Source organism: Methanobacterium sp. SMA-27 (assembly GCF_000744455.1).
Taxonomy (GTDB): domain Archaea; phylum Methanobacteriota; class Methanobacteria; order Methanobacteriales; family Methanobacteriaceae; genus Methanobacterium_B.
The window spans coordinates 345,776-461,118 of record NZ_JQLY01000001.1; the positions used below are offsets into that span (position 1 = coordinate 345,776).

The 115,343-nt window shown below is 32.9% G+C and carries 115 protein-coding genes and 3 tRNA genes; 66 read left to right on the forward strand and 52 right to left on the reverse strand.

Annotated features, from left to right (window positions below):
- Window positions 1-523 precede the first annotated feature (523 nt).
- On the forward strand, window positions 524-1,417 hold the full coding sequence (locus DL91_RS01780; protein WP_048189988.1) for a pantoate kinase: 894 nt from the start codon (window positions 524-526) through the stop codon (window positions 1,415-1,417).
- Between the two features lie 5 nt (window positions 1,418-1,422).
- Here the strand turns inward: DL91_RS01780 and DL91_RS01785 are convergent, their stop codons facing one another.
- The 8 genes from DL91_RS01785 to purC form a co-directional block, all read right to left on the reverse strand.
- The gene (locus DL91_RS01785) at window positions 1,423-2,223 is read right to left on the reverse strand and encodes a MarR family transcriptional regulator (RefSeq protein ID WP_048189989.1); all 801 of its coding nucleotides are present in this window, start codon (window positions 2,221-2,223) and stop codon (window positions 1,423-1,425) included.
- A gap of 18 nt (window positions 2,224-2,241) precedes the next feature.
- Window positions 2,242-3,642: a single-stranded-DNA-specific exonuclease RecJ gene (gene recJ / locus DL91_RS01790; protein WP_048189990.1), complete on the reverse strand. Its 1,401-nt coding sequence runs from the start codon at window positions 3,640-3,642 to the stop codon at window positions 2,242-2,244.
- Window positions 3,643-3,684: 42 nt separating this feature from the next.
- A complete protein-coding gene (locus DL91_RS01795; RefSeq protein WP_048189991.1) occupies window positions 3,685-3,960 on the reverse strand; it encodes a signal recognition particle protein Srp19 in 276 nt (91 codons plus the stop codon).
- A gap of 46 nt (window positions 3,961-4,006) precedes the next feature.
- Window positions 4,007-4,804: a uroporphyrinogen-III synthase gene (locus tag DL91_RS01800; protein WP_048189992.1), complete on the reverse strand. Its 798-nt coding sequence runs from the start codon at window positions 4,802-4,804 to the stop codon at window positions 4,007-4,009.
- On the reverse strand, window positions 4,801-5,538 hold the full coding sequence (gene cobA / locus DL91_RS01805) for a uroporphyrinogen-III C-methyltransferase (protein WP_048189993.1): 738 nt from the start codon (window positions 5,536-5,538) through the stop codon (window positions 4,801-4,803). The genes DL91_RS01800 and cobA overlap by 4 nt, the downstream gene beginning before the upstream one ends.
- A 145-nt stretch (window positions 5,539-5,683) precedes the next feature.
- Window positions 5,684-6,334, reverse strand: a complete 651-nt coding sequence (gene purQ, locus DL91_RS01810; protein ID WP_048189994.1) for a phosphoribosylformylglycinamidine synthase subunit PurQ — start codon at window positions 6,332-6,334, stop codon at window positions 5,684-5,686.
- 3 nt (window positions 6,335-6,337) lie between these two features.
- Window positions 6,338-6,592 (reverse strand): phosphoribosylformylglycinamidine synthase subunit PurS, encoded by a 255-nt coding sequence (purS, locus tag DL91_RS01815; protein WP_048189995.1) that lies wholly within the window; start codon window positions 6,590-6,592, stop codon window positions 6,338-6,340.
- Window positions 6,593-6,717: 125 nt separating this feature from the next.
- A complete protein-coding gene (gene purC, locus DL91_RS01820; protein WP_081882566.1) occupies window positions 6,718-7,464 on the reverse strand; it encodes a phosphoribosylaminoimidazolesuccinocarboxamide synthase in 747 nt (248 codons plus the stop codon).
- A 617-nt stretch (window positions 7,465-8,081) separates the two neighbouring features.
- Here purC and DL91_RS01825 point away from each other — a divergent pair.
- The 11 genes from DL91_RS01825 (at window position 8,082) to DL91_RS01870 (ending at window position 21,652) form a co-directional block, all read left to right on the forward strand.
- A complete protein-coding gene (locus tag DL91_RS01825) occupies window positions 8,082-9,866 on the forward strand; it encodes an FAD-binding protein (protein WP_197050577.1) in 1,785 nt (594 codons plus the stop codon).
- Window positions 9,866-10,642, forward strand: coding sequence for a succinate dehydrogenase/fumarate reductase iron-sulfur subunit (locus DL91_RS01830; RefSeq protein ID WP_048189997.1), 777 nt, complete (start codon window positions 9,866-9,868; stop codon window positions 10,640-10,642). Before DL91_RS01825 ends, DL91_RS01830 begins: the two co-directional genes overlap by 1 nt.
- Window positions 10,643-10,644: 2 nt before the next feature.
- Complete coding sequence (locus DL91_RS01835) at window positions 10,645-12,036, forward strand: aspartate ammonia-lyase (RefSeq protein ID WP_048189998.1); 1,392 nt, start codon at window positions 10,645-10,647, stop codon at window positions 12,034-12,036.
- A 30-nt stretch (window positions 12,037-12,066) separates the two neighbouring features.
- The gene (locus tag DL91_RS12605) at window positions 12,067-12,786 is read left to right on the forward strand and encodes a rubredoxin (RefSeq protein WP_052374015.1); all 720 of its coding nucleotides are present in this window, start codon (window positions 12,067-12,069) and stop codon (window positions 12,784-12,786) included.
- Window positions 12,773-13,318: an alpha-hydroxy-acid oxidizing protein gene (locus tag DL91_RS12610; RefSeq protein ID WP_052374017.1), complete on the forward strand. Its 546-nt coding sequence runs from the start codon at window positions 12,773-12,775 to the stop codon at window positions 13,316-13,318. The genes DL91_RS12605 and DL91_RS12610 overlap by 14 nt, the downstream gene beginning before the upstream one ends.
- A gap of 364 nt (window positions 13,319-13,682) precedes the next feature.
- Window positions 13,683-15,458: a glutamine--fructose-6-phosphate transaminase (isomerizing) gene (glmS, locus tag DL91_RS01845; protein WP_048189999.1), complete on the forward strand. Its 1,776-nt coding sequence runs from the start codon at window positions 13,683-13,685 to the stop codon at window positions 15,456-15,458.
- Between the two features lie 264 nt (window positions 15,459-15,722).
- Window positions 15,723-16,022, forward strand: a complete 300-nt coding sequence (locus DL91_RS01850; protein WP_048190000.1) for a hypothetical protein — start codon at window positions 15,723-15,725, stop codon at window positions 16,020-16,022.
- A gap of 192 nt (window positions 16,023-16,214) precedes the next feature.
- Complete coding sequence (locus DL91_RS01855; RefSeq protein WP_048190001.1) at window positions 16,215-16,787, forward strand: helix-turn-helix domain-containing protein; 573 nt, start codon at window positions 16,215-16,217, stop codon at window positions 16,785-16,787.
- Window positions 16,788-16,861: 74 nt separating this feature from the next.
- On the forward strand, window positions 16,862-17,293 hold the full coding sequence (locus tag DL91_RS01860; protein ID WP_048190002.1) for a thioesterase family protein: 432 nt from the start codon (window positions 16,862-16,864) through the stop codon (window positions 17,291-17,293).
- A gap of 44 nt (window positions 17,294-17,337) precedes the next feature.
- The gene (locus tag DL91_RS01865; RefSeq protein WP_048190003.1) at window positions 17,338-18,996 is read left to right on the forward strand and encodes an AMP-binding protein; all 1,659 of its coding nucleotides are present in this window, start codon (window positions 17,338-17,340) and stop codon (window positions 18,994-18,996) included.
- 148 nt (window positions 18,997-19,144) lie between these two features.
- Window positions 19,145-21,652, forward strand: coding sequence for a DUF5814 domain-containing protein (locus tag DL91_RS01870; protein ID WP_048190004.1), 2,508 nt, complete (start codon window positions 19,145-19,147; stop codon window positions 21,650-21,652).
- A 20-nt stretch (window positions 21,653-21,672) separates the two neighbouring features.
- Here DL91_RS01870 and arfB read toward each other — a convergent pair whose 3' ends face one another.
- Window positions 21,673-22,371 (reverse strand): 2-amino-5-formylamino-6-ribosylaminopyrimidin-4(3H)-one 5'-monophosphate deformylase, encoded by a 699-nt coding sequence (gene arfB / locus DL91_RS01875; RefSeq protein ID WP_048190005.1) that lies wholly within the window; start codon window positions 22,369-22,371, stop codon window positions 21,673-21,675.
- A 59-nt stretch (window positions 22,372-22,430) separates the two neighbouring features.
- Window positions 22,431-22,907, reverse strand: a complete 477-nt coding sequence (locus tag DL91_RS01880; RefSeq protein WP_048190006.1) for a DUF1947 domain-containing protein — start codon at window positions 22,905-22,907, stop codon at window positions 22,431-22,433.
- Window positions 22,908-23,048: 141 nt separating this feature from the next.
- Between DL91_RS01880 and DL91_RS01885 the strand changes: the two genes are divergently transcribed.
- From DL91_RS01885 to cfbC, 7 genes are all read left to right on the forward strand, one after another.
- Window positions 23,049-23,291, forward strand: a complete 243-nt coding sequence (locus DL91_RS01885) for an LSm family protein (protein WP_156095884.1) — start codon at window positions 23,049-23,051, stop codon at window positions 23,289-23,291.
- Window positions 23,292-23,352: 61 nt separating this feature from the next.
- The gene (locus DL91_RS01890; protein ID WP_048190007.1) at window positions 23,353-23,535 is read left to right on the forward strand and encodes a 50S ribosomal protein L37e; all 183 of its coding nucleotides are present in this window, start codon (window positions 23,353-23,355) and stop codon (window positions 23,533-23,535) included.
- Window positions 23,536-24,426 carry a toprim domain-containing protein gene (locus DL91_RS01895; protein ID WP_048190008.1) on the forward strand — a complete coding sequence of 297 codons (891 nt, stop codon included), beginning with the start codon at window positions 23,536-23,538 and terminating at the stop codon, window positions 24,424-24,426.
- A 112-nt stretch (window positions 24,427-24,538) separates the two neighbouring features.
- The gene (gene purF, locus DL91_RS01900) at window positions 24,539-25,939 is read left to right on the forward strand and encodes an amidophosphoribosyltransferase (RefSeq protein ID WP_048190009.1); all 1,401 of its coding nucleotides are present in this window, start codon (window positions 24,539-24,541) and stop codon (window positions 25,937-25,939) included.
- A 50-nt stretch (window positions 25,940-25,989) separates the two neighbouring features.
- A complete protein-coding gene (locus DL91_RS01905; protein WP_369792044.1) occupies window positions 25,990-27,267 on the forward strand; it encodes a U32 family peptidase in 1,278 nt (425 codons plus the stop codon).
- 286 nt (window positions 27,268-27,553) lie between these two features.
- On the forward strand, window positions 27,554-28,033 hold the full coding sequence (locus DL91_RS01910; RefSeq protein WP_048190010.1) for a CBS domain-containing protein: 480 nt from the start codon (window positions 27,554-27,556) through the stop codon (window positions 28,031-28,033).
- Window positions 28,026-28,823 carry a Ni-sirohydrochlorin a,c-diamide reductive cyclase ATP-dependent reductase subunit gene (cfbC, locus tag DL91_RS01915; protein ID WP_048190011.1) on the forward strand — a complete coding sequence of 266 codons (798 nt, stop codon included), beginning with the start codon at window positions 28,026-28,028 and terminating at the stop codon, window positions 28,821-28,823. Before DL91_RS01910 ends, cfbC begins: the two co-directional genes overlap by 8 nt.
- Window positions 28,824-28,850: 27 nt before the next feature.
- On the opposite strand, the gene DL91_RS01920 is transcribed toward cfbC, so the two are convergent.
- Window positions 28,851-29,309, reverse strand: a complete 459-nt coding sequence (locus DL91_RS01920; protein WP_048190012.1) for a DUF123 domain-containing protein — start codon at window positions 29,307-29,309, stop codon at window positions 28,851-28,853.
- An 80-nt stretch (window positions 29,310-29,389) separates the two neighbouring features.
- Window positions 29,390-30,226, reverse strand: a complete 837-nt coding sequence (locus DL91_RS01925) for an MBL fold metallo-hydrolase (protein ID WP_048190013.1) — start codon at window positions 30,224-30,226, stop codon at window positions 29,390-29,392.
- 151 nt (window positions 30,227-30,377) lie between these two features.
- On the opposite strand from DL91_RS01925, the gene DL91_RS01930 reads away from it, so the two are divergent.
- Window positions 30,378-30,788, forward strand: a complete 411-nt coding sequence (locus DL91_RS01930; RefSeq protein WP_048190014.1) for a DUF371 domain-containing protein — start codon at window positions 30,378-30,380, stop codon at window positions 30,786-30,788.
- A 361-nt stretch (window positions 30,789-31,149) separates the two neighbouring features.
- Here the strand turns inward: DL91_RS01930 and DL91_RS01935 are convergent.
- Window positions 31,150-31,232 (reverse strand) — tRNA-Leu (locus tag DL91_RS01935).
- A gap of 181 nt (window positions 31,233-31,413) precedes the next feature.
- On the opposite strand from DL91_RS01935, the gene DL91_RS01940 reads away from it, so the two are divergent.
- Entirely contained in the window at window positions 31,414-31,713 is a 300-nt protein-coding gene (locus tag DL91_RS01940) for a DUF167 family protein (protein ID WP_048190015.1), read from the forward strand.
- 37 nt (window positions 31,714-31,750) lie between these two features.
- Here the strand turns inward: DL91_RS01940 and rfbB are convergent, their stop codons facing one another.
- A complete protein-coding gene (gene rfbB, locus DL91_RS01945; RefSeq protein WP_048190016.1) occupies window positions 31,751-32,692 on the reverse strand; it encodes a dTDP-glucose 4,6-dehydratase in 942 nt (313 codons plus the stop codon).
- Window positions 32,693-33,277: 585 nt separating this feature from the next.
- On the opposite strand from rfbB, the gene galU reads away from it, so the two are divergent.
- Complete coding sequence (galU, locus tag DL91_RS01950) at window positions 33,278-34,123, forward strand: UTP--glucose-1-phosphate uridylyltransferase GalU (RefSeq protein ID WP_048190017.1); 846 nt, start codon at window positions 33,278-33,280, stop codon at window positions 34,121-34,123.
- Between the two features lie 149 nt (window positions 34,124-34,272).
- On the opposite strand, the gene galE is transcribed toward galU, so the two are convergent.
- A complete protein-coding gene (gene galE / locus DL91_RS01955) occupies window positions 34,273-35,250 on the reverse strand; it encodes a UDP-glucose 4-epimerase GalE (RefSeq protein ID WP_048190018.1) in 978 nt (325 codons plus the stop codon).
- A 46-nt stretch (window positions 35,251-35,296) separates the two neighbouring features.
- Window positions 35,297-36,205 carry a DNA-3-methyladenine glycosylase gene (locus DL91_RS01960; protein ID WP_048190019.1) on the reverse strand — a complete coding sequence of 303 codons (909 nt, stop codon included), beginning with the start codon at window positions 36,203-36,205 and terminating at the stop codon, window positions 35,297-35,299.
- A gap of 281 nt (window positions 36,206-36,486) precedes the next feature.
- On the opposite strand from DL91_RS01960, the gene DL91_RS01965 reads away from it, so the two are divergent.
- The gene (locus tag DL91_RS01965; protein ID WP_052374019.1) at window positions 36,487-36,804 is read left to right on the forward strand and encodes a DUF2769 domain-containing protein; all 318 of its coding nucleotides are present in this window, start codon (window positions 36,487-36,489) and stop codon (window positions 36,802-36,804) included.
- A gap of 387 nt (window positions 36,805-37,191) precedes the next feature.
- Here the strand turns inward: DL91_RS01965 and DL91_RS01970 are convergent, their stop codons facing one another.
- Window positions 37,192-37,656, reverse strand: coding sequence for a hypothetical protein (locus DL91_RS01970; RefSeq protein WP_048190021.1), 465 nt, complete (start codon window positions 37,654-37,656; stop codon window positions 37,192-37,194).
- A 399-nt stretch (window positions 37,657-38,055) separates the two neighbouring features.
- Between DL91_RS01970 and DL91_RS01975 the strand changes: the two genes are divergently transcribed.
- The 7 genes from DL91_RS01975 to DL91_RS02005 all read left to right on the forward strand — a co-directional run bounded on the left by DL91_RS01975 (window position 38,056) and on the right by DL91_RS02005 (window position 48,055).
- A complete protein-coding gene (locus DL91_RS01975; protein WP_048190022.1) occupies window positions 38,056-39,123 on the forward strand; it encodes a DNA double-strand break repair nuclease NurA in 1,068 nt (355 codons plus the stop codon).
- Complete coding sequence (locus tag DL91_RS01980) at window positions 39,120-40,667, forward strand: ATP-binding protein (protein WP_048190023.1); 1,548 nt, start codon at window positions 39,120-39,122, stop codon at window positions 40,665-40,667. The genes DL91_RS01975 and DL91_RS01980 overlap by 4 nt, the downstream gene beginning before the upstream one ends.
- Window positions 40,667-41,812 (forward strand): DNA repair exonuclease, encoded by a 1,146-nt coding sequence (locus DL91_RS01985; protein ID WP_048190024.1) that lies wholly within the window; start codon window positions 40,667-40,669, stop codon window positions 41,810-41,812. Before DL91_RS01980 ends, DL91_RS01985 begins: the two co-directional genes overlap by 1 nt.
- Window positions 41,802-44,507: an AAA family ATPase gene (locus DL91_RS01990; RefSeq protein WP_048190025.1), complete on the forward strand. Its 2,706-nt coding sequence runs from the start codon at window positions 41,802-41,804 to the stop codon at window positions 44,505-44,507. The genes DL91_RS01985 and DL91_RS01990 overlap by 11 nt, the downstream gene beginning before the upstream one ends.
- A 480-nt stretch (window positions 44,508-44,987) precedes the next feature.
- Window positions 44,988-46,439: a PAS domain-containing sensor histidine kinase gene (locus DL91_RS01995; protein ID WP_052374022.1), complete on the forward strand. Its 1,452-nt coding sequence runs from the start codon at window positions 44,988-44,990 to the stop codon at window positions 46,437-46,439.
- 18 nt (window positions 46,440-46,457) lie between these two features.
- Window positions 46,458-46,901, forward strand: coding sequence for a response regulator (locus tag DL91_RS02000; RefSeq protein ID WP_048190026.1), 444 nt, complete (start codon window positions 46,458-46,460; stop codon window positions 46,899-46,901).
- 11 nt (window positions 46,902-46,912) lie between these two features.
- A complete protein-coding gene (locus DL91_RS02005) occupies window positions 46,913-48,055 on the forward strand; it encodes an ATP-binding protein (protein ID WP_048190027.1) in 1,143 nt (380 codons plus the stop codon).
- 338 nt (window positions 48,056-48,393) lie between these two features.
- Here DL91_RS02005 and DL91_RS02010 read toward each other — a convergent pair whose 3' ends face one another.
- The 3 genes from DL91_RS02010 to DL91_RS02020 all read right to left on the reverse strand — a co-directional run bounded on the left by DL91_RS02010 (window position 48,394) and on the right by DL91_RS02020 (window position 52,316).
- Window positions 48,394-49,773, reverse strand: coding sequence for an MFS transporter (locus DL91_RS02010; protein ID WP_048190028.1), 1,380 nt, complete (start codon window positions 49,771-49,773; stop codon window positions 48,394-48,396).
- Window positions 49,774-49,921: 148 nt separating this feature from the next.
- Entirely contained in the window at window positions 49,922-51,736 is a 1,815-nt protein-coding gene (gene serB, locus DL91_RS02015; protein WP_048190029.1) for a phosphoserine phosphatase SerB, read from the reverse strand.
- A 34-nt stretch (window positions 51,737-51,770) separates the two neighbouring features.
- Window positions 51,771-52,316 carry a TATA-box-binding protein gene (locus DL91_RS02020; protein ID WP_048190030.1) on the reverse strand — a complete coding sequence of 182 codons (546 nt, stop codon included), beginning with the start codon at window positions 52,314-52,316 and terminating at the stop codon, window positions 51,771-51,773.
- 659 nt (window positions 52,317-52,975) lie between these two features.
- Here DL91_RS02020 and DL91_RS02025 point away from each other — a divergent pair.
- From DL91_RS02025 to fen, 6 genes are all read left to right on the forward strand, one after another.
- Window positions 52,976-53,386 carry a hypothetical protein gene (locus DL91_RS02025; RefSeq protein ID WP_048190031.1) on the forward strand — a complete coding sequence of 137 codons (411 nt, stop codon included), beginning with the start codon at window positions 52,976-52,978 and terminating at the stop codon, window positions 53,384-53,386.
- Window positions 53,387-53,435: 49 nt separating this feature from the next.
- Window positions 53,436-53,972, forward strand: a complete 537-nt coding sequence (gene cyaB, locus DL91_RS02030; protein WP_048190032.1) for a class IV adenylate cyclase — start codon at window positions 53,436-53,438, stop codon at window positions 53,970-53,972.
- A 390-nt stretch (window positions 53,973-54,362) separates the two neighbouring features.
- Window positions 54,363-55,538: a homocitrate synthase family protein gene (locus DL91_RS02035; RefSeq protein WP_048190033.1), complete on the forward strand. Its 1,176-nt coding sequence runs from the start codon at window positions 54,363-54,365 to the stop codon at window positions 55,536-55,538.
- Window positions 55,539-55,635: 97 nt separating this feature from the next.
- Complete coding sequence (hacA, locus tag DL91_RS02040) at window positions 55,636-56,880, forward strand: homoaconitase large subunit (RefSeq protein ID WP_048190034.1); 1,245 nt, start codon at window positions 55,636-55,638, stop codon at window positions 56,878-56,880.
- Between the two features lies 1 nt (window position 56,881).
- Window positions 56,882-57,415: a chorismate lyase gene (locus tag DL91_RS02045; protein ID WP_048190035.1), complete on the forward strand. Its 534-nt coding sequence runs from the start codon at window positions 56,882-56,884 to the stop codon at window positions 57,413-57,415.
- Window positions 57,416-57,476: 61 nt separating this feature from the next.
- Entirely contained in the window at window positions 57,477-58,466 is a 990-nt protein-coding gene (fen, locus tag DL91_RS02050; RefSeq protein ID WP_048190036.1) for a flap endonuclease-1, read from the forward strand.
- A 34-nt stretch (window positions 58,467-58,500) separates the two neighbouring features.
- On the opposite strand, the gene DL91_RS02055 is transcribed toward fen, so the two are convergent.
- The 5 genes from DL91_RS02055 to DL91_RS02075 all read right to left on the reverse strand — a co-directional run bounded on the left by DL91_RS02055 (window position 58,501) and on the right by DL91_RS02075 (window position 64,955).
- Window positions 58,501-59,106 carry a DUF2119 domain-containing protein gene (locus tag DL91_RS02055; RefSeq protein WP_369792045.1) on the reverse strand — a complete coding sequence of 202 codons (606 nt, stop codon included), beginning with the start codon at window positions 59,104-59,106 and terminating at the stop codon, window positions 58,501-58,503.
- A 39-nt stretch (window positions 59,107-59,145) separates the two neighbouring features.
- On the reverse strand, window positions 59,146-60,399 hold the full coding sequence (gene ahcY, locus DL91_RS02060) for an adenosylhomocysteinase (RefSeq protein ID WP_048190038.1): 1,254 nt from the start codon (window positions 60,397-60,399) through the stop codon (window positions 59,146-59,148).
- Window positions 60,400-60,646: 247 nt separating this feature from the next.
- On the reverse strand, window positions 60,647-62,836 hold the full coding sequence (locus DL91_RS02065; RefSeq protein ID WP_048190039.1) for a CDC48 family AAA ATPase: 2,190 nt from the start codon (window positions 62,834-62,836) through the stop codon (window positions 60,647-60,649).
- 299 nt (window positions 62,837-63,135) lie between these two features.
- A complete protein-coding gene (locus tag DL91_RS02070; RefSeq protein WP_048190040.1) occupies window positions 63,136-64,440 on the reverse strand; it encodes a prephenate dehydrogenase in 1,305 nt (434 codons plus the stop codon).
- A gap of 194 nt (window positions 64,441-64,634) precedes the next feature.
- On the reverse strand, window positions 64,635-64,955 hold the full coding sequence (locus tag DL91_RS02075; RefSeq protein WP_048190041.1) for a hypothetical protein: 321 nt from the start codon (window positions 64,953-64,955) through the stop codon (window positions 64,635-64,637).
- Between the two features lie 248 nt (window positions 64,956-65,203).
- Here DL91_RS02075 and DL91_RS02080 point away from each other — a divergent pair, with 248 nt between their 5' ends.
- The 4 genes from DL91_RS02080 to DL91_RS13275 all read left to right on the forward strand — a co-directional run bounded on the left by DL91_RS02080 (window position 65,204) and on the right by DL91_RS13275 (window position 68,941).
- Window positions 65,204-66,265, forward strand: a complete 1,062-nt coding sequence (locus DL91_RS02080) for an mRNA surveillance protein pelota (RefSeq protein WP_048190042.1) — start codon at window positions 65,204-65,206, stop codon at window positions 66,263-66,265.
- Window positions 66,266-66,306: 41 nt separating this feature from the next.
- A complete protein-coding gene (locus DL91_RS02085) occupies window positions 66,307-67,203 on the forward strand; it encodes a cell wall biosynthesis protein (RefSeq protein ID WP_048192317.1) in 897 nt (298 codons plus the stop codon).
- 430 nt (window positions 67,204-67,633) lie between these two features.
- Complete coding sequence (locus tag DL91_RS02090; RefSeq protein WP_048190043.1) at window positions 67,634-68,695, forward strand: glycosyltransferase; 1,062 nt, start codon at window positions 67,634-67,636, stop codon at window positions 68,693-68,695.
- 81 nt (window positions 68,696-68,776) lie between these two features.
- Entirely contained in the window at window positions 68,777-68,941 is a 165-nt protein-coding gene (locus tag DL91_RS13275; protein WP_156095886.1) for a hypothetical protein, read from the forward strand.
- Between the two features lie 329 nt (window positions 68,942-69,270).
- Here DL91_RS13275 and DL91_RS02095 read toward each other — a convergent pair whose 3' ends face one another.
- Complete coding sequence (locus DL91_RS02095; protein WP_048190044.1) at window positions 69,271-69,903, reverse strand: FmdE family protein; 633 nt, start codon at window positions 69,901-69,903, stop codon at window positions 69,271-69,273.
- 34 nt (window positions 69,904-69,937) lie between these two features.
- On the reverse strand, window positions 69,938-71,224 hold the full coding sequence (locus DL91_RS02100) for an NAD(P)/FAD-dependent oxidoreductase (protein ID WP_048190045.1): 1,287 nt from the start codon (window positions 71,222-71,224) through the stop codon (window positions 69,938-69,940).
- Window positions 71,225-71,385: 161 nt separating this feature from the next.
- Here DL91_RS02100 and DL91_RS02105 point away from each other — a divergent pair, with 161 nt between their 5' ends.
- Complete coding sequence (locus tag DL91_RS02105; RefSeq protein ID WP_048190046.1) at window positions 71,386-71,637, forward strand: HypC/HybG/HupF family hydrogenase formation chaperone; 252 nt, start codon at window positions 71,386-71,388, stop codon at window positions 71,635-71,637.
- 185 nt (window positions 71,638-71,822) lie between these two features.
- Here the strand turns inward: DL91_RS02105 and DL91_RS02110 are convergent, their stop codons facing one another.
- Window positions 71,823-72,326, reverse strand: a complete 504-nt coding sequence (locus DL91_RS02110) for an amino acid-binding protein (protein ID WP_048190047.1) — start codon at window positions 72,324-72,326, stop codon at window positions 71,823-71,825.
- A gap of 129 nt (window positions 72,327-72,455) precedes the next feature.
- Between DL91_RS02110 and trpE the strand changes: the two genes are divergently transcribed.
- Genes trpE through trpD form a run of 7 tightly spaced genes read left to right on the forward strand, consistent with a single transcriptional unit; the run spans window position 72,456 to window position 79,170 of the window.
- A complete protein-coding gene (gene trpE, locus DL91_RS02115; RefSeq protein WP_048190048.1) occupies window positions 72,456-73,868 on the forward strand; it encodes an anthranilate synthase component I in 1,413 nt (470 codons plus the stop codon).
- Window positions 73,865-74,440: an aminodeoxychorismate/anthranilate synthase component II gene (locus DL91_RS02120; protein ID WP_048190049.1), complete on the forward strand. Its 576-nt coding sequence runs from the start codon at window positions 73,865-73,867 to the stop codon at window positions 74,438-74,440. Before trpE ends, DL91_RS02120 begins: the two co-directional genes overlap by 4 nt.
- Window positions 74,437-75,306 carry an indole-3-glycerol-phosphate synthase gene (locus DL91_RS02125; RefSeq protein WP_048190050.1) on the forward strand — a complete coding sequence of 290 codons (870 nt, stop codon included), beginning with the start codon at window positions 74,437-74,439 and terminating at the stop codon, window positions 75,304-75,306. Before DL91_RS02120 ends, DL91_RS02125 begins: the two co-directional genes overlap by 4 nt.
- Entirely contained in the window at window positions 75,296-76,012 is a 717-nt protein-coding gene (locus DL91_RS02130; protein ID WP_048190051.1) for a phosphoribosylanthranilate isomerase, read from the forward strand. Before DL91_RS02125 ends, DL91_RS02130 begins: the two co-directional genes overlap by 11 nt.
- 51 nt (window positions 76,013-76,063) lie before the next feature.
- The gene (gene trpB, locus DL91_RS02135) at window positions 76,064-77,245 is read left to right on the forward strand and encodes a tryptophan synthase subunit beta (protein WP_048190052.1); all 1,182 of its coding nucleotides are present in this window, start codon (window positions 76,064-76,066) and stop codon (window positions 77,243-77,245) included.
- Complete coding sequence (gene trpA / locus DL91_RS02140; protein WP_048190053.1) at window positions 77,242-78,084, forward strand: tryptophan synthase subunit alpha; 843 nt, start codon at window positions 77,242-77,244, stop codon at window positions 78,082-78,084. Before trpB ends, trpA begins: the two co-directional genes overlap by 4 nt.
- Before the next feature lie 39 nt (window positions 78,085-78,123).
- Window positions 78,124-79,170: an anthranilate phosphoribosyltransferase gene (gene trpD / locus DL91_RS02145; RefSeq protein ID WP_048190054.1), complete on the forward strand. Its 1,047-nt coding sequence runs from the start codon at window positions 78,124-78,126 to the stop codon at window positions 79,168-79,170.
- A 338-nt stretch (window positions 79,171-79,508) separates the two neighbouring features.
- On the opposite strand, the gene DL91_RS02150 is transcribed toward trpD, so the two are convergent.
- From DL91_RS02150 to DL91_RS02185, 8 genes are all read right to left on the reverse strand, one after another.
- Window positions 79,509-79,581, reverse strand: a tRNA-Ile gene (locus DL91_RS02150).
- Between the two features lie 146 nt (window positions 79,582-79,727).
- The gene (locus DL91_RS02155) at window positions 79,728-80,291 is read right to left on the reverse strand and encodes an adenylate kinase (protein ID WP_048190055.1); all 564 of its coding nucleotides are present in this window, start codon (window positions 80,289-80,291) and stop codon (window positions 79,728-79,730) included.
- 2 nt (window positions 80,292-80,293) lie between these two features.
- Window positions 80,294-80,584, reverse strand: coding sequence for a metal-sulfur cluster assembly factor (locus DL91_RS02160; RefSeq protein WP_048190056.1), 291 nt, complete (start codon window positions 80,582-80,584; stop codon window positions 80,294-80,296).
- Window positions 80,585-80,787: 203 nt separating this feature from the next.
- Window positions 80,788-81,699, reverse strand: coding sequence for a DUF5591 domain-containing protein (locus DL91_RS02165; protein WP_048190057.1), 912 nt, complete (start codon window positions 81,697-81,699; stop codon window positions 80,788-80,790).
- A 160-nt stretch (window positions 81,700-81,859) separates the two neighbouring features.
- Complete coding sequence (locus DL91_RS02170; RefSeq protein WP_048190058.1) at window positions 81,860-86,905, reverse strand: DUF3320 domain-containing protein; 5,046 nt, start codon at window positions 86,903-86,905, stop codon at window positions 81,860-81,862.
- A 300-nt stretch (window positions 86,906-87,205) separates the two neighbouring features.
- The gene (locus DL91_RS02175; RefSeq protein ID WP_052374024.1) at window positions 87,206-88,246 is read right to left on the reverse strand and encodes a histidine kinase dimerization/phosphoacceptor domain -containing protein; all 1,041 of its coding nucleotides are present in this window, start codon (window positions 88,244-88,246) and stop codon (window positions 87,206-87,208) included.
- Between the two features lie 82 nt (window positions 88,247-88,328).
- Window positions 88,329-89,828, reverse strand: a complete 1,500-nt coding sequence (locus DL91_RS02180) for a glutamate synthase-related protein (protein WP_048190059.1) — start codon at window positions 89,826-89,828, stop codon at window positions 88,329-88,331.
- 42 nt (window positions 89,829-89,870) lie between these two features.
- Entirely contained in the window at window positions 89,871-91,628 is a 1,758-nt protein-coding gene (locus DL91_RS02185) for a thiamine pyrophosphate-dependent enzyme (protein ID WP_048190060.1), read from the reverse strand.
- Window positions 91,629-91,808: 180 nt separating this feature from the next.
- Here DL91_RS02185 and DL91_RS02190 point away from each other — a divergent pair, with 180 nt between their 5' ends.
- Together DL91_RS02190 and DL91_RS02195 are read left to right on the forward strand one after the other, a co-directional pair.
- A complete protein-coding gene (locus tag DL91_RS02190) occupies window positions 91,809-92,558 on the forward strand; it encodes an acetylxylan esterase (protein WP_048190061.1) in 750 nt (249 codons plus the stop codon).
- 124 nt (window positions 92,559-92,682) lie between these two features.
- Window positions 92,683-93,498 carry a UbiA family prenyltransferase gene (locus DL91_RS02195; protein ID WP_048190062.1) on the forward strand — a complete coding sequence of 272 codons (816 nt, stop codon included), beginning with the start codon at window positions 92,683-92,685 and terminating at the stop codon, window positions 93,496-93,498.
- Window positions 93,499-93,621: 123 nt separating this feature from the next.
- Here the strand turns inward: DL91_RS02195 and DL91_RS02200 are convergent, their stop codons facing one another.
- Together DL91_RS02200 and DL91_RS13025 are read right to left on the reverse strand one after the other, a co-directional pair.
- Entirely contained in the window at window positions 93,622-94,809 is a 1,188-nt protein-coding gene (locus DL91_RS02200; protein ID WP_048190063.1) for an NAD(P)/FAD-dependent oxidoreductase, read from the reverse strand.
- Window positions 94,810-94,824: 15 nt separating this feature from the next.
- Window positions 94,825-94,992: a 4Fe-4S binding protein gene (locus DL91_RS13025; RefSeq protein WP_081882567.1), complete on the reverse strand. Its 168-nt coding sequence runs from the start codon at window positions 94,990-94,992 to the stop codon at window positions 94,825-94,827.
- A 430-nt stretch (window positions 94,993-95,422) separates the two neighbouring features.
- On the opposite strand from DL91_RS13025, the gene DL91_RS14060 reads away from it, so the two are divergent.
- The 3 genes from DL91_RS14060 to DL91_RS02210 all read left to right on the forward strand — a co-directional run bounded on the left by DL91_RS14060 (window position 95,423) and on the right by DL91_RS02210 (window position 97,465).
- A complete protein-coding gene (locus tag DL91_RS14060; protein WP_369792046.1) occupies window positions 95,423-95,926 on the forward strand; it encodes an oligopeptide:H+ symporter in 504 nt (167 codons plus the stop codon).
- Entirely contained in the window at window positions 95,923-96,828 is a 906-nt protein-coding gene (locus DL91_RS14065) for a peptide MFS transporter (RefSeq protein ID WP_369792047.1), read from the forward strand. The genes DL91_RS14060 and DL91_RS14065 overlap by 4 nt, the downstream gene beginning before the upstream one ends.
- Before the next feature lie 289 nt (window positions 96,829-97,117).
- Window positions 97,118-97,465 (forward strand): carbonic anhydrase, encoded by a 348-nt coding sequence (locus tag DL91_RS02210; protein ID WP_048190064.1) that lies wholly within the window; start codon window positions 97,118-97,120, stop codon window positions 97,463-97,465.
- 35 nt (window positions 97,466-97,500) lie between these two features.
- Here the strand turns inward: DL91_RS02210 and DL91_RS02215 are convergent, their stop codons facing one another.
- From DL91_RS02215 to DL91_RS02235, 5 genes are all read right to left on the reverse strand, one after another.
- Window positions 97,501-97,674 (reverse strand): TIGR04165 family Cys-rich peptide, encoded by a 174-nt coding sequence (locus DL91_RS02215; protein ID WP_048190065.1) that lies wholly within the window; start codon window positions 97,672-97,674, stop codon window positions 97,501-97,503.
- Window positions 97,675-97,793: 119 nt separating this feature from the next.
- On the reverse strand, window positions 97,794-98,921 hold the full coding sequence (locus tag DL91_RS02220; RefSeq protein ID WP_048190066.1) for a TIGR04083 family peptide-modifying radical SAM enzyme: 1,128 nt from the start codon (window positions 98,919-98,921) through the stop codon (window positions 97,794-97,796).
- Between the two features lie 72 nt (window positions 98,922-98,993).
- Window positions 98,994-99,353 (reverse strand): hypothetical protein, encoded by a 360-nt coding sequence (locus tag DL91_RS02225; RefSeq protein WP_048190067.1) that lies wholly within the window; start codon window positions 99,351-99,353, stop codon window positions 98,994-98,996.
- A gap of 108 nt (window positions 99,354-99,461) precedes the next feature.
- A complete protein-coding gene (locus DL91_RS02230; RefSeq protein WP_231551353.1) occupies window positions 99,462-100,145 on the reverse strand; it encodes an NAD(P)/FAD-dependent oxidoreductase in 684 nt (227 codons plus the stop codon).
- A 574-nt stretch (window positions 100,146-100,719) separates the two neighbouring features.
- Complete coding sequence (locus tag DL91_RS02235; RefSeq protein ID WP_048190069.1) at window positions 100,720-101,034, reverse strand: hypothetical protein; 315 nt, start codon at window positions 101,032-101,034, stop codon at window positions 100,720-100,722.
- Window positions 101,035-101,188: 154 nt separating this feature from the next.
- Between DL91_RS02235 and DL91_RS02240 the strand changes: the two genes are divergently transcribed.
- Window positions 101,189-101,273: transfer RNA gene (locus tag DL91_RS02240), tRNA-Ser, on the forward strand.
- Between the two features lie 196 nt (window positions 101,274-101,469).
- Window positions 101,470-101,811 (forward strand): hypothetical protein, encoded by a 342-nt coding sequence (locus tag DL91_RS02245; RefSeq protein WP_052374030.1) that lies wholly within the window; start codon window positions 101,470-101,472, stop codon window positions 101,809-101,811.
- 77 nt (window positions 101,812-101,888) lie between these two features.
- Here the strand turns inward: DL91_RS02245 and DL91_RS02250 are convergent, their stop codons facing one another.
- The 5 genes from DL91_RS02250 to DL91_RS02270 all read right to left on the reverse strand — a co-directional run bounded on the left by DL91_RS02250 (window position 101,889) and on the right by DL91_RS02270 (window position 105,137).
- Window positions 101,889-102,245: a hypothetical protein gene (locus DL91_RS02250; RefSeq protein ID WP_048190070.1), complete on the reverse strand. Its 357-nt coding sequence runs from the start codon at window positions 102,243-102,245 to the stop codon at window positions 101,889-101,891.
- 11 nt (window positions 102,246-102,256) lie between these two features.
- Window positions 102,257-102,538, reverse strand: a complete 282-nt coding sequence (locus DL91_RS02255; protein WP_048190071.1) for a winged helix-turn-helix domain-containing protein — start codon at window positions 102,536-102,538, stop codon at window positions 102,257-102,259.
- Between the two features lie 307 nt (window positions 102,539-102,845).
- Entirely contained in the window at window positions 102,846-103,187 is a 342-nt protein-coding gene (locus DL91_RS02260) for a hypothetical protein (protein ID WP_048190072.1), read from the reverse strand.
- A 52-nt stretch (window positions 103,188-103,239) separates the two neighbouring features.
- The gene (locus DL91_RS02265; protein ID WP_048190073.1) at window positions 103,240-103,518 is read right to left on the reverse strand and encodes a winged helix-turn-helix domain-containing protein; all 279 of its coding nucleotides are present in this window, start codon (window positions 103,516-103,518) and stop codon (window positions 103,240-103,242) included.
- A gap of 314 nt (window positions 103,519-103,832) precedes the next feature.
- Window positions 103,833-105,137, reverse strand: a complete 1,305-nt coding sequence (locus tag DL91_RS02270; protein ID WP_048190074.1) for a serine dehydratase subunit alpha family protein — start codon at window positions 105,135-105,137, stop codon at window positions 103,833-103,835.
- 214 nt (window positions 105,138-105,351) lie between these two features.
- Here DL91_RS02270 and DL91_RS14070 point away from each other — a divergent pair, with 214 nt between their 5' ends.
- From DL91_RS14070 to DL91_RS02280, 3 genes are read left to right on the forward strand one after another with little or no spacing between them, the layout of a single operon-like run.
- Entirely contained in the window at window positions 105,352-105,681 is a 330-nt protein-coding gene (locus DL91_RS14070) for a nitroreductase family protein (RefSeq protein ID WP_231551354.1), read from the forward strand.
- 7 nt (window positions 105,682-105,688) lie between these two features.
- Window positions 105,689-106,018, forward strand: coding sequence for a nitroreductase family protein (locus tag DL91_RS14075; RefSeq protein WP_231551355.1), 330 nt, complete (start codon window positions 105,689-105,691; stop codon window positions 106,016-106,018).
- Window positions 106,019-106,057: 39 nt separating this feature from the next.
- The gene (locus DL91_RS02280; protein WP_048190075.1) at window positions 106,058-106,633 is read left to right on the forward strand and encodes a flavin reductase family protein; all 576 of its coding nucleotides are present in this window, start codon (window positions 106,058-106,060) and stop codon (window positions 106,631-106,633) included.
- 52 nt (window positions 106,634-106,685) lie between these two features.
- On the opposite strand, the gene DL91_RS02285 is transcribed toward DL91_RS02280, so the two are convergent.
- Window positions 106,686-107,294 (reverse strand): hypothetical protein, encoded by a 609-nt coding sequence (locus DL91_RS02285; RefSeq protein ID WP_048190076.1) that lies wholly within the window; start codon window positions 107,292-107,294, stop codon window positions 106,686-106,688.
- Window positions 107,295-107,507: 213 nt separating this feature from the next.
- On the opposite strand from DL91_RS02285, the gene DL91_RS02290 reads away from it, so the two are divergent.
- From DL91_RS02290 to DL91_RS02300, 3 genes are all read left to right on the forward strand, one after another.
- On the forward strand, window positions 107,508-108,140 hold the full coding sequence (locus DL91_RS02290) for an exopolysaccharide biosynthesis protein (protein WP_048190077.1): 633 nt from the start codon (window positions 107,508-107,510) through the stop codon (window positions 108,138-108,140).
- A gap of 138 nt (window positions 108,141-108,278) precedes the next feature.
- Window positions 108,279-108,557 carry a DNA-binding protein Alba gene (gene albA / locus DL91_RS02295; protein WP_048190078.1) on the forward strand — a complete coding sequence of 93 codons (279 nt, stop codon included), beginning with the start codon at window positions 108,279-108,281 and terminating at the stop codon, window positions 108,555-108,557.
- Window positions 108,558-108,791: 234 nt separating this feature from the next.
- Window positions 108,792-109,085 (forward strand): DUF2769 domain-containing protein, encoded by a 294-nt coding sequence (locus tag DL91_RS02300; protein WP_048190079.1) that lies wholly within the window; start codon window positions 108,792-108,794, stop codon window positions 109,083-109,085.
- Window positions 109,086-109,142: 57 nt separating this feature from the next.
- Here the strand turns inward: DL91_RS02300 and DL91_RS02305 are convergent, their stop codons facing one another.
- A complete protein-coding gene (locus DL91_RS02305; RefSeq protein ID WP_048190080.1) occupies window positions 109,143-109,667 on the reverse strand; it encodes a CDP-alcohol phosphatidyltransferase family protein in 525 nt (174 codons plus the stop codon).
- Between the two features lie 129 nt (window positions 109,668-109,796).
- Between DL91_RS02305 and DL91_RS02310 the strand changes: the two genes are divergently transcribed.
- Window positions 109,797-110,201, forward strand: coding sequence for a nuclear transport factor 2 family protein (locus DL91_RS02310; protein WP_048190081.1), 405 nt, complete (start codon window positions 109,797-109,799; stop codon window positions 110,199-110,201).
- Between the two features lie 47 nt (window positions 110,202-110,248).
- On the opposite strand, the gene DL91_RS02315 is transcribed toward DL91_RS02310, so the two are convergent.
- Together DL91_RS02315 and DL91_RS02320 are read right to left on the reverse strand one after the other, a co-directional pair.
- The gene (locus DL91_RS02315; RefSeq protein ID WP_048190082.1) at window positions 110,249-110,569 is read right to left on the reverse strand and encodes a hypothetical protein; all 321 of its coding nucleotides are present in this window, start codon (window positions 110,567-110,569) and stop codon (window positions 110,249-110,251) included.
- A 14-nt stretch (window positions 110,570-110,583) separates the two neighbouring features.
- On the reverse strand, window positions 110,584-111,090 hold the full coding sequence (locus DL91_RS02320; protein WP_048190083.1) for an NUDIX domain-containing protein: 507 nt from the start codon (window positions 111,088-111,090) through the stop codon (window positions 110,584-110,586).
- A gap of 486 nt (window positions 111,091-111,576) precedes the next feature.
- Between DL91_RS02320 and DL91_RS02325 the strand changes: the two genes are divergently transcribed.
- The 4 genes from DL91_RS02325 to DL91_RS02340 all read left to right on the forward strand — a co-directional run bounded on the left by DL91_RS02325 (window position 111,577) and on the right by DL91_RS02340 (window position 115,167).
- The gene (locus tag DL91_RS02325) at window positions 111,577-112,269 is read left to right on the forward strand and encodes a hypothetical protein (RefSeq protein ID WP_048190084.1); all 693 of its coding nucleotides are present in this window, start codon (window positions 111,577-111,579) and stop codon (window positions 112,267-112,269) included.
- Between the two features lie 800 nt (window positions 112,270-113,069).
- Window positions 113,070-113,357: a hypothetical protein gene (locus tag DL91_RS02330; protein ID WP_048190085.1), complete on the forward strand. Its 288-nt coding sequence runs from the start codon at window positions 113,070-113,072 to the stop codon at window positions 113,355-113,357.
- A 209-nt stretch (window positions 113,358-113,566) separates the two neighbouring features.
- Window positions 113,567-114,304 carry a BPL-N domain-containing protein gene (locus tag DL91_RS02335; RefSeq protein WP_231551356.1) on the forward strand — a complete coding sequence of 246 codons (738 nt, stop codon included), beginning with the start codon at window positions 113,567-113,569 and terminating at the stop codon, window positions 114,302-114,304.
- Between the two features lie 167 nt (window positions 114,305-114,471).
- Complete coding sequence (locus DL91_RS02340) at window positions 114,472-115,167, forward strand: phosphoribosyltransferase (RefSeq protein ID WP_048190086.1); 696 nt, start codon at window positions 114,472-114,474, stop codon at window positions 115,165-115,167.
- Window positions 115,168-115,343: the final 176 nt, after the last annotated feature.

Below are 115,343 nucleotides of genomic sequence, written 5' to 3' on the forward strand. Positions count from 1 at the left end.
TTTTCAGTCGAAAAGGTTAACACATTTTTCTCATGTTTGAATAGGATCTTCATGATATACTAAACTTTTGATTATTCTTTCATAAAATTATATCTAACAATTCTAAACTTATTTGTACAATACATGAATCTCACATAAAACATTATTTTATTATTTAAAAAGTTAAAGTCAGTAATAATGTGATCATTTGAATATGCACTTCCATTAGATTTCAACACCAACATCTTTCTTTCTTTTCAATTTGAAATATTTAAAATTAATTAGAAATAAGGGATATCTGAATTTAAGAACAGTTTGTAGTTTGAATAAAAAAGCTAATGAGAATTATTAATGCTTAGATAAATATTAAACTGTTAATTACTTTTCAAACCAATAGTCAAGTATATTTTCAGTTCAAAATTACCTTAATTACTTTAATAAAACTATATGTCTTGTTGGAGACTTGAGTTTTTCCTGGAGCAAGTAATATCCCTATAAAAAAGAATAAAGGTATCCAATTCATAACTATATTATAGTGATAAAAATGAAATGTTCTATTTTCGCACCATCTCATATAACCGGATTTTTTGAAATAATTGATAATCAAAACCCATTAAAGAGAGGATCCTGTGGTGCAGGTGTAGCAATGGATAAGGGTGTAATTACCAATCTTAAAATATTTGATACGAATTCCTCAGATAGTTTAAAGACTAGTGTAACCATTAATGGAGAGGAAGATGTTAGAAATACTACCATAACCTTTAAAATAATTGAGATTATGGAAAGGGAATTTAATATTAGTAAACTCGTTGAGGAAAAGTCAATCAGTATTGATCATGTATTAGAAGTACCCATAGGTGCAGGATTTGGAACCTCAGCAGCATGTGCACTTGGAACTGCCCTTTCAATAGCAAAGATTCTTGAATTAGATATAACCTATAATAAAGCCACAAGCATAGCTCATCTTGCAGAAATTGAAATGGAAAGCGGATTGGGGGATGTGATTGCCGAGGTAAATGGAGGTATCACATTAAGAATAAAAGAAGGAGCTCCAGGATTTGGCGTAACAGACAAAATGATATTAAAAAAGGATTTATATGTAATATGCAAGAGTTTAGGGGGTATTGAAACATCAGAAATAATCGGTGATCCAATCCACAAAAAAAGAATCAACAACACAGGCAGAAACATGTTAAGCATGTTATTAAAAAATCCTGTTCCCGAATTTTTCCTTAAACTATCAAATAAATTTGCAATGGAAACAGGACTTCTTAGTACTGAAGTATCCGACATTATAAATATTCTTCAAGAAGAAAGTATGGGTGCATCAATGGCAATGCTTGGAAATACAGCATTTGCACTATCTGAAACACCAGATACAACTCTTGATAACGTTATAATTTCTAAAATTGATTCTTATGGATGTAGATTCCTTTGAATCCATTATTTTTGAAATTCTTCCGATGAAACATTTTCTATACTATATCTCAATCCTTCATGTTCTAATTTTTTTGTCAAACTCTTACTCATTTTTCCAACAGCAAATACCAACACATTAAGTCCCCTTTTTGCAGCTGCAACAGTTGCATATGGAGTTGCGAATTCAAAATCAGTTTGGATTCCAATTTTGTTTGTCACAGCTCTTGAAACTGTGCCCATGATTCCAATCCTATCAAATCCACGTGCATAAATTTCTTCGATCTCTCCCATGTTGCATGCCCTGGACCCTCCTTCGTTAATGGTTGGAACCTGTATTATAACCACATGTCCGGGTTGGAGTTTAATTGTACCTCCAAGTTTAATAAGGGCAACATCATCCCCCTTAGAAGCTGAATTTAAAACTTCAGCATAGGCAGATTTTTTTTCTTTTCCAGCATATAATGTGCCTTTATCCATTTCTAACCATACTGTTTCACCAGTTTTCATATTTTCCCTGGCTAATGCCGGCCATACTGATTTATAAGTATTCATGGTATCCAGTACATTATCTGCATATTTTCTAAGGTTTACAGCTTCATTTTTAACCTTTTCAATGCCTCGTTTGGTTATCTTATATCTGGCATTACCCATACCTGTTTCAACGAAGCCATCATCAACAAGACTCTTTATATTTTCTGAAACAGCCTGCACAGTAATATCAAGCTTTTTAGCTATGTCCTTCTGTCTTAAATGGGGTTGTTCTCTTGCTATCTCTGCTAGTATTTGGAATCTTGTGAGTTCGCCCTTTTTCTTGAAAACCTTCATGGTTTACTCCCCACTTATTTAAATCAATCCTTTCAAACTTTCATCAAAGAGGTTCAAAAATTTATCGGTACTGCCCTCAGGTATATACGCTCCACAGGCAACAGAATGTCCCCCTCCTGTCCCACCAACTTTCTTTGCAACCTTTCTAATTAAATTTCCAAAGTGTATACCATTGTATGCAAGTAATCTTGAACATCGTAATGAAACTTTTATTCCTTCCTTGTCTTCTCCAATTGGTGTAAAACCTATAATTGGTTTTCTCCAATCACCATAACTTAATATCATGCCTGCTATGGTTCCGATTACTTCACTCTTTATTTCACTTCCTTCAAAGTACTGTATATTGTTGAGGGGGATTATTCTGTCGTCTCCCCTTATCCAATTCATTTTTTGAGCAAGGTAACGACGGTGTCCGAGAGCAAGATGTTCCATTTCATCAAGTCCCGCACCTCTGTCTCCTTTTAATACGTTTAATGCAACTTTATGGTGGTTATGTCTTCCACACGCATTAACAGCAGTTGAGAATTCACTAGCATCCCTAAGTGGGGAATATTTTTCTTCTTCTAAAAACTCATACGAATCTCCAGATATTAATTTTGGTACGTATTTAACATATTTGGAAGGAACTTCCAAACTCAACATACGGACCAGCTCAGAAAATAGCCTACCCTTTTCTTCAACACTCAAATCACATAATGATCTGTGTTTTCTACCATTTTTAGTTGGAATATCAAGTTTATTTAAAAGAAGAAGGCATTCTGTTTTATTATTGGTTATGGGTAGATTCACATCTCCAAAATAGGATAATGCAACAAATATTGGTCGGGTTTGTCTTCCGTAGATTGCAAGATCGTTTTTTGATTCAACCAATTGATGTTTTATGCTTTCATTGAGTATACCATGGTTTAAACCCACCATCTTTCCATTAAAACTGTTTTGCATATCTCCAACAGCACTTAAAACACCCATCCAGCTTAGATCTTGAAATCCAAATGTTCTTGCAAGGAGATAGCTCATTCCTCCACCAGAAATTTCATAGGATCCATCAATATTATGGAAATGTGGATTTAATTCTACTAGTTCTCCATTCATTGAATGTCCAATCTTCCTGATTGGTGGATGATGGTCAAGGATCAGGGTTTTTGATGCTGAGGTACAAAATTCGGTCAGATCTTGTCCAGATCCAAGATCAGAAAATATTGTAACTTCATTTTCTGCTTTAAGATCGTCTATCTTATCAAGACTAATAAATTCTATTTCATGATCCTTTTCAAGTCTATCAAGCATTGAAGACAATATAGCACCTGCTGTAACACCATCACAGTCTATATGGGTATATATTTTAATGTCTTCGGATTTCTTAATCAATTCATGTGCTTTATTAAAGGATAAGTTCATTGAATTATCAGATTCAAGCATGTTAACTCCGTTCTAGGGTATTAAAAATATTTTATTATAAAGTTATTTTGATCGGGTTCCCTTAATCATATTACTTATTTTGATCAGGATTTCCTTTTTGGGCATTGTCTTATCCACTGTAACTCTCCCTGAGATTTCCCACCAGGATCTAGAATATGATTTATTTTTATCTACTTCAGGATTTAAACCAAGCTTTTCAGCTGCCTTTGAAATTTCTCGAATCTTAGGAGAACTTACAGCATGTTCTATTGAAATTTTTCTTCCTTCATGTTTAGTTTTCTTTGAATCAATGTAAACTGGCCAAATTATTGCTTTCATAATAAAACTCACCTGAAATATATTATACAATAACCATTAGTTTTCATCATTTTATTAATTCTATATAATTCATTAACTTTTCTAGCATAGCTTTAACAGTATATTCCTCAGGAATCAAAACAGGAATACCCTGTTCTAACAGGGGTCTGGCTGTAACAGGACCTATTGCAGCTACAGCAACATTCCCATTCCTAAACTTTTCGAGTAATCTCTCCTTATCCTCTTCCTTAGCAATTTCTAGCAAATTTTGCACGGTTAAAGTACTTGTAAATGTTATTGCATCAATTTTTCCGTTGATTATGTTTTTTATTAAATTTTCAACATTATCTTTATTTTCTGGAAGTTCGGATCTGTAGGCTTCGGCAATGAAAACATGCGCACCCATTTTTTCCAGTCCAGCTGGAAGTGAATCCCTTGCAGATAATGTTCTGGGAAGTCCTATAAGTTTATTATTGAGTTCTAATCCTTGATAAACCTCCAGAAGCCCTTCTGCAGTATAATCCTCTGGCACCATATCTACTTTTAAGCCCTTTTCTTCCAGGAATTTCCCAGTTCTGGGACCTATTACAGCTATCTTACAATCAGGATTCAGTCTCTCTTTAAGATCATTACAATGTTTGAATAATGATATAATTGCTGTTGGGGAAGTGAATATTAACCAGTCAAGCTTTCCTGCCATTTTACACAAGTTTTTTAGAGACTGGGAATTTGAAACTTGGAGTTCCAAAGTAGGTGCAACAAATGCCTTTCCACCATGAGCTTCAACAATGTTCACTGCTTCAGCAACCCTTTCAGCAGGACGTGTTATACCTATTACTTTCCCCTCAAATTCACTACCCTTCATTTACCTTCAACCTTTTCGAGTTTAGCCTTTTTAAGTAAAGATTCCTTAAAAACATCCACTACCTTACCTACAATTACCAATGCAGGAGTGTTTATACGATTCTGAGTGATATCTTCGAGTGTTCCTGTTATAATTCTCTGATCTGGAGATGTACCATTTTCAATAACGCAGACAGGAGTTTTTGGATCTTTGTACTTCATTATCTCCTTAGTGTTTTCTTCAAGCAGTCCAATACCCATAAGAATAATTATTGTATCTGCTTTAAAATCCCATTTAACCTGTTTATTAGGCTTTGTAGGGTCTTCATGTCCTGTAACTATTGTTAATGAAGTTGCAACACCTCTGTGTGTAACTGGAAGTCCTGAAGATGTTGGTACACCAATGGCAGAAGTGACTCCTGGAATGAATTCCACACATATCCCTTCTTCTAACAGAGCCAGCATTTCTTCTCCGCCCCTACCAAATACAAATGGATCTCCACCCTTTAATCTAACAACATTTTCGTGTTTTTTACCTTGATCAATGAGTATTTGGTTTATTTCGTCCTGTTTTTTGTAATGTTCTCCTGCTTTTTTACCTACATAAATGAGATCAGCATTTTCTGCATACTTTAAAATTTCATTATTTGCAAGTCTGTCGTAAATTACCACATTAGCTTTTTTTAGGGCCTTAACGGCTTTAAGAGTTATAAGGTCTGGATCTCCAGGTCCAGCACCAACCAAATATACTACCATGTTTTCACCTTGGATTTTTAAGTTTGATTATTTGAATCAAATAAATAATTAAATTAATTTTTAAGGGCATAATAACCTTAAAAAAAAATCATATACCCTCTTCTATTATAATCAATATGCTATAGTTTCATGAAATGGGATGGCTTCAATATTTAACCATTCCACTAAAGAATTTTAAACCGTCATCAGATCCTAAAATAGTTTCTGAAGCTCTTTCAGGATGGGGCATGACTGCACATACCAATCCCTCTTCATCACATACTCCTGTAATGGCTTCCATTGACCCGTTTGGATTTTCAGATTCAAATGAAAGTATTATCTGATCATTTTCATGTAGTTTTTTAAGATTTTCGGTATAGTAACGACCTTCAGCATGGGCTATTGGCATATTTATTACTTCGTTCTTTTTATACATACTTGTAAACGGTGTTCTGTTACTGTTAACCTTGAGTTCTGTCCATTTGCAAATGAATTTGGCATTCTGGTTTTCAGTAAAAACACCGGGCACCAGTCCAACCTCTGCAAGTATTTGGGCACCGTTACATATTCCAAGAACAGGTTTTTCCTCTTTAACACAGTCTTTAATGCCAGTTATCACAGGGGTGATTGCTGCTATGGCTCCTGCACGGAGATAATCTCCATAAGAAAATCCTCCAGGTATCACTATGGCTTCAAAGTCTGAAAGATCTCTCTTGCTCCACCAGATATATTCTGGTTTGGCCCCTGCAAGTTCAAGTGCATGGAAAACATCCCTATCACAGTTTGACCCAGGAAATCTTATTATCCCAACTTTCATCTTTTATTCCTCTTTTGGAGATATTTTAATGGTATAATCGTGGATCACAGGATTGCAGAGCAGTCTCTGGCACATTTCATCCACTTCTTTTTTAACAAGTTCCTGATCTGATCCTTCAATTGTAAACTTAATCATATCAACTGTAGCTGTATTTTCTACATTATAATCAAGTAAGGCCAGAGCTCTCTGTATAGTTGCTGCTTCAGGATTTAACATACCCTTTTTCAGACTAATTTTAACCTCTGCATCATATTTCATTGCATCACCATTTCTTTTTTTGGAATTAACTAATAAATTTAAATTCGTCTATTAAGATATCTGATCCCTAATTAAATATCTAAAAATATTTTTTTTTAGAATTATAATTCTTAAACTTTGTTTGTTTAAAGATTGATATTCCATTTTTCCTTATCTTCATTGCTGAGTATCATAGATGCGACCTTCATGTAGGCATCCATAACACCTGATTCACCCTTTCTAAACAAATCCTTATCAAGAACTTCCCATGTTTTTGAGTCCCAAAATCTGCATGTATCTGGACTAATCTCATCTCCCAGTACTATATTTCCCTGGAAATCAAAACCATATTCAATCTTAAAATCAGGGAATAGGATATCTCTCTCTAAGAGGAAATCCTTTAATACAGCGTTGATTTTAAGGGTAATATCTCTTATACCATCAAGTTCTTGCTGTGTTGCAAGACCTAAGGCAATTGTTATGGAATCGTTTAACATGGGGTCATGATATTCATCGTTTTTATAGTCCATCTGTATTACAGGGGGATTTAATTCCTGTTTATCGGTGAAAGGAAATTTTTTTATAAGGCTGCCTGCTGCTATATTTCGAGTTATAACCTCGAGGGGTATCATATCTAATTTTTTGCATAACATATAACCGGGTTTAATCAGTTCTATGTACTGTGTTTTAATTCCAGATTTTTCTAAAACTTCAAAAAACTTTGAAGAGATCACAGAATTATAAAAACCCTTTTTAACAAGGCTTTCACTTTTAATCCCGTCCCCGGCAGTTATATCATCTCTGAATTTAACTATAACCTGTGTTGGATTGTCTGTTTCGTACACGTCTTTTGCTTTACCAGCGTATATGAGATCTCCAATTTTTGAATTCATTTTAAACTCCATTAATTTCTTTAATATTTTTTTATAAAAACTATTCAATGAACAGAATGTTTACCATAATTTTTGCTTTCTGTTTTTACTAATTATTACTAGACACTTCTAATTGAAAAACACTCACTTTTAATTAGAGATAAGTCTGTAGGATTATATAAAAACTTCGTAGGAAAAACATATATTTGATAATTGGAGTTTTAACTTATGAATACAATCATAAATTGGATATAAAATCTTATTTTTCACTATTTTAATTTTTAAATAGATATATTGGATTAATAATTTATAAAAACATTTAATTACACTTAAATAATTTAATTAAATACATATCTGGTATTTAATACGACTATAATGTGCTATTGATTGTTAAATAAAGTTCACTTTCATATATCTGATTTTTGTGAAGTTAACCTTGAAGAATAAAAAATTCAAAAATTATTAATTCTCGAAATTACAAATTAAACGAATATAGAGTTTAAACATGGAGTTCCATTTAAAAAAACAATTTTCAATATATTAAAAATGTAATATGATACTAATAAGTCATGATTTAGTAAAATAGAATTGTATATCCATCAAAAAGTAATAAGGAGAATAAATTTAGATCTAATTATTTGGGAGGGGTTAACGTTATTGTAACTAAATCTTTAAACCATGATGATGCAAAGGAAAAGAGCGGTTCAAGCCCACAAGCAACCATTCATAGTCATGAAGTAATAATAATTGGTGGTGGATTAACTGGGCTCAGGGCAGCTATCCAAATAGCAGATGCAGGGCTCAATGGAGCTATTATTTCAAAGGTCCATCCTTTGAGATCCCACTCTGTTGCTGCTCAAGGAGGAATGAATGCTTCTCTTGGAAATGTTCCGGGAGAAGACGGTAAAAATGATAGCTGGGAAATGCATGCCTACGATACTGTCAAGGGATCAGATTATTTAGCAGATCAGGATGCAGTTGAACTAATGTGTCGTGAGGCAACTTCAACAGTGATAGAACTTGAACACATGGGAACGGTGTGGTCTAGACTGGAAAACGGAAAAATAGCTCAACGCCCATTTGGAGGGGCAGGATTTCCCAGAACTTGTTATGCTGCCGATCGTACTGGTCATAATGCTCTTAACACATTATATGAACAGTTATCTGATAGGGATATCCCAGTATATGAGGAATTTTTTGTAACATCACTGGTACAGGATAGGGGGAGATGTAATGGGTGCACGGCCATTGATATTAAGACAGGAACTGTACATGGATTTGTTTCAAAAGCAGTTCTTATGGCTACAGGCGGATTTGGAAGAATATTCAGCAGATCAACCAATGCCCTAATAAATACAGGAGATGGTCATACACTTGCACTAAATGCGGGTGTGCCTTTGAAAGATATGGAATTTGTACAGTTCCACCCTACAACCCTTTACGGTACCAATATTTTAATGAGTGAAGGGGCACGTGGTGAGGGAGGAATTCTTTTAAACAGTAATGGGGAGCGTTTCATGGAACATTATGCACCCAACTCATTGGATCTGGCACCTCGTGATGTTGTTGCAAGATCAATTGAAACTGAAATTAGAGAAGGAAGGGGATTTGATGGAGGTTATGTTAATTTAGATTTAACTCATTTAGGTGCGGATCGTATTATGGAACGGTTACCCGGGATACGACTGATAGCTATGGATTTTGCAGGAGTTGATCCAATCGATGATCCAGTTCCAGTTCAACCAGGCCAGCACTACTCAATGGGCGGAATAGACGTTGATATTAATGGAGCTACAATATTACCTGGATTGTATGCTGCTGGCGAATGTGCATGTATTAGTGTACATGGTGCAAACAGGTTAGGAGGTAATTCACTGCTTGAAACTGTAGTATATGGAAGATTGGTTGCTGATAAAATTATTGAAGATAATCCGATCCATCTAGAACCAGACATCGAACCTATAAAGTTGGCTATAATTGATATTGAAGACAAAATAGGCGATATAATGGATCGTAAGGATAATGGAAACTTTTTTCGGGTAAAAAATGCCATTACAGACATTATGTTTAATAAATTCGGAATATTTCGTGATTCTGATGGAATGGATGATGGACTTGTTGAGATTAAAAATTTACAGGAACAATTTTCTATGCTTTCTCCAATTAATAAGGAGAAACCTTTTAATCAGTCACTCATACAGTTTTTAGAAGTTGATGGTATGCTTAAATTAGCAGAAATTATCGCACTCAGTGCCATTGAACGAAAGGAAAGTCGTGGTTCTCATACTAGGATAGATCATCCTGAACGTGATGATGTCAACTTTCTTAAACACACAGTTTCAATTTTAAATGGTGAAGAAGTCGATATTACATATAAACCCGTTATTCTTGGAATGTTTGAACCAAAGGAGCGTGTTTACTAATGAAACTGAAGGTTTACAGATACCATGATGGAATGAAAGAACCTCGCTATGATACATTCAAACTAAAATCAGATCCTGGTATGACTGTATTGGGGGCTTTATTCCAATTTCAACAGCAATTTGATGATTCTATCGCATTTCACTATTCATGCAGGGGTGCTGTATGTGGAACATGTGCAATGCTAATAAATAAAGTGCCAAGGCTTGCATGCAGAACACAAGTAGCATCATTAATCAAGGGTGAACTCAAAATTCCATTATCACAATTCCCTGCTATTGAAGAAACTGTAAAATGGAATCCCGAAGAAGAAATTTTAGTTGAGCCACTTCCTAATTTTCCTGTAATCAGGGATCTAATAGTTGATACAACATCATTTTTTAATTACTATAAATTTGTGGAGCCTGTGTTTAAACCAGCTGACAAAACACCTGAAAAAGAAAGATTAATGGATCCATCAGCAATACCCGAATTAGAGTTATACACCAACTGTATATTATGTGGAGCATGTTTTGGGTCATGTCCAATAGATGGAAAGAATCCAGATTATTTGGGGCCTGCTGCACTTGCGAAACTATACAGATTCCACATCGATCCAAGGGAAAAAGAAGGAACAGACAGACTTGAACGTGCCAATATTCCGGAGGGATGGTGGGCATGTGAATTTTATGGAAATTGTCGCAGAGTATGCCCCAAAGGGGTTCCTCCTCTTATTGCAATTGCCAAGGCTCGAGAACAATTAAATGATATAAATGAGAAGAAAGAGGAGGAACCATAAATATGCGATTGGAAAAGGATTCATTGGGTGAAAAAGAGATCCCATCAGGGGTTTATTATGGTATTCAGACTTTACGTGCAGTGGAAAATTTTCCTGTAAGTGGCAGGACTGAAAGAACCGAATTGATTCATGCGTATGTAACAGTTAAAAAAGCAGCCGCTATCACCAACATGAAACTTGGTTCCCTTGATAATACAAGGGGAGAGGCGATTTTAAAAGCTGCAGATGATGTACTTCATGGTAAATTTGCAGATCAATTTCCTGTTGATCTTTACCAAGCAGGAGCTGGCACTTCATTCAACATGAATATAAACGAAGTACTTGCCAACAGGGCACTAGAAATTTTAAACAGAAATAAAGGTGAATATGATTATTTAAGCCCCAACGATCATGTAAATGCATCCCAATCAAGTAACGATACATTTCCCACAGCATCTCATATTGCAATTATAAAAGAATCTGACAAACTTTACAAGACCCTCATCAATTTGGGCGGTTCATTTAAATCGAAAGGTAAAAAACTTTCAGATACTCCTAAATCAGGACGCACTCATCTTATGGATGCTATGCCTGTAACATTAGGTGATGAATTCATAGCCTATGGCAATGCAATTATTCGTGCATCAAAGGAAATACATGAAAAGAGGAATAATCTGCTTGAAGTAGCAATAGGAGGTACTGCTACAGGAACTGGGGTTAATACACCAGTTTTTTATAGGGATAATGTGGTTAAGAAACTTGCTGAACTAACATCACTCGATCTTATCCCTGCCAATGACAGTCTAGAAGCTTTACAAAGTAGATCGCTGATTTCGAATTTTTCTGGAGCTCTAAGAGAACTTGCACATGATTTAATTAGAATATCGAATGATCTGCGGTTAATGGGATCAGGACCAACTTCAGGATTTGCTGAGATAAATTTACCTCCGGTTCAACCCGGATCGTCTATAATGCCTGGAAAATTCAACCCAGTAATGGCAGAATGTCTCAATATGATTTCATTTCAGATTATAGGAAATGATACGGCAGTATCTTTAGCTGCCCAGGCAGGACAGTTTGAACTGAATGTAATGACTCCTGTAATGACTTCCAATATTTTGGATTCAATTTCATTTCTAAATAATTATTTACCTATATTCCAGACAAGGTGTGTTGAAGGAATTACCGCTAATAAAGATAGATTAAAAACTATTGCTGAAATGAATCCAAGTTTTGCAACTGTTCTTTCGCCAAAGATTGGATATATTAAGGCAGCAGAACTTGTTAAGCAAGCAATGGACAGTAAAAAATCTATCAGAGACATTGTGGTGACCAGAGGTATTCTTTCAGAAGAGGAAGCAGACGAACTTTTAGATTTAAAAACCATCTCAAAAAATTTATACACCAAAGAATGAACACTCAATTAAGATAGAGGTTAGTTAAAAATGAAATATATCTGCACTTATTGTAACATTTATGCATATGATGAGGATAAGGGAGATCCTGAAACAAATCTTGAACCAGGTACTAGTTTGGATGAATTCCCTGATTCATGGCTGTGTCCTGTATGTGGAATGCCCAAAGAATACCTGCAAGAAGTGCGCGATGATATTTTTTCGCTTAAAATGACCGCATACAACGAAACACAACATGAATCAAAAGATCTGAATTATTACCGTTCCATAGCCCGTAAAATGCTTACAGGTATCTGTGGTGAATTCTCAGTTTGTGATGGACAGCCCGATAGAATATGTACTGGACAGAAATTTGGAGCACCCATAGGTTTTGGAGGTGCTGGCCAAGGAAAGACTTTTGAAGCAAATTACAATACTCTTCAGGATTACAAACTTAAAATGTGTGTTATCAAGGCACATCATGAACCAGAAATCTCAGTTCCAATATTTGGGAAGAAAATAGCCCTACCTGTTATGGGTGCCAGTCTTTCTGGAGTTAAAAGTAGTATGAATGATGTTGTACCCGAAGATGCATTTTACAGGGGTCTTTTAAAGGGTGCGATGTCTTCAGGTTCAATAGGTTTAGTTGGAAATACACCACACAGTCCTGATGACCTGGGAGTTAATATTGTAGGTGAAAATAAAGGATGGGGTATACCAATATTCAAACCACAATCACAGGAACGACTCATCCATTATGCATTTAGCTGAAAAACTGAATGTAATTGCTGTAGGTGTTGATCTTGAAGGTGCAGGTTCCACAACATGGACTAGTTCCAAAAAACCTGTTTACAGAAAAAGTGAAAATGATCTCATAGAACTGGTTGATTCAACTGAAAAACCTGTAATATTCAAGGGAGTAATGAGTAAGGAAGATGCAGTCAAAGTTCTAGATTCGGGTGCTGGTGCATGTTACGTATCTAATCATGGAGGTAGAGTACTCGATGGTGGCCAGGGAATGGCGGAAGTGCTTCCAGAGATTGCAAATGAAATTTCTGGAAAGATCCCAATACTGGCTGATGGGGCTGTTAGAACGGGATATGATGTTCTCAAAGTTCTGGCATTAGGTGCTGATGTTGCACTGATAGGTAGGCCTATAGCAAGGTTATCGCTAGCAGGAGGAGAGGTAGCTGTGAAAATGTATTATAAATATGTTAAAGATGATCTTCGAAGGGCAATGATATTAACTGGATGTAATGACCTTAAAGATGCAAATATGAGTATTATAACAAGATCTCATTAATTACCATAATTACAAATAAATTTCATACATCAGGCATGATTTAATTTAAAATAATAAACAGGAATTGTTCAATTATTTAAAATATCTTTATTTGGAAAAACTTATCAAAATATTGCATTTACAATTTTTTCTGATATTATTAACTGAAATTTTTTAAAGATTCCTTTTAGGCATAAATTGGATATGATAATTTTATATAGATGTTGAAGGTTCATAGTAGTAAATACTATTATTATAAAAAAAGAGAATTCAAATTTACGTTTAAATTTTATCATAAATTAAATAATTTTAGATGGAATATAAAATATTTAATTATTAAAATTGATCAATAAATTTTTTTGGAAAGAAATCTCTCGGTGAAATCATGTGTGGAATTGTAGCATGTATAATTAATGACGAAGCAGCGCCAGTACTTTTAGAGTGCGTTCGAAGGTTAGAATACAGAGGATATGATTCTGTTGGGCTAGCAACGCTTTCTGGAGATATATATATCAAAAAAGGCGAAGGTAAAATAGATGATGTCCAGAAAAGGTTGGATTTAACAGATATTCCGGGTAATATGGGAATAGCTCATGTTAGGTGGGCAACTCACGGACTTCCCACAGGAATAAATGCCCATCCACAAACAGATTGTAAAAAAAGGATAGCTGTAGTTCATAATGGGATAATTGAAAATTATAAAGAATTGAAGGCTAATCTTGAAGATGAAGGTCATATATTCGCTTCAGAAACAGATACTGAAGTTTTATCACATTTAATAGAAAAGTACATGGAAATGGGAAATGGTTTGGAAGTTGCAACTAGATTAGCAACAAAGGATATTAAAGGATCCTATGCAATTGCAGTGATTTCTGCCGATGAACCAAACAAAATAATAGGCGTTAGAAAAGAAAGTCCGTTAATAGTGGGTGTGGGAGAAAAAGAATCCTTTATAGCATCAGATGTTCCTGCAATACTGGAACACACTAAAAATGTTATTTACCTAAATGATAACGAAATGGTTATATTGCGCCCTGACGGTGTTGTAATAAAGGATATGGATGGAAATATCCTTGATAATAAAGTAAATATAATTGATTGGTCTTCCGACATGGCAGAAAAAGGTGGATTCAAACATTTCATGCTGAAAGAAATACATGAACAGCCGGATGTTGTTAAAAATACGCTTATGGAATTTTCAGAGATTGAGAAAGTTGTTGGTAAGTTTTCTAAATTCAAAAGAATATGTTTTGTTGCTTGTGGAACATCATTCCATGCATCCCTAGTTGGAAAATATTTATTTGAAACATTATTGGGAATTCCTACAGATGTTTTGCTATCATCGGAATTTTTATTCTCAGAAGGGGCCCTTGACAAAAATACACTGGTGATATTAATAACCCAATCTGGAGAAACTGCAGACACTTTGAAAGCTCTGAAAATAGCGAATAAAAAATCAGAAACCCTTGCAATAGTCAATGTTCTTGGAAGCACAGCTACAAGAGAAGCTAATCATGTTATTTATACTAGAGCCGGACCAGAAATAGGTGTTGCTGCCACTAAAACATATGTAAGTCAATTAGTTTCAATTTATATGCTTGTTAGTGCTATGAGTGGTAATGATAAACTTTTAGCAGAGCTTCAAAAGGTTCCAGACTATATGAAACAGGCACTTGAAAATGAAGACCATATTATTGAGATAGCTAAGAAATATAAAGATGCAAGTGATTTCTTTTTCATTGGAAGGGGATTTTCCTATCCTACTGCACTGGAAGGTGCATTAAAACTTAAAGAAATAACATATATACATGGTGAAGGTTATGCTGCAGGTGAGCTTAAACATGGGCCATTAGCACTTATTGATGATAATGTGCCTGTTTTAGCAGTTGTACCTCCTGGTGAAAGCCACGATAAAACTTTAAGCAATATAGAAGAAGTAAAAGCAAGAGGTGCCCAGGTAATTGCTGTTGGTTCTTCAAAGGATGAGGTATTAAAATCTGAATCACATGACATCATGGGATTTGATGGAGATATAAGTGAAATGTTATCTCCAATACCCTATGTAGTGCCATTGCAACTCCTATCCTACTATATCAGTGTTGAAAGGGGAATAGATCCAGATAAACCAAAAAACCTTGCTAAATGTGTAACAGTAGAGTAAAACTTGGATTTAATTACTTTAAATATATTTTTTTTATTCTTTTCATTTATTGGATTGGGAAATAAGTTTTTTCAGTATTATTTCATATTCTGCCTAGTTGCATACAGATTAGTAAGGATATAAATGTTTTGAATAATATAACCAATATGAAGATCAGTCACGGATTACTTAGGTTGTCCAAAGATAATTTTAACCAAATTTGTTAATTAAAAATCAAAAATATTTGAAAAATAGTATTTAAATCAAATTTTATGGTAGATTAAAATGAATCCAAAGAAATCAGGAACTTTGTTTATAGTGTTGATGATAGCACTAATTGCATTTGGAACTGCTTCAGCTGCGAATGTGGCAAATGTGGGAACTAACTTATTTGATGGTTTAACCATATCAAATTTGAGTTTGACCAGTTTGAGCGGACAAGAGCAGATCACAGCTATTGGAGATCCTTCATTTGAACCTGTTTATGTTACAAAGAGGATTGTATACAATATAACCAATGAAACTCCTGTTACTCCTATAAATAATACAAATAATAGTTCTTTATCAACAAATTCCGGTAATTAATCCATTATATTAACACTAGACTGGAACAACTCTTTTTTTCTTTGAGATTTTCGAAACTCAGTTTTATAAATGTCTAAGAATGTTTAACATAAAAAAAGATATTAAGAACATTCAAATAAAAAGGTTTGAAACATAATTTAAGTATTTATAATTATAATACATTATAAACGTGGATGTTAAAAAGGTGATTTAATGTCAGATAATCAAGTAGGAGAAAAAATACGTCAGTTAAGAGAGAGTAAAAATATTTCAATCGAAGAACTTGCAGAGAAAAGTCAGATCAGTGTAGATCTGGTTGAAAAACTCGAAGGTAATGCAGTAATACCATCACTATCTCCATTATTAAAGATTGCGAAGGTTTTGGATGTGCGTTTAGGCACATTTTTAGACGACGCCCCACAAACAGGCCCGGTTGTTGTTAAATCAGGTAAATCAGAAAATGTAATGAGATTTTCTGGTAAAAATAGTAATCTTAAGGACAGTACACTGGATTTTTACTCACTTGCATCTGGAAAAACCGACAGACATATGGAACCATTCTTAATTGATGTACACCCACCAGAAACAGAAGATTATCAATTATCTTCACACGAAGGTGAAGAGTTCATTTTTGTTATGAACGGTGAAATAGAAGTTCTTTATGGTAAAGAGACCTACCGGGTTTCTGAAGGGGATAGTATCTACTACGATTCTGTTGTGCCGCATGATTTACATGCACATGGCGGTGACGCTAAAATTTTGGCTGTTGTATACACTCCTATTTAAAGAATAAACAGTTATTAAATGAATTTGACTTTAACAGAAATATAAAAATAATAAAATATTTAAAGAGGCTTTAAATGTATAAGACAGTTGTTACACCAAGATTTGGTGATATTGATGGACTTCGTCATGTTAATAATACAGTACTTGCAATATGGTTTGAACAAGCCAGAAATCCAATATTCAGAATGTTTACACCTGATTTGGATCTGAGCTATGAGAACTGGAAACTCATAATGGTGAGAACAGAATTCGATTTTCTAAGTGAAATGTATTATGGGGAAGATGTGGAGATAAGGACATACATCCTAAAAATAGGAAATAGTTCATTTACAATGGGACACGAAGCCTGGCAAAATGGAAATCTCAGGGTCAAGGGAGAAGCAGTGTTAGTACATTTCGATTTTATAGAGAAAAAAAGTGTACCTATCCCAGAATCGATCAGGTCACAGTTAAATGAACATTTGATGATAGAAGATGCATGTAAAATATTTGATGATAATAAATAAATCAGATATTTACAATAATTATTAATGATTTGGGGGTTGGAGACATGCTTTTTACAGAAGATACCATAGGCGATCTGTTTGAAAAAGAGGTTAAAAATCATCCTGATAGGGATTTTATAATTTATCCTGATAGGGATCTTAGATTTACATATAAAGATTTTGATGAACGTGTCAACATGTTTGCCAAGGGCCTTTTGTCATTAGGCATAACTAAAGGAGATCATGTAGGCATATGGGCTAAAAACGTGCCAGACTGGCTCACTTTTATGTTTGCAACAGCCAAGATAGGAGTTGTTCTTGTTACTGTTAACACTGCATACAAAGGTCATGAACTTGAATATGTACTTGAACAGTCGGATATGAAAGCTCTGGCAATTATAGATGGATATCAAGATGTTGATTACATAAATATTATGTATGAATTAGTTCCAGAACTCAAAACTCAGGAGAGAGGAAGTCTTAAAAGCAAAAAATTTCCATTTTTAGAACATGTAATCTATATCGGCCAGGAAAAACATAGAGGTATGTATAACACAAATGAATTAATGCTTTTGGGTAAGCATACAGATGATTCTAAACTTCTAAAGGTTAAAAAAACAGTGAGCAATAATGATGCCGTGAATATGCAGTACACTTCAGGTACCACGGGATTCCCTAAGGGGGTAATGTTGACCCACAGAAATATCCTCAACAATGGATATTATATTGGTGAAAGACAAAAATTCACAGGAGAAGACAGATTATGTATCACGGTGCCATTATTCCATTGTTTTGGTATTGTATTAGCAGTCATGGCTATAATAACCCATGGGGCTACTGTGGTAATGATTGAACTCTTTGACCCGTTAATGGTACTTGCCGCAGTGCAAAAGGAAAAATGCACAGCCCTGTATGGAGTACCAACCATGTTTATTGCAGAATTCAGCCACCCAATGTTCGATATGTTTGACCTCTCATCACTGCGTACAGGGATCATGGCAGGTTCACCATGTCCAATCGAAGCAATGAAGAAAGTTGTTAAAGATATGAATATGACACAGATAACTAGTGTTTACGGACTAACAGAAGGTTCACCGGGTTTTACTCAGACCAGTGTAGATGACCCTTTGGAGAAACGTGTGGAAACAGTGGGAAAACCACTGCCCAACTGTGAGGTTAAAATTGTAGACCCTGAAACAGGTGAAACACTCGTACCAAACATGACGGGTGAAATATGTTGTAAAGGTTACAATGTAATGAAAGGATACTATAAAATGCCAGAAAAAACTAAAGAAGTTATTGATGAAGATGGATGGCTTCACAGTGGAGATCTGGCCACTTGCGACGATGAAGGATATTACTCTATTGTTGGACGGATCAAAGACATGATCATCAGAGGTGGGGAAAACATATACCCTCGTGAAATAGAGGAGTTCATTCACACAATTGATGGGGTAATGGATGTACAAGTAGTGGGCATACCCGATGAAAAGTATGGGGAAATCATTGGTGCATTTGTAATAAAAGAAAAGGAGGCACAGTTAACTGCAGAAGATATCAGAGATTATGCTGTAAACAAAATTGCACGTTACAAGGTACCTAAACATATTTTCTTCGTAGATGAGTTCCCACTCACTGCAAGTGGTAAGATTCAAAAGTTTAAATTAAGGGATCAGGCAGTTGAGTTAATAAAAATGGGAAATGAAACCGAAGATAATGTTTGATGAATAAATGAGGAATAAATAGAGATTAATTCATCCTTAAATTTATCAATATTTTTTTTCATTTTTTAACTAAAGACTTTTATTTGATTGATCATATTAGTTCTAAACTAATTTTATTTATAGAATATATAGGGATACAGATAAAAAGATGATAATTTTAAGGAAAAACAAGAAGATATTGGAAATGTTTCCAATTGGCAGTGCCAAAGGTGCTATTAACACCAGGAGACAGCCTTTATTCTATGGTTATCTAAAGCTCAAAAGAACAGGAGATAAGGTAAGACCATATAAATTCATTGTAAAAAAGGATTCTGAAAATGAAACATTACTTCCACCTAGCGAAGCAATTAAAATTTTAAGAAAACAGAATGTCTATATTATTGGGGAGGATCCTGAAACCGAGGAAATGTTAGATTCTCTGGATATACCATTTAAAAGAACTCTTATGTGTAGACACTGTACTTTTGAAGGTTTTATAACATTAATACGAAGAGATTCTTCATATCATTATCATAACGAGTACATATGTAGAAAATGTGCCGAAGAAGAGATTAAAAGAGAAATGAAATCCCGTTCTTTTGACATGAGCACATTTAAGAATTTCAAAAGAATCTTGGATGAAACTGGTGACCTTAAATTGGTTTTAACCATGTTCGATCCAAGATTTAACCCAGTAAAAAATCCTAATTTAACACTGTACGATAGAATCAGCACAGGAGATAATAAAGATATTCCTAAGGTGAATATGGACGACCTTAAAATACCTACAGAGCTTAAAAAAATATTAAAGGGTCATGGAAAATATTTATTACCAGTTCAGGCGCTTACCTTGGATAATGGACTTCTTGAAGGTGAAAATCTCCTAGTTGTATCTGCAACAGCCAGTGGAAAAACTTTGATTGGGGAGCTTGCAGGAGTACCAAAGGCAATGAATGGTGAAAAATTTATATTCCTAACGCCTCTTGTGGCACTTGCAAACCAGAAATACAGGGATTTTAAGAAGAAATACAAAAAACTCGGCCTGAAAGTATCCATAAGGGTAGGAATGAGCAGGATAAATGCTAAAGAGGAACTTTCAATACATGATGAGCGTGTTAATGATGCAGAAATTGTAGTTGGGACCTATGAAGGTCTTGATTTCCTTTTGAGATCAGGAAAATCATCTGAACTTGGAAAACTTGGCACAGTTGTTGTTGACGAAATACATATGCTTGATGATGAGGAAAGGGGACCTAGATTAAAGGGTTTGATTAAAAGGTTACAGACACTTTTTCCAGATTTGCAAATAATAGGATTGTCTGCAACAATTAAAAATCAGCGTGAAATAGCAGATGACTTCAAAATGAAACTGGTTGAATATGATAGGCGTCCTGTACCGCTTGAGAGGCACCTTATCTTCGCAAGATCTGAGTATGATAAGGAGGATCTCATGTCAAAACTTGCAAGACAGGAATACAAGAATATATCTGCAAAGGGGTTTAAGGGTCAGACCATTATATTCACAAATTCCCGGAGAAAAACACATTCAATATCAGATTATCTGGTAAAAAGAGGTGTTAAAGCGGCAGCATATCATGCAGGATTATCTTATGCCAAGAAAAATAGAATTGAAAAGGATTTTTTGAAGCAAGAAATGTCAACTGTGGTGACAACGGCTGCACTTGCTGCAGGGGTTGATTTCCCAGCATCTCAGGTTATATTTGAAACATTAACCATGGGAAATAAATGGTTAACACCCAATGAGTTTTCACAGATGCTCGGTAGAGCAGGTAGGCCATCTTATCACGACTTGGGTAAAGTTTATCTGATCCCTGAGATAGGATTGAAGTATGATGATGAAACAGAGGATATGCGTGCAGTTGCACTATTAGAAAGTGATGTTGAACCTATAAATGTCCACCACACAGAAGATGCGGTTGTGGAACAAGTTCTTTCTGATCTATGTTCTGGAACTGCAAGAAACATTAACACTCTCAAAATATCGTACAAAAATGAGGATATTCCAATGGATATAGATCAGACTTGTAATCTGTTATTGGAATATGGATTGGCAGTGGAAAAAAAGGGCAGTATACTACCAACTAAATATGGACGTGCAGTTTCAATGTCCTTTTTGAATTACAACGATGCAGATTATATCAAAAAAAGCATAACATCTGCAAAGCCTACTAGGCCACTCGATATTGCAATGGGTTTACAACCGTTTGAAAATGCTTATTTATCTTCACGTGTTAGCCAAAAACTTGCACAGGCATTAAAAGCAAATATATCTTCAAGGTTATTTGCAGACTCAACACTGGATATACTGAGTTCGGGAGATGCAATTTCAAAGCTTGAACCTAAATTTCAGGAATTATTAATCAATTTACAAATGGAATTTATGGCTTGCAGATGCAAGGACAGGCCTTTTTGCAACTGTTTCCAGGAAGAACTGTCAACGAAGATGTTGAAGTATAGAATGTTGAAGTATGATCCTGCAGATATCAGTAAAAAACTTTTAAAAGATTATGGAATACATGCATATGCTGGTGATATATTCTCATGGTTGGATTCAGTAATAAGAGCTCTTGAGTCGGTTAGAAGAATTTCAAATTCTTTTAATAAGGTTAAATTGGTTAATGAATGTAATCAACTGATTAAAAAGATAGAAAATTAATTTAATTATGGGGAATACTTTTATTCATCTCCCACAATTTCTTCTATATCATGGATTACATCCACTATTGCAGTTTCAAGCATTGATTCACCTAGATTCATATCAACACATACACCTAAATTTTCAACCTCTCGGGCACATTTATCAATACCACTATCTATTTTTCTAGCTTCTTCTAGGCCAACCATTCCCACTTCAGGATATTTATCGAATTCACAGTGTTCATCAAGTTTTGATGCATCTAAAAATCCTAGAAGGGCTGCAATAGAAATTTCACCAGTTCCTGCATGCGGACCTTCAATTTCAACGATCTTATTATTGAAAACAATTTTAAGCTCTGATTTTTCTTGAATAGTTTCAATAAATTCTTTAACTGGATTGTTACCTCCATGACCATTTACAAGAACAACCCAATCAAGATCAAGACATTTTTTTGCGGATTTAAGTGTTGGTATAAGTTGTTTTTCCACCAATACCTCGGGTTCTAAATGCTTTCCATGATCAATGAATGGATATTCTGTGGCAGCGTATAGAACACCTAGGAACTTAGCACCTGTGATTAATGAAGCCTGGAGTGCAATATAAGAGGCTATTTTGGAGTCTGTATCGATGGGAAGGGCAGCGCCATGATTTTCAAGATGAGATCCTATTGCAAGAATCCCAACCCTGTGAACATATGGGGATTTTACATTTCCTGATTCGTATCTTAGTTCTGCTATTTTAACACCTCAAATTTTTTTTATTCAAATCATGTACACGATTATGGAAAATCTGGGTTTTATATTGTTAAATCCCATATTTCATCTCCTATATGATGTATACTTTTCACTGCTTTGCCAGAGGTATTTTCAACCATTTCAGGACCAGATATAAGACTTCTACCAGTTGCAAGAGGTTTTCCGTGTGTTTCTTCTATTATAATAACCAAGTCTCCTTCTTTTATATTTGGATCAGCATCTGTAATTCCGGGAGACATAATATCTGCTCCCTTAACAACAAATTTAACAGCTCCCATATCCACCACAACGTACCTTGACTTGATATCCAGTTCCAAAGCACCCTTGAGTGTTGGGAAAGGTTCTCCATCTATCATCATGATCATGGGATTACCATCTATCAATATGATGTCATCCATATCTGTTTCAATGATCTCAACTTTGCTTTTGGGTTTTAATATGGTTGAATACTCCCCAAGCGTTATTTTTACTTCTTTAAGCATTTTCTTTTTAAGATGGTATCTTTTCCTTATCTTCAATTTACAACACACCTTACTCTAGGTAATCTTTTTTAATCTTTAATTTAAACATTAATAGCAATATTAATATTATATTATTTAAAAACGGATACATTTAAATATAAACTGAACCAACAATGAAGTTATAGGAAAGGTGATATTGTGACTGTACAGAAGAATTTGAATACTTCAAGACCCTTAGATGTATTGGGTAAATCATTAAACTCCCAAGTATTGATAGAACTCAAAGGTGGAAGAGAGTTCAGGGGACTTTTAAAAAGTTTTGACATGCATATGAATTTAGTATTGAACGAAGCCGAAGAATTAGAAGGCGGAGAGACATCAAAAAGGTTAGGAATCGTCCTCATAAGAGGGGACAATATAGTTTATATATCTCCAGTATAGAATAACTAATCCTACTACAACTCGACTGAAATATTTTTAAAGATCACGGAGGATACAGATAATGAAAGGAACACCATCATTTGGTAAGCGTAACAAAAAAACCCATATTAGATGCAGGCGTTGTGGTAAAAACTCGTACAACGCACGTAAAAAATACTGCGCAGCATGTGGATTCGGAAGATCTGCTAAGATCAGAACTTACAACTGGCAGAATAAGAAGCTTAACGGTTTAAGGTTGACGTAAATGGATGCGATAAATCCCATTGATGTTAGGATAATTGTGGAAGGTGCTTCAGATGTGGAGATAGTTTCCAGGGCAATGCAGAACATAGCCCTTGGTGCTGAATACCATATCACCATTTCATCCATAATTCCAACAACCAACCCTGAAATAGCAAAAAAGGCAGTTCAGGGTGCGGATATTGTATTAATTGCTACTGATGTTGATGCACCAGGAAGGGAATTAGCAGAAAAGTTCAAAAAATGTCTCAAAGATCAAGTTGGACATGTTGAACGTATGAAATTTCCCTTTGGTCATGATGTGGAGTACATGGATCCTTCAATCATAAGGAAGGAGATAAAAAATGCCATCATCAGGACAGGTCTCACATCAATTGCTAATATACATAAATTCAGAGAACTTGAGGATCTATTAGTAGAATCAAGGGAGAATTTAGTAGAATTAACTAAGGAAAAAAAGGATCTGGAAATTGAAAACCAGAATCTAGGCTCCTTAAATAAAGAATTATCAGATTCAAATGAAAAGCTGGCTGATAAACTTAACATAGTTCAAGATGATTTAAGAAATGCCAAAAATAGGCATGCTGATATTAAAAACAAATATCAGTTCATAAAGTCCAAACAGCTATTTGAAAGATTTTCACTTAGTGAACTTTGGAAAGAATCGTTTGATGAGGAACTTAATGATAAAGAACAAATTTATTTTATTTCTAATGAATTTAAACCTGAAAATATAATTATAGGTCAAGATTACATAGCAGCCGCTACTAAAGAGGATGCTAAAGAATGGTTAAAGATAATAAGGGCGGTTCTAATTTTTTACGATTCTAAGATCGAAGATCTTAAAGAAGAATTCACAGATGAAAAATTTAATCCAAACTTGCTAAAGGAATAATTAAATATTAACGAAATGTCTATAAATCTGATTTTCAGCTTAAAAATATTTATAAATGATTTATTAAGATATCTTAGAAATTATTATCTTATAATATCAGGGAGATTTTCAATTGAGGGATAAATGTGGTATTGTAGGGGTATATTCTTGTAAACCGTCTGTTAATGTTTCACGCCAGATATATTATGGACTTTATGCTTTGCAGCATAGAGGACAAGAATCAGCAGGCATATCTACTTATAATGGCGAGGAAATATCCACATTTCGTGGAATGGGCTTGGTATGTGATGTTTTCAACAATGGAAACATGGAAGGAATAGACGGTCATGTTGGTATAGGACATGTTAGATATTCAACTACGGGCAAATCAAAAATAGAAAATTCTCAACCATTTTTCACTGAATTTGATTCAGGAACAATTGCAATTGCCCACAATGGGGATATAATCAATTCAATGAAACTGAAAGGTGAATTGGAAAAATTGGGATATGCTTTTGAATCATCAACAGATTCTGAAGTAATATGTCATCTCTTAACAGAGGAATATTCTAAAACTTCTGAAATGGTTGAGGCGATAAGAAACGTTACAAAAATTCTTATTGGTTCTTATTCTCTTGTAATACTTGTAAATAATGATCTGTTTGTTGTTAGAGATCCAAGCGGGATAAAACCTCTTTCCATGGGTAAGATAGAAGATTTAACTTTGGTTGCTTCAGAAACTGTTGCTTTTGATGTTGTAGGGGCCAAATATGTTCGTGATATTGAACCTGGTGAAATACTTCATATTGGTGAAGAATTAAAAAGTTATAAGTTGCCTGATGATCAGAAACCTCGAAGGGCGCACTGTATGTTTGAATATGTTTATTTTGCACGTCCTGACAGCATATTGGACGGAAGATCTGTTTATAACGTTAGATTAAATATTGGAAAGGCACTTTCACATGAGTTCCCTGCTGATGCAGATGTTGTAATGCCTGTACCTGACTCTGCAATAACTGCTGCAATTGGTTACTCTCGAGAATCAGGACTTGGTTACGGTGAAGGACTTATTAAAAACCGTTATGTTGGAAGAACATTTATCATGCCGACTCAGGAAGAACGTGAAACTTCTGTTAGACTTAAAATGAATCCTATAAAGTCTGAACTTGAAGGTAAAAGTATAGTACTCGTTGATGATAGTATAGTTAGGGGAACAACCTCAAAATCCCTTGTTAAAGTGTTAAGAGAAGCGGGTGCTAAAGAAATACATCTGCGTGTGGGTTGTCCTCCAATTATGTATCCATGTTATTATGGAATAGCAATGGCAACAAAAAAAGAGCTCATAGCTTCTGATAAAGAAGTTGAAGAGATAAGAAAAATATTAGGTGTTGATTCATTAGGTTATCTCAGTTTGGAGTCTCTTATTGAGTGTATTGGGATAGAAAATGGCAACTTATGTGTCGGATGTCTTAATGGAGAATATCCAACTTCTCTACCTGAGGATATAGCAGAGTATGAGGCAAATCGCTGTTAAATTAAATTTATGTCGTAAAATTCATTATTTTTTTTTATTGATTAATACTGGTGATAAAAATCGTTGAACTACTCTCACCTGCAGGAGACATAACAGCATTGAATTCTGCAATTAAAAATGGGGCAGACTCTGTTTACATAGGTATCCAAGGATACAATATGAGAGCTACAGTGTCAAACTTTTCAATTCAAGATCTGAAATATGCTGTAAAACAATGCCATGATTCTGGAGTTAAACTCTATGTATGTACCAACACAATCATGAAAGAAAGGGATTTAATAGAACTGAGAAATTTAATGCCATTAATTAAATCTTCAGGTGTAGATGCAGTGATAGTATCAGATCTGGGTGCTTTGAATATTGCAAGAGAAAATAATTTAAATGTCCACATGAGTGTACAGGCAAATCTGTCAAACAGCGAAGCATTAAATGTGCTTCAAGAACTAGGTGTATCGCGTGTTGTACTTTCAAGGGAAATGACCCTTAAAGAGATTAAAGAAATTGCAGATAATACAAAAATGGATATAGAAGTCTTTGTGCACGGATCAATGTGCGTTGCAATTTCAGGTAGATGTTTTTTAAGTTCTCATCTCTACAATAAAAGTGCAAATTGTGGAAAATGTCTTCAGCCATGCAGAAAGGACTGGAAAATTGTTTCTGAAGATGGGGAAGAATTTATAATTGATAATGAGCTCGAATCCAATTTTCAAGAACAGAAATCCGAATACGAACATACTTCTGAAGATTTTAAAAATGAAAAAACCCATATATTAAGTACTAAGGATCTATGCATGGTGGATCACATACCCGAACTTATTGATGCAGGAGTGGAAGCTTTTAAGATAGAAGGAAGAGCCAAACCTGCTGATTACGTTAGCACAGTAACAAGGGTTTACAAGGATGCAATTAACATAAATGAATCTGGAAATTGGAACTCTGAAGAACGGCAAATAAAAACTCATAAATGGAAATTAGAGCTTAAAAAAGTTTTCAATAGGGGATTTGATACGGGATTTTTCTTTAAGATCCCAAATGAAACCAGTAGCTCCAACCAAGCAACATATATCAAAAAAGATTCAGGAATGGTTGTTAATTATTATCAGAAAGTTAATGCAGCAGAGATCAGATTGTGGGAAGATCTTGAAGTTGGGGATGAAATAATAATTCAAGGTAAAACAACAGGTTCGATCACATTGAAAGTTGGTTCTATGCAAGTGAATGGTGAAAATATTCTTAAAGCATCTAAAGGTCAAAATGTAGCTATCTTTGTTGAAGAAAAAGTTCGTCCAAACGATAACGTTTATAAAAGACTTAAAAAGGATGAATAATTCGTATAACCAAGTTTTTTTAGATTTTAAAAATAAAAAGGGTTAAGAAATTTAAAAAAAGTTTTGGAATCATTTTTTAATCTCAAGAATCTAATATTCTGGAGTTTCCAGATTAAAATTAATTATTAAAAAAATGAACCATATTTTCTTGTTAATAAAATTTCAAACAACAAAACTAAAAGTAGTAGTAAAACTAAACTTAAACTAAAATTTTACTATTAAAAGATATCACTTTGTATTAAGACATTTTTGGATGTCAAATATCAATAAAAAGGAGTCGATTTTAATGAATATTGAAGATGCTATGCAGAAAGATGTTATAAAATTCCATGAACTGGATAAAATAGTTGATGTTGCACAGAGTTTCAGAGAAAATAAAATAAGCGGAGCTCCTGTTGTTGATGATGAAAACAAGGTAGTTGGAGTTATCAGTGAAGGTGATATAATGAGGCTTATTGAAGTCCACTCACCAAAAATAAATCTCATACTTCCAGCTCCATTAGATTTAATTGAACTACCTATAAGAATGAAGCATGAATTGAATGAAATTGCAGAAGACATGGAGAAAGCAGGGTCAACGGTTATAGATCAGATCATGACTAGAAAGATCATAAAGATAGGGCCAGATGCTTCAATATCGGATGCTGCAGAGTTAATGGATTCTCATAAGGTTAAAAGACTTCCAGTAGTTGACAATGAAGGTAAATTAATAGGTATAATTACTAGGGGGGATATCATAGGGGCAATGGTGAGAGGGGATGAGTAAAACTAAAAAAATTGCAATTTATGGAAAGGGAGGAATAGGAAAATCCACCATTGTCTCGAACATTGCAGCAGCAAATTCAAAGGATAAAGAAGTACTTGTAATTGGTTGCGATCCTAAAGCAGATACAACACGTACACTAGTGGGTGAGAGAATACCTACTGTATTAGATACTTTAAAAATCAAAAAAAATGCAGTTACAGAGGATATTCTCTATGTGGGATATAACGATGTTAGTTGTGTTGAATCTGGAGGGCCCGAACCGGGAGTAGGTTGTGCAGGTAGGGGAGTTATTGTTGCAATGAATCTGCTGGAGCGTCTGGGAATTTTTTCTGAAAATCTGGATTTAATTATCTATGATGTATTAGGTGATGTTGTATGTGGAGGTTTTGCAGTTCCACTGCGTGAGAATTTTGCAGACGAAGTTTACATAGTCACATCTGGAGAATATATGGCCCTTTATGCAGCCAACAACATATGTAAAGGTATTAAAAAACTAAAAGGTAAATTTGGCGGCATTATATGTAACTGTCGAGGAATTGATAATGAACTTGAAATTGTACATGAATTCGCTGAAAGGGTTAATAGCAGGGTTATTGGAGTAGTACCTAGAAATGAAATTGTACAGAAAAGTGAAATAGATGCAAAAACAGTTCTAGAAAAATTTCCTGATTCAAAACAAGCAGAAATTTACAGAAAACTTGCAAATTCAATAAATTTGAATAATGAATTTGTTATTCCGGAACCAATGGATGTTGAGGTATTTGATGAATTTTTCAGGAAATTTCAGTGAGTAAAATCTGATTTATATAGTATAATTTCAATTTTTATTAATTAAATCATCTAACATTTTTGGCTCAAGTTCAAGTGTTTTAAATGCATCACGGCATGTTTTTATGGATACTTCAATTTCATCAAATCTGAAAAGATGTGAATCACATTTACAGTCAGAACAACCGAAACCGTGGATTTCAGTACCATGGCATGATATTTTTGAAGCAAGCATACATTCCCATTTATTTTCATTGACTGCAAATACTATCTCCTTTATCTCAGCATTAGAGCTGTTTAAGAGATAATCTACATGCCAAAAAAGTTTTTTGTTGTTGCTTAAATGTCTTTTTAAACGTGTTTCAAGTGAGTTAAGAGCCGAACCAACATACACATAATAACCCATTTTGAAATTAATAGGACCTTTTTTACCAACTTCAATAACTGTATCATCTTTTAATTGGATTATAATGCAATAAGTACCTTTTAATATAATTTTTTTTGTCATTTATACCTACTTTATTTTTTTTATTTTTATTTGGAGATTAATAGTTTTAAACAGATAAAATAGGGGATAATCTAAAAAAATTACGGCAAAATAAGTTCTTTACCCGATTCAAGTATTTGAAATTTATTTTTAAATCTATTTTTAAATTTGCACAATGCATCAAAACCAGTGCAATGACCAAATATCAAATATTTAGGATCAAACTTTTCAAGTTCAGTTATTGTACTGTCAATACGATCTTCATTAGCAGTTATTAGATGTGTGCCGCCAATCACAGCGTAAACATTTTCATTAAAATATTTTGCAACAGATGAAACTGTGTTTACAATACCCTTATGTCCACAGCCAGATAAAATCACAAGTCCTTCTTGAGTTTTTATTACAAGAACAAGTTCATCTTCAAAGTTGTCGTGTAAGAAATTATCATTCTTCTCAATAAAAAATGAAGGGTCTAACTCTTCAAAATCATTGAAAAATGAAATTTCAGCAAATATAAAAATATTTGGTTCAATTTCTATTGTTTTAGAAATTAATTTCAATTTAGGTTGTAATTTCTTTTCTTTATCCTTTGTATCAGCATAAGAGATCTTAGATATTCCAATAAACTCCATATTGCCATTTCTCATGATATATTTGGGTAAAATGGCTGTTTTATGTAAATAAATATTTGGTGAACTGTTATTTAGAACTTGAAACAATCCCCCTGTATGATCTTCATGGCCATGACTTAAAACAACATGTTTCAAATTTTTAAAACCATTTAATTGTTCCATATTATGTTTCAGAACTTCTGGAGATCTTCCCGTATCAAAAAGAACTTTAGAATCTCCATTTTCAATTAGAATTGAGAGACCGTGCTCTGCATAAAATTCAGACGAAAATTTTGCTGTATTATCATTGACACAAATTAATTTCATTTTTGTTTCTCCATGAAAATCAAATGTAGATATATATCTATTTAGATAGTTAAAATAAGTTTAATCAGTTCATATTTTATTAATAACAATATTTATGAACGACACATAATGAAAGAAATTTGTAGTAATTAAGTTTAGAAGGTTAAAAAAAATGGAATACACATTTATTGTAACAGGACATCCTAATGTAACATCAAAACATAAAACAACACTAGAGGTAACAAAGGATACCGAAATAGGAAAAACAGCTGATTGTATAATAGGGGTTAAATCTAAAGTATCAATGGGGGATATTCCCAATAGAATATTAGATGCAATTAAGAATGAAGATACTCTTATAATTTTACGTCTTGAAACCGAAAATGCTACTGATGAGATAAAAGGTTATGGACATCCTGAGTTAACCCTAGATCATCCAACAGACATAGTTACAAGAAAAAGTAGTTTTAAATGTAGCAGAACGCTTATGATAAATGCAGATAAAGCTGCATATGATCTTAATAACGAATTAATTGATGATTTAAAGAAATCTAAACCTTTAAAAGTTACAATTATTGTTTAATTTTTTATCTTAATGTTGGAGAATACCCCATGTGTGAGGGTGGGGATGAATCCAACCAATAATATAAATAATAGTTTAACAATAATTAATAGTATCGTATGCGATAACCAAGCATACTACACTTAATCTAATCAGGTACCGTAGGAACTACGGAAATTAAAGCTTCTCTGAAAAAAACCACATTAGTGGATTTAATGAAGGAAGAAGCTCCTTCCGAAAGGGAGGGGTAGTTCACCAATGTAACGTATTTGTATTAGTTATATGAAGAATATTTTTTATTGTTAAAAATAGCCAGTTAAAATAGTTGTTATCTGAATAGATTCAAAAAAAATATTAAAATATTTTAAGTAAATAATTTAAGTGCAGGGGACGGGATTCGAACCCGCGAAGGGCTACCCCACTAGGCCCTCAACCTAGCGCCTTTGACCGCTCGACCACCCCTGCGTGATCAAATATTTATAAACATTTGAGCATACCAACTTCTTTAACTCTCACTATTTAAATGTTTTCCTTGTTTTAACTGGACTCTAAAAACTCAATATTAACTTAATAAAGATGTGATACAAAATAAGAACTATTTAACCATGTTATCAACTAATCTCTTAAATTAAAGGATAGATATTTTATGATTTGTTTGGATGCTATAACACCTACAAAGGATGGAATACTTCTTGAAGTAGAGGTCTCACCAAAATCTGACAAATTTAGAATATCTGGATATAATGAATGGAGAAAAGCATTGGAAGTTAAAATAAAGTCAGTTCCACAGAAAGGTAAAGCTAACAAGGAAATAATTAACGAATTTTCAAAAATTACACAACATCATGTTGAAATTCTATCTGGACATAAAAGTCATCATAAGACCTTGAAAATATATGATATGGATGAAAAAGAACTTCTAAATATTTTAAAACATTATTTCTAATTAATTAAATAAAAAATAAAAAAAAGGTAAATCTAATTTAAAACTTTGAAAAAAGAGTTATATTATCTTTATACCAGTTTATGGTTTGTTTAATAGCATCCTCAAATTTATGTTCTGGTTTCCATCCAAGTTTCATTATTTTAGTTGAATCAAGGGAATATCTTCTGTCATGACCGAGACGATCTTCAACAAACTTTATGAGGTTATCTGGTTTTCCAAGAGTATCCAGTATCATGTGTGTTATTTCAAGATTATTTTTCTCATTTCCACCACCTATATTATAAACTTCTCCTAACTTTCCTTTCATTAGGGCGGTGTAAACTCCTGTACAGTTGTCCGGTGCATATATCCAATCTCGAACATTTTTACCATCACCATATACGGGTAATTCCTTATTTTGTATTGCATTTAATATGAACAGGGGAATGAGTTTTTCAGGAAACTGATATGGGCCAAAATTATTACTGCTTCTTGTAATTATTACAGGAGCGCCGTATGTTTTATGATAAGCACTTACAAGTACATCAGCTCCGGCTTTACTTGCAGAGTATGGGCTTGAAGGATCAATATTACTTTTTTCAGTAAAAGATCCATTATCTATACTTCCATAAACTTCGTCTGTAGATATCTGTAGATATTTTTCAACATCATATTTTCTAACATTTTCAAGAAGATTGTATGTACCAATGACATCTGTTTTAACAAATACCCCTGGATCTTCAATTGACCTGTCTACATGTGTTTCAGCAGCGAAGTTCACAACCATATCACAATCTTTCATCACATTTTTAACTGCTTCCGAGTCTCCAATATCTCCTTTAATGAATTCTATTTTACTTTTTATATCATTGAGATAATCTGGATTGGCTGCATAAGTTAGTTTGTCAAATATTACTATCTCGTGATCTTGTTTCTCAACCATTTGATGCACGAAGTTACAGCCTATAAAGCCTGCTCCTCCTGTAATAAGCATTTTCATTTTTTTCACCAATATTTTGTTTATTATTCAAATTTTTTAAGTGTAAATCATAAGTATTTTTCCTTAAATATCCCATCTTGGAGTATTTTATAAGTACCAATCTCGGATATTTAATATCAGGTTATCATAGTTTTAAGTTAGTTGGCACGTTAACGCAAAGCAGTATCGATACCAATGTTTATTTCTGATACATAATGATTTGATTTGCATGAATTTTATCTTAAATAAAAATTCATTTATTTGGACCGTAAGTTGAAGATTTATATGTATATATTACAATACAATGCATTTGAGACATGATAGCGGTTGTAAAGTTTGTCTGGTCAAATTTTATAAAAAGATCTTTGTCGTGCCTTAATATTTCCAACAACCAGGCTTCTCTAGTAGGGGATCACCAATAGATTTTGGTTTTTAATCATTCTATCATTCCAAAACCATTAAATTCTCAAAAATTTTATATATTCCATTCCTATTAAATTATACCATTGATCTGCTTAATTTAATTATTAATTAATATATAGAATAAATAGGTCTTTATAATGATGTTTTAATATAACTTAAATCAAAAATTAGTGGTGATTCAATATGAAAGCTGTAATACCTGCTGCAGGGCTCGGTACGAGATTTTTACCGGCCACTAAAGCACAACCTAAGGAGATGTTACCTGTCTTCAATAAACCAACCATTCAGTATGTTGTTGAAGAAGCAGTTGCTTCGGGCATTGACGATATTTTAATAGTAACTGGTAAAGGAAAGAGATCAATCGAAGATCACTTTGATAAATCTTTTGAACTTGAATATTTCCTTAGAAACTGTGGTAAAATGGACTATCTCCATGAAATAGAAACCATATCAGAAATGGCAGATATTTATTATGTTAGACAGAAAAAACAAAGGGGACTTGGAGATGCCATTTTATGTGCAAAAAAACATGTTGATGGTGATGCATTTGCTGTTTTATTAGGTGATACTATAGGAAGATCAAGTGTACCATGTACAAAGCAGCTTATGGACATCTATAACCAGTATGGATCATCTACAATAGCCATAGAGAAGGTTCCGGATGAAAAGATAGAAAGATATGGAATAATTAAAGGAAATAAAGTTTCTGAATCTTTATATGAAATAGAAGATCTAGTTGAGAAGCCAAAACTGCGTGATGCTCCCTCAAATCTTGCAATTACAGGTAGATATATTTTGACATCAGAAATATTCGATCATATAGAAAATCTAACTCCTGGTGTTGGAGGAGAAATACAACTCACTGATGCAATGAAATCACTTGAGAAGATATATGGCCATGTATTTGATGGTAAAATATATGATATTGGAAATACAGTTGAATGGCTTAAGAGCTCAATTGAATTTGCATTGGAGGATCCAGAGGTAGGAGAAGATTTAAGGAGTTATATGACGGAAATTGTGAAATAACTACCTTAAAATCTTTCCATTTGACTATTTATACTAATAAATTGATATAAAAGAAGCATAATCTCATTTTTTCTTTTTTTACTATTATTGGACTTAATCTTGGTAGATTATGCAATAAAAATTAGTTAAGATTGGTTAAAAAATTCTAGTTAAAATTTATTTGATATTTTTTCATGCCATTTCCATGCAGTTTCTACAATCTGGGAAAGATCATGGTATTTTGGTTCCCATTTTAATATATTGCGAACTTTATCCGAGCTTCCAATAAGAATTGGTGGATCTCCATGCCTTCTTTTATCTTCAACTGCAATTATTTCTTTTCCTGTAATTTCCCTAGCTTTTTCTATGACTTCCAATACAGAAAATCCATTACCATTTCCAAGATTAAAATAATCACTTTTACCTCCATTCTCGAGGTACTGGAGAGCTTTTAAATGGGCATCAGCTAAATCTGTCACGTGTATGTAATCTCTTACACATGTACCATCAGGAGTATCATAATCTGTACCAAATATCTTAATATCACTCCTTTTTCCACTTGCTGCATCTAATATCAACGGTATCAGATGGGTTTCAGGATTATGAAGTTCACCTATCTCAGAATCAGGATCTGCACCTGCAGCATTGAAATATCTCAAAGAAACATATCTTAAATTGTATGCATTGCTATAATCTGATAAAATAGTTTCAACCATCAATTTTCCATATCCATATGGACTTATAGGATTTTGTGGATGAGTTTCTGTGATTGGAATTTCAATGGGATTTCCATAGGTTGCACAGGTAGATGAAAACACCAGTGTTTTTACATCAAATTCTAGCATTACCTTAATTAGGTTTAGAGTATTGCAAACATTGTTTATATAATATTTCTGGGGGTCTTCAACTGATTCACCAACATAGGTGAATGCAGCAAACTGCATTACAGCAGTTATTGGATATTTTTGGAATATCTTCCGTATTTCATTGATATTTCCAAGATCTCCACGTTCAAATATTCCCCATTTAACAAAATCTTCATGACCATAACTCAAATTATCGAAAACAATGGTTTCATATCCATTATTATTAAGCTGTTTGTTAATGTGTGCACCTATATATCCGGCGCCACCAACTATAAGAATCATATTTGAAAGTATGGGTAATCCCTATAAAAAAAAGTATCTATCCAAATTATATTTTAATTGACATTAAATCTGCAATTATCAAATAGAAAACTACAAGACCACTCCAGTTACCCCAATTTTTAGCAATTGTTCTTAGTTGATGGCTTGTAATTGGTTTTCCATCTGTATAATAATGTGATACAACCCTTCTAAGTCCGATATCATCAGCAGGCAGCGCAACCATTCTATGCAATCCCCTAATTACAGCAAGTTCTGCTGTCCAGACTCCAATTCCGCGTATTTTCATGAGTTGTTGGATAATTTCTGAAGTTTCTTGAGTTTTTAAACTATTTAAATCTATTTTACCTTCTTTAATATTCTTTGATAATCCAATTACATATTCTGCCTTTCTGAAACTCAAGCCTACGTCTCTTAGATCTTCTTTTTTTAATTTAGAAATTGTTTCAGGCGTTGGAAATAAGTAGTAAGTTTTGGTTTCTATTTTTAGTTTTTCTCCATATTTTTTTACCATCTTTGTTTCGATACTGCGTGCTGCCTTTAATGATATCTGCTGTTCGATTATTGATGTAACAATGGCCTCAAAGAATGTGGGTGTGGTAGGGCTGTTGAGACCTTTAAGCTTTAAAATAAGCTTTGACAATACATTTTCATTCTTTATATAATCATAAAAATCTTTGAGGTTGGAGTCTAGATTGAAAATCGAGATTACTTCATCTCTAACAAGTTCCATATCTCCTTTACTCAGTTCATTATCCGGTTTTATATTTACAGATAATTCTGGTTCATCAACAGATCCCAATGATTGTACCTCGATCAGGAATAAATGCTCATTTATATTGATTACCTGCCAATAAATCCCGTTTTCATATTTCTGAATTTGAGGATCTCCATCAGAAAATATAATTGCGCTTAATTCAAAGTTATATGGAGATTGGGGGCGTATTTTAATAATCAAATTACATCACCAAAATTACATTTCTTTTAAATTAATTTTTTTTGCTTAAAATTTTTTCTTGATTATATATTGAATTCAATAATTCAAATAGATTTCGAATTTTATTATTTGATTTAACAATATTTAAATGCTCCTATAACTCTTGATGTGGATATATATACACTTAAGTCGGTTATAACAAGTTTTTTAATTAATTTTAGATTTTTAACCTTTATATTGCCTTTTCAATAATTTTATATAGAAATTTGGACATAATAATATTAATTCAGGGGGATGAAAAATTGGGAAAAGTTGAAATAAACGAAGAAAACATTAGCAAATGTCTGTGCAAAACATGTCCAGTTCAAACTGACAGCAAATGTTCTAAGGATAAACTGGATATTATAAATGAGAAATTGAAGCAAGAAGGTGATATTAAAGATATTATTAAACCAGAAGAAGAACTTTCACTTGTTTACTGTTCATTTGGAAAGGCTACATGTACCGACCTTTCAAGCATGGAATTGTGTAAATGTACACAATGCAATGTGTGGTTGGACAATAATTTAGCTAATACCGAACCAATAGAATATTTCTGTATTGATGGTGCACCAAAGTAAACATATTTAAAATTTTTTTATATGTATAAGCCCCAATTTAATAAATTCCCATTATTAACTTCCCTTAAAATTAGTTATTCTAATAAAATTTTCAATTCATGAATATTTCCACTAGAAATCTCATTATGAATAGGTACCAATTTAAATCAAAATAGCTCATGTAATTTTAAATGTAATTACATTAACTTCATGTATAATTGAGCAAAGCTTAACTTTATGATGGCACTTATACGAACTCAACAATCAAAGATATAAAACCCTATATAACACAACTACAATCAGATGAAAACACTTATATTGACATATTTTGATTCAAATAAAAATTATAAAATTCGTTTTTATGATATTAAATATTTATACGTTTTTAAAATAATAAAATGGAGAATATTAAAAGTTTAGTGTGTAATACTCGCCATCATGAAGTTGTATTTTCTTTATCAGCCCTTTATTTTCCAATGCTATGATAAGGCTGTAGGTTTTTAGGCTTGTGAGTTTTAGTCCACCATAGAGCATATGGCCCTCAAGAAGAGTTTTTGATATCAGCCCAGATTCTCCTGCCACTTCTTTGATGATTTCAAATGCTTTTTCTTCTGTCTGATTAAGTTCTTCTTTCTTAACAGCTTCTTTTGATTCCCATACATTAATGTTGCCTGTTTCAAGAAGTTTAACTGTTCCATCCTGGTAAGATATGATATTCTTACTATCCAGCATCATCAAGATATCTTTAAGATCCATTTCAGATAAATCAAGTTCTAATTTAAGTATCCTATATGGAATACCATTCTTGTATTCATTCTGATAGTATTTTATCTGGTTTAAAACTATATTTTCCTTACGTGTTATGTGAAGCATACTAAGAATGGTATGGTAACAATATATTAAAGAGTTTCCGATGTGGGATTTTTTGTGAATTCCATAGATTTAACACCCTAATGTTCAAATTATATACATATGATTTGTATTGATAAAAAAAATCTTAAGTATATCTGCAAGTAAAACTTCCAGATAAGTAAAAAACCACTACCTCAGTTAGATATGTATTAAAATTAGATATTATTACAAGACAGAATGATTTGTTGATCTTTAAGGTTCATTTGAAGAATTCTTGAAAAAAATGAAAACTCATAATTTCTTTCAACATATCACTTTTTTTTTAAATTGAATTGTCTCTAATAAAAATAAATATCCCTAAAACTTATGTAGTATTGATAATGTTTTACTTTAGAATTAAAATGATGGATGGTTCTCATAATGATAGATTCTCTCTATGAAAAGGCTCTTGTAAAGAAAAATAACATAAACGCACGTATCAAAAGTGATTTTGATGATCCTAAATTTGATCCATCGGAATTCTGGAGAAACTATCGATTAAAGGAAGATAACAGGGTAGTAACAATATGTGCTGGTGATGGGAGTATCAACAAAAAGAATTTTATGGGCTTTATTTTTTATGTAATCGATGCCGAATGTTTGATATACAACAAAAAGCTTCAGATTATTGAAAGTTCTGAAATAGATATAATACCACACCATCATTATGTTGATGATCGTTTGAGGAGTTATATGGGTATATTTGAGATTAAAAATGCTTTGAATGCATTTGAAAAACATGATATTGATGTTTTTCTTTTTGATGGATCTATTCTCGGAAACCTAATAAGACCATTTCCATTGGAAAAAAAAATTACTAATGATGTAAAAGAAGAAATTAAAATTAGATGTCTACCTGGACTCGAAAAAGAGTTGAAAAAGGAATCAGAACATTCAATAGTTGGAATAACTTCTTCTAAATTTGATGAAATAATTGGAGATTTTGAGAAAAAAACAGAAGCAATGATCTATCTGGAGAATCTTGAAAATCTAACAGTGATAAGCGAACTAATAAAAAATGAAGGGTCGGTAGTTGCGATATCCAAAACTTCAACCAGTAATGAATATTTCGAATCTGAGATACCAGATATGGCAATATTTGACAGATACAGTAGAAAAGAGGGATATTCTACACCTAAACATATCAGTATTTCTACACAGGTTAAAAGAGAATTTCCCATTAAAAATGATTTCTTCCGAAGTTTAACCTTTACAATATTCTATGCAAGACTTGAGGATCATAAAAATATTCTGAAATTTGAACTTCCATATTATGCAACTGAAGATAAAATAAAAGATATTCTAAAGATTATTAAAAGTAAGAGTGCAGAAGGATATCCTTTGCTTCTTAAAAAGGCTCATAATGATGTTGTCATAAGAAAAGTTGATCTGGAGAGGCTTTCAAAAATCATAGGATTCATGGAGAAAAGCGGGAGGGAGATGTTATGAATGATGATACTGATGGAGTTATAGGAAGGTGTATAGGAGAAACATCCCTAGTTGATGTGAGTTTCATCTCCAAAGAAATGCCCAAAGTGGGGGAGTATGTTTCGTTGGAATACGACGGAAAAAATGTACTGGGAATGATAGAAGCCCTTGTAAGAGGGAGCGTATCAATAAATAATGAGATATATGACCCTAAAACCATAGAAAAAATAAGAATGATCGAGGGTGACGACCATTACATAAAGGGTAAGGTTAGAATACTGGGAGATATTGACAACGATCTTAGAATTCCAAGAACACCTGCACCACCTGGAACAGAAATAAAAGCAGCAGATTCTGCGGTTTTAAGTGAAATATTCCAGGTGGGAAATTATGGTTTAAAGCTTGGAAATCTTATTACACAGGATCAAGTATCAGTTGAGATTGATATAAACAAAATGGTTTCCCGACATCTTGCAGTTCTGGCAATGACGGGAGCAGGTAAATCTAACACCGTATCAGTGCTTGTTGATGGTCTTTTAAAGGTTAATGGAAGCGTTTTAATTTTTGACATGCACTCCGAATATGTGAATACAGAGTTTGGAGAAGGTAGAGTTAATATAATAAAGCCATTAATAAATCCGATTTACATGTCATTTGGAGAGATAAAAAAACTTTCAAACATACCTTCAAATGCCTATGTACAAGAAAGATACTTTAGAAAGGCTTATAGACTTGCTCAGAAGGATCTTTCCAAAGGTTCGGTATATGGGAAGGATTTTATAGGACTTATTATCAATAGACTTGAATCATGGCTTTTAGAAGAATCAGATGAATCTGAAGGTAAATCATCCAATGCATCTGATAGAAAATCAATAACAGATGTTTTAAACAAAGTTGAGCATATGCAGGATAAATATGGTAACATATTAAGCTTAGAAGCCAGCGATATTATTGATAATTTAAAGGTGGGTAAAGCAAACATACTGGATCTTGGTTCAGTTGATGAATTTGCATCGGATGTAGTTGTAAGTCACATATTAAGAACAGTTTTAAAGAGCAGAAAAGAATTTTTGAGAACAGGAACTGGATTAGGTTTTCCAATCTTCCTTATATTGGAAGAAGCACATATTTTAGCCCCCCAAAACAGGACCACAGAATCAAAACTTTGGATAAGTAGAATTGCAAGAGAGGGACGTAAATTTTCTGTTGGACTGTGTATGGTAAGTCAGAGTCCAAAGTCCTTGGATTCAGATGCTCTATCACAGGCAAATAATATGATAATACTTAGGTTAGTTGAGCCCACAGATCAAAACCATGTTCAACGGGCCAGTGAAAATCTAAGTGATGACCTCATAGCACAGTTACCTTCATTGAACATTGGAGAAGCCATAGTTTTAGGGCTCATGACTAAAATACCCACATTAGTAAAGATAGATGAATTCAAGGGAAAAATAACCGGCGGAGATCTCAACATAGTAGAGGAATGGTCAAAATCTGCAAAAAAAGAAAAAAAAACCCTGAAACAGCAAAAACAGGAATATGAAGAACTAGGGGGAGATTATTGATGCAGTTCGTTCATATGGCGGATACTCATCTTGGTTACAGACAGTACGGATTATCAGAACGTGAAAATGATTTTCTTAATGTATTTAATCATGCAATCGATGAGGTTGTAAATGAAAGACCCGACTTTATTATACATTCAGGGGATCTCTTCGAATATTCAAGACCTCCAACCAAAGCATTGTTAACTGCACAAAATGGTATTTCAAGGTTAAAAAATGAAAAAATTCCAATGTATGCAATAGCAGGTAATCATGATGTTGTAATGAAAAAAAATGCTATTCCTCCCCAAATATTATTCAAAGATTTTGGCTTAAAGATAATCAGTCCAAAAAATCCATTTTTTATAGAAAAAGATGTGTTTATAGGAGGGGCGCCCTACTCATCTAAATATACTTCAAAACATCTAGTTGAACGGCTTCAAACTATTGAAAAAGCATCCTGTGACTTTAAAAAAACTATACTGGTACTCCATCAGGGAATAGACCGTTACATGCCTTATGAATATGAAATTAAAATAGGAGAAGTTCCACAGGGCTTCAACTACTGTGCCTTTGGACATATTCACGAGAGAATAGTTGATGATTTTGGTGAAGGAAAACTCGCATATCCCGGTTCAACTGAAATATGGCGATCAAATGAAGTTGAGGGATATAAAAAGAATGGTAAAGGTTTTTATTTGGTAGATATTGGTGGAGATTTACCTGAAATTGAAAAGATAGACATTAAATTGTCACGTGAGTTTCTAAAAGAAACAATACAATACACTCAGCTACGAGAAGAAATAGCCCGTATCAATGAGATTATAAGGAAATTAAAAGAAAAACCAGTACTAAATATAATAGTTACAGGTGGAAACTTCAGCAGATCTGAAGTCTATGAAATTATCAACCAAGCGTTTTCAAACAAATGCCTTTCAGTGAGGTCGAAATACGTCCCAGATATACTTGACGAAAATTTGAATATTGCCAATATGGAGAAGGATGCCCTAAACATAAAAAGAATGATAAAAGAACATTTAAAAGATTTTAACGATGAAAAAGTATCTGATCTAGCAACAGGATTACTTAAAGAAATGTCAGAGGGAGACTTTGACAAAGCAAAGGACATGACCAAAAATTTCTACGAGGGACTCAATGATAATTGAAAGTATACACATGAAGAATTTCAAATCACATACAGACACCCAAATAGATTTTAACACAGGAATTTCCATAATAATGGGAGGAAATGGAGCAGGAAAATCCAGTATTCTCGAAGCTGTAAGCTTTGCACTTTTCAAACAGCATTCAAGTAAAAAAATAGACCAGCTCATTACAATTGGCAACAATAAGAACAAGATGTTTGTGAAACTTGAATTCACATCAAATGGTAGAAAATACAGTGTTACTAGAGAACGCAGTAAAACCTCCTCAAAAGCCAATATAATGATCAAAGAAGGTCAAAGTTTTCATCAACTGGCTTCTGGCGATAACCAGGTTACAAGAGAGATTCAAAGCATTCTTGAGATGGATGGCGATTTATTTCTTAATGCTGTCTACGTTAGACAGGGAGAAATTGCTAATCTTGTGGATAAAACTCCTGCTGAAAAGAAACAAGTCATTGGAAAACTTTTAGGTCTAGAATCTCTAGAAAAAGCATGGAAAAATATGCTGCCTTTAGTTAATAACTATGAAATGAAAAAAATAAAATTAGAAGGTAAATTGGAAACATTAGATGGTTTAAAAAATGAAATAAACCTCAAAAATGCTGAAAAATTACAAATAAATAAAGACATTCATGAACTATCCTCCAAAATAGAAGAATCCCAATCTCAATTGGATTTAATCACTAAAGAGAAAGAAAAACTGGATAATGATAAAACAGTATTTGATGCTACAAAATCTACTTTGGAATCAAAAAAACAGATTTTAGAAAATTTAAAGGAAGATGAATCTCATCTTAAAATACAATTAAATGATATTAAAAATAATGAAAATGAAATTGAAGCCATACTACCTAAATTACCAAAACTTGAACTATTAATAAAGCTTAGAGATGCATTGGAAGATTTAAGAAGAACTCAGAGAGATGAAACTCAAATAAATAACATACTTGAAAAGATCCACTTTTTCAAAGATCAAATAGAAAAAAATGAGAAATATTATTTAGATTATTCTGATTTAGAGGATCAAATTAACAAAATAGAAAAAGAAAGAACAAGTTTTGAAGGATCAAGGGCTTTGCTTGAACAGAACTTGAATAGGAAGCAACAAACTATTGAAAAAATGGGAAGATCCCATGATAAAATAGTAAAAATTTTAAAAGAAAGCAACAAAACCCTTGGAACAAATTTTAGTTTAATTGAAGAATTTGAATCGTATATTAAATCTGAAAAACCTGTTATTGAGAAACTAATTGAAGAGCTTGACATTAAAATAAACAAATTTAAAGAGGAAATATCTAATCTAAAAACTCAAAATCAAGACCTTAAAAAACCAATTTCTGAATTAGAATACGTAAAAGAAAAATGTCCGATTTGTAAGTCACCAATTGACTCTGTTAAACGAGATGAATTAATTCAAGATTACTCTTCAAAAATAGAATCAAATAAAAATAAAATATCCCGTTTAAACAGTGCAGTTGAAGTTTTATCAAAAGATAAGCTAGTTATGGCGAATAAATATTCTGATATCTCTTTAATTAATATAGATGTATTAAAAGAACAGCTTGGAACTTTAGAAGAAGGTCAACACGATATAAAATTGTTAAATGATAACATAAAAGAATTGGAAATTCAAGTTTTAACGTTAAATCAGATAGATGAAAAAATTCATGAGAAAAAAGAAGCTTTAAAAGAGTTGAAACCTAAATATGAAGAATATTTAAGTGCAAATGGTTCATTGAAATCCTTGGGGGATTATGAAATACAAAAAAATGATCTGAAAGAGATACAAGAGAATATATTCTCCATTAAAGAGCAGATCAGCAATTTAATTGAAGTTACTGGAGAAAGCATAGAAAATCTGGAAGATGAAATAAAAGAACTAGAAGGAACAAAAGATAAATATCAACATCTTTTAGGTGCAGTAGCATTGAAAGAATCTTCATTAAACAGAATGAAACAAGTTCAAAATAGTGTAAATGAACTTGAATTACAAATCCAAGATCTTAAACTACAAATAGAAAAGATATCATTTGATAAGTTATTCTATAATAAATTAATTCAGGATAAGGAGTCTAAAAATCAAGAATTAATAGATTTAAAAGGCAAAAAACAGGAGTTAATTGGAAAGGAAAGTGGGATAGTAACTGTATTAACAGACCTTCAAAATAAATTAGTGTCATACAAAAGCTATCAAAATGAAGTTAAAAAACTTAAAGACTTTATCAAACTTTTAAATTATATACGCGACATTTACAGTAAAGATGGAGTTCAAAAAGATCTCAGAAATATTTCAAGACCTCTCATTGAACAGAATACAAGGGAGTTCTTTGAAAAGTTCAACTTTGAATATTCTGATATAAAACTTGACAATGATTATGATGTAACTGTGTATGGCCCTGCAGGAGAAAGTAATTTAGACATGATAAGTGGCGGTGAAAAAATTGCTGTTGCCCTAGCATTAAGGCTTGGAATTACCCAAACACTATCTGGAGGTAATCTAGAGTTGATTATGCTTGATGAGCCCACCATACATCTAGATGCATACAGACGTCAAGAGCTAATAGATTTATTGAAGAGAATGTCCATAATTCCTCAAATGATAATTGTAACTCATGATTCAGACTTGGAAGATGCTGCAGACAATATTTTAAGGGTAATTAAAGAAGATGGCGAATCAAAAGTATCTGATTTCTAATATTTTCCGGCTTATACTTAATTCCAATTTTATAGGGCAATTAAAAATTATTAATTATTTTTATTCATCATCTTTTTTTAATAATCCAATATCCAAATAGTATTAGGCTTTTTAGTTCTAAAAACAGATATTAATCATAATTAATGAAATTTCCTATTAATATTTGAAATATAAGTTAATCCCAAGATAAAATTGGATATAAAACAAATTCAAAACTGAACTGATATTTAAAGTCCAAATTTATGAAAATGCCCACATATATATCTCTTTACAAATTTTATTTTTATTCAATTCGTTTTTGACTTAATACTTTAGTCCATATTTTAAATAAATAAATTTTTATGTGCTTAATCCAATATTACCATTATACTTTGTTACTCTTACTCCAAATTTTTTTTAATTTTTTTATTGAGTAGAAGTCCAAAAATCAATATATTATTGATTATCACTAATTTGCATAAAGATTGGTGGGGGAAATAATTGAAAAAATCCAATGTTTATAATCGTAGTTTAATTGAGGCTAGTTTGGATCCATTAGTAACAATTGGTAGAGAAGGGAAGATTACTGATGTTAATAATGCTACAGAGAAAGTTACAGGTTATTTGAGGCAGGATCTTATAGGTACTGATTTTTCTGATTATTTTACTGAACCTGAAAAGGCAAAAAAAGGTTATCTGCAAGTATTTCGTGATGGTTTTGTTAGGGACTATCCTCTAGAGGTCCATAATAAAGATGGAAATATCATACCTGTACTTTACAATGCATCGGTATACAGGGATGAATCAGGGGATGTTATTGGAGTTTTCGCAGCGGCACGTGACATCTCCAAACTTAAAAAAGTTCAAGATGAACTCAGATTTGCCAGCCTATATAATCGTAGTTTAATTGAGGCCAGTTTGGATCCATTAGTTACAATTGGGGCTGAGGGTAATATTACCGATGTTAATAGGGCTACAGAGAAAGTTACAGGTTATTCAAGACATGAACTTATTGGCACAGACTTCTTGGATTATTTCACTGAACCTAAAAAGGCAAGGGAAGGATACCAAAAGGTGTTCAAAGAAGGTAGTGTCCGAGATTATGCATTAGAAATCAAACACAAAAATGGACATATCACACCAGTTCTTTATAATGCATCTGTATATAGGGACGATTCTAATAATGTTATTGATGTTTTTGCATCTGCACGTGACATAACTGAACTTAAAGAAGCTGAAAAAATATTGAAATTAAAATTAGATGAGTTAACTCGTTCAAATGCTGAACTGGAACAGTTTGCTTATGTATCTTCTCATGATCTACAAGAACCTTTGAGAATGATAGCGAGTTACTTACAACTTTTAGAACGGAAATATAAAGGTAATCTGGATTCAAAAGCAGATAAATATATACGATTTTCAGTTGATGGTGCAACGTGTATGCAAAAACTAATAGATGATCTTTTAGAGTTTTCACGCGTAACAACACATGCACAAGAATTTAAACCAACAGATCTTGAATCAATATTCACACAGGTACAGTCCAATCTAGAAGTCTCAATTAAAGAGAATAATGCATTGATATCGCACGATCCTTTACCCACCATTATGGCAGATAAAACACAAATAACTCAAGTATTTCAAAATTTAATCAGTAATGCATTGAAATTCAGAAGTGAATCTCAACCAGATATTAAAATATCTGTTGAAAAAAGAAAAAATGACTGGTTATTTGGAGTGAAGGATAATGGAATTGGAATTGACCCTAAACATTCAGACAGAATCTTTGATGTTTTCAAAAGACTTCACAAAAAAAAGGATTACCCTGGTATTGGAATAGGTCTTTCCATATGTAAAAAGATTATTGAAAGACATGGAGGCCAAATATGGGTAGAATCTGAGCCAGGTAAAGGTTCCATTTTTTATTTTACAGTAAATAATTGGGATGATTAATGAAAGGAGTATGATGATATGGATACAAACCCGATAGAAATTCTTTTAGTTGAAGATAATGAAGGAGATGTAGGATTAGTTGAAGAAGTATTTGAAGATGCAAGAATTAGAAATATTATCCATGTTGCAGAAGATGGTGAAGAGGCAATGCAGTTTTTAAATAAAGAAAAAAAATTTGTTAATGCCCCTACACCCGATTTAATCCTCTTGGATCTAAACTTGCCGGGAAAAGATGGTCGAGAAGTACTTGAAGAAATAAAAACAAACAACAAACTTAAATCGATTCCAGTCGTTGTTTTAACAACATCAAAGGCAGAGGAAGATATTATCAAATCCTATGATCTTCATGCCAATTCATACATAACTAAACCAGTTGACTTTGACCAGTTTATAAAAGTAGTTAAATCTATTGAAGACTTTTGGTTGGAAGTTGTTAAACTACCAAATTCTAAAGAATATTAAAGGGTAAATTCATGTATAACTCCAATAATAAACCAATTGAAATATTGCTTTTTGAGGATAATCTAGGAGATGCGGGTTTAATAGAGGAAATGTTAGAAGAGTCTGAAGGAGTATACCTTTTAGAAGTAGTTGAAACTCTTAAAGAAGGTCTGGTTCTTCTAAAAGATCATTTCTTTGATGTTATTCTTTTGGACTTGGGATTACCAGATAGTGATGGAATTGATACATTAATAGATGTTCATAAAATTTCCACAAAAACTCCTATAATCGTATTAACTGGGTTAAACAATGAAGAAATAGGTATATTTGCGGTTAAAATTGGTGCTCAAGATTACTTAATTAAAAAAGAAATAGATAACAAGCTTTTAAAACGTTCTATAAGGTATTCTATTGAACGTAAAAAAATTGAAAGTGAACTTCAAAATTATAAGTCAAATCTTGAAGATAAAGTTAAAGAACGAACAAAAGAACTAGAACAATCTAATAAAGAGTTACAACAGTTTGCATATGTAGCCTCCCATGATCTTAGAGAACCTCTGCGTATGATTTCAAGTTTCCTTCAACTACTGGAAAGAAGGTACAATGAACAGTTAGATGCAGATGCTAATGAATTCATAGAATTTGCTGTTGATGGAGCTAAACGTTTAGATTCAATGATTAAAGATCTTTTAGAGTATTCTAGAGTGGCCAATAAAAAGAGAAAATTTAACGATGTAGATCTTAATGAAGTGTTAGAACGGACTAATTTAAATTTAAAATTAGCCATTGACGATAGTAATGCGGAAATAATTGCTAATAAATTACCTACTTTATCCGGTGATGAACAATTACTGGTTCAACTGTTCCAAAACCTTATTAGTAATTCCATTAAGTATCGAAGTAAAGAAAATCCTGTAATTCAAATATCAGTTAATAATGAGATGAATCAGTTCATATTCTCATTTAAGGATAATGGTATTGGAATCTCTACGAAACATTTGGAACGAATCTTTACTATTTTTCAACGACTCCATACCAGAGAAGAATATGAAGGAACAGGAATTGGACTTGCAATTGCACAAAAAATTGTTCAACAGCATGGAGGACAGATATGGGCAGAATCTGAACCTGGAGAAGGTACTATTATGCACTTCACAATTCCTTACAATAACTAAAATATTCAATTTGATTTACTAAAGGTAAAAATTAATATAAATGAATTCTTGCAATAATTTTTTTTTTATTCAATAATTTTATCTTAATGTTGGAGAATACCCCCTGTGTGAGGGTGGGGATGAATCCAACCCTATATATAAATAATAGTTTAACAATAATTAATAGTATCGTATGCGATAACCAAGCATACTACACTTAATCTAATCAGTATCGTAGGAACTACGGAAATTAAAGCTTCTCTGAAAAAAACCACATTAGTGGATTTAATGAAGGAAGAAGCTCCTTCCGAAAGGGAGGGGTAGTTCACTGTATTTGGATAGAACATTATTTAAATGGATTATTTAGTTTTTTGTTTTATTAGAGCTGCAAAAATACCAATAAAACATAAAACAGTACAGATTAAGAAGACTATATGTATACTATTAAGCAGTGCAGGATACTGTAAAGTTGTGATTTGAACATTTCCAATGAATATTGCAAACACCATTAGTGCAAGTCCCATACTGAATGTTTGACCTAAAAGTCGCATTGTACTTACCATGGCAGATGCAACTCCATAAAACTTTCTTTCAACAGAACCCATAATTGCATTGGTGTTTGGTGATGAGAAAAATCCAAATCCCGTTCCAATAATTATCAGACCAACAGTAATAAATGCTATACTTGTTTGTGCATTGATAAAAGCAAACAAGAAAAGACCAATAGTTGATAATACCATCCCTAAAGCGGCTAATTTTTGTGGAACGAACTTGTCCGAAAGTCTTCCAGCTATAGGTGCAAATATTGCCATCATAACTGGCTGTGCAACTAATATTAAACCTGCAGATAATGGATCCAATGCCTTAATGTACTGTAAGTACAGGCTTAAAAGAAATGTTACTGCAAAGGTTGCACTGTAGTTAATTAGAGCAGCTAGATTTGAAAATGCAAATGTTCTATTCTTAAACAATTTAACATTAAGTACTGGGCTCTCAAGCTTCAACTCATACATTAAAAATCCAATAAATCCTATAATTCCACCTATAACCAGTATAATTCCTGTTATATGGGGGAGTGTTGAAAATCCGTACATAACCATTACAAGCACTATACTATAAAATATAGAACCTTTAATATCGAATTTTTCTCCTTTACATTCTGCCCATTCATCATTTAATTTCCAATAAGTCAAAATGAGAATCAAAATACCGAGCGGGATCATTGCATAGAATAAACTTCTCCATCCAAAATATTGGGTCATTATCCCTCCTAGAACTGGTCCAAGGGATAGGGCTATATAAACAGTTGCTATGTTTATTCCTATGGCTTTACCTCTTTCCTGTGGGGGATAGACCGAAGTTATGATTGCAAGACCTGTAACAAATATCATAGCTCCACCAATTCCCTGAAGTATCCTGAATATGATCAGAGATTCAGTTGATGGTGCAACCGCAGACAGAAACGAAGCTACGGTGAATATGATTATTCCATAGCTGAATATTTTTTTCATGCCATAAATGTCTGATATTCTGCCGAATGGAACGGCAAACATGGCTGCTGCTAATAAAAATGAAGTTGGAACCCAACTTAATAGGATTGCACTTGTAGCAAATTCTGACCCTATAGCTGGAAGGGCAATGTTAACTGCTGAACTCATAAATGGTGTTAAAAAGTTGGCTAAAGTTGCCACTAACAATGCTGCAATCCTAATTGAACTGGCTGTCTGTGCTTGTTCCATGAATAATTTTCTCCAGCAAAGTGAATTCAGTTACCTCTTTAAATAATCAAATATTAATAACTTTGAATTTTGTCCATTAAATGAATACAAGATTAAAAAAATTCAAAAAAGTAATATAAAAAAAATTTAGAAGTGTTTGATTGAATGATCAAACAATATTATGCTTCTGTAGGAGCCTGAGTTCTTCAGTTGAGAGTTTTTTACCCTCTTTGAATTTCTCGTATATGTCCCTTGCAATTTCCTTTTCAGCCATGTTTTTCTTTTTACTTTTCTCGCTTTCCATATTCCGTTCTTTGGCTTTGACTTTGTCAAGACCTTTATTTTTCCTTCTAATTTCATTAAGAACAGCTTTTACCTCTTCATGTTTTGCGGAGGCTGTTTCACGAGTTTCTATGAACTGATTATGTGCAAGATCTGCCTTTGCTCTTACTTCATCAATGTTTTTGAAGTATTCAAGCATGCTTTCATGTGTTTCCTGAGCTTTGTCAGAAAATTCAACAACCTTAGCATGATGAGCTTCTGAAACCTCTTTAAGTGCAACTGCTTCGGTCTGAACCTTTTCATCTTCTTTCATCTCTGAAAGAGTTTTACTTAGATCTTGAACCTTTTTAACTAGTTCGTTCTCTTTTCTCATGTCAAGAACTTTGGTTTCTATTGTTTTCTCTAGTTTATCAATCTCACCCTGAATTTTAAGTATGTCCCTTCTTCCAGAGGCATATTCCATCTTTTTCAGTTCCTGATTGGTTTCGTCCCGAAGTTTCTTATACTTACGGACTTCTTGGTTGATCTTGTCACGTTCATCCCTGTATTTGAGAGCTTTGTCCAGATTTTCTTTAATACTGGCGTTTAATTCGTCTCTTACCTTTTTGAATTCACGTGCATTTTCATTTAAGTCGTCACGTTCTTTTGTAAGCACTTTAAGTCTCTTTTCGAGATCTTTTTTGTTTGAGAGTAGTTCACCAAAGCTTTTCCCGGCATCAGGATTAGGTTCAGATTTCACTTCAGCTTTTACATCTGGAGATGATTTTTTGGCTGGTGATTCCTTTTTAGATGCTTCTGATGGTTCTTTGGTTGTTTTTTCTGTGCTCTCTGCTTCTTCCTCAACAGGTTCTTTGGTTTCTGCTGGTGTTTCTTCCTTTGCAGGTTCTTTGGTTTCTGCTGGTGTTTCTTCCTTTGCAGGTTCTTTGGTTTCTGCTGGTGTTTCTTCCTTTGCAGGTTCTTCAACTTTTTCTATTGTGGTTTCTTCTTTTTTAGTTTCTGCTATTGTTTCTTCTGGTGCTGTGTCTTCAGCCTTTTCATCTAGGGTTGTTTCATCTGAGGTTTCGTTTTCTTTTTCTTCTTTATTGAATACTTCAAGAACTTCTCTTAAATCTCTTTTTTCAACAACAACATCTGCTTTTTCTTTTAAAACTGGTTTTGCATTGAATGCTATTCCTAAACCTGCTTCTTCAAGCATTGACACATCGTTTGCACCGTCTCCTACTGCTGCAGATTCTTCTGCTTTTATTTTTTCCATTTCCATTATCTCCTTCAGGACTTCTGCCTTTGAGCCTTTTACTAGTGGGCCGCTGACTTCTCCTGTTAATTTTCCCTCTTTTTCATGGAGAACATTTGAAAATGCGTAATCCAAACCTAGGTCATCTTTCATCCGATTGGCGATGATTTCAAAACTACCGGTTATGGTTGCGATTTTATATCCTCTTTTTTTGAGTTCTGCAATAGTTTCTTCTGCCCCTTCCATGAAGGGAATTTTTGAAACGACATCTTTAATATCTTCAACTGAAGCACCTTTTAATAGTGCAACTCTCTCTTTGAGAGCAGTTTCAAAATCTAGATCGCCTTCCATTGCTTTTTTAGTTATCTCTGAGATTTCTGCTTCAACGTCCATTAATTTGCCTATTTCATCTATGGCTTCCCCATCAATAAGAACGTTATCAAGATCGAATGCTATGAGTTTAATCAAAAGATCACCGAGTTAAATCGAGTAAAGGTTAAAATTATATCAAATCCAGTTCAGCTAGTCGTTCTTTTGTTTTCTCTACACCGAGTTGAGCATCTGCATTAGTTTTTGCGCCGGTACAGACTACTTTCCCTGAGCCGAATAAAAGTAAAACAACTTTTGGGTCGTCAAGTCTGTAAACCAATCCTGGGAATTGTTCTGGTTCGTATTCAGTGTTTTCAAGATCCAGAGCAACTGATTCCAAGTTTAATGTTTTTCCGAGGTTTGCTGAAGCAACTATATTTTGGACTTTAATTTCAAATTCATGGGGGATTTCTGTATCAAGAGCTCTCATTTTATCAACAGCTATGTGTATAGCTTTTTTTGAGTCTTCTATTGATTTCGCACCTGTACAAACCAGTTTACCTGATCCGAATATGAGTGCTGCTGTTTTTGGTTCCTTTAGTTTGTAAACCAATCCTGGAAATTGTTCTGAGTTATATTCGACTCCTTCCAGGGCAGGAGCAACTTGTGGAAGGTCTAGCGACTTTCCAAGCGCGGCAGACGCCACGATGTTTTCAACTTTAATTTCTACAGTTGTCATTAAATTTCCTCCAGATGTATTTAATTTATAATCAGAATTTAGTTTAATATTCTATAAATTGTTAATTAATAATTCAACTTATATAAAGATGCTTTTTTTGCCACAATTTCAGTACTTATATATTGTTTTTCAATACTTTTAAATGAAATTTTTGATCTCAAATAGATTTCTTTAAATTAATATGTGATCTTTCATAGGAAATATAGCCTCGAGTATAAATTCCAAGAATTTTGGACTGTGAGATTTTTTTGTATATCATTCCCATTATTGTTCATTTGAATAATCATAACTAAGCATATTTATGAAATTTGATTAAAGTCAGAAATTTTGAATATAATGATCTATTAGTTTTTATTCTTAGAAAATAACAATTAATATTTATTATTAAATTGGTTATTATTAAATTGTTTGAAAATGAAAGTTATTGTTAATCTGGTAAAAATTACTATATAGAACAAATTGAACATTAAAAAGTTGAATAATATAATGAATAGTAAGAATATAAGTTCAATAAAGCCTGTAAAGTGCAGAAAAAAAAATTATATGTATATATAAAATAACATTCAAATAAAAAATTAGTATACTAAAATATATTTATTGCAATTTTTAACACTATTGCATAAGTTTTAAAGGTTTTTTTGGTTTAATGGTGTGAAATTATGATAGGCCCTAAAAAATACCGTAAACAATTATTAGATTTAGGCATCGAAGGCATGGAAATTGATGTTTCAACCATTGACAATGCAATGGATACTTTAAATAAATTAAATGAGATTGAAAAGATTCTAAAAAAGATCAGATACAATGTTCGTACAGATATACGAAGAATCAGACTAGATTATATGGCTAAATTGCAAGAAGTTGATAAATCTGCCAATAAAAAATCTGGACTTTTTGGCCGGAAGAAATCAGTTTCTAAAATAGTTCAAGAAAAAAAGATGCTGACAAAGGAGAGAAACCTTACAATTGCTACTTATGATGTTGTTGAAAATACTATAGACGACTATCTTGATCAGATAGAAAATTCAAGATATTATATAAAGAATTCAATACAGCGAAGGGTGGGTTAAATAAATACTGTTTGTTACAAGATATTATTCCCTTTTGGAGGTATTAATTTTGATAGAAGTAGAAGTCAAGGCAAGTGTTAAGGATTTTATAGATGTTAAAAAGAATTTAATTAAAATCGGTGCTATCAAAATAAAAAATGAGCATCAAAGAGATGTTTATTATAATGCTCCACATAAAGACTTCGTTGAAACTGATGAAGCATTGAGAATTAGAGAAATTCCTGAAAATGGAGAAAATAAGGTTATACTTACATATAAAGGCGCTAAAATGGATGATGTGAGTAAAACTCGTAAAGAAATTGAAGTTGAAGTATTTGATGCTGAAAATATGGGTTTGATACTAGAAAATCTTGATTTTAGAAGTGCTGCAACAGTAAAAAAAGATAGAGATATTTACCATTTGGATGAGTTTATAATTACACTAGACACAGTATACAAAGTTGGGACATTTATTGAAATCGAAATTGAAGCCCAAGAAAATGAGGATACAAGTATTCCACTTAAGAAAATATTTGAAACATATAAAAAACTAGGCATAGAAGAGGGATTTGAGAGAAGATCATATCTAGAACTTATGGAACTATAAATTTTCAAAAATGATAATAAACAATTCTTAAACCATCAATAACTTATTTTACAATATTTTCTTTTAAACTAAAAAACATATAATATTTATTGAATACGAACAGAATAAAACTCTTTTTTATGATTAACTTATTTTTATATTATTAAGTTATGATTAACGGAAAAGTAAATCTATTTAAGCTTAATGATCTAAAAACATTTAACAAATAATCAATGTTAAAATAATGATAAAGATTAATAGAAGAAAATACTCTTCAACAATAGGGAATAAATATTAATTTTGTTATATGGGTATAAATCTGATGAAACTTGATACCATCGAATATTTCCCTAAAATCAATTAGAGACAATGTTTTCTTTTAAATAATTAAACAGAGTAAGGTGGGAATTTGTGAAATACTTGGTAAGCCCGTTCAATAAAGAAGCAAAAATAAAGTTTCCAGAAGAGATAACCGTATATGATACAACATTAAGAGATGGTGAACAAACTCCTGGTGTGTGTTTAAGAACTCCAGAAAAGCTTAAAATTGCTAAGAAGCTTGATGAAGTTGGAATACATCAAATTGAAGCAGGATTTCCTGTGGTATCCAATGAAGAAAAGAGATCTGTTCAAGCTATTGTTAAAGAAGGTTTAAACGCAAAGATACTTTGTCTGTCACGTACTAAAAAATCAGACATTGACACTGCTATTGACTGCGATGTCGATGGTGTTATAACCTTCATGGGAACATCGGATCTACATTTGAAACACAAAATAAAGATGAGTCGGGAAGAAATACTGAATGTTTGTATGAATTCAATTGAACATGCTAAGGATCATGGATTATTTGTTGCTTTCTCTGCTGAAGATGCAACCAGAACAGATCTTGATTTTTTGAAAAAAATATACAAACGAGCAGATGATTTTGGTGTAGATAGAGTTCATATTGCAGATACTGTAGGAGCCATTAGTCCATATGGGATGGATTATCTTGTAAAGGAAGTAAGGTCTACAATCAAAGCGGATATTGCACTTCATTGTCATAACGACTTTGGAATGGCTCTTTCTAATTCAATAGCAGGGTTACTGGCAGGTGCAAATGCAGTTTCAACAACTGTAAACGGAATTGGTGAGAGGGCAGGGAATACTTCATTAGAAGAATTGATCATGTCTTTAAAAATCATATATGGTGTTGATTTGGATTTTGATATTAGCAAATTCTATGAACTTTCAAAACTCGTTGAATCACTAACCCATATGAAGATACCATACAACAAACCCATAGTTGGCAAAAATATATTCCGCCACGAGTCAGGAATACATGTTGATGCTGTTATTGAAGAACCTTTAACCTATGAACCATTTTTACCAGAATTAATAGGACATCAACGTAGAATTGTTCTTGGAAAACATTCAGGCTGCAGAGCTGTCAGAGCGAAGCTTAATGAGTGTGGGATAGATGTTACTAAGGATGAACTTTGTAAAATTGTTGAACAAGTTAAAAATAAGAGGGAAGAAGGTAAATACATCAATGATGAAATATTTAACACCATTGTTCGGTCAGTTAGGGGGCCTTTTGAACTTTAATTAAATTATAAGAGGTTATTAAACATTCTTATCAAAAATAATCTTAATATACATATTTTTCAATAATGTTTTAAAAACTTCTAAAGGATTAATCACTATGAACATAACCGAAAAAATTCTTGCAAAGGGAGCAAATAAGAAAACAGTCAATCCTGGTGAAATAATTGAGGTTGAGGTTGATCTGGCAATGTCACACGATGGAACATCTCCACCCACCATTAACACTTTCAAAAAAATTTCCGATAAAGTGTGGGATCCTAACAAAATTGTTATAATCTGCGATCATACTGTACCTCCAAATACTATTGGATCAGCAGAATTTCATAAAGTCACAAGAAAGTTTGCCAGAGAACAGGGTATAAAAAAATATTTTAATCATGGGGAAGGGATATGCCATCAAGTACTTCCAGAATTTGGATTTATAAAACCAGGTTCCATAGTTGTGGGTGCTGATTCACACACATGTACACACGGTGCTTTTGGAGCATTTGCAACTGGAATGGGTGCAACTGATATGGCATTTGTTTTTGCAACGGGTAAAACATGGTTTCGAGTACCTGAAGCTTTTAAAATCAATGTTGAAGGTAAATTAGGCAAATATGTCACAGCTAAAGATGTTATACTCAATATAATCGGGGAAATAGGCACATTTGGTGCAACTTACAAGACACTAGAATTTCAGGGAAGTACAATCGAACAAATGGATGTATCTGGTAGAATGACCATATGCAACATGGCAATTGAGAGCGGCGCAAAGAATGGTATAATGGAGCCTAACAAAGCGACTCTACAGTATTTACAGGATAGAAACGTTAAATCATTTGATGTAGTAAAATCTGATAAGGACTATGTCTACGAAAAAGAATATGAATTTCAAGTAGACGATATGGAACCACAAATCGCCTGTCCACACAATGTTGACAATGTTGACAATATTTCCAAAGTTGAGGGCAAAACAATTAATCAGGCGTTTATAGGCTCATGTACAAATGGTCGTTTAGAAGATTTGGTACAAGCTGGAGAAGTACTTAAGGGAAAAAAGGTACATGAAGATGTAAGACTTATTATAATACCTGCATCAGCTGAAATCTACAGACAAGCTCTTCATAATGGTCTCATAGATACTTTTATGGATTCTGGAGCAATAATATGTAACCCTGGATGCGGGCCGTGTCTTGGAGGTCATATGGGTGTTCTTGGATCGAAGGAAGTATGTATAGCAACTACCAATAGAAACTTCTTAGGAAGAATGGGTGACCCTGAATCTGAAGTTTTCTTAGCAAATCCTGCTGTTGTGGCTGCTTCAGCAATTTACGGCGAAATTAAAGATCCTAGAGGTTAAAATGGAACAAAATATTCTTGATGGTATCCTAAAAATTGAAAAAGAAGTGGGAAAACTTTCAAACGCCCAGAAAATACTTTTAACCACAGATGGTTCTGTAACAACCATACTCGATGTAATACGGGGCCATGTTAGGATAGAAACACTGGAACAGAAATTTATAGAAGCAGATTCTAAAATGGCTCAATTACTAAATATTGAAGTTGGAGACACAGTAAATTATAGGGTTGTTGTTATCGAAACTCAAGAGCCATTAATCTATGCAATTTCACTTATAGCTGTTGACAGACTTGAAAATGAATTTAAAGAGGATTTAATAAGGGCAGACATGCCAATTGGTAGGATACTCCGGAAACACAATATTGAATCTCGTAGAGAAATTAAATCTGTTTATTATGAGGCACAAGAACCTGAGCTTAAAAAGATATTCAAAGAAGATTCTACAATGCTTACTAGGACCTACAACATAATTCATAACAATGAAATTTTGATTTGGTTGAAAGAGACATTTCCATATAAACATTTCAGAGATTGAATTATAGATTTAATTTTGATAAAGTTTATTCTAGAAATTAAACTGGATACAAGTGGTTAAAATGGGCGTAAAATTCAGAGATATAATATCCCCTGAAAGTATAAAATTTGAACAATTAGAATCTAAAATTGTTGCATTAGATGCAGCAAATATAATCTATCAATTTCTTTCGAGTATAAGACAGGTTGATGGAACACCATTAATGGATCAAAATGGTAACATCACATCACATTTTAGTGGAATACTTTACAGAACTTCATCACTCATTGAAAAGGGTATCAGGCCGGTATATATCTTTGATGGTACTTCAGATATATTGAAAAAGGGTACTCAGGATAAACGAAGAGAAGTAAAGGAAGAATCTCAGAAAAAAATGGAAAAGGCTCTTGAAGAGGGCAGAATAGAAGATGCAAGAAAATATGCTGTTAGAACTTCAAGGATGTCTCCAAAAATTGTTGAAGGGTCTAAAAAACTTCTAGAATTATTAGGAGTTCCATATATACAAGCTAGAGGTGAAGGTGAAGCTCAAGCATCGTATATGGTTGAAAATGGGGATGCTTGGTGTGTTGGATCACAGGATTACGATTGTATACTCTTCGGTGCCACAAAAATGGTTAGAAACCTAACTATAACTGGTGGAAAGTCAAATCTTGAATTAATTGACTTAAAAAAGGTATTAGAAAATCTTGGAATAACTAGGGAACAACTCGTTGATGTTGCAATACTTGTTGGAACAGATTTTAATCTGGGAGTTAAAGGAATTGGTGCAAAAACAGGATTAAAACTTATCAAAGAACATGAAAATATTTTTAATGTAATAAATGAGCTTGACATTGAAATGGAAGTTGAACCAGAAATTTTAAGGAATATATTCCTTAAACATGAGGTTGAACCAAATTATAGTTTAAAATGGAAATCCCCGGATACTGGGGGAGTTGTTCGCTTTTTATGTGGTGATCATGACTTTTCAGAGGCCAGGGTTTTGAGTGCTCTTGATAAATTCAAAAAAATAGACAACAAACAGAAGAGTCTTAAGGACTGGTTTGGATAAAATTTATAATTTTTATTTTTTTTAATTAAAATAGTTAAAAAGCAGGATATTCTCCAAAAAACTCTGCAGCATATCTCTGGGCTCTTATTACTTGTGAAGGATATTTAATTTTAAGTTTATCTTCAAATTCTGATCTATTCCTTGAACCTGCTATTGCCTTCATCACTTCAAGATAAACATTTGTTGAATTTTCTGTTGGTCTGCAAGGCATTTCAAGAGTAATACATACATCATTCCTTTTAAAAAAATTGGTTCTTAAGTATGGTGCCACAGAACTTATTAGAACATTATGCTCCAGTTCTATTAAAGGAGGTACACCTACCTTTTTTTTCCTTTCTATGTCTATGAGTTTAAGGTAACTCTCAGGTTTATAACAGTGTAATTCAACGTATATCTCAGGTTTATGGGTTTTTATAAGTTTTAATATCTTTTCACCCATTGGAGAATGATAATAGAGGGGGTTTAAGGTGCTAATATATTTGCTTTCAGTACAATTGTAAAGAAGGAGTTTTCCATCTTTAACATCGTTTTCATCAAGAAGTTGAATTAGATTTAGGGTTGTTAAACCCTCTTTTCCATGAACTCCTCCTATGAAGACACGTGTAGGTCCTGATCCTTTATCAATTACCTTTGAGAACATAATATCCCGAATTCTTAATTTTAGGGTAAATCCTTTTTATTATGTTCCTTCTTCCCAATTTTTGAGATAAGCAACCTGTTCAGTGGTTAAACTATCTATTTTAATATCCATGGCTTTTAATTTAAGTTTTGCTACATGAATATCTGTTTCATCTAGGGTTTTGTAGACTCCTACTTCAAGTTTGTTGTTTAAGAGATATTTGGCTGCGAGGGTTTGCATTGCAAAGCTCATGTCCATTATTTCTGCTGGATGCCCCTGTCCATGTTCGCCTGCAAGGTTAACTAACCTTCCATCGGCTAAGAGGTATATTTTCCTGTTATCTTCCATTACAAATTCTTTTATATCTGGTTTCATCATTTTAGTTGATTTAGACATCTTTTCTAGGTCTTCTTTGTTGATCTCTACATTGAAGTGTCCTGAGTTGGCTAATATGCAACCATCTTTCATATATTTGAAATCATCTCCAGATACAACATCAACATTTCCAGTAACTGTTATAAGCATATCTGCTTCTTTAACAGCTTCTCTAATTGTCATAACTCTGTAACCGTCCATCCTAGCTTCAAGTGCTCTTATTGGATCTATTTCTGTTACTATAACGTTGGCACCTAAACCATCTGCTCTCATGGACACGCCACGACCACACCATCCATATCCACAAACCACGATGGTCTTTCCTGCGATCAATACATTGGTTGAACCCATTATGGAGTCAAAAGTAGATTGTCCTGTACCATAACGATTGTCAAAGAGGTACTTCATATATGAATCATTTACAGCCATTACAGGGAATTTTAATGCTTTATCTTGGTGCATTGATTTCAGTCTGTATATTCCGGTTGTTGTTTCCTCACAAGCTCCAATTATCTTATCCATCAGTTCTTTCCTTTCTCTATGGACAAGGAATATCATATCTGCACCATCATCAATCAAGATGTCTGGTTCGTGATCAAGTACCTTGTTTATGTTTTCATAATATTCTTCATTTGTTTCGCCTCTCCAACCATACATATGAAGTCCTAATGCAGCACCAGCTGCAGTTGCATCGTCTTGAGTTGAAAGCGGGTTACAACCGGTCATTGCAACTTCAGCACCTCCTTCATGGAGAGTTAGACCTAGATTAATTGTTTTTGGTTCTAAGTGTAAGCAAGATGCAATTGTAATGCCTTCAAATGGTTTTTCTTCCTGAAATTCTTTTTTTATATGTTCAAGAACTGGCATGTGTCTTTGAACCCATTCAATCTTCCTTTTACCTTCCGGTGCTAATGATATATCCTTTACATTGTAACTCATGGTTTCATCCTTCAAAATTGTTATTCAAGTAAATAAAATATCTAAATGAGTTTAAAAATGGATAGTAATTTTTTTTCAATTAAATTTAATATATGATCTGTGTATATTTAAACTTTTTAAATTAAGCATAAAAAATATTTATTAAATTTGGAACGAACTCTAAATTAGAAATATATGATTAAAAATAGAAATATTAGGGGAATTCCCCCTAATTCAATTGATTTTGTTGAATAATTTATTTAGATGTTTATCTATAATGGCTGAGATCTGCTTCGTTTTTGGGTTTAACCTTTTTCATTGCATCCTGGAAATGTTTCATATTTACATTTTCAGATTCAAGGTTATCCCTAAGGGTAAGCATTACAGCTTCACGACAAACCGCTTCTATATCTGCCCCTACAAATCCATCTGTTCTTTTTGCTAAAACCTCAAGTTCAACATCATCTGCTAATGGCATTTTAGCGGTGTGTACTTTGAATATGGCTATTCTAGCATTTTCATCTGGATCATCAACTTTAACATGTCTGTCAAATCTGCCAGGTCTAGTTAATGCGGGATCAAGTATATCCACACGGTTGGTTGCGGCTATAACAGAAACATCTTGAAGCTCTTCGAGTCCATCTATTTCTGTTAATAGTTGATTTACAACACGCTGTGTAACACCTGAATCTGTGCTGGATCCTCCCCTAGTGGATGCTATTGAATCTATTTCATCAAAGAATATAACTGTTGGTGCTGTCTGTCGAGCCTTTCTGAATACTTCGCGAATACCCTTTTCAGATTCTCCAACCCATTTTGAAAGTAATTCAGGCCCTTTTACTGCTATGAAATTGGCATCACTTTCGTTTGCTACTGCCTTTGCAAGGAGTGTTTTTCCTGTTCCTGGTGGTCCATAGATCAAAACTCCCCTTGGAGGTCTTACACCAAACTTCTCAAAACTCTCAGGATATTTGAGAGGCCATTCAACAGCTTCTTGAAGCTCCTGTTTTGCACTTTCAAGTCCTCCTATATCATCCCATTTTATATCAGGGACCTGTACAAGTACTTCACGCAGGGCAGATGGCTGTACTTCTTTAAGAGCTTCTTTGAAATCAGATTTGGTTACAATAATTTTCTTAAGAGTTTCAGAAGATATTTCTTCATCTCCCTTTATATCGGGCATTACCCTTCTTAGAACTCTCATTGCAGCTTCTTTACACAGTGATTCAAGATCTGCTCCTACAAATCCGTGGGTTGTGTCTGCCATTTCCTCGAGGTCAACTTTATCATCAAGTGGCATTCCTCTTGTGTGTATCTGTAAAACTTCGCCACGTCCATCCTTATCTGGAACTCCGATTTCGATCTCTCTGTCGAATCTTCCGCCCCTTCTTATTGCTTGGTCAAGTGCATCTGGTCTGTTGGTTGCACCTATTACAACTACTTGTCCTCTTGATTTAAGACCATCCATAAGTGTGAGTAGCTGTGCAACTGTTCTTCTTTCAACTTCTCCGGATACTTCCTCTCTTTTAGGAGCGATAGCATCGATTTCATCTATGAATATGATTGATGGGGCATTTTCTTCAGCTTCTTCAAATAATTCCCTTAACCTCTCTTCGGATCCTCCAACATACTTGCTCATTATTTCTGGCCCGTTAATGGTTATGAAATGTGCATCGCTTTCGTTTGCTACTGCCTTTGCAAGGAGTGTTTTTCCTGTTCCTGGTGGTCCATGCATTAAAACGCCTTTAGGTGGGGAAATTCCCAATCTTTCAAAGAGTTCTGGTCTTTTTAGAGGAATTTCTATCATTTCTCTTACTTTTTTAACTTCCTCTTTGAGGCCACCTATATCTTCATAGGTTACATCAACTACATTTTTTACTCCTTCAAGCTTTGAAACGTCAACTGGTTCGGTTTGAATCTCTACATCGGTTAAATCTGTTATTTGGACTACACCAGCTGGTTTTGTTGAAACAACTGCGAGTTTTATCTCACCCATAGGTGCTACATCTCTGAAGAATTCATCGAACAGTCCTCCTGTCCTCATTGTTTGCTGTTGTTGTTGTCTCACACCTGTTATGATCATGTCTCCCATTGTGAGCACTCTTCCTAGAAATGCTGGTTTTACTTCTCCTCTTATCATGATCTGTTGTTCGACTGGTGCTAATACAACTTTTTTGGCTTCTTTATAATCTGCACGTCTAACAATTACTTCTTCGCCTATTGAGGTACCAGAATTTTTTCTTATGTACCCGTCTATTCTTATAATTCCCAGGCCTATATCTGATTGTGAAGATGCGACTCTGGTGGCGGTTAATTTTTTACCTTCTATTTCAATGATATCTCCATCAAGGAGATCGAGTTTCTGCATACATGCAGGATCAATTCTTGCAATTGACCTTCCAACATCTGCCTGTGAAAAGGCTTCTGCTACTTTTAATTTCATTTCTTTATTTTCCATTTAAAACCCCTCCATTTACTATCCGTATGTCAGGTTGAATAATTATAATCGTATAAAAAAGATTTTAACTTCTATTTATATTTTAGTTAACTTATGTTACTATAACCTTGTTTTTTCTAACATATATATATTGTGTTTTAGTGTTAAAAAATTTGTCGAATGTTAATAATTAGTAATAATAAAAAAAAATTAACATTCTAATAGTTTTATAGTACAAAAAATTAACATAAACTTAGTAAATCCAAAATTAACTAAAAATAACTAAAATTATAATGAATGGTCTTGGAATGGGTTAAAATCTAGCGTATTTGGCTTCCAAATCCCCTTAACAATTTTTCTACTGCAATGGATGCATTTTCATTTATTATAGAATATCTTATTGTAACGCTTACATTTCCCTGGGGAATCTGATTGCCTTGGTAAGTGTCTATTACTTTGGCCTCAACTACGTCTTGTAAATTGTTGACTGTATTGGCTATAATATCTGGATTGCATCCTTTTGGAAAAATCCCAGAAATATCGTAACTTTTTTTTGTGTAATTTTCCAACTTCCATTGGAGGAGTTCCTCATTGTTTAAAACTTCTACATTAGATAATTTAAGACGAGTAGAGGATTTGTTTTTTGTTAATGTTAAAAAATCTGGTGTAAGTTTATCTAAAATCCCTATGTGTACTTTTCCTGAGTAGATGTGTCTCAAACCCACTTCTCGGCCCACCTGTTTTTTGAGGGTACTCACCTCTTCAGTAAGAACAGATATAGCTTTATCTGATCTTCCCAGAGCAGATTCAAGATCATCAAGATGTTTTGCTGCAGAACTCATTGAACTAACAAACTCTTCCTGATTTTCAGTAGCGATCAGATCTTTAAGTTCGGTGAATGTGTTTAGGAAAGTTTCATGTGTTTCTTTGATATAACTGTTCTTAGTCTGTATAGAATACACTAAATAAGGATTTTGTGCAGTTATTCTAGCAATTGTATCTAACATTAAATTGTAAATTGGGCTTGCGAATTTTCTAGATTCTTTAATATCTATATCTAGTTTTTCAATTGTCCTTGCAATACTAATATATGTAAAATGAGTGAGCCCTTGTACTATACTCATCATCCTATCATGTATATCTGGAGTTGTGACGATAATCCTAGCATTTTCTGATTCAAGAAATTGAAATACTTTATTATACCATTTCCCCGTTTTAATAGGTGTCAGCACAATTACCTGCCCATCAAGAGTTCTAATTCTAGGACCGAACATGGGATGGCAAGGGAGAACTTCAACACCTTTAGCTGCATATTCCTGCATTATTTCTGAAGGTTCCTTTTTTACAGACGTGACATCCATAATTAAGGATCCTTCTTTCATTACAGGTCCAATCTCTCTAATGGTGTCTGGTGTAGCATCAATGGGTACGGATATAATAACAATATCTGCATTGGATGCTGCCTTAATATTATCTTGAATATACTCTACACCTAATTTCTTAGACACTGATTCGCCAGTAATTTCGTTTCTTCCAGTAACAACTATATCTAAACCTTTTCTACTTAAAAACGTAGCTATCCACTTTCCAAGGCCTCTAGTGCCTCCAATTACGGCTATTTTCAAAAGAATGTTCCCCATTAAATTAATTTTAAGAATGTTACAATTTACTTAATCCCATAATTCTTGATATGTCTATTAACATCAAGATATAAAAAAATACGGTTATTACCTAGAATTTCATATCTTCTAATCAAATACATAATAAATTAGAATGTGGATACAGATTATGTTAAGTATATAATGGAATATCAAGTTTTTTATAAATTTACTGGTTCTATCTTTTCTTCTTCATTTACTTCAGATATATTTTCAAGTGCTCCTAATACTTCTTTTAATTTCCCATTTTCCATTGCATTATTGAATTGTTCAAGTTCTAAAAGACTTTTTAAGAACAAACCTCTTCTTTTAATTAAATTGCCATGTTCATCTTCTGGATTTATTTCAACCAGAAAAGTTTCTTTACCAGCTTTTTCGGGAGTTTTAACCAAAAAAATCCCATTAACTGATGTAGGAACCCTTTGCCATGCTTTTACTCCATTTAAAGCTTTTTTTATCCTTACTTCTATTTCATTAACCATTTTTTATCTCCTCCAATTAATTCTTATGTTTGAAGTATTATAAAAATTAATCATTTTTAATAAATTAGTAATACATTAGTTATTTAATAAAAAGAAATAAAAAAAAGTTAGGACATTTCAAATGAAATATATTAAATATGGTGTTTTTAAAATTTAGTAGATAAATAGAAATTTTACAATAAAAATAACTGTGTGTAATAAAAGAAATTAAAATTACTACTCATTCAAATTTAACTGTGGTGTTTAAAGTGCGTATTGTTTATCAGGATACTAAAAAAGGCGTTATTGAAGTTGTTCCAGAAACACTGGATGATTTATGGCACTTATCACATATAATAAAGGAAGGAGACTTAGTTTCATCATTAACTAGCAGAAGGATTCAAGATTCAACTGGTGAGCGATTAAGAAGTGATAGGGGAATTAAAAAAACATTTTTCATGGGTGTCAGGGTTGAAGAAATAAGTTTTCATAAGTACACAGGAAAACTCAGGGCCACAGGCACTATAGAACAGGGACCCGAAGATCTGGTTCCATTGGGATCACATCATACACTAGATTTGAAACTTAAAAATTCTGTAAAGATAAAAAAAGAAAGATGGTCTAAATGGAATATTAAACGACTAAAAGATGCTATGAAGGCATCTAAAAAACCATCTGCACTTATTGTTGCGATTGAAGATGATATTGCAGACATTGGTATTATAAGGCAGTATGGGATAGATTATGTGGGCCCTATAATGGGGAGTGTGTCCGGGAAGAGAATTGTCCAAAAAAACCGTAAACAGGCAATAACTGACTTTTTTACAGAGTTAGCAGAGACAATTAAAGGATTCAATGATGTGCAGGTCATTGTACTTGCAGGACCCGGATTTTCAAGGGGTGAATTTTTTGAATTTTTAAACCAGAAATATTCTGATCTTGCCAAAATATCCCTTCTTGAAAGTACAGGAGCTGGAGGAAGAGCAGGGATAGCTGAAGTACTGAAAAAGGGTTTAATTGAAAAAATGGCAACAGAGGGAAGGATAGCACATGAAATTAGATTAGTTGAAGATGTGTTAGAAGAAATAGGCAAATCCTCTAAGACAGTTACATACGGTAAAAAAGAGGTCAAAAAAGCAGCACAATCCGGAGCTATAGAAACTCTGCTTGTTATTGATGAGATGGTACGTGAAAGGAATATTGAGAATCTCATGGATCAAGTTGAAAACATGGGTGGTAAAGTAATGATAATAAGTAGTGAACACGACGGTGGGAAACAGCTCTCAGCACTTGGTGGTATAGCAGCATTATTGAGATATAGCTTAAATTAATTCACTATCGATGAAGGAAAGGTGTAAATTTGGATATTACTATGATTGACATACTGATACTTTTCTTACTTTCAGCGGTTCTCACCATAATTTTTAAAGAACTGTTTACAAGGTACGGGAGAAACCTATACACATCTATTAGGGGAGGAACCCCAAGAGCTGTTGGAATTGCACCATTTTTAATTCTGATTCTATTTTTCCCGGTTCCAGGCAACTATCTAATAGCAACGATAGGAATATTTGCATTTATCGATGATCTTATTGGCAGAAAACGGATTAAAGAATTAAAAATAGAAATTGGTCAACTTTCAAGGGGCATGGGAATGTTAATGGTAATGATTATAGGTTATTTCTATTTCGGCCCCGTATCAATACTCATAGCTCTTATGATACAACCTTTAAACATAGCAGACATGCAACCGGGCTCAGCTTGTTCAACAATTATATTAATGTGTTTAACTGTCCTCATTGCAATTTTCGCACTTACATCAACCATCTATTATCCTGTGCTCCTTTTGCTTGCAGTATGTATTGGTTACGCACCATTGGATTATAAAGGAAAGATTATGATGGGTGAAATAGGTAATCATTCATTTGCAGTGGGTTTAGGTATATCTTTTGCATTTTTAGGTAGCATTATTGGGAATTCAACTGGAACAGGAGTATATGGGACACTTATCATCACCATCATTTTAATTTTAGTTACAGTGATGTTAATTGCATTTATACGCAGAAAAAATCTGAATCAATTCTTAAAAAAGAATTTAAATATAAAAAATCCCAATTATGGGGATTATTTCATGGATATTTTAACTGGAGGAGGATTAGGTGATCTTCTACGCAGACTTATCCTGAAAAAAAGAGTTATAACTATAAAAAATAGGTTTTTAATACATATAGGATTTAGAAGACTCGTGTACAATCCATATTCCGTCTAAATTTTTCTATGTTTTAGTATTATCAGAAAATCATTTTTAATTCTATAGTTACAACACAATTTAATCATATTAATGCCCAATTTAAACTAAGTTAAACACCATAAAACAATTAATTCATGACCTCAACATGGGATAATTAATGATCTATCTTTTTATCTAAACAATAAGATGTCAGATATGTATTAGTTAAAGATTATATTTTTAAGTTCAAATATTAGATTTTCAAGCCATTATATTGACGTGATTGGAAAATGCAAAATATTTTAAGAAAACTTAAATATAACAATAAAAAGTAATTGATTATCTAGAGGTAATTATAAAGTTTGTTGATAGCCCTATTTTCATTAAAATAAAATTCTAATATATATTTCATCAAATTCTAATGAATTCGTAACGAAGTTTTAAGATTATTTATAATAGGTGATTTAATATGAAGGCATTATTCGTAGTTACAGGTAGAGGAATAGGCGGAGATGCTGTTATAGCCATCAACATTGCAAAGGCTTTATCAAAGTATGATTTCCAAAGTGAATTTGCACTCGACCACACTGCACCAGGTTTACTCTTTAAAAAGAAAGGAATTGAATGGCATAAAACCAGCATTCCACAAGCAGGAGGACATGCCGCAACCAAAAAAACACTTGTAAATGCAGGATTTAAGACAGGGAAGGCTGTGATTGAAACTGCGAAAATGTTCAGGAAAATAAATCCAGACATAGTTGTGGGAGTTATAGGGGGAGGTGCGGTTGTAGGATGTTTAACAGCCAAACTTACCAACATACCCTCCATCGGTATTCTGAATACACCTACAGATGCAAAAGTCTGCACAAAAATAACCACTACAGTAGCACTTCCAGAATCCAATCTCTTTCAAACTGAATTGCAAAATAAAAATATAAATAAAGCATATTCTCCTGTAGATCCAGAAATAATAGTTGGAAATAGAGAAAATGCATTGAAAAATATGCCTGATGCCTTTGATGAAAACTTACCAACCATACTCCTATCATCGGGATCAACAATCTTTGAAAAAATGGCAGTTGCAGCTTCAAACATTGGTAAAAGTGGGATAAAAGCGAACATAATACTGGTTGGTGAACCTCTTGAAGAAGAGTATAAAAAGTATTTTGATAACAAAATTGATAACAACAAACTTATCTATCTAGGATACATTAACTGGATAAACGATCTTTATAAGATCGTTGATATTGCAGTGTTTACTGACGATGGTATGATGATACATGAGGCCATGACATGGGGCATACCTGTTATAGCCCTCCTTAAAGTGAAATATGGTCGTTATCATAATCTCGCAGCAGTTTTTGAAGGAGCAGTACTTGAAAGTGAACTAGAAAATTTGGAAGAAGTTCTTGGCGAGGCATTTGCAAACATGGACAAGATGAAGGATAATGCTGTAAAATATGGTGAAGAAGTTCTAAAATCATCTGACAAGATTGCCAGAATAATATGTGCTCGTGCAAAAAAGAAATAACCACTTTTTCCTCAAGTAATTATAATTTATATACTCAATGAAATATAATAAAATGGTAAAAATAAAAATTGAGGTGTTTTCATGTTTAGCGTACCCATATTAAAAGGACTGGCCATAGGAAAAATAGGATTTTTGGGAAAACTTGGATTAATAGGACTTTTTGGAATATTGGCCCTTGTAATAGTTGTAATAATTGTTATTGCAGTCATAGCATTTTTCTTGCTGAAAAGGATGAATAAAAAATAAAAAAATATTAATCTATTTTTTTTTATTAAATTTAATTCTTAAATTATTTCTTTTTAAAAATAAATAAAGGATTTATATTTTTTTTATGGGATATGATTATTTTATCTTAATGTTGGAGAAGACCCCATCCGTGAGGGTGGGATGAATCCAACCACTACATATAAATAATAGTTTAACAATAATTAATAGTATCGTATGCGATAACCAAGCATACTACACTTAATCTAATCAGTACCGTAGGAACTACGGAAATTAAAAGCTTCTCTGAAAAAAACCACATTAGTGGAATTTAATGAAGGAAGAAGCTCCTTCCGAAAGGGAGGGGTAGTTCACTCTTTAAAACATGGTATACAAATAATTTGTCCATTTTTTACTCTGGATCGGTGTTCTGAAACCATTTCACCACATTGCGAACATTTGAGAGATGTGAAAATTCTTGCTTTTTTGGGTATGTCCACTTTAACATGCTCAACATGGAACATTTCATTGTATGGAATTTCAAGAATCTCATTGGAAACTTCATTGATCATTTCCTTTAAATCTGCCTTTTCAAGTTCGTTTGCAATTCCAGAATTTACTTTGAATCTTAATTTACCAAGTTCGGGAGCCAGAGTATCTACACTGAATGAATCCATTAAAGATACTCTCACGGCATCATTGGTGGTCCTGTTAATGAATGTATAAACCTGTTTACCATGGTCCATAAATATTAAGTTACCTTTACCAAATGTGCAACCTGTGATTACCTGTACAGCATCAACTGCACAACTGTCATTTTCAACAATGGCAATAATCTCTTCGTCTTGTGATATATTAGATTTAAGTTCATTTAACCCTGCTTCAGAAGCTTTATATCCAATGGCAGAACCTGGACAAACATGGCCATGGAACTCTGTAACTTCACTGAATGGTTTTAAAGCTATTCTATTTTCATTATTTTTAAAAGAATCATTTTCAGACATTTGATCACCTTGGTATCTAATTCAAAATAATATTTTATCCAAACTTGGAGAAGAATCTCATTAATTTGTATACAGCATCTGTTGATGGATGAGCTTCAACAAAATCATCGAAATCATACGTTTTTTTACCATCCCTCATAAATTTGGACGTGTAAGCCAACACAGTACGGGCAGATGGGGATATAGAAGAAACACCTTTAATATCTCCCTTTTCAACATCGACAACAGCCTTTGTTATTCCTGTTTCTCTATCAAGAACATTCCAAAAGGCTCCAGGACCAGCTGATCCGGGTATATGGCCCTCAACACCATTTTCGTTTGAATTTATATAACTCACATCATAGTATAATGATATTGAAGAAGGAATAAATCTGTAATCTACTTGAGCAGCAATTCCACATGCATTACGGGCAGCAATAACACCCTCCATTCTAGCCACAGGAGTAGTTCCTATACCTCCAACAACATCCCCTGCAGCATAAATATTGGGGTGACTTGTTTCCATCCTTTTATTTACAATTATTTCTCCCTTTTTTCCTGTTTCAACCAGTTCTTTTACAAGTTCAGAGTTTGGGATCATACCCACGGCCAGAAGAACATCTCCATCCATGCGTCCTGATTTTGTTAAAACACCATCGGGATAAATTTCAGTTGCAGTAAGATTTTCATGTATTTCTACTCCTTTAAGGAGTTTTTTAACAATATAATCTTTAATATCTTGGTCAACTTGTTTCAAGAAACTCCCACGGGATAATATGTGGACCTCAGAGCCCATTGCAGAGAATATACCTGCAAATTCTGTTGCTATAGTCCCGCTTCCAATAATGATCAATTTTCCTGGAACATCTTTGTAATCTAACACATCTTTATATATTCTGGCATATTCTACTCCCTTTATTGGTGGAATAAATGCATATGAACCCGTAGCGATGATCAATTTATCGTAGGGATATTCTTTACCATCAACAGATACTAATCCTTCATTTATATCAGCATTACCATAAACAATATTAACTCCTGCTTTTTTTGTTTCAGAAGTAATAACTCCCCTTATTTTCCCTGTAGTATTTATTATTCCTTCTGCTACCTTTTCAAAGTCTATTTTGAAGTTTGAATTTGTGATCCCCATTTGATTAAATTTCTGGGCATTTTTTATAAATCTAGCAACATCATTAAGGCCGCATACCACCATACATCCGGTGTTAAGGCATTTTCCCCCAATTTTATCCATTTCTATTAGGGTGACGTTTTCACCTATTGTAGCTGCTTCAATGGCAGCTGTTCTACCTGCTGATCCTCCGCCAACTATTACCACATTCATATTCTCCCTCCAGAACATATTGTTTATATGGTTAAAGCACATAATAAAACTATTAAATTTAAATAGAATATTTAAATTTTATTCAGTATTCTAAATTAATTTGCTTAAATTAAGATTTAGAAACGGGATTATTGTAGATCAAATTAACAGAGGAGATTGATATGTGTATTGCAGCACCAGCACAAATAGTTGATATCACAGATAACGTGGCAACAGTTGACTTTGGCGGAGTAAGGCAACAGGCCAAATTAGACTTAGTTGGAGACTTAGATATAGGTAGATATGTCTTGGTACATTCAGGATATGCTATAGAAGTTTTATCAGATCAAGAAGCTAAAGAATCACTCGAAGCATGGGATGAACTCTTAAAAGTTCTAGATGAAGAAGATAAAGAGTTAGCAAAAGGAACTTAATCAATTTTGATTCCTTAGTTCTATTCTTTTTATTTTAAAAGTGGTATACTAAATATTATTTTTTTTTTATTCTATAAATTTTCTTAAATAACTAAATTTCATATTCCCTATTAACAAAAAAATTAATAATTCCAGATATAGTTCTGGTATATTTAAAATTAATTATAAGTTAAATAAAGAGATGCTCAGTAGATTGATACTTTTTTAACACCAGAAATATTCAAAAACTCATTTATAAGTTCTCCTTGAATAGGTTTTTCTGTTATTATTGTTAATCGGGGGTTTTCTTCAAGTTCGGGGTCTCCAGCGTGTGCTTGCCTTATACTGATTCCTTCTCTTGATATGAGTTCGGTTGATCTAGCAAGTATTCCGGAATTTCCAGCTTCTGCTTCAATTTCCACAACACCAAATCCAAGATTCTTTGCAATGTTTTTCAACAAAGTTCCTGCGGGAAATATATTCTGAAATATTCCAGCTAACTGCGGATCTGCAAGTATTACATCAACAGTTGACTTTATGGCTCTTCTATCAACATTAACTGATCTAGCAAGGGCAACATCACTTATTTCCACGTCTCCACAATATATTTTACCGTTATCTCCAACTCTTAATCCTAGTTCAACTATTTTCCTTGCTACAGCCATACGTGCAGGGAATTTATCGAAGTTATGTTTTATTCTGTCCCACATTGTCTCACAATTAATTAGTATAGTAATTAAACCTATATAAATATATGTACATATTTGTACTCTAAAGCTTTAAATAGTACTTTGTTGTATAGCTATTTATAGTAATATAAGGTGAAACTATGAAAGGCAGTGAATGTTTTTGGCGAATATAATATAAAAATAAACGAACCTAAAAGTATGGATCTTAATTTTGATTCTCCTTTTGAATTATTCAAGAATTTATACTCAAATTATTCCAGTACATTTCTATTGGAATCAATGGAAAGTGATAGTGGACTTGCAAGATTTTCAGTTTTAGGATTTAAACCATCAGCCATATTAAGGGCACGGGGAAACATCCTTGAAATAGAAAAGGATGGAGAAATAGACGAAATAGAGATTGGAAATCCCTTTGATGAAATAAGAAAACTTACCTCCAATGCGACAGGTAAAAAAGGATTTAGAGGAGGTTTGGTAGGATATGTTTCCTACGAGGCTGCAAGACACTTCCAACCGATCCAGCTACAGCAAGGTGAAAAACCAGATTTTGAGTTTGGGCTGTTTTTGGATGGGATAATATTCGACAGAATTCGAAATAAATGTGAATACGTAACTCTGGGTGAAAACAGATTAGAAGAAATTGAAAATATTTCAAAGCAAGAATACGAAATAGAGGGTTTACAATACAGGGAAAAAAATCATCACTTCTCAAGGCAGGAATTTGAATCGATGGTTTTAGAAGTAAAAGAAAGAATAAAAGCAGGTGAAATATTCCAGGGTGTAATATCAAATGCACGGGAATATGAATTAAAAGGGAATAAATTATCTTTCTATGACAGCCTCAGAAGAATAAATCCATCACCATACATGTACCATCTAAAACTTGGAGAAAACGAAATAATTGGCTCAAGTCCTGAAATGCTGGTGAGAGTGGAGAATAGAATGGTTGAGACCTTTCCAATAGCTGGAACCAGAAAGAGGGGAAAAACATTAACTGAAGATGAGAAACTTAAAAAAGAACTCCTTGAAGATGATAAAGAAAGAGCAGAACATCTCATGCTGGTTGATCTTGCTAGAAATGATGTAGGGAAGGTAAGTGAATTTGGAACTGTAATGGTACCAGAGTATAAGGGTGTGAAAAAATTCTCCCATGTACAGCATATTGTATCGCGTGTTCAGGGAAAGCTTAGAAGAGATAAAACAGCCGTAGATGCTTTTGAAGCAATGTTTCCGGCTGGAACACTCAGCGGTGCCCCTAAAATAAGGGCTATGGAAATTATTGATGAAATGGAAAACTTACCCCGGGGTCCATACGCAGGAGCAGTAGGATACTTCTCTTTAAACGGGAATGCAGATTTTGCAATAACCATAAGGACAATGGTATGTGAAGGAAACAATGCCAAAATACAGGCAGGTGCAGGAATAGTACATGATTCCATACCTAAAGAGGAATACATTGAATGTGAAAACAAAGCAGGAGCTTTAATAAGTGCACTTAATAATGCAGGTCATAAAAATTTAGATTCAAAAAACACCTCTAGCAAAAGGAGGCAAATTGAATGATATTGATCATTGACAACTACGATTCATTTACCTATAACCTATTCCAGATGGTTGGAGAAATTTATAGTGATATAGTAGTTAAAAGAAACGATGAAATAACAGTAGAACAGATAAAAATCCTTAAACCTCAGGGAATAATAATTTCACCTGGTCCAGGCACTCCTGAAAACAGCAGGGACTTTGGAATATCAATGAATGTAATTAAAGAACTGGGATCTGAAATACCAATCTTGGGAGTATGCCTGGGACATCAGGGGATATTTGTGGCATTTGGTGGTGAAATCACACGAAATGAACCTGTTCACGGTAAACAGAGTAATATATTCCATACTGAAGATGGGATTTTCAAAGGAGTTGAAAATCCACTTCCTGCTGCAAGGTACCATTCATTATTCTGCAAAGATGAAACAAAACCAGAATGCATGGAAATTATTGCAAGAACCAACGATGGCATGATAATGGGAATTAAACACCGAGATAAACCTATTTTTGGTCTTCAATTCCACCCGGAATCCGTTGGGACATCACAAGGTATGAAATTACTAGAAAACTTTGTGGAGATCCTTGTATGACCACTCAAAATAACGGGGTACAATTTGAGGACATAATAAAATATAGAAGGCAAGATCTTCAAAGAGAAATGGAATTAAAACCATTAAATATACTTAAAGATGAAATTGAATCTTACAGATTATCTAAGAACACAAATCCTGATTCAAATACTCAAGCAGATGTTAAAGATCTCAAACAATCGCTGGATCAAGGTAACGATGTTGCTGTTATATGTGAATTTAAACCAGCTTCACCATCAATGGGAGATATATCCAATTCTAATCTTGAGAATGCACTGGAAATATTTGAAAAATCGGGTGCATCTGCAGTATCAATTCTAACAGAAAATAGGCACTTCAAGGGAAGTTTAGATAATCTTAGATCAGCTTATAACTTAACAAAACTTCCAATTATTAGAAAGGACTTCTTAATAAATGAATATCAGATATATCAGGCAAAAATTGAAGGTGCAAGTTCAGTACTGTTGATGAATAATATTTATCCAGATCTTGAGGAAGGAATTACTATTTGTAGGGAACTTGATATGAACCCTCTTGTTGAATGTAAAAACAAAGAGGAAATATCTCATTCTTTGAAGGTGGGTGCAGATATTATTGGTATAAACAACAGAAACTTTGATGATTTCAATGTCAACTTGAAAACAACTGCGAAACTTGCCAAATATGTGCCTTCAGAGGTTATTTTAGTATCAGAAAGCGGAATTAAAGGTCCTGAAGATGCTAATTATCTATCAAGTTTTGGGGTTGATGCGCTTCTTATAGGGACATCTATAATGGGTGTCAAGGGATATGATGGCATGTTAAACGCAGCAACCAATATAATAAGTTCTGTGAAAGGATCAAGGATTGTTAGAAATGAAGATTAAAATCTGTGGTATAACTCGGTTTGAAGATGTTTCTAAGTGTGAAGAATCTGGAGCCAATCTTATTGGATTTATTAACATTAAAAGATCCAAGAGATTTGTAACGCTACAAGAGATCAAAACTTTGGTTTCCAGTATGAAGGATAAAAATAGGGCAGTTCTTGTATTGGAACCCGATAATCCTGAAGAAGTTGTAATGAAAATGAAAAAAACAGGGATAAGAATTGTTCAGCTACATTCTCTTTCAAAAAACCAAATAAAATATTTAAAATGGATAGAAGGTTTTCAAAGAACACTCCTTGAAAGAAATATCATTGTTATACGGGCTATTGGAATATCCAATGAATCACTGGAAATGAAGGATGATGAGCTCAAATTTTCCAGTTCTAAAGTAAAAGAGATAGAAAACTTTGCGAAAATATGCGATGCATTACTTTTTGATTACCAAGTTAAAGGGAAAAGCGGAGGTACAGGACTCCAAATTCCTACAAATATGGTATTAGAAGTTGTTAAAATTGCTAAAAATGTCAATCATGATATAAAAATATTCTTAGCTGGTGGAATAAACTCAGAAAGAATTAAAAATGATATAGAATTACACGAAAATGTTTTGGATTATTTTGATGTAAATTCCGGGGTTGAAGATAAACCTGGAATTAAAAATCCAGAACTTGTGGATGAATTAATGGAAATAAGAGCTAAAATTTGATTAACAAATCTAATTTATAATTTAAGAATACAGTATAAGGATGTGATTTCTATGATAACAAATGGTAAATTTGGGAAATACGGTGGAACATTTGTGCCAGAACTCATAATTCCAGCACTTGAAGAACTGGAACAGGCTTTTTTAAGGTACAAGGACGATGAAAAATTCAAAAAGGAACTTGAATTTTATCTCAAAGAATTTGCAGGAAGACCCACTTCTCTATATTTAGCAAAAAACCTATCAAAAAAGTTTGGATGTAAAATATATTTGAAGAGAGAGGACATGCTCCATACAGGGGCCCATAAAATAAACAATACTCTAGGACAGGGGCTTTTAGCTAAATATATGGGTAAAAAGCGTTTGATAGCAGAAACTGGTGCCGGTCAACATGGAATTGCAACTGCAGTTGTTGGAGCAATGCTATCTATTCCAAGTGAAATTTACATGGGAAGCGAAGATATTGAAAGACAGAAACTCAATGTTTTCAGAATGGAATTATCTGGAGGCAATGTTATACCAGTTGAATCAGGTTCAAAAACTCTTAAAGATGCTATAAATGAAGCTTTCAGAGATTGGATCACAAATATTGAAACAACCCATTACCTCATTGGCTCAACAATGGGACCGCATCCTTACCCAACAATGGTTAAACATTTCCAGAGTGTGATTGGTAAAGAAGCAAGAAAACAAATCCTTGAAAAAGAAGAAAAACTCCCTGATGCAGTTATTGCATGTGTAGGTGGCGGAAGCAATGCAATGGGCATATTTTCAGGTTTCGTGGATGATGAAAATGTTGCTCTCATAGGTGTTGAAGGTGGCGGCGACGGTGTAGAAACAAAAAGAACAGGAGCAACACTATGCAAAGGTACAGAAGGAGTACTCCATGGTTCATTATCCTTCGTGCTACAGAATAATGATGGCCAAATATCAGAAGCACATTCAGTTTCTGCAGGACTTGATTATCCGGGAGTTGGTCCAGAGCATGCACATCTCAAAGTAACTGGACGCGCTGACTATGTAGCAGTAACAAATGAAGAAGCTTTAAGAGGATTTGAACTGCTTTCAAGATACGAAGGAATAATACCTGCACTAGAAAGTTCCCATGCAGTAGCATACGCTGAAAAATATGCTAAAATCGAAGAAAACAAGGGAAAAACTATTATTATAAATCTTTCAGGCAGGGGTGACAAGGATATGTTCCTAGTTGCTAAGGAAATGGGAGTGGAAATATGAAATCTAATAAAAATGAGTGTGACTGTAACAATAATGTACAGAGTTATTCAGACATGTTCCATGAACTGAAAAATAAGGGAGAGGGTGCATTCATACCATTTGCAGTTGCAGGTGATCCTGACTTTGATTCATCCATTGAAATTGTTAAAAAGTACGTTGATAACGGAGCAGATGCACTTGAAATAGGATTTCCATTCAGCGATCCTGTTGCAGATGGACCAAGTGTTCAGGCAGCGGATATAAGGGCTTTGAATTCTGGAATGACAACTAAAAAATGTTTTGAATTTATTAGACGAATCAGGAAATTTACAGACATTCCAATAGGTTTATTGGTATACTACAATCTCATCTACAAAATGGGAATAGAAGAATTCTATAAAAATGCCAGTATAAGTGGTGTTAATGGTATTTTAGCAGCGGATTTACCTCCTGAAGAGGCTGAAGAAGTTATTGTAGCGGCACATAAAAATAATATTGATCAGATATTCATGGTTGCCCAAACAACTAGCAATGAAAGATTAGCTGAAATAGTTAAATTATGTTCTGGATTTTTGTACGTTGTAGCAGTTATGGGAGTTACCGGTGCAAGATCAGATATTAAAAAAAGTACTGTAGACCTTATTAAACGTGTTAGGAACCATACAGATATTCCATTGGCGGTAGGATTTGGAATTTCAAAGCCTGAACATGTTAAAGATGTGATAAAATCGGGTTCAGATGGGGCAATTGTTGCAAGTGCTATAATTGATATTATAACCGAAAATCAGGATAATATGGATCTTGCCAAAGATAAGATAGGTAAATTCTGTCGCGAATTAAAGGAATCAACTATTAAATAAAAATTCTGCATAAAATCTTATTGAAGGATAGTGGAATAGATGATTGAGAAATGTATTACTAAAGTCGTGTCAAACACCAATTTGGGCGAGTGTGAAGCGTATAATTGTATGTTAGAAATGGTGAGTGGAGAAGCTGAAGAAATACAATCAGCTGCTTTTTTAACAGCAATATCAATAAAGGGAGAATCTGTAGAAGAAATTACAGGTTTTGTCAAGGCCATGAGAAGTGTTTGCATAGAAATATCGCCTAGCTTAGATTGTCCACTGGTAGACACATGTGGAACTGGTGGAGACATATTTAAAACCTTCAATGTTAGCACTATATCTGCTATAATTGCGGCTTCTGCAGGTGTTGCAATTGCAAAACATGGAAACAGAAGCATAACAAGTAAATGTGGCGGAGCAGATATTCTCGAAGCTCTGGGAGTTAACATTAATTGTAATGTTGCAGAAGTTGAACTGTGCCTTGAAAATGCCGGAATGGGGTTCATGTTTGCTCCTAACTTCCATCCTGCAATGAAAAAAATGATGCCAATTAGAAAGAAGCTTGGTATTAGAACTGTTTTTAATATTTTAGGTCCTTTAACATCGCCTGCAAATGCAGATATACAGTTGTTAGGAGTATTTGACCCTGAATACGTTGATATCATTGCACAGGTACTTAAAAATCTTGGTGTGAAGCGTGCCATGGTTGTGCATGGTTATGATGAAAATGATGAGCCTGCGATGGATGAAATTTCGACAATTGGAAAGACTAGAGTTGCCTTTCTAGAAAAAGGCCATATAAAAGTTGAAGAAATTTATCCCGAAGACTTTGGTTTAAAAAGATGCAACCCTAAATTTATTAAAGCTCCGGAAACAATTGAAGAAAATCTAGAAGTTGTTAAATCAGTTTTGAATGGCAAAAATAGTTCAAATGAAGATAATGCACGGCTTGAAATTTGTCTTGTTAATACGGCAGCCATTTTATTTTTAGCTGGAAAAGCCAAAAACCTCGAAGAAGGGGTTAAAATAGCAATGAATTCTATTGAATCTGGAATGGCATTAGAAAAACTATTAAAATTGATTGATGTAAGTAACTCTTGAATTTAAGTATCAATCAAAATACAATAGTATTAGAAAGAAAGCTATATATTTCAATTTAAGATTGAATTTGTCTTAATAAGTCTAAATAAAAATTTATGTTATATTGAAAGTTAAAATATTTGTATTTTGATTTACAAATAAAAAAATAAGGGAAAATAAGGTAAAAGAATGTGGTAATTAATACTTACCTATTTACCTAATTCTAACAATTGCTCCAATTCAACTATTTTTTTTACTCAAATATAAATTTTTTGAAATAAATTAGATAGTTTTTAGGTTTACAATTTTTACAAAGATATTCTTTGATTTGTGATCAAAAATTAGTATTAAAATTTTAATGGGCCCGCTGGGATTCGAACCCAGGACCTCACGGTTATCAGCCGTGCGCTCTACCGCCTGAGCCACGGGCCCCTCTATTATAAAAAGGGGTTTTTGTACTATAATCAAAATAGTCCAAAGGAATATGCGGATAGATTCAAGATTTAAACTTCATCATATATATCCTTTTCTCTAAATTTAATTTTCAAGGAATTTATGAAGCATTAATCCTATCATTATTAATAAGATTCACTGAGAACTTTAATCAGTTCATTCAAACATTTTTCGAAATCATCATTTTCAAGTAAAGTTAAGTGAGATCCGTAGATTACTGAATATGCTACCATGGACATTCTTAGTATATTCATATATTCAGTGATGCTTTCCAAATTATCCAATTTACGTTCTCTAAATTTATCAGATTTTCGTCTTTGAATGATATTCTCATAAGATGATTCAACTACAATTATTATATCTGGAGAAATTATTCCAATTGGAAGAGATATGATATAACCAATATTAGATCGGTCTACACCATGGAGATCTACAAGTATCTTATTGGAAGATACTTGCATGTCCTTAATTTTGATTGCTGCAGTTTTCCAGAGGTATTCTTGGACTTCAATACTCAGATTGAACATTTCATCCCGGTTTGTAGCAAGATTTCGAGACTTGGCCACATCCAGCATTAACTCTCCATAGTTCACATATCTGTATCCAAGAACCCCTGCTGCGCTTATGCAGAGCGAAGTTTTACCAACACCGGGAACACCAACAAGGGCTGCGATGTTCCAATGGATCATTTTTATTTATTTACCATGTCGCAGATTGCATCAGCCATCATGTGTCCTTCGACAATAATTTCTGCCTTATCTATTTCATCAAGACCTTCTGCAGCGGTTCTAGCCTGCATGGCCATGTTTGCTGCGCTCATGCATCCGGGGTTAGTAGGTGTAATTGTAATCTTAGCTGTTTTTGCTTCTTCATCAACTTCAATTCCTGTTACAAGTCCCATTTCAACAATGCTGACTCCCATGTGGGGATCTGCCACTGATGAAAGTGCTGTTCTTAATTTTTCTACTAGTTCTTCTGACATTTTATCCCTCGAAAATTTATTTATACTTTTAACATTCAATTTCAATGATTTATTACCAGAATAAACGTACATATAAATATATATTTTTGTTACACATTTATTCAACATAAAATAAAGTATTTCTATTTTTTCACATTTATGCTATTTATACTTGTACAATCCATATGTTATAAAATTTATAAAATTAATGGTTATAGATCTAACTATTTAACTCTGTGCCTAACACGGACACCAACACCTTTGGTTGATTTTATCATTTCTTCACCACTTAATACAGCTTTACCAACTCCCACTACTTCGTTGTTTCTTAAGATTACAACTTCATCTTTGGGTATTATATTGGGGTCTGCATTAATTACTCCTGGATTGAAGAGTGTATTGGTTTTCATATCAAAATCAATTTCCACCCAGTTTACACCAATTTCCTTTAATTTCTCACCGCCTTTTAAATTAAGCGAATATAAACCGGTTTCAAAGGACAATGTGGCTATTTGTTCTTTTTCATATAACATTCTCCTGGTGAATCTTCCAACAGCTTTGGTTCCTTCTGGAATTAATAAATCTGCTTTGGGGGTTCTAAACTGGTATCTTGCAATGGATCTGAATCCTTTTAATCGTTTTTCCTTGGTTTTAACCCGGGGATATTTTTTAACTTCCATTTTAAGATTATCCATAGAATCCCATGATGTTGTTCTCCCATCATTGCAGGTGTATACTGCATCATCCAAATATGCTTCGCACACTTCTCTGTAACCACCAGAAACATGGGCTATAACATTTTTTCCTGCTACATAATTTTTTAAACATTCTCCTGTTACGTCTATTTCTTCCTTTGACCAGTCTCCTGTTGTTGATGTATCATATGATTGTATAGGATATGTACGTTCCATTTCACGGGGACAAACACCAAACGGAGATGTTAAAATAGCTTCCTGAATATTTTTTGTTGCTCTCATAAAAATAGTGTGGGATTTAGACGAAGAATAGGGTTTTCGCATACTGCATGGTAACACAACAACTACATCTCCAACTGGTTGGAGCAAGTTCATTCTTTCTCTCCATCTAACTGCTTCTGGCCTATAAAGTGATTCATCTGTAATACATGGTATTTTCATAAGATTTCCTCAATTTTAAAGAAATATTTTTAGAATAAATATAACTTAATTATGTTGTTACTTTTAATTTTCATTATAAATCAATTCTATTATTTTTACGATATATTATAATTCTGGAATAAAAAAAATTAATTAAAATATTAAGAAATGAGCTTATATTTTATGATTTTGAAAGATTTACCATATTATTAGATTGAATTTCCAGTTCACCTTCATCAATAAGTTTTTGAACCACTATTTCAATACGCTGTGCTGTTGCTCCTCGAGTTACTTTGATTCCAAATAGTCTGGAGGTTTGTCTTACTATTTCGTCCATTGGTGATGCATATTGAGTTTTGATAACAATTTTTGCTGCTTCAGCAATTTCATCATCACATATCAGATTTATTTTTGCAGGTGGATCTCCAGAGCGGCGACGTACAATTATGGCACGATTATTAGGGTATAAAAATTCATCTTTAACAGTCACAACTCCATTTTCCTGTGCTTGCAATATGCCTTCCATTAGGGCATCTTGAATTCTTTTTCCTGCTCTTTTAAGCCCCCATGCTATCCTTATACGTCTTACAACTTCGCTTATATGAACTGGTCCTTCAACATCAACAATTTGACACACCACATTTGCAAGTTCAGAAGTTGATTTTTCATGTATCTGGCCACTTATAGGGATTCCCAGTTCTACACAAGTAGTATAATCCTTAACAGGATCAGGGTCTTCCATGGAATCATTATTATCAATTAGGTTTTCAGCTACTTCTCGATTTTCATTTAATGTGTCTTCTGATATTTCATTTACTCTGTTGTAGGTTTCATCAAAAACTGGTAATTCATTGGATAGCTGATTGATTATTGTTGCTGGTTTCTTTTGATCAGGAATATTCTTTTCATATGCTGGTTCATATTCTTCTGATAATCTATCTTCAAGCGAGACCTCGGATTTTTCATCAACATTACTCACAATGGGTTTCAGATTCTTAGCATTCTCAACAGCTTTTAAAAGTCTTTTTCCTGATTCAGCACGATTTCTGTACCAATCTGTTGACCATACTCTGTATATATGCCATCCTAATCCCTCAAGTATCTGCTGGCGGAGTCTGTCCCTATCCCTTGAAACTGGTGAACTATGATAACTTTCTCCATCACATTCAATTCCAAGTAAATATCTCCCATTATCAGAAGGATCTAAAACTGCAAGATCTATTCTGAAACCTGCACAACCAACCTGTTTATGAACATCATATTTGTGTGCTTTTAAAAACTGGAAGAGTGAATCTTCAAATGCAGTTTCAGTATCTTCCCCTGATTGATAAGTGCTTTCCAGTCTTTTAGTTTCTGAATATTTAAGGAAAGATTTCAGTGCCCTGAGTCCAAAGGCAGCATTTTCATTCAAATTCATTTCTGAGTATCTGAAATTTGAGAATACAATACATTTTTCCCGTGCACGTGTAATTAAAACATTTAAACGTCTTTCACCGCCCTCTCTATTTAAAGGGCCGAAGTTTAAACTCAAATGTCCATTTTCATCTTTCCCATATCCTACACTAATAAATATTACATCTCTTTCATCACCTTGAATTGTTTCAAGATTTTTAACAAAGAAATGCTCGTCCATATCACTTGAAAAGTACTTTTCGAGTTTAGGATGTTTTCTAAGGTAAAGTTCAACTTCTTCAAGAATTGCTTGCTGCTGTTTAATATTGAAAGTTCCTATACCTAGGCTCTTACTTTCACCATACTTTTTGTAGTGATCACCTGCAGCTTCAACAACCCTTCGTGCTTCTTGTCTGTTAGATGAACTTCTCCCCCGATCATATACTGTATCTTCCATATACTCAAACTTCAAACCAAGGGTAGTTGTTTCATGACATGGTGAAGGATAAATCAATAAATTATTATCATAGAATTCCTGATTTGATAAAGCTATGAGTGATTCGTGTCTGCTTCTGTAGTGCCACCTCAGCATTTTGGTGGGAAATCTTCCTTTACAGAGATGGAGTATACTTTCCATATCTGAAAGCGATGCAATTTCATAATCTTCATTTTCATCTGTCTCTAACATTATATCAAAAAATGATGTTGGTGGCAGCTGACGAGTATCACCCATTACAACGGCTTGATTGGCTCTTAAAAATGCTCCAAGAGCATCTTCGGGTTTTACCTGGCTTGCTTCATCAAAAATCACCACATCGAAGCGCAGATCCTGCGAATTCTTTGGATCAATGAACTGTGCTACAGAAAGCGGACTCATCATAAAACATGGTTTAATCCTCTGTATTAGTCCACCCGCATTGGATAAAAGTTTCCTAATAGGCATGTGCCCTCTTTTCCTGTTGAATTCACTTAAAAGAATTCCTAATTCAGAATTACGAGAAGCAACACTATTTATTTGAGGTCTATGTCCAGATATTATATTGGCTATTCTTCTTCGGTTAAGGGAAATAACATTCCTGTCAAGATCAATGAACCTGCTGATCTTGCGCTCATGAATTTCCCCAATGAAATTGGCTAGAACAGGATTGTTTAGGAAAGCATTTCTCAGAAGATCGTCTGCAAAGTTGGCCTTTAAACAGGGAATTATATCTTCAATTTCAATTTTATCTGCTTTTATCAATTCTATTATGGGATTAACAATCTCACTAGGTTTTTCAGCTAAAATTGCTGTTAACTGAGACCACTTTTGTAGAAGTGGCATTCCTTTTTGGTAATCTTCCATTTTAGATTCTAATGCATGGAATTGGACCAATCTTGATTTGCGTCCAAACACCAGTTCTTCATCTATTTTAATATACTTTTTAATGCCGTTGTAAACATTTAGAAATTTATTATAGTCCTTGGAAAGTTTCTGAATAGAACCATTGATCTTAGCTGAATCTGGTTCATTTATAATTATATCAAAGGTTCTTTCTGTTATTTTACCCGTTTTTAATAGTTTTTTAAGAGTCAATACCCATTCAGCAAGTTCTTTTATTTTTTCAAGATCTGTTTTATGTCCCTTCCATTCCTTTCCAAACACTTCTCTAGCTTCAGAATCCAGTTCATCTATCTTTTTAAGGATTTGCTGGCATTCTTTCAACGATTCCAGATCGCTAATTATAACATGGTCTTCTTCAGGAACAGTATCATTGTAAAGTTGTGCAATTTTGTCTTTGGATTTTTTATATCTGCCTCTAAATGTTTTTAGGAATTTTGTAGAGGTTTCCATGTATTCATCAATCAAATGTTGGATATCTGTATTTAAAACTCCTTTTTTAAACCTTTTTTTAAGTTTTTCATTGTTGGAGTTAAAAACCCCTAAGAGATCTATAATCTTGATAATGTCGCTTCTTCCAATTTCCCAGAGGGGATTGTTTAGTACTTCTGGGTCTGTTGTGACAGGTGAAGCAATTAAAACAGCTATTTTAATTGAATTATCCATTTCGCTTTTATTTAATGGTTTTCTGATACCTGTCAATTCCACCAGTTCATATAGATCAGCTTCAACATCGTTCAGTGTTGAAACACAATTTTTTAGAAGTTCTATAATATCTTCCTTATCTGTTGGAAGAATGGTTCCTGGTTCCGTATTGTACCAAGGATTTTTTGAAATGGGTTTAAGGGGTTTAATAACTTCTGATACATTTTTAAGAGTTGAAATTGCACTTTTCCATTCTTTGGAGCTGTGCTGTTCAGGGTTTACGATATGTGCCCTTGAAATATTCCTTTTAACCTTTTTGAAGTGTTGAATTGCTTCTTCCTTCATACCAAATAGATTGAAAGGTGAAAAACCAGATTTTCCAAGAGGTGTATGCAGTACATGATTGTACTGATTCAGTTCCATTTTCAGTCTCTCAAGTTCGTCAAATTCTTCGTCAAGTGAACGAAGAGGCTCCTGATGACTATAAATGCTTCTTTCAAGTCCTTTTAAAACATTTTTCTTGTTGGATTTATGGCTATGAAGTTCAAGACAAAACTCTCCCAATCCAATACTGTCTAAACGATTTTTAACCACTTCTAAAGCAGCCATTTTTTCACTAACAAATAGAACTGTCTTGTCATTGGCTATTAACTCGGAAATAAGATTCACAATTGTCTGGGATTTTCCTGTGCCTGGAGGCCCCTCTACAACCATGTTTTTTCCAGATTTTGACTCTTCTATAACAGCTATCTGAGAAGAATCCGCATCAACTACATGATAAATTTTATCTGATCTAAGTCTTTTATCCACATCCTCTTCAAGGAACTCTGATCCATTCAAATCTTCAGGATGATCAAATAAAGCCCTAATAATACTATTTTCTGTAATTGACAACCCATACCAGCTTTCAGGGTCAAGATCCTTGAACATAACGAACTTAGTGAAACTGAAGAAGTTCAAGTAAATATCATAAATAATCTTCCAGTTTTTCATTGGTTCTATAGCTTCAACAACTGATTCAAAGTAATGATATATCCCTTCTTTTTGTTCGGGCATTTCAAAATCAGGCAATTCTATTCCGTGTTCAAGTAATTTTTCCTGGAGAGAAATGTTTGGTATGATATCTTCACCAGTCCAAACTAATTTGAAAGAGCCCCTTACTTTTTTACGCTCAAGTGTTACAGGTATGAGGATCAAAGGTGCTCTCCTCATAACATCAGGTTCATTATTTTCATTCCATTCAAGAAATCCTAATGCCAGATACAGTATATTATATCCCTGTTCTTCAAGCATAGATTTTGACTGTTGATTGATGTAAAAAAGACGTTTTTGAAGTTCTTCAGCTTCATGATTGGTTTGTAAAAGTAGATTTCTATGTTTTTTTCCTACCTTCTGATTGGGTAGTGGTAATTTCCATAATAATGAAGCTTCTTTATCACTGATATCCAATTTTTTAAGTTTTAATTCTTCTTTGTCAATTCTTTCAGCGTCTAATTTTATTGGAGTTTCATCGGTGCTTTCGATATCAACATTATTTTCATCTATTGCATTTTGATCAATGTTATTTTTTTCCTCAAGATTTTTGGCAATTGTTTTTTTATTGGATTCATTGGCCTTTCTGGGCATGAATCGTAATTTTTTGTCTTCTAAAACCATTAACTGGTATATCTCTGTTGGAATTTCATCAACAACCCTTATTGATCTGGCTTGAGGTTTGAAGTTAAGAAGCTTGTTTCTCATGGTCAAATCTAACAAATTTTTTCTAAGTGCCCCTATCTTAACCTCTATGTTCACATTTGCAGATTCTTCCATTTTGATACCTCAAAAACACATTTGATGATATAATATTCTTAAAAAAGTATCTTGCTCTCATATTGAATAAGTTTTTCTATTAATTATCTCATATTCTATCCAATTTGTAATTGTTCTAAAGTTAAATATATCAATATTTCAAAATGGAGAAGTCTAATATATTTTATTTGAATATATGGAATAATATTGGAAAAAGACTGAATTTTGTAATGATCAAAAACAATATTAATCAACAAAGAATTCATAAAAAAAATCTATTTTTGAGATAAAAAATTGGAATAAGAATTTGTATTATTCCAATTAATCAATTTCTTCTTGATCATTGAAAAATATGGTAAATTTAGTGCCCATATTTGAGTCGAGGACTAGTTTCCCATTTATCTGCTCAGTTAAACTGTTTATTATTTGCATTCCCAGTGTTCCTGTTTTTTGGAGATTCAGATCTTTAGGAAGACCAATTCCATTATCCGCTACAGAAAGATAATATCGACTATCCTCTTCCAAGTGCAGTTCTACCTTTATTTCGCCATTTCTACCATCTGGAAATGCATGCTTCAAGGAGTTGGTTAGTAATTCATTTAGGATTAATCCGAGGGGAATGGAGATCTCAACATCAAATATGATATTATCCACATCTAAAACAAGTTTCACAATATTTTTATCGGTGGTGTATGTGTTATACAGGTCATTTGAAAGTTTTTGAAGGTACTCAGTGAAATTTATATGTTTAAGGTCCTCTGATTTATAGAGCTTTTCATGTATCAATGCCATTGATTTGGCCCTGTTTTGACTTTCCCTGAAAATTTCCTTGGTGTCTTTATCTTTAATATATCTAGATTGAAGGCTTAGAAGGCTTGATATTACCATAAGATTATTTTTTACCCTGTGGTATATTTCTTTCATCAGGATATCCTTTTCCTGAAGTGTTTTTTCAAGTTTTTCTTCTATTTCTTTTCGTTTGGTGATATCATGTGCAATGTGAATACTTCCAATTAATTTACCACCATTGTCACTAATTGGAGATGCAGTTACAATGAAGTATCCTCCAAGATTTTCCTCATAAATTTCCGAGGAATGTTCCAACCCATCTTTTAGGAGCTGTGCATGTGGACAGTTATCAGGTGGTTTTTCAGAGTTATGTAATGCATGGTAACATATGGCGCCCATTAGCGTATTGGGGGATTTATTAACCTTATCTGCCATGGCCCTGTTAACTTTGACAATCCTGTGATCTGTATCGAGTATGGCAATTAAATCAGGAATTGAATCAAATATGAGTTCCCATCCTTTTTCTGAACCTAAAATGCTTTTTTCTATCATTAAATTCCTTTCTCTATTCATGTAATCTCCTTTTTGATTTGAAAAATATTTGTTAGTGTATCATTTTCAATTAAAGATTTAGAAAAAGGGTTTATAAATATTTTTACAAGTACTCACCATTAACCCATTTTACACCGGTTGCCCGAGCAAGATCTCTGTTGATACTGACAATGTCTTCTTTATCCAGCTTGGACACATCATTTTTACCAACAATCCTTGTTAAGTTAGCAATTTCTTTGGTTGATATTCCAATGAAATTGCTTAGTTTTTTAATACTTTCTTCGAGATCAACTTGTTTAACAAGCTGTGGATTCTGGGTTGTAATTCCAGTTGGACATCTTCCTGTATTACAAATACGGTACTGTTCACAGTTAATTGCTATTAAAGCAGCTGTTCCAATATAAACAGCATCAGCACCTAATGCAAGACATTTAGCAAAGTCTGCTGAACTACGCAACCTTCCTCCTGCAATGAGTGAAACACTCTTCTTTACTCCAAGGTCTTTAAGCAGTTTAAATGCTCTTGGAATGGCGGTGAATATGGGGATTCCTACATTTTCCCTTACATATTTATCTGTGGCCCCTGTTCCTCCACCAAAACCGTCTAAGGCTATAAAATCTACCCCTGATTCCACTAATATTTTAACATCTTCTTCTACATTCCCGCAACCAATTTTAGCCCCTACTGGTACTCCTGAACTGATTTTCTTAAGCCAAGATACTTTATTTTTAAGATCATCAGGATTAAGAATGTCTGGATGGTGGGCAGGGGAGTAGGATGCTTCACCTTTTTCAAGACCTCTCTTCTCTGCAATTTCTGTTGTCATCTTTTCAGCTGGCAGGTAACTGCCTTTACCAGGATATGCACCTTGTCCAAATCTTATTTCAATTGCACCAGCATTTTTCAGTATTTTTTCATCTACACCAAAGCGTCCTGTCGAATATTGTACAATAATATTTTCCGTATTATCTTCAATTTCTTCGGTCAAAACTCCTCCTTCACCTGAATTAAACCCAATTTTCAATTTTGAAGCGGTTTCTGATATTACTAACCTGGTTATTTTAGATACGGCGCCATAGCTAAGGCCTGAAATCATAATAGGGCTTTTTATCTTCAATGGTTTAGTTGCTTCAACACCAATAGAAATTTCAGTATTAACATGATCCTCCAGATTTAGTGGAATATGCTTTACTTGCGCAGGCACAAAGTAAAGATCTTCAAGTGAGAATGGCAATTCCTTAAGGGAACCCATAGATCCTATAACACTCTTATCCATGGCACTAGAATCTTTAATATCCACAATTGTCTGGTATATTGAATCATTTTCATTTGTTTTCTTTTTACGCATGAAGCTTCTGCTTTCACCAATCATCTCTTTGTTACAGAAGTAAATACCCTTCAGTTTATATTCAAAGAAAATTGGGCATGTATTGCATATACAGACTTCGGGATCAATATCACATTTACTGGGTCCTTTACTACAGTAAAGAGACTCTCCACTACATTTATAGGGATAACTTGGACACACCTTACAGTGGCATTTGTCACGATTTTCAGGGGTGTTTTTAATGCTGATTAATTTTTCTTCAGAATCCTGAACCATTTTATTTCTCCAATTCAATTATTATCCTTTACTAACAACTTATCAAACAAATCGCACAGGATCTGTATCAATATCTACAATTACTGGTTTATCAGATGAAAGAGCCTTAGATACTGCATCTGGGAGTTCATCTGGATTTTTGACAGTTATTCCTACTCCTCCACATTCCCTGGCAAATGCTGCATAGTCCATGTTTTGGAGTTCTGTCTGCCAATTTGGATATCCTTCCATTTTTTGTTCCTGCATTATCATACCTAACTGTTGGTTATTAAAAATAAATACCTTAATGGGAAGATTGTATTTAACTGCGGTTAAAAAATCTGCCATTACCATTGAAAAGCCACCATCACCAGTTATACAGATAACTTGTCTATCAGGATACATAATCTGTGATGCAAGGGCTGCTGGAAGTCCAAAACCCATTGTAGCAAGGCTACCAGACATTAAAATCTTCTGTGATTTTTTCATCCAAAAATTCCTTCCAAACCACCAACAGTGTTCTCCAACGTCTAAAGTTACAATGGCATCTTTAGCTATCATGTTGTTTAGAACATTAATAATGTAAGGTGCCCTTAAAGGAGCTTTTATATCATCAATTTCCTCATTTAGAAGTTGTACCCACTCATCCTTTAAACTTTTAATTTCAATGAGATATTCTCTCCTTTCCTTTTTCTGGACAACATCATTCAATGCCGGGAGAATTTCAGAGCTGTTTCCAACCAATCCCACTTCTACTGGAAACCTTCGTGCTATCATCATTGGATTGAAGTCTATCTGAATCGTTTTCTTTTCGGGTATTTGAGTCATATCAGAAAATGAAGATCCCACTACAATAATTAGATCTGCTTTATCAACAAGTATAGTTGAAGCAGTTGAACCTATACCTCCGTGACTTCCAACATAAAGAGGTTCATCTTCATCAACAACTCCCTTTCCCTTGAAAGTTGTTGTAATAGGAGCATTTATTTTATTTGCAAATTCTAATAAAATTTCGCCCTGATCAATGGCACCTAAACCCGCAATAATCACGGGTCTACTGGAATGATCAATTACTCTTCCTGCTTTGTTGATCATAAATTCTGCTGGTTTAGTTGCTCTACTTGGAAAATTTCCCCGGAATGGCACAATTTTTGAAGAATAATATTGTTTTTGTACATCATTGGGAATTCCAATATGTGAAACACCATGTTCAACAATTGCATGTTTAATTGCCAGTGTAGAAAGAGTTGTTGTCTGTTCCTTTGACATGAGAATCTTATTAAAAACGGTGAGTGGCTCGAAAAACGAGTACTGATCAATTTCCTGGAACGAACCCGGCCCAATCAGCTGCCTTTGAACCATACCTGTTAATGCAACTACAGGAGAATTATCGAGCTTTGCATCGTATAGTCCTGTGGCAAGGTTGGTTGACCCCGGCCCAGCAACACTTAAACAAGCTGCAACATTTCCTGTAAGCTTACCATATGCTGATGCCATAAACGCAGCTGTCTGTTCATGCCTCACTTGAATAAATTCAAGTTTATCATTCTTTTTGATTGCATCAACCACTCCTAAAATTGAGGTTCCTGGAATACCAAATACATGTTTGAGGCCCAATTCAACCATCTGTTGTACAAGAATATCAGAAACTGTTGTATCACCCTTTTCATATTCTTCAATTTCTTCTGTAAGCAAAATAAAAACACTCTTAGGAGAGTTACAAACTGGACACCTCCAATCATCAGGCAGTTCTTTAAATTTTTTACCCTCTTCATCTTCATCATATAAATAATTACAGACAGTACACCTATATTTAGCCATTTAAACACCTACTTGTAATTGTTTAAACTTCGATATTCGTTATTTATGGTATTTAAAGTTAATAAATCAATGTATCAAATTTGTAAGCACAGTACTTTTCTAATTTAAAAATAGAAATTTAGGATTATACTGTAATAGAATTTGGTTTAATTATTATATTTAAAAGTCTAATCAATAGCTATGGGAAAGTATAAGATTAACTCTATCTCAGACAATGGTGTATTTGTTATTACAGAATCCTATAAAAATTTGTACAACAAATTCAAAAGCCTTAAAAATAGTAGGGGAAGAATAATTCACGTGATTGGGGCTCCTGGTACTGGTAAATCTGCAAACATATATGCTGCAATGGATGAATTGGGGTTAAATGTTTATGATGTAGAATTCACCATCAAAGATGTTGATTCTAATTCAGAAGAAGTTTTCAAAGAGATCTACAACTTTTTAAAGAAGGACAGAAATGCAAAATCTAAGGAAGAAGTATATAAAAATTTATCAAAGTTTGATGTTGTACTTTTCGCAGACAGGTTTCATGATTCCCATTTACTGGATAACAATAATGTAGGTTTTAGTGTATGGACTGCACATGCAGGATTCAATTCAATAAAATTCTATCTTTATTGTATATGGGAATATATTAACGAAAGAAAATCTTTTAAAGAAATTAACATAGTATTGCAAACTGCATGGAGGGTTTATTTCCTGGGGAAAAAATACGATATTTTCACCGACCTAGGAATTCTGTCACGTATCATTGTTGCTTTTATGAAAATATTATTTGAAGTGGTAGAAATATCCTACTCCTCACAAGAAACACTTAAAATAGTAAAAGAATATTTTGATGTTGATGAAAAGCTCATTGAGCAATATATTCATAAATATGGATCTAAACCCAGATTCATTTGTCAGGCATTGGAAAATAATGAATAGCACTTTAATGATTAGATAGGTTTATTTTAAGGTAATGTACCAATAATGATACTGAATATTAATGCAGAACAATATTTCTAAAAAAGTTCATTAATGAGTTGTAAAGAATTATCAAAGGGGAAAAATGATAAAAACTTTAATAAAGTCCACAAGAATATCATGGGCTGCTAAAAACATTAATATGTATCTTTTGGTTCTTACCTATGCTTATTTTGCAGATATATTTATAAACAATCCATTTGAAATACTCGAAGGTCTTATACTAGTATCTGCACTTTGGGGAGCTTTATACAGTCTAAATGATCTCACTGACTTGGAATATGACAGAAAGGATAAAAAAAAGCAGAAAAGACCATTTATTCAGGAACATGTTGAAAAAAAATGGATAATACTATTCTGTACAATTATTATATCCTCTGTATTTGTTATTGCTGTGACAACTCTCAGATTTTCATTTACAATTATATTAGGGTTAATGCTACTGAATCAATTAATTTATACTGTTCCACCAATAAGACTTAAAGATACAATATTTGCTCCTTTTTCGAGTACTGCAACCAATTCTATACTCAGAATGGCTTCTTGTGCAGTGCTGTTAGGAAATATTTTCATTGTTCCATTGAGTGTTTACATTTTTATGTATACAGCAAGCATGGGCACTTATATTATGTACAAATCTAAACAAACTGCAGCAAGTGCCCTTACACTTATTTCAGGAATCATATTGGTTTATGCATTTTTAGTAGGAGATATGAATCTAATACAATTTGCTGTAGCAGTTTTACCCGCATTTTTGGCAACCATACCACTTTATCTTTCTCTTTTCACACAGAAGGATAAGATGTTTGATATAGCAGATATTCTCTATCATCAAATAGCAATGCTGTTTTTCTTGATCAGTATAATTTACATACTTTTCTTCCACAACATTCCATTATAAATAAATAGAATATAAAATAAATTTTTTTACTTGAAATTAAGGAAACTAAACTAATAATTAAAGCTTTTAATACTACAAAAACTTTTCAAAAAAATAAAATGTAAAAATAAAATAAGTAAGTATCTAGAAAAGTTTTCCTAATTTTAGAAGAGCCTTTGGAGATACTTTTATAAGTAATTTTACTAGTTCAGTGGTGCTTATATTCTCAAATTCTGTATCTTTAAATGCTTCTGCTATTGAATCAAGATCAGAATCTGAAAGGCTTAGCATATAATCCTTTGTTTTCAAGTATTTCTCAAAGGAGTCTCCAATTTCTTTTTTGCATTTATCCTGGTATTCCTTTAATCTTTTTTCAGAATAATCTCCTTCTTTAACAGCAGCTGCAGCTACTTCTCCTGCGTACATACCTGCTTCAAGTGCAGTAATGATTCCTCCACCTGTTAGTGGGTTAACATGTCCTGCAGCATCTCCTACTATAATTACATTATCTGAAACCAGTGTTTTCAGCATTCCGCCCACTGGATCTCCGCCAATGTTAAGTTCAACCGGTTGTGCATTCTTGGTTGCGGGACAATTAGCAACAAATTCTAGTAGATGTTCGTAGGCGCTTTTATTTGTTTCTGTTGATACAATTCCAAGACCAACATTTGCTATGTCATCGCCCTTTGGAAAGATCCAAGCGTATCCACCGGGTGCAACACTTCCAAAGTAGAATTCGATACAGTTAGGATCTTCCATTTCAAGACCAACCATTTCAAATTGAATTCCGGATTCCATATTTTTAGGTTTAACAGCAGTTTTTAGACCGCCCCATCTTCCAACCCGGGATTCTGGCCCGTCTGCACCTACAACTATCTTAGCCTTGATCTCAAAGTCCTCTCCCATACTCTCGCAGCTCACAACATAGCTATCAAAGTCCTTTCTCATACCCCTTGCAAGGGTTTTAATCATGATGGTTGCACCTGCTCTTGCAGCGTCCATTGCCATGAACTTGTCAAAGACTTTCCTCTCAAGTATGTAACCTGCCTCAGGAAGTTTCACTTGGTCTTCCCTCATCCAGACGTCAGTACCATTTGGAGAAACTAATCTTACTCCACTAAGTTCTTTAGTAACCCATCTACTACTTGGTTCAATTCCAAGTTTTTTAAGGCCATCTTTCGAAACACCTTCAGCACATCTTTTAGGTGCACCTATTTCAGATTTTTTATCCATCAGAATAACATCTGCCCCGTTTAAAGCAGCATGTTTTGCAGTGGATGATCCAGCAGGACCTGCTCCTATTACAAGCACATCTGTCTCTATTAACTTCATAACCACATCTCCCTTTTATTCCTCTTTGGCTAAAGCATTGACAGGACATACTTGAACACATATCCTGCAGTCTTTACATCCTTCTTCGTTGAAAATTAAACTTGTCTCGCGGACTTCGATTAAACAGCGAGGGCAAACACCTGCACATTCCCCGCAGTACATGCACCATTCATTAACTATCATATTTTACCAACCTACAAATTATTTTTAATTCAGATTAAGTTCTTTAAACTTTCTTACTATTTATAGATTCATAGCAGATAAATATAATACCATTTGATTAAATGAATGGTAGAATCATTTTTTATAATTAAATGACTAATTTTTTAATAAATTTTATAAATATTTAGTGATTTTCAAGTAAAATTGTTAAGATTCTCCAGATAAATCTCATCTAAAATAGTATTGAGAGTTTAAGACAATAATATTTGAAACAATATTTTCACTGTTAATTCAAAAATATTATTCCAAAATCGCTATTAAATTAATATGAAGTTATTGATTGATAATAAATAAGTTTATATATGTTAATTTTTCCATTATACTTTAATATAATATATTCTTAATGATTTTTAATTGGTTCTATAAATTATTATGATTAATGGAGTCTAATATGCTTAAACAACATCCTAAAGGATTATATCTACTTTTCACAACAGAAATGTGGGAACGTTTCAGTTACTATGGTATGAGAGCTATTTTATCGCTTTATATGATTAAAGCTATGTTTTTCAGTACTGCCTTTACATCAAGTATTTACGGTTATTACACCGGCATGGTATATTTAACACCACTAATTGGTGGCTATATTGCCGATAGATATTGGGGTAATAGAAAATCCATTATCTTCGGAGGTTTATTGATGGCATTGGGGCAGTTTTCACTTGCAACAAGCAGTTATTTATATTCTCCCCAATCTGTAGCTATAACGAATTCATTTTTTGTGTTCAATAATCAGACAGTATTTTTCTTGTTAGGGTTATTTTTGCTTGTATTGGGAAATGGATTTTTTAAACCCAACATATCATCGATGGTCGGATTTTTATATTCAGATAATGATGGACGAAGAGATTCAGCATTTACAATATTTTATATGGGCATAAATTTAGGGCATTGATTTCTCCAATTATCATTGGATTATTAGTAGGTGAAAATAACCCTGCTTATTACATGTATGGATTTTTAGCTGCTGGAATTGGAATGTTGCTAGGACTTGTTATCTTCATATTGGGTAAGAATAAGTATTTGGTAGATCCAGAGGGTGGTGCTGTGGGGGATGTTCCAAATCATCAGTATGACCCGGATAACTGTAATGATCAAACTTTAACTTGGGTAGAAAAGCAGAGAATAATGGTAATTGTTATACTGGCATTCTTTGGAATATTCTTCTGGGCTGCGTTTGAACAAGCAGGAGTATCTTTAACTTTCCTGGCCGAACAACATGTTGATAGGGTTATAACTGCAATTAACTTTACAATACCGGCTCCATGGTTCCAGTCTGTAAATCCCCTTGCAATCCTTTTATTTGCACCATTTTTTGCAGCACTATGGTTAAAATTAAAAGATAAGGGAAAAAAACCATCAATCCCTCTTAAAATGTCAGGTGGTTTATTAATGCTATCCGTAGGTTTCATGATCCTAGTTTTTGCTTCAAAAACACTGGATGATGGTGCCAGTATCAGTCCACTGTGGCTTATTGTCGCCTACGTACTTTTCACATTTGGTGAACTATGTATATCTCCAATTGGATTATCAATGGTATCTAAACTTTCACCTGCAAGATTCACATGTCTGCTAATGGGGATTTGGTTTTTGACAAACGCCTTTGCTAATATACTTGCTGGACAGTTAAGTGCACTCTATCCAGATCCTACACAACCAACACCATATATTCTTGGAATACCAATTAACAGCTTTACATCATTTTTCATGATATTTGTTGTGATGTCGATTATAGCGGCTTTGATATTATTCCTAATGAGGAAAAGATTAGAAACTATGATGCATGGAATAGAATAAAAATTACATTCTAAAAAACTCATAAATTTTTATTTTTATTAAGGAGAATCTCCTATTTTATTTTTATTTTTCAAATAATATTTTAACCAAGGGTCCATTAAATTAGATTGGATGAAATGGAGGAGGAACATTTAAATATTGATTTTTACTATTGGAATAAAAGGAAAATGTTCTATTTCTTATCAAGTTGTTCATAATAAGTTCCTGTTAAACTTGTAAATTAATGTTAAACAGGATAGACTCTGGAGGAAAAATATGAAAACACAATTTGTTACTTGCCTAAACCTGTATTGATGGAAGGGTTCAACTACCAGTTATCAAATGGATCATGGAGAATTATGGGGTGGAATATGTAGACATGATAACTGCTCCTGGAATAGACGGTCTAATGGCAGATAGGGGCAATAATATTAAGGATATTCTTGAAAAGATAAGTATTTCAAAAAAGGTTCATTCAACGAATCAAATATTCATTGTTGGGCATCATGACTGTTTAGCAAATCCTGTAACTAGTGATGTACATAAAAAACAGATAATTGAATCGGTTTATCGTATTAAAAAATTAAATTTAAATTGCAATGTGATAGGGCTATGGGTTGATAGTAGATCAAAGATTCAAATTGTTCATGAAATTTAAAAAAAGTATGAAATTTAGTTTTATTAAATGATAGATTATTCTTTCTCTTTTTCTTCATCTTCTCTACTTTTAAATACATATCCACATTCACTGCACAGAAGTGCTCCTGTTTTGGCATGTGCACGATGTTCGGATTCAATATCTCTTTTGAGAATTTTATCCTTGCAACCACATTTAGGACATTTTTCATCTAATTTACCCAGGTTCACAATCAATCCTCCAAGTATAATACTACATTGATTATTCTATGATGTTAACATTAAAAAAATGTTTTTAATATATTTAGTGAAATCAAAAAAATAAATATAACAATATCTTTAGGTAAAATTTAAGAACCTTTGAGCATTAAAGACATTATACTATTTTTATTTCTTTTAGAATTACCAACCATACCAGATCCAGAGAGCATTTCCACTGTTGCCCTGTCAGTAATCTCCTTAAAAATACGTTTATATGCTGTGCAATGAGGATCTACACCTTCCACTTGCGCATCTGTAATTGCCAATGCATTATATGGACATCCGCCCCTGCAAAACTTGACATAAGTACATTTTTTACATTCAACATCTACATATTCCTTGAATTTTTGTAGAAGTTTCCATGGTTGAGATTTGGCCAGATCATCTATGGTAGGATGGTCATAAACATTGCCCATTACATATTCTGGCATACCAACGAAACGATAGCATGGATATATACTACCATCTGGTCCTATGGCAAATGTGTCTCCCATACAATCAACGAAGGTACAAACAGTACCTTTGCGCCGGAAAACACTTTTAGCAAGGTTATCGATGTTCATGATTTCAATTTCATCCATATGTTCCAAGTATTGATCAAGTAGGTAAACCAAAAGTTCCCCATATTCTTCTGGTGAAAGAGCCCATTCCTCAGGATTTTCATCTCTCATGGAAGGCAGTGAAGGATGTAATTTAAGTGTTAATCCGTTATCAATGAAGTAATTTAGGATATCTTCTTTATAATTAATTGAATGTGAAGTAAATGTACATATAAAACTAACTTTCAGATTATGGGATTTTGCTATTTCATAACCTTTCATAGTCTTTTTATAGTATCCTTCACCCCTTTGGTAGTTGTTCAGTTCTTCTGGACCATCAATACTCGAACCTATTGGAATATTATATTCACTAAATAATTCTGCCATTTCAGGGGTAAGATTCCATAAATTGGTTTGAAGAGCAAGAGCAGGTTTTAAATGTTCTAAACCTTTTTTTATTAGTGGAAGAGCTTTTTTATAAAAATCAAAACCAGCAAGTAAAGGTTCACCACCATGAAAAGTGAATGTAACTGTGTCATCTCTGAAGTTTTTAAGCCATTTAACAACTTCTTCCACAGTTTCAATGCTCATCAGATCTGAATCTACCTCGGAACTCCAGCAATAACTGCAGTTAGAGGGACAACCAAGTGTAGGGACTAGCATAACATGAAAAACCATTAAAACACCATTTTTTAGTTATAAATCATTTAATCAAGGTTTATTTATGTGATATGTTAATTACTTCAAAAATTATTTCTTTTGTTTATCTTCTCTAGGATCATCAACTGTTTTATTATCATCCAAATTCTTTCTTTTCAAAAACCTTCCAAACAAACTATTATCTGATTTAGATTTAGGAATCAACTCTTTTAACTTGGATATTTCTTCCAGAGATTTGTTGTATTTGATCATAAGTTCCTTATGTTCATCAACCAGTTTTTCATACTTTAGATTTAACTGTTCATAGTCATTTAATGCATCTTTTGAAGACTCAAGTGTGCTGATTTTAGTTTTAAGTGTCTTCAACATTCCTTTTTGTTCTGAAAGTGTGGAAATTAGATTCTTGTTTGTGAACTTTAACTCAAGATTTTTGGTTTCTAATGTTTTCAAATCGCTTTCAAGTTTATTAATTATTTCATCCTTTTTTTGTTCTAAAATGGGATCAGCCCCAAATTTATTTAATATTATAAATGTTTTACTTGAACTTAAACATATAAGTTATGAAGAGTTATGGTTATTTAATATGTCATTCATGAAATTATCAAAGTTTATTTCTGCTATAAATGAACTTAAACGTTTTTCATTAGAGTTGGCTTTATAATAATCTATAATCCTGCCTATTAGATTTAAAGCATTTTCATCTGATAAATTTTTAGCCATTAAACTACCTATTCTAGGTTTTATTCCTGCATTCCCTCCGACTAATAGTTTCCATCCTTTTGGAGTTCCTATTAATCCAATATCTTTAATAGCAGGTTCAGCACATGAATTTACACAACCTGAAACTCCAATTTTTAATTTTTTAGGTGTTTTAAGTCCACAATAAATATCATCAATTTTCATGCCCATTTCAATGGTGTCTTGCACACCTTTTTTACAGTACAATGATCCGGGACATAATTTGGATGGTCTCACCCTAGCGCCAGTAAAACCTCCGGGTTTCATATCTAGATCATCCCATATGTTGTCAATATCTTCAGGTTTTATTCCAATCATTACTATTCTTTGACTTGAAGTCATTTTCAATGTTTTGACATGATATTTATCTGCTATATCTGCAATCTTTCTTAATTCATATGGATCTATTATACCTCCAGCTATGTAAGGAATGATTGCATAAGTTTTCATGTCTTTTTGAAGTGAAGCTCCCTTTTCAGGTATGTTTTCCGTCAATAAGATCACCTTTATAAATTTAGTAATTTCAGCTTATTTATAAAAGAACTGTTTAAAATATAATTAATAAACAATTTATAATGATAAAATATAAAATTAAAGTATTACAGGGGATATTATTTGGTTAAATGACCATCAAACCCCTGTAAATAGAGATATAGAAAGGTATTAACACTGTAATAACCGCCTCCTTTCAGACACTCTAGCATAACATTTCAGTGGATAACATAAAAATATTATGATCAAAAAGTAAACCAAAAACATTAAATAAGCACATTTTTTCCATTTAGATTAAATCTGCTCTTCTGGATTGTTTTTTAATACCCAAACTAATAATTAACAAAATTATTTTAAATAAAATTCATGACCTGCAAGGGAAAAAGATATTTCAATAAATATTAAAATTTTTTAAAAGTTTCTTGAAAATACTTACATTAAGTATATTTAAATCTGTTTAAAAGGATATATGGACTTATTATAATTACTATAGTTCATGCTATAGAATCATATTTAATTGAGGTATTATTATTTACTAATTAATAAAGATCTATATAAGCAATCAATTTTTGTAATTTAATTCATTTTAATGGGCCTTCCCATCTTTACAGAAATAACGGCCAGGTATACTACTTTTAAGGGATTTTTGGTTCCAAATTAAACATTCATTACATTTACAAACTTTTTTGGTATCTATATCTTTGCAAATAGCTTTACCAGTAGAACAGTATAGTCCTGGCACTCTATCTGGACCCATCATCATAGGACTATCTAAATCCTGATTTTTTATTAATAACATGATTTGTTGTTTATCTTTCACGCACTGACTTTCAATCTGGACAGCACACTGCATGCAAAGACATTTTTTAATGTTTTCCATGCTGAACTCTATATTTTCCATGTTATCCTCCTCTATTCAATATTAACAAGAATAATTATAGAGTATCAAACTATTGAATTTTTCTACAGAACCAACATTTTTTGTTGATAAAACCAATAATTATATTCCATTACAAATTTACTATAGAGATAATGAATTATACTAATTCATAATTGCCGGGATAGTCTAGCCAGGTAAGGCGCAGGATTCGAAATCCTGTTGAGCTATGCTCGTCCTGGGTTCAAATCCCAGTCCCGGCGTAGATTTTTTTATTGTAATTGTTTTTCATAGATAATATTAATTGTTGATTCATCGATATTATAGTCAAGTAAGATAAAAACATTGGATTTGTTTGATTCAGATATTATTAGTTGTTAAAATTTAAATCAAATTTAATTATAAAAACCCTATTATATTCTTTAAATATTATATTTGGAAAATGAAGGGGGTTTATTAATGGAATTAGAGTTTAAGAATGTGATTGCTGTATTTTTTATAATGGCAATATTAATTACAGTAAGCGGATGTACAAGTATATCGAACAATACAACCAACAACACAACTAATATCACTGAAAAGAATAACACAGATAACGTGAATACAACAACAGATATTAGTGCTGTTAAAGCCAAAGAACTCGCAACACAATATACAGGAATTGGTGTCACTTTAGGAACTCCTACATTAACAACATTTAAAGGTGTTAAGGTATGGAAAGTGCCTGTTTCAACCAGCGGATTGAATAAACCTGTTGACAATATATATATCAATGCAGTTACAGGTAAAAGAGTTCAATAATAGATTTTTTTTAATTTTTTTTGTTAACATATTTTTTATCAAGATAACATGTTTTTATTTTTATCTGAGGGCATGATTCATATCCATGTAATCTTTAAAAGTACTAAAAGAGCACCAAATTCAATAATACTCAAGCTTAATACAGGAAATCCCATTCCAGGACCATGAAACCCTTTTGCAGCAAGTAGAAAAATTAGGAACATGATGTTTTGGACTATTAATAATGTTGCAAATATGGCCAACCCTAGACTGAACTGGGATCTAAGTTTCCTGTAACTTCCAACATATGTGAATAAAAGTATTAGAAGCAATAAAATATTGGCAGCACAAACTAGGGCAGCAATAATAGCCAAATTAGGATCGTCTAGTGGGGGTCCCCTTTCTAATTTATTCCCATTAAAACCTTCTGTTCCAGGAACTAATTCATCACTCACATGATCACCTTCTAATTTTCACTAATTTCCTTCCATATCTGCTGGAAAAGTTCATAATTTTCTTCCATCGAGGATGAAAGAAAATACATGGTTCCATATTTTTCTCCAGATGCTGTTATTATGTTATTATCCTCTAAAACCTTGATGTGATGCCTAACTGTTTTATAATCTAGTTCTAATTTTTCAGCAAGCTGGTGGGCGTTATAAGGCCTTTGATTTAGTAGGTGTATTATCCTGGCCCTATTAACTCCTCCTTTTGTACCAGCAATAAGCCACCAAAGTATTTTCTTCATGGGCATCACCAAATAGGTTATGAAGTTATTATAGTATCATATTTTAGTTTTATAACTAGCAAAAATATACTTATCGATCCATTTTCATGTATTCGTATTATTATTGCCATATAGAATAACAACAAATTTTTTGTAAACTTTAGTTCAGATATGTGCTAATTGTCTGCAAAATAACAGAGTAGTTTTCCATATTTACACTTAAATCTATAATATTTCAATAAATTATTTTAACAAAATACGTTTTAAAGAAATGAAAAAGAAATAAATCTTGGTTGCATGATAAAAGAATAATAAGATGTTATATTTATTATTCCTTGGTTATTTTATATAATATTGATAGAGCAACCAATTGAATCAAATTGATGAAGAACAACGCAATATGTGGCCTTCCAAAATCAGAATGAGATATTTCAGATGGTATAACTGGAAGTATTAATGGAATGATAAGTGCCATAGTTACTAATATATTCTGGATAAGAAGGAAGGTTGCAAAATACAAAAGGCCTATTGTGAATTTAGATTTTACTTCTTTATATGTTTTCCAATAAGTATACAGCAATCCTACTAACAAACAAACGTTTGCAATTCCAATTGCCACTGCAAGATAAATTACTATTAATATTGTAGGCCCTATTACTTCGGTTACCATTTTTATATCCTCTTACAAATTCTTTTGTCCCAAATAACTTGATATATAATTTTTAAACCAATTCCTTCCAAATGTCTCTGAAAATATCATAATTTTCTTCCATTTTTGGTGAAAGGAAATACAATTCCCCATACTTATTTTTACCTGTAGAAGTTATCATATTGTTTTCGTCTAATATTTTCAAATGATGTCGCACTGTTTTATAGTTGAGTTCAAGTTTTTCCGCGAGCTGATGGGCGTTATAAGGTCTTTCTTTCAAAGCCATAATAATTCTAGCTCGATTAGGCCCTCCTGCTGTTCCAGCAAATACCCACCAAATCAGTTTTCTCATATTAAACATTCCCAACTTTTTGAATTCTTGAAACTTTATTAAGTTATAATTTAAAACTATAAATATAATATGTTAACTTTTATGGGCGGTGTTTTATGAGTATTGGAGTAATAGTTGCTTTGTTAGGTATAATAATAATGATCACATACATTACAATAAAATTCTGGCTACTTTACAAAAAATCAAAGCCTAAACTTTAATTTGGATTAACATACAGTCGTTATTCCAATTCTAAAAATTCCTTAAAAAATTAAATATTCGGATTAAAAAATAAACATCAATTTTCTATAAACTTAGAGGGTTCAAAGTATTGTTTAAGAGTTGGTGTTACTTTTTTGAAGCATTATATCCAGTATTATTTTGTCAGCATCTTTCATACCATCATTTCCTACTCTGCAAAAATTTTTTATAGTGTCGTCAGGATTTTTTTCAATTATACCATCTGTTGATTTTATTGAATTCCCTTCTAATGTAACAATGGTGGATTGTATGGCTGCTGTAGTGCAAGTTGCTACTTTAAGGGCACATCCTGCTTTTGCACCATCACAGATCATTCCTGTTATATTGCCCAATATGTTCTGTATTGATGATTTTATTTCCCCTTCACCACCACCCATCATGTAAGTGATTCCACAACATGCACCTGTAGCAGATATAGTTGCACCGCACAAAGAGGATAAACGTCCTAAAATTGATTTAATGTAGATAGTTATTAGGTTACTGAGTACTACTCCTCGTATTAATGTATCTTCATTAGAATCCAATTTCTCTGCAAATGCAACAACAGGAATTGTGGCAGAAATTCCTTGATTTCCACTTCCAGAATTACTCATAACCGGTAAAATACTACCAGCCATACGGGCATCAGATCCTGCTGCTGTTAATGCTGTTGCGTAATTTGCCGCATCATCTGCAATAAATCCATTTTCCATATTTGATTTGATACTCCTACCAACATGAAGACCATAAGGTTTATCCAAGCCTTCTAAACAAATTTCCATATTCAGTTTAATGCTTTCTCTAATTAAATCAAGTTTTTTTATGTCAACATTATTAACAAATTTCCATATTGAATCAACACTCAGAAAATCCAGATTTTCTTCGGTCATGTCATAATTGAATATTTGCTTATCAGTACTCTTTTGAATATCAACAATATTTTTCCCGTTAACTTCTAGCAAAACAACATTGTTATGTATATCTTCAATAATTACCCGGGAATTAAAGTCCTCAGTTTCAACAATTACTTCTACATATAACTTTTTAGGAGAATTGGCTAACTTAACAGTAACCAAGCCCATTTCGATCATTTTTTGGGCATTTTCAATGTCATGATCTTTGAGATTAGCAAGTACCTCTAGATTTTTGTCTAGATACTCAGCAAAAATACCCAATGCTGCTGCTAGATTTATACCACAACTATCTGTTCCAGGGATTCCAACAGACATAGCATTTTTAATAACATTACGAGATGCAATTACTTCAACTTTAATTATCTTATTTCCTTCTGCATATTTTTTAGCAAGAGCTGCTGCATATGCAATAGAATTAGGTTCTGTGCATCCTAATGCAACAACTAGCTCCCTTTCTAAAAGATCCAAGAATTTTTCATCGTACATTGTAATCCACTTCTATAATTAATTCATAAAAAAATGAGTTATATTCCAATTAATGTTTCATGTAAAATTTAAATTATATAAACATTTGGATATTATAAATTTATGAATATTTATTTTGTTAAGAAAAAACTAATTAAGAGAATTAACAAAACTAAAACATAATAAGATTATTTTACATTAAAATATCAAGTTAAAAAAAATTTGGAGCATTAATATGGACATTAATATCGATAAACAAACTAATGAATTATTGGATGAAGTTATAAAATCAAGACGTTCAGTTAGATCTTTTAAGAAACAATCACCTCCAAAGGAGAATATTGAAGATATTTTAAATGCAGGAATGTTGGCCCCATTTGCTGCACAAGCTGTTGGAGAAATGAAAGATTTCAGACGCTTTTTTGTATTTGAAAATGACACCCCCAGTATCGAAATCGCAGAAAAACTCATGAAAAATAAAGCGGTGGAAGGGTTAAATCATTTTAAGAATATACTTAAAGAAAAACCTTTTTTAAAACCAAGAGTCCAACCATTCATTGGATAAACTTCAGATGACTGTAGATAATGGTGTTCTTGGTGTGGGAACAGCACCGTATTTTATAGTTGTTGCTGAAGTAAGAGGAATTCCGCCTGTTGAACAGGAATCTATTGCACATTGTCTTGAAAATATGTGGCTTAAAGCAACAGCCTTAAAACTTGGATTTCATCTAGTATCTTTAACATCACAAATGGCGGAGGATAAAGAGTTTCTCACACTTCTTAACATACCTGCAGGTAAGTACAGTATTAATGGATGTGCTGTGGGTTATCCTGCAATTGGAACACCATCTGTAAATCGTCCAGAAGTCAAAGATGTTACAATTTGGATGGGTGATAGATGAAAATAAATTTGTTTAAAAAAAATTAAGGAGGAACTAGCTATGAAAAAATCCTTAGGAGCAAAAACAATTGTATATCCAACCCCTGTTTTTATAGTGGGAACATATGATATGAATGAAAAACCAGATGTAATGGCAGCTGCATGGGGAGGTATTTCATGTTCACAACCTCCATGTGTTTCAATTTCACTTCAAAAACAGAGATACACCCTTAAAAACATTGTTGAGAGAGAGGCATTTACAATAAGTATTCCATCCGAAGAATATGTAACTGAATCAGATTATTTTGGAATCGTTTCAGGTAAGGATGAAGATAAATTCTTAGAAAGTGGACTTACACATGTGAAATCTAAAATTGTGGATGCACCATATGTCAAAGAATTTCCGCTTATACTCGAGTGTAAGTTGGTTCACACAGTTGATTTGGGCATGCATACTCAGTTTACAGGTGAAATAATGGATGTTAAGGTTGACGAAAAAGCAACTAACACAAATGGGCTTCCAGATATCACAAAAATTAAGCCATTCACATTTGATCCTGCGGGTATGGCTTACTATGGTATAGGAAATAATCTTGGTCCTGCATTCAATATTGGAAAAAAGATAAAAAAACAATAAAAAAACAAATACCAAATTTAACTGAAGTTAAATTTCTGATTTACATTTTTTTTTAAAATGATTCTAACTTTTTATCTGCTAGAATAGATTCATTATAAGCCAATATGCGAATACTTTCGGCTTGTTTAAAATCAGAGTTTTCATTTAAATTTAATAGCCTTAAAAATTTAATTTCCGCGTTTTCTATACATTTTTTAGCTTTTTCAATATTTTGTTTACTTGATCCACTGTAACCGGAATCAATATTTAACAGTTTATATTTTATTTTGCTTGTTATTATGATGCCTTCTATGGCAGAGGGTAATAATTTAACAGCATGCCATTTTTTGTACTGTTTTACATTCAGAAATTCAGAGTTTGTATCAGATTTTTTTATATCTTTTTTTAATTTCTCGAGCCATCTTAAAGAAGCGGAAATCTTCAAATTGATCAATCTAACATGGTCATTATTATTCAATCCATATTCTGATCTTTTTTTAGCAAGTTTTATTCGAGCTATGGTTTTGTTGGCACTTGCAATGTAATAATTCTTGTTTTTTTCTAATATTTCGATTGAAGAAATATTATCCTTACCCTCTAAGTATTTCTCTATTTGATTGAAATTAATTCCTTTCATAGTTCTATAAGACATTCCACCAGCAATGTTCTCATTTTCTTGCATATGAAACCCCATTTATATTAATAACAAATCGACAATTTCTATATTAGTATGTATGTTGCAACTTTTTATTAAAAATTTTCAAAGGATTATAAAAAAACTTAATTTCAATAGTTATATTTAAAGTTTCAATAACATTTATTAAAACTATGAATCCTCAGAAATCTCGTATTTATTGAACAAGAAATTAATTTATTAATTAAATAGGTTTATCATATGACAGAATACCGGACCGATAGAGCTTCAGCCACTGTTTCTAGATTATCTTCTGAAATACCAAATGAAGGTATTACGTTTAAAGATTTTTTGGAATTAATAGGGGAACAAGGAGGATTATTATCATGTATAATACTTGTTGCTCCATTTTTATTTCCAGTTTCATTTCCTGGAAGTAGTATACCCTTTGGATTGGCAATTTTATTGATCAATGTAGGGATAATTTCTAAAAGACATCCATTAATTCCTAGAAGAATTATGGATTACAAAATATCTCAAAATAATATGTTAAAGATATTAAATGGGATGAGTAGTATTTTATCAAGGTTAGATAAGATTACAAAGCAGCGTTTAACTTTGATGATAGATGGACCTTTGATGGGCCACTTAAATAGTTCAATAATGATACTATGTTCATTTTTATTAATGCTTCCATTACCTGTGCCACTAACAGATTTTATACCCGCATATAGCATTCTTTTTTTGGCTCTTGGTTCAATTGAACGTGATGGATATCTTATTTTTGCGGGATATTCCATGGCAACCATTACTGTGATATACTTCTTTTTAATAGCATTTCTAGGGTTAAGTGGGATAAAGGCTATTTTAGCCTTTTTAGGGATCCCTCTGTGAGATATTTTGTATGGAGTAATCATCATTTAATCTTTTTTTAGTCAATTCGATTGATAGATCAAAACTCAAATGGATAATTGGATATAATACTTTATCAAAAATAATATTTAAGTAATGGATTTCTTGGAGGTTAAAGTGATGTCAGAGGAAAATGTCGTATACATTGGAAACAAACCAGTAATGAACTATGTATTAGCTGTAGTAACTCAGATGAATAGTGGAGTTCCCGAAGTTATGTTGAAGGCAAGAGGAAGAGCAATAAGCAGGGCAGTGGATGTAGCAGAAATCGTAAGGAATAGATTTATGACAGATTTAGAAGTAGGTTCCATAGATATCTGCACAGAAGAAATGACTAGTAGAGAAGGATCAAATAGTAATGTTTCAGCCATAGAAATACAGCTTTGCAAGACAAATTAGATAGAATCCATTTAATCCACTTTTTATTTTTTTTATTTTTTTCAATAATCCATAACTTACTTAATTACTATTATTTTAGAGTTCTTTCCTCTTTATCAGTTCAATGGAACAAAAACTGTTTAATACATTGAATCCTTTATTTTGATTTCACAGTTTTTAATGATGAATTTTTAATTTTCAAAAAATTAATAAAATAATGAGTATATAATTATCTGTATAAAAAAAAGTGAAAGTATGGATAAATTTGAACAAAAGATTCAAGAAATAATGAAAATGTCAGATAGGGACAGGAATAATGCTATAGAGCATTATAAAGGTTCATGTATCTGTCATACTTGTGCAACATATGATCAATGTGCTGCATATGCCAATGAAAAACTTTTTTGTGTAACTGGAAAAAGTGTGGAATGTATTACTAAACCTAAAGGATGTGAGTGTCCTACATGTTCATTAGCACTATCGCTTGATGTCGGTTTATTAAATAACACGTTCTGTCTTAGGGGTAGTGAAATGGATCAAAGATTATAAAAATTTTTTATTCTTAATATTTAAAGAATTCAATGTTTCATTCTCTATCTGTTCTTTTTATTCGAATTTATCATCTTTATTCTTTAACATAAACAAAAAACGACTTGTAATGGATATAACTGTATATATAACAATTAATATTGTTAATAAGAAGTATAAAATGGGATTTATTACTATTAAGCTGATGAATATAACTATGAAAAGGAAAGAACCATAATATTTGCCTATGGGGTCATAAACAGGAATTCGGAATTTGGATGTGATTATAAACTGTAGAAACATGAAAACTATGATTATAATTAGCCAGAAGGGATACAAACCAGTGATTACAAGCCCGGAAAAAGCAGATAGAATCAAAATAAAATCGGCTACAACATCAAAATATGCTCCCTTAGAAGTTGATATGTCCAATTTTCTGGAAACATAACCATCGATGGCATCAGTTGCAACTGCCAAAACAAATATGCATATGGAATACAATATAAAATTATTTATTACGGTGAAAAATAGTATAGGAGCCAAAATAATCCTGATAGAAGTGATCCCCGAAGGAATTAAAATATGGATGGATTTTTTTGGCATGTTCACTCCTTTGTTAATATAAACTATTTTTGTTCACCAAATATTAGTATATATGAATTAATCATAAATTGGAATATTATTTCATTATTTTTATAGATATCCTTTAAATAAATCATTGGAGGTAAACTAATGTCAATTACAATACCACAAATTGAGAATCTATTCAATTACCTGCATATGGGTGATAATAACAAATTTTTTGAAAATGTTGCAGATGATGTTACATGGACTGTCATGGGTACACATCCGCTGGCAGGTGTCTATAAAAGTAAGGAAGATTTCATATTGAATACTTTTGTACGATTGAATAAACTTTTAATGGAAGGAGTGGTTTTAAAGGTAAATAACATTATAATTAAGGATGACACAGCTGTGGTTGAAATGGAATCGCTTTCAACTGCTTTAAATAACAAGCCATTTAATAATACTTATTGTTGGATTTGCAAGTTTGAAAACGATATTATTGTAGAAGTACGTGCTTATGTTGATTCTGCCTTGGTTCAAAATCTTATTAGCGAAAATGAAACAAAATAAATATTTATTCTTTGTGAAAAAATCAGTTCAATTAACAATTATTTATTTTAATCTTTAGTTTTATTAGATTCAGTAACCTTATTGGAATTTTCTTTAATTTTATTCATTTCAGCTCTACAGTAATTTAATTCTATTTGATATTTTTTGACCTCTCTTTTCAAGAGTAAATTTTTTGTCCAAAAATATATTGAAAGCGCTATAAAAATAATTACTAAGATAGATAAGAATCCTATGATTATTGTAGCTGCCATTGCCTGCCAGAACAAAGCAAAACCATAAATAAGATAAAATACTGCTACAATCAATCCTATTATTACGGCGAGCACAACAATTATCTTCAAATTCCTTATTAATTCATTACTTTCCATATAATCACCGACGATTATTTTTTGCCAGACATCTTGTCTACAGTACTTTTAATTGATTTTATCCAAGGAGTTATGGTATTTTCAGAATTTTCCTTGTCTTCAATATTATTGGGGTTTCCAATTATATTCCTTTGATTAACATAATCTTCAAGCCAATCAGCAAGTTCATAATCAGAAAGTGTCTCCATCAAAACCCAAGCATAACCTTCGTGTTCACGGCTTAAGGTAAGTTTTCCTTCAATTATCTTTCCAGACATAATTATATGCACTGCACGTATAATATGCAAATTCTGTTCAGAAGCACCTACCACATGTTCCAATTCAATTTTTAAGTTAGTTTCCTCATAAACTTCTCTTATCAATGCGTGGTCGAATGATTCTTCCTGATTAACCTTCCCACCTGGAAGTTCCCACTTTCCGGGATTGGTTTTAGAATCTGATGATCTTTTTAGTATTAGAATTTTGCCATTTTGATCTGTGAGAAGCACTCTCACAGCAAGCCCATAAACGTGGTTTATCATGATATCTTTACCTGAATTTATTATTAATTATTTACCTTGTTTTATTTATAAGGATCATTTTAGATGAAATTATATACAATAACAACCTTTATGGTTGAATAAATTTACTTGAAACCATAATTTTGTATTTAAACATAGATAATGTCCATATTAAATGTTATTTACTACTATTTCATGGTATTCATGAAAATTTAGGATATTAAAAATCTTTGAAACTATGAGCGAGAGAGAATTACTTTCAGAATATATGTTTTACTTGATTCATGACATTGATCTAACTAGTATAATTCAAAATTCTTTAATGCGGTCATGAATAAGTCTAAAATGATGTAGTATGTTTTTGTATTCTTCTAATTGCAGTAGACTTTTAATTTATGCATTGTATTTATATGGAATAATGAACAATCTATCATGTCAAAATCATTAAACAATAAAAAAAAGCATTAATACAAATATAATTTGATAATTATTAGTTTAGGTGAAAATATGAGATGGATATTGGTCATAATTGCTATTATAGCATTATTAGTAGGTTACTCCTACATTACTACAGCAAACGGCCCTATAGCGCCATTAGGAAGGGATGGGTTTGTAAAATTTTTAAATCCTGATATGTATCCGGGACATCCTCATTCAAAACTTCTAGCCAAATATGCAGATGAAAGGGGATCTAAAACTGCTTTGGTTGTTCATTTTGGTGGAAGTTCTAACTATCGTAGCTATCAGGAAGGAGATGTCTATATAATAGAGATGGCCTTTATCGATACTCAAGGAACAGGTGCTGCTGGTCAGACAGACTACCTAGATTCTCTTAAAGTTGCAATATTTGGTATACCTGACGGTAGATACAAGTTTAAATCCGATGGAATGATATTTAATACCTATGATGACGCAATGAACCATATAAACACACTTGCAAAAGCTCATGGACAAACAGGGCCAATACCCATGGTATGGCATGGAACTGCAAGAAGTGGAAATCCAATACTGGTGCAAGGATGTGGATTCCCGCTTTACTTCGACATATTGGAGAAGACCTATGGAATTATACCTGCCTATTTTTATACGATAACTGGTATGTTTTTCCCATATTTCAACAATCCAACTGCATTTTATGAAATACAACATGCTACAGAACTACAAAACCTCTATACACAAGGAGATTTGAACTACGATTGAATAAACAATGAGAAATTAATTAAAAAAAACAATTTAATTAATTTTTTTTATTCATTTTTAAATTAACTGAATATAATATACTAGGATTAAATCATGTAAAATATTATTTTAAAATTATAACCTTCATTTTTTTTGATTTTATATAATATTTTTAATGATTATAAAAGATTTAATGATTATTTATCTCTTAAATCTATCATACCCATTAAATATTTATTCTTGATTTTCATTTAGTTGGAGTAAATGAATTCGTAATTTTCTTTTTACAGTTCAATTTAATCATAAACACTGTGTACCATTTAATAACTCCATTAACACGGTTTTATTTCAAATATATATTTTATAGAAATATCTTGTACAATGTGTTAAAAATGGATTTTGATAAATTTAAATAGTAAATATTGTTTTATAGGGAATAATTTGCTTTAAACCAAATTAATTATTAAAATTAGGGAATTTAGGGTATCATTTGGGTGTAATTTGGGAAAAGGGTTATATTCAATTCAAATCAACTTTTTATATATAAAAGCGAATTTAAATAAGATTTCTTAACCAAAAAAAACCTTAAAGGAGAATTTCATGTTGCATAAAACATTTATAAAACAAAAATTACCAATAACTGCCTTCTTTAAATATTTAGTTTCTAGCAATGTATGATATCAAATTTTAACAGGTTAAAAACAAATTAAAATTTAAATATTAGCAGAATATCTTGTAATTTAAATAAAAAGATCAATTATTTGCAATTTATCAATTTAATCTATTTTAAATATGGCATTCAAATTAGGAAGGTAATTATTTTGGATTTAAAACTTATGGCTATGAAGATTTTTAAAATGCGTTCTCAGTATCATTTCTGGTTTAAAAGAGTTTTTTTTCATGATAAAAAAGCGATATTTATACACGAAGAAAAGCAACTAAATCAACGTTTTAATCAATATTACAAATTTCTTAAAGCTTTGAGATGTTATGAGATAATTACAGTGAAGGAAGCCCGTAAATCTGGGAAGGATATTAAAGAACAACAATTGGAGGAAAAAAAAGAGTTGGTAAAAAATATTTGGCCTGAAAAATCCAAAAAAATATAAAAAAATCAGAATAGATCAATTTAATTTATAACAATACGAAAAATAAAAAGTGAAAAACGACAAATAATATATTAAACTACTCAAAAATAATGATCAGATCATTGATCTATTTATGAACACTTGAAATCGTTTTCACGGGCATTTTATCAAATATAGGTTCTGGTGGGGGGTCTATAATTTTAGATAGATATAAAATTGTGATTATATTAGTGTATTCTATAACATTAATTGCAATGTTAAATTCAAATATAGCTAATATTTTGTATTCTAATAACAATTCAAATACTAGCTTAGTTACAACCAATGTTCTAATCTATGATGGTGACGGAGTCATGGAAAGTAGTGTAGAAGATATTGAAGAGTGTCTTAATACAAGTAATTATGAGAATCTAACTCCTAACAACAAATTTGAATATTCAACTACTAGTGAGATCAATTCTAATACATTGTCAGGCTATGATGTGTTAATAATGCCGGGTGGTAATTCTCTTACCTATCTTGAAAATGATGATATTGATGGCAATTCAATAAAATTGTTTGTCCAAGGAGGTAAGGGCTACTTGGGAATCTGTGCAGGGGCATATGCTGCATCCAATTATGTGGATGGATATTATCAGGGATGGGGTATTACACCCGATGTAAACACAAAAAATGAAAATTATGAGGGTTCATTACAGATATCAACAACATCAGCTGGATCTAAGCTTATGAACGGATCTATAACAAACATCCATATGCAGAATGGTCCTGCAATGTATACGAACAATACTCAAGTCATAATGGCTACTTTTGCAGATAATAATACGGGTTACCAAAATTATGCAGCTATTGTAGCCGATACATTTGGATCTGGAAGGGTTATACTAAGTGGCCCACATCCTGAAACAGATTCTCAAAACCCTAAACTTCTAACAAATATGTTACAATGGATTTCTAAAAGAATATAAATTAAGAGTTATATCCTTAGATTAAAGGACGGATTATAGGAGAGTAACAGCATTTATTGTTGTTGTTTCTGATGATCCATTATCAAACATTCATTTTATCTTAATTTTAAATACTTTTTAAAAAAAAATTAAATATCAAAATGAACAAAGATTATAGTGTGATTAAAATGGATGAATTAAATAATGTCGTTGAAATTCCGGAATTCAGAGATGTTACGGGAATATTCAAGGATAGAAAACACGCTGGAAATGTTCTCGCGGATATGATGATCGATTACAAGGACACAGAATCGATTATATTTGGAATTCCGGCTGGCGGGGTGCCTGTTGCCGCGCCAATAGCATCAAAATTGAATCTTAATTTAGATGTAGCTGTAGTAAGTAAAATTACACTACCATGGAATACAGAGGCAGGTTATGGGGCAGTTGCATTTGATGGTACAGTGGAATTAAATCATGATATACTATCACAGATAGGACTCAATAAAGATCAAATCAATGCAGGAATTGTAAAAACATCTCATAAGATTGAGAGACGTATTAAAACATTCAGAGGTCTAAAACACTTTCCTGAGACTGAAAATCATACAGTAATACTAGTTGATGATGGAATTGCTTCAGGTTTCACAATGCTCGTGGCTGTAGAGGCTCTCAAAAAAACAGGTGCAAATAAAATAATAATTGCTGTACCTACCGCACATTTAAAATCATTAAAAAAGGTTTCAGAAATGGTTGATTTAGTTTACTGTCCCAATATTCGTGGAGGGTGGGGTTTTGCTGTAGCAGAAGCTTACCAAAACTGGTATGATGTAAGTGAAGATGAGGTAATAGAAATTTTAAAGAGCCAAATCAATCATTTATAAAAATAGTTCGGATCAAATAAAGGTTGGTAATAACCGAACATTTATACGGGATAAAATACATATGATAAATTTGATGTTTAGGAGTATATTTGATCGTATTACTTCAATTAACATCAAAATTGTTAAATACCAAATAAATTTAGTTTAAATTAAATATACGAGAGTGAAAAAAAATG

Excerpts from the sequence above, each read along its gene's own strand:
- DL91_RS01780 (WP_048189988.1), top strand. The coding sequence starts at position 524 with ATGAAATGTTCTATTTTCGCACCATCTCATATAACCGGATTTTTTGAA.
- DL91_RS01785 (WP_048189989.1), bottom strand. The coding sequence starts at position 2,223 with ATGAAGGTTTTCAAGAAAAAGGGCGAACTCACAAGATTCCAAATACTA.
- recJ (WP_048189990.1), bottom strand. The coding sequence starts at position 3,642 with ATGCTTGAATCTGATAATTCAATGAACTTATCCTTTAATAAAGCACAT.
- DL91_RS01795 (WP_048189991.1), bottom strand. The coding sequence starts at position 3,960 with ATGAAAGCAATAATTTGGCCAGTTTACATTGATTCAAAGAAAACTAAA.
- DL91_RS01800 (WP_048189992.1), bottom strand. The coding sequence starts at position 4,804 with ATGAAGGGTAGTGAATTTGAGGGGAAAGTAATAGGTATAACACGTCCT.
- cobA (WP_048189993.1), bottom strand. The coding sequence starts at position 5,538 with ATGGTAGTATATTTGGTTGGTGCTGGACCTGGAGATCCAGACCTTATA.
- purQ (WP_048189994.1), bottom strand. The coding sequence starts at position 6,334 with ATGAAAGTTGGGATAATAAGATTTCCTGGGTCAAACTGTGATAGGGAT.
- purS (WP_048189995.1), bottom strand. The coding sequence starts at position 6,592 with ATGAAATATGATGCAGAGGTTAAAATTAGTCTGAAAAAGGGTATGTTA.
- purC (WP_081882566.1), bottom strand. The coding sequence starts at position 7,464 with ATGAATTCAAAAATTGGAGATCTCATATACGCTGGTAAAGCAAAAGAC.
- DL91_RS01830 (WP_048189997.1), top strand. The coding sequence starts at position 9,866 with ATGAAACTGAAGGTTTACAGATACCATGATGGAATGAAAGAACCTCGC.
- DL91_RS01835 (WP_048189998.1), top strand. The coding sequence starts at position 10,645 with ATGCGATTGGAAAAGGATTCATTGGGTGAAAAAGAGATCCCATCAGGG.
- DL91_RS12605 (WP_052374015.1), top strand. The coding sequence starts at position 12,067 with ATGAAATATATCTGCACTTATTGTAACATTTATGCATATGATGAGGAT.
- DL91_RS12610 (WP_052374017.1), top strand. The coding sequence starts at position 12,773 with ATGCATTTAGCTGAAAAACTGAATGTAATTGCTGTAGGTGTTGATCTT.
- glmS (WP_048189999.1), top strand. The coding sequence starts at position 13,683 with ATGTGTGGAATTGTAGCATGTATAATTAATGACGAAGCAGCGCCAGTA.
- DL91_RS01850 (WP_048190000.1), top strand. The coding sequence starts at position 15,723 with ATGAATCCAAAGAAATCAGGAACTTTGTTTATAGTGTTGATGATAGCA.
- DL91_RS01855 (WP_048190001.1), top strand. The coding sequence starts at position 16,215 with ATGTCAGATAATCAAGTAGGAGAAAAAATACGTCAGTTAAGAGAGAGT.
- DL91_RS01860 (WP_048190002.1), top strand. The coding sequence starts at position 16,862 with ATGTATAAGACAGTTGTTACACCAAGATTTGGTGATATTGATGGACTT.
- DL91_RS01865 (WP_048190003.1), top strand. The coding sequence starts at position 17,338 with ATGCTTTTTACAGAAGATACCATAGGCGATCTGTTTGAAAAAGAGGTT.
- DL91_RS01870 (WP_048190004.1), top strand. The coding sequence starts at position 19,145 with ATGATAATTTTAAGGAAAAACAAGAAGATATTGGAAATGTTTCCAATT.
- DL91_RS01890 (WP_048190007.1), top strand. The coding sequence starts at position 23,353 with ATGAAAGGAACACCATCATTTGGTAAGCGTAACAAAAAAACCCATATT.
- DL91_RS01895 (WP_048190008.1), top strand. The coding sequence starts at position 23,536 with ATGGATGCGATAAATCCCATTGATGTTAGGATAATTGTGGAAGGTGCT.
- DL91_RS01910 (WP_048190010.1), top strand. The coding sequence starts at position 27,554 with ATGAATATTGAAGATGCTATGCAGAAAGATGTTATAAAATTCCATGAA.
- cfbC (WP_048190011.1), top strand. The coding sequence starts at position 28,026 with ATGAGTAAAACTAAAAAAATTGCAATTTATGGAAAGGGAGGAATAGGA.
- DL91_RS01920 (WP_048190012.1), bottom strand. The coding sequence starts at position 29,309 with ATGACAAAAAAAATTATATTAAAAGGTACTTATTGCATTATAATCCAA.
- DL91_RS01925 (WP_048190013.1), bottom strand. The coding sequence starts at position 30,226 with ATGAAATTAATTTGTGTCAATGATAATACAGCAAAATTTTCGTCTGAA.
- DL91_RS01930 (WP_048190014.1), top strand. The coding sequence starts at position 30,378 with ATGGAATACACATTTATTGTAACAGGACATCCTAATGTAACATCAAAA.
- DL91_RS01940 (WP_048190015.1), top strand. The coding sequence starts at position 31,414 with ATGATTTGTTTGGATGCTATAACACCTACAAAGGATGGAATACTTCTT.
- rfbB (WP_048190016.1), bottom strand. The coding sequence starts at position 32,692 with ATGAAAATGCTTATTACAGGAGGAGCAGGCTTTATAGGCTGTAACTTC.
- galU (WP_048190017.1), top strand. The coding sequence starts at position 33,278 with ATGAAAGCTGTAATACCTGCTGCAGGGCTCGGTACGAGATTTTTACCG.
- galE (WP_048190018.1), bottom strand. The coding sequence starts at position 35,250 with ATGATTCTTATAGTTGGTGGCGCCGGATATATAGGTGCACACATTAAC.
- DL91_RS01970 (WP_048190021.1), bottom strand. The coding sequence starts at position 37,656 with ATGCTTCACATAACACGTAAGGAAAATATAGTTTTAAACCAGATAAAA.
- DL91_RS01975 (WP_048190022.1), top strand. The coding sequence starts at position 38,056 with ATGATAGATTCTCTCTATGAAAAGGCTCTTGTAAAGAAAAATAACATA.
- DL91_RS01980 (WP_048190023.1), top strand. The coding sequence starts at position 39,120 with ATGAATGATGATACTGATGGAGTTATAGGAAGGTGTATAGGAGAAACA.
- DL91_RS01985 (WP_048190024.1), top strand. The coding sequence starts at position 40,667 with ATGCAGTTCGTTCATATGGCGGATACTCATCTTGGTTACAGACAGTAC.
- DL91_RS01990 (WP_048190025.1), top strand. The coding sequence starts at position 41,802 with ATGATAATTGAAAGTATACACATGAAGAATTTCAAATCACATACAGAC.
- DL91_RS02000 (WP_048190026.1), top strand. The coding sequence starts at position 46,458 with ATGGATACAAACCCGATAGAAATTCTTTTAGTTGAAGATAATGAAGGA.
- DL91_RS02005 (WP_048190027.1), top strand. The coding sequence starts at position 46,913 with ATGTATAACTCCAATAATAAACCAATTGAAATATTGCTTTTTGAGGAT.
- DL91_RS02010 (WP_048190028.1), bottom strand. The coding sequence starts at position 49,773 with ATGGAACAAGCACAGACAGCCAGTTCAATTAGGATTGCAGCATTGTTA.
- DL91_RS02020 (WP_048190030.1), bottom strand. The coding sequence starts at position 52,316 with ATGACAACTGTAGAAATTAAAGTTGAAAACATCGTGGCGTCTGCCGCG.
- DL91_RS02025 (WP_048190031.1), top strand. The coding sequence starts at position 52,976 with ATGATAGGCCCTAAAAAATACCGTAAACAATTATTAGATTTAGGCATC.
- hacA (WP_048190034.1), top strand. The coding sequence starts at position 55,636 with ATGAACATAACCGAAAAAATTCTTGCAAAGGGAGCAAATAAGAAAACA.
- DL91_RS02045 (WP_048190035.1), top strand. The coding sequence starts at position 56,882 with ATGGAACAAAATATTCTTGATGGTATCCTAAAAATTGAAAAAGAAGTG.
- fen (WP_048190036.1), top strand. The coding sequence starts at position 57,477 with ATGGGCGTAAAATTCAGAGATATAATATCCCCTGAAAGTATAAAATTT.
- DL91_RS02055 (WP_369792045.1), bottom strand. The coding sequence starts at position 59,106 with ATGTTCTCAAAGGTAATTGATAAAGGATCAGGACCTACACGTGTCTTC.
- ahcY (WP_048190038.1), bottom strand. The coding sequence starts at position 60,399 with ATGAGTTACAATGTAAAGGATATATCATTAGCACCGGAAGGTAAAAGG.
- DL91_RS02065 (WP_048190039.1), bottom strand. The coding sequence starts at position 62,836 with ATGGAAAATAAAGAAATGAAATTAAAAGTAGCAGAAGCCTTTTCACAG.
- DL91_RS02075 (WP_048190041.1), bottom strand. The coding sequence starts at position 64,955 with ATGGTTAATGAAATAGAAGTAAGGATAAAAAAAGCTTTAAATGGAGTA.
- DL91_RS02085 (WP_048192317.1), top strand. The coding sequence starts at position 66,307 with ATGATTGACATACTGATACTTTTCTTACTTTCAGCGGTTCTCACCATA.
- DL91_RS02090 (WP_048190043.1), top strand. The coding sequence starts at position 67,634 with ATGAAGGCATTATTCGTAGTTACAGGTAGAGGAATAGGCGGAGATGCT.
- DL91_RS13275 (WP_156095886.1), top strand. The coding sequence starts at position 68,777 with ATGTTTAGCGTACCCATATTAAAAGGACTGGCCATAGGAAAAATAGGA.
- DL91_RS02095 (WP_048190044.1), bottom strand. The coding sequence starts at position 69,903 with ATGTCTGAAAATGATTCTTTTAAAAATAATGAAAATAGAATAGCTTTA.
- DL91_RS02100 (WP_048190045.1), bottom strand. The coding sequence starts at position 71,224 with ATGAATGTGGTAATAGTTGGCGGAGGATCAGCAGGTAGAACAGCTGCC.
- DL91_RS02105 (WP_048190046.1), top strand. The coding sequence starts at position 71,386 with ATGTGTATTGCAGCACCAGCACAAATAGTTGATATCACAGATAACGTG.
- DL91_RS02110 (WP_048190047.1), bottom strand. The coding sequence starts at position 72,326 with ATGTGGGACAGAATAAAACATAACTTCGATAAATTCCCTGCACGTATG.
- DL91_RS02120 (WP_048190049.1), top strand. The coding sequence starts at position 73,865 with ATGATATTGATCATTGACAACTACGATTCATTTACCTATAACCTATTC.
- DL91_RS02125 (WP_048190050.1), top strand. The coding sequence starts at position 74,437 with ATGACCACTCAAAATAACGGGGTACAATTTGAGGACATAATAAAATAT.
- DL91_RS02130 (WP_048190051.1), top strand. The coding sequence starts at position 75,296 with ATGAAGATTAAAATCTGTGGTATAACTCGGTTTGAAGATGTTTCTAAG.
- trpB (WP_048190052.1), top strand. The coding sequence starts at position 76,064 with ATGATAACAAATGGTAAATTTGGGAAATACGGTGGAACATTTGTGCCA.
- trpA (WP_048190053.1), top strand. The coding sequence starts at position 77,242 with ATGAAATCTAATAAAAATGAGTGTGACTGTAACAATAATGTACAGAGT.
- trpD (WP_048190054.1), top strand. The coding sequence starts at position 78,124 with ATGATTGAGAAATGTATTACTAAAGTCGTGTCAAACACCAATTTGGGC.
- DL91_RS02155 (WP_048190055.1), bottom strand. The coding sequence starts at position 80,291 with ATGATCCATTGGAACATCGCAGCCCTTGTTGGTGTTCCCGGTGTTGGT.
- DL91_RS02160 (WP_048190056.1), bottom strand. The coding sequence starts at position 80,584 with ATGTCAGAAGAACTAGTAGAAAAATTAAGAACAGCACTTTCATCAGTG.
- DL91_RS02165 (WP_048190057.1), bottom strand. The coding sequence starts at position 81,699 with ATGAAAATACCATGTATTACAGATGAATCACTTTATAGGCCAGAAGCA.
- DL91_RS02170 (WP_048190058.1), bottom strand. The coding sequence starts at position 86,905 with ATGGAAGAATCTGCAAATGTGAACATAGAGGTTAAGATAGGGGCACTT.
- DL91_RS02175 (WP_052374024.1), bottom strand. The coding sequence starts at position 88,246 with ATGAATAGAGAAAGGAATTTAATGATAGAAAAAAGCATTTTAGGTTCA.
- DL91_RS02180 (WP_048190059.1), bottom strand. The coding sequence starts at position 89,828 with ATGGTTCAGGATTCTGAAGAAAAATTAATCAGCATTAAAAACACCCCT.
- DL91_RS02185 (WP_048190060.1), bottom strand. The coding sequence starts at position 91,628 with ATGGCTAAATATAGGTGTACTGTCTGTAATTATTTATATGATGAAGAT.
- DL91_RS02190 (WP_048190061.1), top strand. The coding sequence starts at position 91,809 with ATGGGAAAGTATAAGATTAACTCTATCTCAGACAATGGTGTATTTGTT.
- DL91_RS02195 (WP_048190062.1), top strand. The coding sequence starts at position 92,683 with ATGATAAAAACTTTAATAAAGTCCACAAGAATATCATGGGCTGCTAAA.
- DL91_RS02200 (WP_048190063.1), bottom strand. The coding sequence starts at position 94,809 with ATGAAGTTAATAGAGACAGATGTGCTTGTAATAGGAGCAGGTCCTGCT.
- DL91_RS13025 (WP_081882567.1), bottom strand. The coding sequence starts at position 94,992 with ATGATAGTTAATGAATGGTGCATGTACTGCGGGGAATGTGCAGGTGTT.
- DL91_RS14060 (WP_369792046.1), top strand. The coding sequence starts at position 95,423 with ATGCTTAAACAACATCCTAAAGGATTATATCTACTTTTCACAACAGAA.
- DL91_RS02220 (WP_048190066.1), bottom strand. The coding sequence starts at position 98,921 with ATGGTTTTTCATGTTATGCTAGTCCCTACACTTGGTTGTCCCTCTAAC.
- DL91_RS02235 (WP_048190069.1), bottom strand. The coding sequence starts at position 101,034 with ATGGAAAATATAGAGTTCAGCATGGAAAACATTAAAAAATGTCTTTGC.
- DL91_RS02245 (WP_052374030.1), top strand. The coding sequence starts at position 101,470 with ATGGAATTAGAGTTTAAGAATGTGATTGCTGTATTTTTTATAATGGCA.
- DL91_RS02255 (WP_048190071.1), bottom strand. The coding sequence starts at position 102,538 with ATGAAGAAAATACTTTGGTGGCTTATTGCTGGTACAAAAGGAGGAGTT.
- DL91_RS02260 (WP_048190072.1), bottom strand. The coding sequence starts at position 103,187 with ATGGTAACCGAAGTAATAGGGCCTACAATATTAATAGTAATTTATCTT.
- DL91_RS02265 (WP_048190073.1), bottom strand. The coding sequence starts at position 103,518 with ATGAGAAAACTGATTTGGTGGGTATTTGCTGGAACAGCAGGAGGGCCT.
- DL91_RS02270 (WP_048190074.1), bottom strand. The coding sequence starts at position 105,137 with ATGTACGATGAAAAATTCTTGGATCTTTTAGAAAGGGAGCTAGTTGTT.
- DL91_RS14070 (WP_231551354.1), top strand. The coding sequence starts at position 105,352 with ATGGACATTAATATCGATAAACAAACTAATGAATTATTGGATGAAGTT.
- DL91_RS14075 (WP_231551355.1), top strand. The coding sequence starts at position 105,689 with ATGACTGTAGATAATGGTGTTCTTGGTGTGGGAACAGCACCGTATTTT.
- DL91_RS02280 (WP_048190075.1), top strand. The coding sequence starts at position 106,058 with ATGAAAAAATCCTTAGGAGCAAAAACAATTGTATATCCAACCCCTGTT.
- DL91_RS02285 (WP_048190076.1), bottom strand. The coding sequence starts at position 107,294 with ATGCAAGAAAATGAGAACATTGCTGGTGGAATGTCTTATAGAACTATG.
- DL91_RS02290 (WP_048190077.1), top strand. The coding sequence starts at position 107,508 with ATGACAGAATACCGGACCGATAGAGCTTCAGCCACTGTTTCTAGATTA.
- albA (WP_048190078.1), top strand. The coding sequence starts at position 108,279 with ATGTCAGAGGAAAATGTCGTATACATTGGAAACAAACCAGTAATGAAC.
- DL91_RS02300 (WP_048190079.1), top strand. The coding sequence starts at position 108,792 with ATGGATAAATTTGAACAAAAGATTCAAGAAATAATGAAAATGTCAGAT.
- DL91_RS02305 (WP_048190080.1), bottom strand. The coding sequence starts at position 109,667 with ATGCCAAAAAAATCCATCCATATTTTAATTCCTTCGGGGATCACTTCT.
- DL91_RS02310 (WP_048190081.1), top strand. The coding sequence starts at position 109,797 with ATGTCAATTACAATACCACAAATTGAGAATCTATTCAATTACCTGCAT.
- DL91_RS02315 (WP_048190082.1), bottom strand. The coding sequence starts at position 110,569 with ATGGAAAGTAATGAATTAATAAGGAATTTGAAGATAATTGTTGTGCTC.
- DL91_RS02320 (WP_048190083.1), bottom strand. The coding sequence starts at position 111,090 with ATGATAAACCACGTTTATGGGCTTGCTGTGAGAGTGCTTCTCACAGAT.
- DL91_RS02325 (WP_048190084.1), top strand. The coding sequence starts at position 111,577 with ATGAGATGGATATTGGTCATAATTGCTATTATAGCATTATTAGTAGGT.
- DL91_RS02340 (WP_048190086.1), top strand. The coding sequence starts at position 114,472 with ATGGATGAATTAAATAATGTCGTTGAAATTCCGGAATTCAGAGATGTT.